This is a genomic window from Streptomyces sp. NPDC025618 (assembly GCF_055558795.1).
Map to the genome: position 1 here is coordinate 1 of NZ_JBVHLW010000020.1, position 114,819 is coordinate 114,819.

At 73.4% G+C, this 114,819-nt stretch carries 92 protein-coding genes and 5 pseudogenes; 54 read left to right on the forward strand and 43 right to left on the reverse strand.

Translation table 11 applies throughout. The features are described 5' to 3' along the window. Positions 1–197 precede the first annotated feature (197 nt). On the forward strand, positions 198–1,226 hold the full coding sequence (locus ACZ4A5_RS18255; protein ID WP_467584461.1) for a hypothetical protein: 1,029 nt from the start codon (positions 198–200) through the stop codon (positions 1,224–1,226). A 120-nt stretch (positions 1,227–1,346) separates the two neighbouring features. Here the strand turns inward: ACZ4A5_RS18255 and ACZ4A5_RS18260 are convergent, their stop codons facing one another. Further along, the gene (locus ACZ4A5_RS18260) at positions 1,347–1,556 is read right to left on the reverse strand and encodes a hypothetical protein (protein WP_467584464.1); all 210 of its coding nucleotides are present in this window, start codon (positions 1,554–1,556) and stop codon (positions 1,347–1,349) included. A 128-nt stretch (positions 1,557–1,684) separates the two neighbouring features. Here ACZ4A5_RS18260 and ACZ4A5_RS18265 point away from each other — a divergent pair, with 128 nt between their 5' ends. The 3 genes from ACZ4A5_RS18265 to ACZ4A5_RS18275 all read left to right on the forward strand — a co-directional run bounded on the left by ACZ4A5_RS18265 (position 1,685) and on the right by ACZ4A5_RS18275 (position 3,735). Then, complete coding sequence (locus ACZ4A5_RS18265) at positions 1,685–2,197, forward strand: DUF1203 domain-containing protein (RefSeq protein ID WP_467584467.1); 513 nt, start codon at positions 1,685–1,687, stop codon at positions 2,195–2,197. Between the two features lie 209 nt (positions 2,198–2,406). Next, positions 2,407–2,874 (forward strand): universal stress protein, encoded by a 468-nt coding sequence (locus ACZ4A5_RS18270; RefSeq protein ID WP_467584470.1) that lies wholly within the window; start codon positions 2,407–2,409, stop codon positions 2,872–2,874. Between the two features lie 309 nt (positions 2,875–3,183). Further along, on the forward strand, positions 3,184–3,735 hold the full coding sequence (locus tag ACZ4A5_RS18275; RefSeq protein WP_467584473.1) for a universal stress protein: 552 nt from the start codon (positions 3,184–3,186) through the stop codon (positions 3,733–3,735). A 6-nt stretch (positions 3,736–3,741) separates the two neighbouring features. On the opposite strand, the gene ACZ4A5_RS18280 is transcribed toward ACZ4A5_RS18275, so the two are convergent. Beyond that, positions 3,742–4,128, reverse strand: coding sequence for a hypothetical protein (locus ACZ4A5_RS18280; RefSeq protein ID WP_467584476.1), 387 nt, complete (start codon positions 4,126–4,128; stop codon positions 3,742–3,744). 291 nt (positions 4,129–4,419) lie between these two features. On the opposite strand from ACZ4A5_RS18280, the gene ACZ4A5_RS18285 reads away from it, so the two are divergent. Continuing rightward, positions 4,420–5,499, forward strand: coding sequence for a polyprenyl synthetase family protein (locus ACZ4A5_RS18285; RefSeq protein WP_467584479.1), 1,080 nt, complete (start codon positions 4,420–4,422; stop codon positions 5,497–5,499). Positions 5,500–5,575: 76 nt separating this feature from the next. On the opposite strand, the pseudogene ACZ4A5_RS18290 reads toward ACZ4A5_RS18285, so the two are convergent. Both ACZ4A5_RS18290 and ACZ4A5_RS18295 read right to left on the reverse strand, forming a co-directional pair. Beyond that, positions 5,576–5,803, reverse strand: a pseudogene (locus ACZ4A5_RS18290) (serine hydrolase); the annotation flags it as partial. Between the two features lie 59 nt (positions 5,804–5,862). Then, complete coding sequence (locus tag ACZ4A5_RS18295; RefSeq protein WP_467584482.1) at positions 5,863–6,534, reverse strand: DUF4097 family beta strand repeat-containing protein; 672 nt, start codon at positions 6,532–6,534, stop codon at positions 5,863–5,865. Positions 6,535–6,790: 256 nt separating this feature from the next. On the opposite strand from ACZ4A5_RS18295, the gene ACZ4A5_RS18300 reads away from it, so the two are divergent. Next, positions 6,791–7,525, forward strand: a complete 735-nt coding sequence (locus ACZ4A5_RS18300; protein WP_467584485.1) for a helix-turn-helix domain-containing protein — start codon at positions 6,791–6,793, stop codon at positions 7,523–7,525. A 48-nt stretch (positions 7,526–7,573) separates the two neighbouring features. Here ACZ4A5_RS18300 and ACZ4A5_RS18305 read toward each other — a convergent pair whose 3' ends face one another. After that, entirely contained in the window at positions 7,574–8,044 is a 471-nt protein-coding gene (locus ACZ4A5_RS18305; RefSeq protein WP_467584488.1) for a hypothetical protein, read from the reverse strand. A gap of 95 nt (positions 8,045–8,139) precedes the next feature. Here ACZ4A5_RS18305 and ACZ4A5_RS18310 point away from each other — a divergent pair, with 95 nt between their 5' ends. Both ACZ4A5_RS18310 and ACZ4A5_RS18315 read left to right on the forward strand, forming a co-directional pair. Continuing rightward, entirely contained in the window at positions 8,140–8,628 is a 489-nt protein-coding gene (locus ACZ4A5_RS18310) for a MarR family winged helix-turn-helix transcriptional regulator (RefSeq protein WP_467584491.1), read from the forward strand. A 579-nt stretch (positions 8,629–9,207) separates the two neighbouring features. Beyond that, a complete protein-coding gene (locus tag ACZ4A5_RS18315; RefSeq protein ID WP_467584494.1) occupies positions 9,208–9,963 on the forward strand; it encodes a dienelactone hydrolase family protein in 756 nt (251 codons plus the stop codon). A gap of 79 nt (positions 9,964–10,042) precedes the next feature. Here ACZ4A5_RS18315 and ACZ4A5_RS18320 read toward each other — a convergent pair whose 3' ends face one another. The 4 genes from ACZ4A5_RS18320 to ACZ4A5_RS18335 form a co-directional block, all read right to left on the reverse strand. Further along, complete coding sequence (locus ACZ4A5_RS18320; RefSeq protein WP_467584497.1) at positions 10,043–10,981, reverse strand: glycoside hydrolase family 25 protein; 939 nt, start codon at positions 10,979–10,981, stop codon at positions 10,043–10,045. 190 nt (positions 10,982–11,171) lie between these two features. Continuing rightward, positions 11,172–11,528, reverse strand: coding sequence for a darcynin family protein (locus tag ACZ4A5_RS18325; protein WP_467584499.1), 357 nt, complete (start codon positions 11,526–11,528; stop codon positions 11,172–11,174). A gap of 34 nt (positions 11,529–11,562) precedes the next feature. Then, the gene (locus tag ACZ4A5_RS18330) at positions 11,563–12,432 is read right to left on the reverse strand and encodes a class II glutamine amidotransferase (RefSeq protein ID WP_467584501.1); all 870 of its coding nucleotides are present in this window, start codon (positions 12,430–12,432) and stop codon (positions 11,563–11,565) included. 39 nt (positions 12,433–12,471) lie between these two features. Then, complete coding sequence (locus tag ACZ4A5_RS18335; protein WP_467584505.1) at positions 12,472–13,902, reverse strand: glutamate decarboxylase; 1,431 nt, start codon at positions 13,900–13,902, stop codon at positions 12,472–12,474. A gap of 246 nt (positions 13,903–14,148) precedes the next feature. On the opposite strand from ACZ4A5_RS18335, the gene ACZ4A5_RS18340 reads away from it, so the two are divergent. Then, positions 14,149–15,129 carry an alpha/beta fold hydrolase gene (locus tag ACZ4A5_RS18340; RefSeq protein WP_467584507.1) on the forward strand — a complete coding sequence of 327 codons (981 nt, stop codon included), beginning with the start codon at positions 14,149–14,151 and terminating at the stop codon, positions 15,127–15,129. 42 nt (positions 15,130–15,171) lie between these two features. Then, entirely contained in the window at positions 15,172–16,383 is a 1,212-nt protein-coding gene (locus tag ACZ4A5_RS18345) for a cytochrome P450 (protein ID WP_467584511.1), read from the forward strand. A 135-nt stretch (positions 16,384–16,518) separates the two neighbouring features. Here the strand turns inward: ACZ4A5_RS18345 and ACZ4A5_RS18350 are convergent, their stop codons facing one another. From ACZ4A5_RS18350 to ACZ4A5_RS18360, 3 genes are all read right to left on the reverse strand, one after another. Further along, positions 16,519–18,126 (reverse strand): adenosine deaminase, encoded by a 1,608-nt coding sequence (locus ACZ4A5_RS18350; protein ID WP_467584514.1) that lies wholly within the window; start codon positions 18,124–18,126, stop codon positions 16,519–16,521. A gap of 116 nt (positions 18,127–18,242) precedes the next feature. Continuing rightward, a complete protein-coding gene (locus ACZ4A5_RS18355) occupies positions 18,243–18,659 on the reverse strand; it encodes a hypothetical protein (RefSeq protein ID WP_467584516.1) in 417 nt (138 codons plus the stop codon). 141 nt (positions 18,660–18,800) lie between these two features. Further along, a complete protein-coding gene (locus tag ACZ4A5_RS18360) occupies positions 18,801–19,043 on the reverse strand; it encodes a hypothetical protein (protein ID WP_467584519.1) in 243 nt (80 codons plus the stop codon). A gap of 243 nt (positions 19,044–19,286) precedes the next feature. On the opposite strand from ACZ4A5_RS18360, the gene ACZ4A5_RS18365 reads away from it, so the two are divergent. The 3 genes from ACZ4A5_RS18365 to ACZ4A5_RS18375 all read left to right on the forward strand — a co-directional run bounded on the left by ACZ4A5_RS18365 (position 19,287) and on the right by ACZ4A5_RS18375 (position 22,040). Further along, a complete protein-coding gene (locus tag ACZ4A5_RS18365) occupies positions 19,287–20,387 on the forward strand; it encodes a calcium:cation antiporter (RefSeq protein WP_467584522.1) in 1,101 nt (366 codons plus the stop codon). An 85-nt stretch (positions 20,388–20,472) separates the two neighbouring features. Beyond that, on the forward strand, positions 20,473–21,303 hold the full coding sequence (locus tag ACZ4A5_RS18370) for an ABC transporter ATP-binding protein (protein ID WP_467584526.1): 831 nt from the start codon (positions 20,473–20,475) through the stop codon (positions 21,301–21,303). Continuing rightward, on the forward strand, positions 21,303–22,040 hold the full coding sequence (locus tag ACZ4A5_RS18375; RefSeq protein WP_467584529.1) for an ABC transporter permease: 738 nt from the start codon (positions 21,303–21,305) through the stop codon (positions 22,038–22,040). The genes ACZ4A5_RS18370 and ACZ4A5_RS18375 overlap by 1 nt, the downstream gene beginning before the upstream one ends. Before the next feature lie 12 nt (positions 22,041–22,052). On the opposite strand, the gene ACZ4A5_RS18380 is transcribed toward ACZ4A5_RS18375, so the two are convergent. The 5 genes from ACZ4A5_RS18380 to ACZ4A5_RS18400 form a co-directional block, all read right to left on the reverse strand. Next, the gene (locus tag ACZ4A5_RS18380) at positions 22,053–23,621 is read right to left on the reverse strand and encodes a PfaD family polyunsaturated fatty acid/polyketide biosynthesis protein (RefSeq protein ID WP_467584532.1); all 1,569 of its coding nucleotides are present in this window, start codon (positions 23,619–23,621) and stop codon (positions 22,053–22,055) included. Then, positions 23,618–25,792 (reverse strand): 3-hydroxyacyl-ACP dehydratase, encoded by a 2,175-nt coding sequence (locus ACZ4A5_RS18385; protein WP_467584535.1) that lies wholly within the window; start codon positions 25,790–25,792, stop codon positions 23,618–23,620. The genes ACZ4A5_RS18380 and ACZ4A5_RS18385 overlap by 4 nt, the downstream gene beginning before the upstream one ends. A gap of 14 nt (positions 25,793–25,806) precedes the next feature. Further along, entirely contained in the window at positions 25,807–31,854 is a 6,048-nt protein-coding gene (locus tag ACZ4A5_RS18390; RefSeq protein ID WP_467584538.1) for an SDR family NAD(P)-dependent oxidoreductase, read from the reverse strand. 298 nt (positions 31,855–32,152) lie between these two features. Then, on the reverse strand, positions 32,153–33,088 hold the full coding sequence (locus tag ACZ4A5_RS18395; protein ID WP_467584540.1) for an alpha/beta fold hydrolase: 936 nt from the start codon (positions 33,086–33,088) through the stop codon (positions 32,153–32,155). 458 nt (positions 33,089–33,546) lie between these two features. Next, complete coding sequence (locus ACZ4A5_RS18400) at positions 33,547–34,569, reverse strand: alcohol dehydrogenase catalytic domain-containing protein (RefSeq protein WP_467584543.1); 1,023 nt, start codon at positions 34,567–34,569, stop codon at positions 33,547–33,549. Positions 34,570–35,088: 519 nt separating this feature from the next. On the opposite strand from ACZ4A5_RS18400, the gene ACZ4A5_RS18405 reads away from it, so the two are divergent. From ACZ4A5_RS18405 to ACZ4A5_RS18465, 13 genes and pseudogenes are all read left to right on the forward strand, one after another. After that, positions 35,089–35,268 carry a hypothetical protein gene (locus tag ACZ4A5_RS18405; protein ID WP_467584546.1) on the forward strand — a complete coding sequence of 60 codons (180 nt, stop codon included), beginning with the start codon at positions 35,089–35,091 and terminating at the stop codon, positions 35,266–35,268. 192 nt (positions 35,269–35,460) lie between these two features. Continuing rightward, positions 35,461–35,745, forward strand: a complete 285-nt coding sequence (locus tag ACZ4A5_RS18410) for a phosphopantetheine-binding protein (protein ID WP_467584548.1) — start codon at positions 35,461–35,463, stop codon at positions 35,743–35,745. Then, positions 35,742–37,904 (forward strand): annotated as a pseudogene (locus tag ACZ4A5_RS18415) (non-ribosomal peptide synthetase); the annotation flags it as partial. The gene ACZ4A5_RS18410 and the pseudogene ACZ4A5_RS18415, both read left to right, overlap by 4 nt. Before the next feature lie 119 nt (positions 37,905–38,023). After that, a pseudogene (locus tag ACZ4A5_RS18420) lies at positions 38,024–38,083 on the forward strand (hypothetical protein); the annotation flags it as partial. Positions 38,084–38,092: 9 nt separating this feature from the next. Beyond that, positions 38,093–38,944, forward strand: a complete 852-nt coding sequence (locus ACZ4A5_RS18425) for an acyl carrier protein (RefSeq protein WP_467584728.1) — start codon at positions 38,093–38,095, stop codon at positions 38,942–38,944. Continuing rightward, complete coding sequence (locus tag ACZ4A5_RS18430; protein ID WP_467584551.1) at positions 38,941–41,499, forward strand: type I polyketide synthase; 2,559 nt, start codon at positions 38,941–38,943, stop codon at positions 41,497–41,499. Before ACZ4A5_RS18425 ends, ACZ4A5_RS18430 begins: the two co-directional genes overlap by 4 nt. Further along, entirely contained in the window at positions 41,496–44,687 is a 3,192-nt protein-coding gene (locus ACZ4A5_RS18435) for an amino acid adenylation domain-containing protein (RefSeq protein WP_467584555.1), read from the forward strand. Before ACZ4A5_RS18430 ends, ACZ4A5_RS18435 begins: the two co-directional genes overlap by 4 nt. Next, positions 44,684–45,547: a thioesterase II family protein gene (locus ACZ4A5_RS18440; protein WP_467584558.1), complete on the forward strand. Its 864-nt coding sequence runs from the start codon at positions 44,684–44,686 to the stop codon at positions 45,545–45,547. Before ACZ4A5_RS18435 ends, ACZ4A5_RS18440 begins: the two co-directional genes overlap by 4 nt. Beyond that, on the forward strand, positions 45,531–45,722 hold the full coding sequence (locus ACZ4A5_RS18445; protein ID WP_467584561.1) for an MbtH family protein: 192 nt from the start codon (positions 45,531–45,533) through the stop codon (positions 45,720–45,722). Before ACZ4A5_RS18440 ends, ACZ4A5_RS18445 begins: the two co-directional genes overlap by 17 nt. Positions 45,723–45,754: 32 nt before the next feature. After that, complete coding sequence (locus ACZ4A5_RS18450) at positions 45,755–47,350, forward strand: amino acid adenylation domain-containing protein (RefSeq protein ID WP_467584563.1); 1,596 nt, start codon at positions 45,755–45,757, stop codon at positions 47,348–47,350. Positions 47,351–47,368: 18 nt separating this feature from the next. Further along, positions 47,369–50,389, forward strand: coding sequence for a condensation domain-containing protein (locus ACZ4A5_RS18455; protein WP_467584565.1), 3,021 nt, complete (start codon positions 47,369–47,371; stop codon positions 50,387–50,389). An 8-nt stretch (positions 50,390–50,397) separates the two neighbouring features. Beyond that, on the forward strand, positions 50,398–51,285 hold the full coding sequence (locus ACZ4A5_RS18460; protein WP_467584567.1) for a TIGR03621 family F420-dependent LLM class oxidoreductase: 888 nt from the start codon (positions 50,398–50,400) through the stop codon (positions 51,283–51,285). A gap of 226 nt (positions 51,286–51,511) precedes the next feature. Further along, positions 51,512–52,129 carry a helix-turn-helix transcriptional regulator gene (locus ACZ4A5_RS18465; RefSeq protein ID WP_467584568.1) on the forward strand — a complete coding sequence of 206 codons (618 nt, stop codon included), beginning with the start codon at positions 51,512–51,514 and terminating at the stop codon, positions 52,127–52,129. Positions 52,130–52,167: 38 nt separating this feature from the next. Here the strand turns inward: ACZ4A5_RS18465 and ACZ4A5_RS18470 are convergent, their stop codons facing one another. Both ACZ4A5_RS18470 and ACZ4A5_RS18475 read right to left on the reverse strand, forming a co-directional pair. After that, positions 52,168–52,536 (reverse strand): cupin domain-containing protein, encoded by a 369-nt coding sequence (locus ACZ4A5_RS18470; protein ID WP_467584572.1) that lies wholly within the window; start codon positions 52,534–52,536, stop codon positions 52,168–52,170. Between the two features lie 70 nt (positions 52,537–52,606). Further along, positions 52,607–53,320 (reverse strand): YoaK family protein, encoded by a 714-nt coding sequence (locus ACZ4A5_RS18475; RefSeq protein ID WP_467584574.1) that lies wholly within the window; start codon positions 53,318–53,320, stop codon positions 52,607–52,609. Between the two features lie 613 nt (positions 53,321–53,933). Here ACZ4A5_RS18475 and ACZ4A5_RS18480 point away from each other — a divergent pair. Next, positions 53,934–56,282, forward strand: a complete 2,349-nt coding sequence (locus ACZ4A5_RS18480; RefSeq protein WP_467584577.1) for a glycoside hydrolase family 65 protein — start codon at positions 53,934–53,936, stop codon at positions 56,280–56,282. A 70-nt stretch (positions 56,283–56,352) separates the two neighbouring features. Here the strand turns inward: ACZ4A5_RS18480 and ACZ4A5_RS18485 are convergent, their stop codons facing one another. Genes ACZ4A5_RS18485 through ACZ4A5_RS18495 form a run of 3 tightly spaced genes read right to left on the reverse strand, consistent with a single transcriptional unit; the run spans position 56,353 to position 57,637 of the window. Continuing rightward, complete coding sequence (locus ACZ4A5_RS18485; RefSeq protein ID WP_467584579.1) at positions 56,353–56,778, reverse strand: PRC-barrel domain-containing protein; 426 nt, start codon at positions 56,776–56,778, stop codon at positions 56,353–56,355. Continuing rightward, positions 56,778–57,380: a PRC-barrel domain-containing protein gene (locus tag ACZ4A5_RS18490; RefSeq protein WP_467584582.1), complete on the reverse strand. Its 603-nt coding sequence runs from the start codon at positions 57,378–57,380 to the stop codon at positions 56,778–56,780. The genes ACZ4A5_RS18485 and ACZ4A5_RS18490 overlap by 1 nt, the downstream gene beginning before the upstream one ends. Then, complete coding sequence (locus tag ACZ4A5_RS18495) at positions 57,377–57,637, reverse strand: hypothetical protein (protein WP_467584585.1); 261 nt, start codon at positions 57,635–57,637, stop codon at positions 57,377–57,379. The genes ACZ4A5_RS18490 and ACZ4A5_RS18495 overlap by 4 nt, the downstream gene beginning before the upstream one ends. A 365-nt stretch (positions 57,638–58,002) precedes the next feature. Between ACZ4A5_RS18495 and ACZ4A5_RS18500 the strand changes: the two genes are divergently transcribed. From ACZ4A5_RS18500 to ACZ4A5_RS18520, 5 genes are all read left to right on the forward strand, one after another. Continuing rightward, positions 58,003–58,398, forward strand: a complete 396-nt coding sequence (locus tag ACZ4A5_RS18500) for an STAS domain-containing protein (RefSeq protein ID WP_467584588.1) — start codon at positions 58,003–58,005, stop codon at positions 58,396–58,398. Positions 58,399–58,642: 244 nt separating this feature from the next. Next, positions 58,643–59,566 carry an anti-sigma factor RsbA family regulatory protein gene (locus ACZ4A5_RS18505; protein WP_467584591.1) on the forward strand — a complete coding sequence of 308 codons (924 nt, stop codon included), beginning with the start codon at positions 58,643–58,645 and terminating at the stop codon, positions 59,564–59,566. Between the two features lie 92 nt (positions 59,567–59,658). After that, positions 59,659–59,976: a hypothetical protein gene (locus ACZ4A5_RS18510; RefSeq protein WP_467584595.1), complete on the forward strand. Its 318-nt coding sequence runs from the start codon at positions 59,659–59,661 to the stop codon at positions 59,974–59,976. A 290-nt stretch (positions 59,977–60,266) separates the two neighbouring features. Then, entirely contained in the window at positions 60,267–61,790 is a 1,524-nt protein-coding gene (gene proP, locus ACZ4A5_RS18515; protein WP_467584730.1) for a glycine betaine/L-proline transporter ProP, read from the forward strand. Positions 61,791–62,007: 217 nt separating this feature from the next. Next, entirely contained in the window at positions 62,008–64,407 is a 2,400-nt protein-coding gene (locus tag ACZ4A5_RS18520) for a GH92 family glycosyl hydrolase (RefSeq protein ID WP_467584598.1), read from the forward strand. Here the strand turns inward: ACZ4A5_RS18520 and ACZ4A5_RS18525 are convergent. After that, positions 64,374–65,918 carry an FAD-dependent oxidoreductase gene (locus ACZ4A5_RS18525; RefSeq protein WP_467584601.1) on the reverse strand — a complete coding sequence of 515 codons (1,545 nt, stop codon included), beginning with the start codon at positions 65,916–65,918 and terminating at the stop codon, positions 64,374–64,376. The genes ACZ4A5_RS18520 and ACZ4A5_RS18525 overlap by 34 nt on opposite strands. Then, positions 65,915–66,802, reverse strand: coding sequence for an NAD(P)-dependent oxidoreductase (locus ACZ4A5_RS18530; RefSeq protein WP_467584603.1), 888 nt, complete (start codon positions 66,800–66,802; stop codon positions 65,915–65,917). Before ACZ4A5_RS18530 ends, ACZ4A5_RS18525 begins: the two co-directional genes overlap by 4 nt. Positions 66,803–67,259: 457 nt before the next feature. Between ACZ4A5_RS18530 and ACZ4A5_RS18535 the strand changes: the two genes are divergently transcribed. The 5 genes from ACZ4A5_RS18535 to ACZ4A5_RS18555 all read left to right on the forward strand — a co-directional run bounded on the left by ACZ4A5_RS18535 (position 67,260) and on the right by ACZ4A5_RS18555 (position 74,918). Further along, the gene (locus ACZ4A5_RS18535) at positions 67,260–68,711 is read left to right on the forward strand and encodes a flavin monoamine oxidase family protein (protein ID WP_467584606.1); all 1,452 of its coding nucleotides are present in this window, start codon (positions 67,260–67,262) and stop codon (positions 68,709–68,711) included. Continuing rightward, positions 68,711–71,974 carry a ferritin-like domain-containing protein gene (locus ACZ4A5_RS18540; protein ID WP_467584608.1) on the forward strand — a complete coding sequence of 1,088 codons (3,264 nt, stop codon included), beginning with the start codon at positions 68,711–68,713 and terminating at the stop codon, positions 71,972–71,974. Before ACZ4A5_RS18535 ends, ACZ4A5_RS18540 begins: the two co-directional genes overlap by 1 nt. Before the next feature lie 16 nt (positions 71,975–71,990). Beyond that, on the forward strand, positions 71,991–73,187 hold the full coding sequence (locus tag ACZ4A5_RS18545; RefSeq protein ID WP_467584611.1) for a cytochrome P450: 1,197 nt from the start codon (positions 71,991–71,993) through the stop codon (positions 73,185–73,187). A gap of 141 nt (positions 73,188–73,328) precedes the next feature. Next, positions 73,329–73,487, forward strand: coding sequence for a hypothetical protein (locus tag ACZ4A5_RS18550; protein WP_467584613.1), 159 nt, complete (start codon positions 73,329–73,331; stop codon positions 73,485–73,487). Positions 73,488–73,697: 210 nt separating this feature from the next. Further along, positions 73,698–74,918: a cytochrome P450 gene (locus ACZ4A5_RS18555; protein ID WP_467584616.1), complete on the forward strand. Its 1,221-nt coding sequence runs from the start codon at positions 73,698–73,700 to the stop codon at positions 74,916–74,918. 131 nt (positions 74,919–75,049) lie between these two features. Here ACZ4A5_RS18555 and ACZ4A5_RS18560 read toward each other — a convergent pair whose 3' ends face one another. The 5 genes from ACZ4A5_RS18560 to ACZ4A5_RS18580 form a co-directional block, all read right to left on the reverse strand. Next, positions 75,050–76,675: a thiamine pyrophosphate-binding protein gene (locus ACZ4A5_RS18560; protein WP_467584619.1), complete on the reverse strand. Its 1,626-nt coding sequence runs from the start codon at positions 76,673–76,675 to the stop codon at positions 75,050–75,052. A gap of 83 nt (positions 76,676–76,758) precedes the next feature. Next, the gene (locus tag ACZ4A5_RS18565; RefSeq protein ID WP_467584732.1) at positions 76,759–78,291 is read right to left on the reverse strand and encodes an APC family permease; all 1,533 of its coding nucleotides are present in this window, start codon (positions 78,289–78,291) and stop codon (positions 76,759–76,761) included. Positions 78,292–78,453: 162 nt separating this feature from the next. Continuing rightward, a complete protein-coding gene (locus tag ACZ4A5_RS18570) occupies positions 78,454–79,362 on the reverse strand; it encodes a GNAT family N-acetyltransferase (RefSeq protein ID WP_467584622.1) in 909 nt (302 codons plus the stop codon). A gap of 39 nt (positions 79,363–79,401) precedes the next feature. Next, positions 79,402–80,856 (reverse strand): amino acid permease, encoded by a 1,455-nt coding sequence (locus tag ACZ4A5_RS18575; RefSeq protein WP_467584735.1) that lies wholly within the window; start codon positions 80,854–80,856, stop codon positions 79,402–79,404. A 176-nt stretch (positions 80,857–81,032) separates the two neighbouring features. Next, the gene (locus ACZ4A5_RS18580) at positions 81,033–81,986 is read right to left on the reverse strand and encodes a hypothetical protein (RefSeq protein WP_467584624.1); all 954 of its coding nucleotides are present in this window, start codon (positions 81,984–81,986) and stop codon (positions 81,033–81,035) included. A gap of 380 nt (positions 81,987–82,366) precedes the next feature. Between ACZ4A5_RS18580 and ACZ4A5_RS18585 the strand changes: the two genes are divergently transcribed. The 3 genes and pseudogenes from ACZ4A5_RS18585 (at position 82,367) to ACZ4A5_RS18595 (ending at position 84,499) form a co-directional block, all read left to right on the forward strand. Continuing rightward, entirely contained in the window at positions 82,367–83,734 is a 1,368-nt protein-coding gene (locus ACZ4A5_RS18585) for a cytochrome P450 (protein WP_467584627.1), read from the forward strand. 102 nt (positions 83,735–83,836) lie between these two features. Continuing rightward, positions 83,837–84,271 (forward strand): annotated as a pseudogene (locus tag ACZ4A5_RS18590) (DUF6086 family protein). Between the two features lie 96 nt (positions 84,272–84,367). Next, a complete protein-coding gene (locus ACZ4A5_RS18595; protein ID WP_467584630.1) occupies positions 84,368–84,499 on the forward strand; it encodes a hypothetical protein in 132 nt (43 codons plus the stop codon). A 17-nt stretch (positions 84,500–84,516) separates the two neighbouring features. Here ACZ4A5_RS18595 and ACZ4A5_RS18600 read toward each other — a convergent pair whose 3' ends face one another. From ACZ4A5_RS18600 to ACZ4A5_RS18625, 6 genes are all read right to left on the reverse strand, one after another. Then, entirely contained in the window at positions 84,517–85,044 is a 528-nt protein-coding gene (locus tag ACZ4A5_RS18600; RefSeq protein ID WP_467584633.1) for a DUF4232 domain-containing protein, read from the reverse strand. 235 nt (positions 85,045–85,279) lie between these two features. Further along, positions 85,280–87,502, reverse strand: coding sequence for a HelD family protein (locus ACZ4A5_RS18605; RefSeq protein ID WP_467584737.1), 2,223 nt, complete (start codon positions 87,500–87,502; stop codon positions 85,280–85,282). A gap of 179 nt (positions 87,503–87,681) precedes the next feature. Continuing rightward, on the reverse strand, positions 87,682–88,545 hold the full coding sequence (locus ACZ4A5_RS18610) for an ABC transporter permease (protein WP_467584635.1): 864 nt from the start codon (positions 88,543–88,545) through the stop codon (positions 87,682–87,684). Beyond that, the gene (locus tag ACZ4A5_RS18615; protein WP_467584637.1) at positions 88,505–89,359 is read right to left on the reverse strand and encodes an ABC transporter ATP-binding protein; all 855 of its coding nucleotides are present in this window, start codon (positions 89,357–89,359) and stop codon (positions 88,505–88,507) included. Before ACZ4A5_RS18615 ends, ACZ4A5_RS18610 begins: the two co-directional genes overlap by 41 nt. Then, a complete protein-coding gene (locus ACZ4A5_RS18620) occupies positions 89,356–89,808 on the reverse strand; it encodes a MarR family winged helix-turn-helix transcriptional regulator (RefSeq protein WP_467584640.1) in 453 nt (150 codons plus the stop codon). The genes ACZ4A5_RS18615 and ACZ4A5_RS18620 overlap by 4 nt, the downstream gene beginning before the upstream one ends. A 78-nt stretch (positions 89,809–89,886) precedes the next feature. Further along, positions 89,887–90,513 (reverse strand): hypothetical protein, encoded by a 627-nt coding sequence (locus ACZ4A5_RS18625; protein ID WP_467584643.1) that lies wholly within the window; start codon positions 90,511–90,513, stop codon positions 89,887–89,889. 166 nt (positions 90,514–90,679) lie between these two features. Between ACZ4A5_RS18625 and ACZ4A5_RS18630 the strand changes: the two genes are divergently transcribed. From ACZ4A5_RS18630 to ACZ4A5_RS18640, 3 genes are read left to right on the forward strand one after another with little or no spacing between them, the layout of a single operon-like run. Continuing rightward, positions 90,680–91,303: an energy-coupling factor transporter transmembrane component T family protein gene (locus ACZ4A5_RS18630; RefSeq protein WP_467584647.1), complete on the forward strand. Its 624-nt coding sequence runs from the start codon at positions 90,680–90,682 to the stop codon at positions 91,301–91,303. Positions 91,304–91,361: 58 nt separating this feature from the next. Then, positions 91,362–91,922: a biotin transporter BioY gene (locus ACZ4A5_RS18635; RefSeq protein ID WP_467584651.1), complete on the forward strand. Its 561-nt coding sequence runs from the start codon at positions 91,362–91,364 to the stop codon at positions 91,920–91,922. Then, positions 91,919–92,599 carry an energy-coupling factor ABC transporter ATP-binding protein gene (locus tag ACZ4A5_RS18640; protein WP_467584654.1) on the forward strand — a complete coding sequence of 227 codons (681 nt, stop codon included), beginning with the start codon at positions 91,919–91,921 and terminating at the stop codon, positions 92,597–92,599. The genes ACZ4A5_RS18635 and ACZ4A5_RS18640 overlap by 4 nt, the downstream gene beginning before the upstream one ends. 38 nt (positions 92,600–92,637) lie before the next feature. Here ACZ4A5_RS18640 and ACZ4A5_RS18645 read toward each other — a convergent pair whose 3' ends face one another. After that, the gene (locus ACZ4A5_RS18645; protein WP_467584657.1) at positions 92,638–93,096 is read right to left on the reverse strand and encodes a hypothetical protein; all 459 of its coding nucleotides are present in this window, start codon (positions 93,094–93,096) and stop codon (positions 92,638–92,640) included. A 124-nt stretch (positions 93,097–93,220) separates the two neighbouring features. Then, positions 93,221–94,066, reverse strand: coding sequence for a uroporphyrinogen-III synthase (locus tag ACZ4A5_RS18650; RefSeq protein ID WP_467584660.1), 846 nt, complete (start codon positions 94,064–94,066; stop codon positions 93,221–93,223). Positions 94,067–94,213: 147 nt separating this feature from the next. Here ACZ4A5_RS18650 and ACZ4A5_RS18655 point away from each other — a divergent pair, with 147 nt between their 5' ends. The 4 genes from ACZ4A5_RS18655 to nirD are packed head-to-tail and all read left to right on the forward strand — an operon-like array spanning position 94,214 to position 101,878. After that, positions 94,214–96,322 carry a molybdopterin oxidoreductase family protein gene (locus ACZ4A5_RS18655; RefSeq protein WP_467584663.1) on the forward strand — a complete coding sequence of 703 codons (2,109 nt, stop codon included), beginning with the start codon at positions 94,214–94,216 and terminating at the stop codon, positions 96,320–96,322. Next, on the forward strand, positions 96,319–97,521 hold the full coding sequence (locus ACZ4A5_RS18660; protein ID WP_467584666.1) for an NAD(P)/FAD-dependent oxidoreductase: 1,203 nt from the start codon (positions 96,319–96,321) through the stop codon (positions 97,519–97,521). The genes ACZ4A5_RS18655 and ACZ4A5_RS18660 overlap by 4 nt, the downstream gene beginning before the upstream one ends. A gap of 23 nt (positions 97,522–97,544) precedes the next feature. Further along, on the forward strand, positions 97,545–100,148 hold the full coding sequence (gene nirB, locus ACZ4A5_RS18665) for a nitrite reductase large subunit NirB (RefSeq protein WP_467584668.1): 2,604 nt from the start codon (positions 97,545–97,547) through the stop codon (positions 100,146–100,148). Next, entirely contained in the window at positions 100,145–101,878 is a 1,734-nt protein-coding gene (nirD, locus tag ACZ4A5_RS18670) for a nitrite reductase small subunit NirD (RefSeq protein WP_467584675.1), read from the forward strand. Before nirB ends, nirD begins: the two co-directional genes overlap by 4 nt. Positions 101,879–102,802: 924 nt before the next feature. Here nirD and ACZ4A5_RS18675 read toward each other — a convergent pair. Beyond that, on the reverse strand, positions 102,803–103,258 hold the full coding sequence (locus ACZ4A5_RS18675) for a hypothetical protein (RefSeq protein WP_467584680.1): 456 nt from the start codon (positions 103,256–103,258) through the stop codon (positions 102,803–102,805). 462 nt (positions 103,259–103,720) lie between these two features. Between ACZ4A5_RS18675 and ACZ4A5_RS18680 the strand changes: the two genes are divergently transcribed. Then, positions 103,721–105,430, forward strand: coding sequence for a hydrogenase maturation protein (locus ACZ4A5_RS18680; RefSeq protein WP_467584683.1), 1,710 nt, complete (start codon positions 103,721–103,723; stop codon positions 105,428–105,430). Here the strand turns inward: ACZ4A5_RS18680 and ACZ4A5_RS18685 are convergent. Then, positions 105,414–106,280, reverse strand: coding sequence for a hypothetical protein (locus tag ACZ4A5_RS18685; RefSeq protein WP_467584686.1), 867 nt, complete (start codon positions 106,278–106,280; stop codon positions 105,414–105,416). The two genes, ACZ4A5_RS18680 and ACZ4A5_RS18685, sit on opposite strands and share 17 nt — an antisense overlap. Positions 106,281–106,713: 433 nt before the next feature. Between ACZ4A5_RS18685 and ACZ4A5_RS18690 the strand changes: the two genes are divergently transcribed. The 6 genes from ACZ4A5_RS18690 (at position 106,714) to ACZ4A5_RS18715 (ending at position 112,245) form a co-directional block, all read left to right on the forward strand. Then, positions 106,714–107,670 (forward strand): carbohydrate-binding protein, encoded by a 957-nt coding sequence (locus ACZ4A5_RS18690; RefSeq protein ID WP_467584689.1) that lies wholly within the window; start codon positions 106,714–106,716, stop codon positions 107,668–107,670. A 237-nt stretch (positions 107,671–107,907) separates the two neighbouring features. After that, positions 107,908–108,180, forward strand: a complete 273-nt coding sequence (locus ACZ4A5_RS18695; protein ID WP_467584692.1) for a hypothetical protein — start codon at positions 107,908–107,910, stop codon at positions 108,178–108,180. 143 nt (positions 108,181–108,323) lie between these two features. Continuing rightward, positions 108,324–109,685 (forward strand): glutamine synthetase family protein, encoded by a 1,362-nt coding sequence (locus ACZ4A5_RS18700; RefSeq protein ID WP_467584694.1) that lies wholly within the window; start codon positions 108,324–108,326, stop codon positions 109,683–109,685. A gap of 19 nt (positions 109,686–109,704) precedes the next feature. After that, the gene (locus tag ACZ4A5_RS18705; protein ID WP_467584697.1) at positions 109,705–110,832 is read left to right on the forward strand and encodes an amidohydrolase family protein; all 1,128 of its coding nucleotides are present in this window, start codon (positions 109,705–109,707) and stop codon (positions 110,830–110,832) included. Between the two features lie 31 nt (positions 110,833–110,863). Then, positions 110,864–111,280: a RidA family protein gene (locus ACZ4A5_RS18710; protein WP_467584700.1), complete on the forward strand. Its 417-nt coding sequence runs from the start codon at positions 110,864–110,866 to the stop codon at positions 111,278–111,280. 71 nt (positions 111,281–111,351) lie between these two features. Continuing rightward, positions 111,352–112,245, forward strand: coding sequence for a TIGR03619 family F420-dependent LLM class oxidoreductase (locus tag ACZ4A5_RS18715; RefSeq protein WP_467584704.1), 894 nt, complete (start codon positions 111,352–111,354; stop codon positions 112,243–112,245). Between the two features lie 46 nt (positions 112,246–112,291). Here the strand turns inward: ACZ4A5_RS18715 and ACZ4A5_RS18720 are convergent, their stop codons facing one another. The 4 genes and pseudogenes from ACZ4A5_RS18720 to ACZ4A5_RS18735 all read right to left on the reverse strand — a co-directional run bounded on the left by ACZ4A5_RS18720 (position 112,292) and on the right by ACZ4A5_RS18735 (position 114,754). Next, positions 112,292–113,068, reverse strand: coding sequence for a nucleotidyltransferase domain-containing protein (locus ACZ4A5_RS18720; RefSeq protein WP_467584707.1), 777 nt, complete (start codon positions 113,066–113,068; stop codon positions 112,292–112,294). Then, positions 113,065–113,769, reverse strand: a complete 705-nt coding sequence (locus ACZ4A5_RS18725; RefSeq protein ID WP_467584710.1) for a nucleotidyltransferase domain-containing protein — start codon at positions 113,767–113,769, stop codon at positions 113,065–113,067. The genes ACZ4A5_RS18720 and ACZ4A5_RS18725 overlap by 4 nt, the downstream gene beginning before the upstream one ends. A 178-nt stretch (positions 113,770–113,947) precedes the next feature. Then, a pseudogene (locus ACZ4A5_RS18730) lies at positions 113,948–114,577 on the reverse strand (polysaccharide deacetylase family protein); the annotation flags it as partial. A 54-nt stretch (positions 114,578–114,631) separates the two neighbouring features. Next, complete coding sequence (locus ACZ4A5_RS18735; RefSeq protein WP_467584712.1) at positions 114,632–114,754, reverse strand: hypothetical protein; 123 nt, start codon at positions 114,752–114,754, stop codon at positions 114,632–114,634. Between the last annotated feature and the right edge of the window lie 65 nt (positions 114,755–114,819).

Sequence of the window (114,819 nt, forward strand, 5' to 3'; positions counted from 1 at the left end):
CCCCCCCCCCCCCCCCCCCCCCCCCCCCCCCCCCCCCCCCCCCCCCCCCCCCCCCCCCCCCCCCCCCCCCCCCCCCCCCCCCCCCCCCCCCCGCGGCCACTGCCATCCGGAGCTCCGCCTGGTGGAAGAGGGGCGGTCGAGGTGGAGGGAGCCGCGTTCAACGCCACGGTGACGGCACTGGCAGGGGGTCAGGGACCATGACAGCGAAGGCAGCGATCCAGTGGGCTCGCAAGGAGGACGAGAGGTGGGCCGCCGCCTTCCGGCTTCACCTCGTCATGAGGAGCCGTCCGCCCAAGGGGCTGGCGGAGCAGGCGCTGTGCGAGATCCACGAGAGGGTGACCGAGGTTGGCAGGCCGGCGGAGGACCTGTTCGGTGACCCACGGCGGTACGCGGCCTCCGTGGCGGCCGTCCGCATCGACGAGGCGCACACCGACGCGGTGGATCCGGCGGGCGCGACCCCCGGTGAGCGGTTCACCGACGCGGTCGTGCTGGCCGGTTTCACGGGGTTCACCCTCACCGCGGTGCGCTGGGCCCGCGACGGTTCGTGGCTCGGCATCTCACCGGCGTCCCTGGCAGGCGCCGTCGCGGTCACGGCGGTCGCACTGCTCCTCTGCCTGACCGTCGCACTGCGCGCGGCCGGGCGCATGCGGGCGGCGCGAGTGTGCCTGGGAGTCCTCGCGGCGGGAGCCGTAGGCGGGACAGCGGCTGCGTCTCTCCTGCCCGGGGATGTGCTGTTCTCGCTGCCCGTGCCGGTCCCCCTGGCGGTGTCGGCGCTGGTGGCGGTGGGCGCCCATCGCCTGCCCGACGCCACGGCCGACCGATGGTTCACGCCACGCCCGGCCGAGGACGGCGAGCAGTGGCTGCGCCACCTGGACGGACTCCTGCGCGGCCGCCACGGCCTGTCCGCCGAGGAGGCCCGGGAGCACGTGGCCGAGGCCCGCTCCCACCTGGCCGACGCGAGGGGACGGACGGCGCAGCACGAGTTCGGCGACGTGGCGACGTACGCGGCCCGGCTGGCCGACGGCCCGCGCCGCGCACGGCGGGCACAGCACCGGAAGGCACACGCGGCCGGGGCGTTCGCCGTGGCCATCGCCGTGGCGAACGCCGACGCTCTGCGCAGCCTGGACATGACGTCGTTCTGGTTCTGGTTCGGCCTGCTGGCCACGGCCTTCGCGGCGGCCCAAGTCGCCTTGCGCTACCGGGACTTCCGCCGTGAGGAACGGTGACGGCCAGGGCGTGAGCCGAAGGCGGGAGGGTGAGGACGTCCACCCTCCCGCCTTCGCCGCTGACCGTACTGCCGGAGGACCAGGAGACTCCGCGCCCTCACACCCCGTACAACACCACCCTCACGACCACACCCCGGGTCCGCCGCCCACCCACTCGATCTCCGTCGGGTCGTCCAGCCGGACGCCGTCCGGGTCGGCGCCGGCCCGGCGCATGAACTCGATCACGTCGACGACGCCGTACGCGACGCCGAGCTTCTCCGCGCCGACCGTCACCCGCCGCCCGCCCGACGGGGCCGGCGGGTGGACAACGACCCGCGCGCGTCCGGTCACTCCCCCATCGTCTGCCGGTGCGGGCCCGACCGCATCCGGAGCCTGCCCGATGCGCCGGCGCAGGCTGCGCCCGCCTTCCCGTCCGGATCCCGCCAGCAGGACGGCGGCCGGCAGTCGACGCTGGACCCATGACCACATACACGCCTCTGCCCATCCCATCCACCGCGCTCAAGGAGCTCCGCCACCTCGACGACGCGGGGCGGCCACCGCGGCCATATGTCGCACGTGAGGACGGCGTCCCGATCGACTGCGTGGGCAGCCCGCTGCGCTGTTGCCTGCGACCCATCGAGCCCGGCGAACGGGTCGCACTCGTCTCGTACGCGCCGCTGCGCCGCTGGGCGGCGGCCACCGGGGGCGAGCCCGGGGCCTACGACGAGGTGGGGCCGGTGTTCATCCACGCCGATGACTGCGGGGAACCACCGGCGGGCTATCCCTTCGCGCGACCGGGCGCACTGCGCACCGTCCGCCGCTACGACTCCGACGGACACATCGTCGGGGGCCGCCTCTTCGAGATCCCCGACGACGCCGAGGCCGGTTTCGACCGGGTCTTCGACGAGGCGTTCGCCGATCCGGAGGTGGCCTTGGTACACGTACGGGCCCTGGAGTACGGCTGCTTCCAGTTCGAGGTGCGGCGGCCGTAGCACTCACGGCCCCTGTTCACCGCCGGTTCCGACCGGCGGAGGCGGGTTCGCGCGGTGCGGCCGAGGCGCCGTTGGCCGATCGGTGGAACGAGCGTCCACCGCCCGGTGGGCCGGCCGACGGATCACACGCCGAGCGCCACGTACCTAGCGTGGAGGACATACATATCGCTCACCCGCCGCGGCGGCACGGGAACGGAAAGGAAAGGCATATGAGGAGCTCGGTACGGCGCGTTGTGGTCGGGGTCGACGGTTCGGCAGGGAGCATCGCCGCGCTGCGTCAGGCAGCCGGCGAGGCGCGCCGCCACCACGCCGAACTTCGTCCGGTCTTCATCTACTGCTCCCCGCAGGGTGACTACATCGACGCGATGTGGCCGCCGGACCCGGAGACGGCTCGCGATCTGGCACACAAAGCCCACGAGGACCTGATGTGCGCCTGCGAGCGCGCGGGCGGTCTCCCGGACGACGTGCCGTGCGACCCGGTGGTGGCCCGCGGGCAGGCGGGGCCGCTGCTGGTGGAGGCCGCGACCGGGGACGGCGACCTGCTCGTGGTGGGCGGCGGCTCGCGCAACGTGGTGCGCCGCTTCCTGATGGGGTCGGTGAGCCGCTACTGCCTGCGCCACGCCCCTGGCCCGGTGCTGGTCATACCGCCGGAGGACACTTCCGGGCACGACCGCTAGGGGACGGCCGCGCCGGGGAGCGCAGGCCCAGGGCCTCCGTGACGCGTGCGTGGGTCACGGCCTGCCTGACCTGCGCCCTGACCGACATCGGCCTGGTGCGCTGGGCAACTGCGCGATGCCCTCATCCCCAGCCGGCTCGCGGCGAGCCGTACGCAAGGGTCACGCCCGGCTTCCGACGTAAGCCACCCCTCCGATCAGGGGATGCCTTTCGTCCGTTTTATCGACCATTGGACCGATACACGGAGAGGTGGGCTCTTCCTAGCGTGGGGGGCGTTGCCGTACAGCGAATTCCTCGGAGAGGCGGAAGACATGTCTCAGATGGTGAAGCGCGTCGTCGTCGGCGTGGACGGTTCGGCGGGCAGCGTGGCCGCCCTCAAGCAGGGCGCGCAGGAAGCGGCCCGGCACGACGCGGCCCTGTGTCCGGTGCTGGCCTGGGCGCCGCCGGGCGGGGAGGCGGCGGACGCCCTGTACCCCGCGCCGTCCGACATCCGCGCGCACTGGGAGTCCGAGGCCCGCCGCACCCTCACGAAGACGTGCGAGAGGGCACTCGGCGCCGCCCCGTTCAGTCTGAACGTGGCCCCCAGGGTCATCCGTGCGGAGCCGGGACCGGCGCTGGTCGCCAGCGCCCGCCATGCCACGGACATGCTGGTGCTCGGGGCCGGCGGCCATGGACTGTGGCACCACTTCCTGCACGGTTCCGTCAGCCGCCACTGCCTCAGGCACGCCCACGGCCCCGTCATGGTCGTCCACCCCGACGACTCGGAGGTGGCGGAGGCCCGCGGGACGGCGCGGGCGCCTCGGCGGCACCCTCCCGTCGTGGTGCCGGTGAACCCGATGGACGTCTGGGACCGGGAGAGTTGACCCGGCTCAGCGCAGCGGGCCGCGCTCGTCGACCGTGTGGGCCGGTGTGCCGAGGAAGACCTCGGGTGAGTCAGGTCCGTACGAGACGTTGAACGTATCGAGCCGGTACCCCCAAGGCCCCTTCTGGTTGCCGATCCGGTAGTTGATCTGCCACCGCAGCCACTCCCCCGGCGCGAGCCGGACCTTCGGCGGGCGGCGCCCGCGCCGCGGCACGCTGAACAACGACGTCTCGGGCGGACCCACCGCCAGCAGCCCGCCGGCCTCGCGGAGGACGATGCCCACGTGGTCCAGATCCCGCTCCGACATCCTCGGGCGGAACGCGTCGCACTCCCGCACGGTGACGTCGTGCAGGCCGGACCTCAGACCGGGCGGGAGAGGAAATGCCGTCGGCACCGCATTCCGCACCACGGCCCCGGGGCCGCCGCGGGACGCTTTGGCCCATGAGGTGCGCACTCGTTGAACGACAACGTGCGTGCGTGGGACCGCCGACATCACAGACCACTCCGCTCAGGTTGCCCGACGCCCGTTCCGGGACCGATTGTCACTCACGAGGGGGCGCAGGACCGAATCGATTGTTCTGGGTGCCCGTTTCTCCACCTTTCTCCACCGGAGGCACTCCGCCAAGGCCCGGCCGGCTCGCGCGTACATTGGCCACACACCCACCCGTGAGCTGGAAAGGTCTTCATGAACTCCTCGGCAGCCGCCGCCACCGAAGAGCGTCTCGCCGCGCACCGGCGTCGCTTCGACGCCGCCTTCGAGGCGTACTTCACGCGTCTGGAGCCGGCGTTCGACGCCCCGCCGCAGAGCCGCTTCACGCCCCAGTGCCTGGAGCTGCTACGGGACTTGTCCCTGCGTGGCGGCAAGCGGCTGCGTGTGGTGCTGCTGTACGAGGCCGCCCGGCTGGTGACCACCGAGGACGTACCCGGCCTGGCGGAGGCCGCGCTCAGCGTCGAACTGCTGCAAACGCATGGGCTCATCCATGACGACATCATCGACGACTCGCCCGTACGCCGTGGCGGGCCCTCCACGTACTACGCCTACCGCCACGCCTTCCCTGACCACGAGCGCACCGCCCTGGGCCTGACCGTCCTGGCCGGGGACCTCGCCGCGTTCCTGTCGCTGCGGGTGCTGCTGGAGGCGGACGTTCGCGCCCCGCTGCGGCAGGCCATGCTGGAGGTGCAGGCCCGTGCGGCCACGGACGCGGTCGCCGGTCAGATCCTCGACCTGGAGCGGGACTTCGAGGACCTGCCGGGCGAAGAGCTGCTGCACGCCGTCACCGAGTACAAGTCCACCCGGTACTCCATCCTGGCCCCGCTGCGCCTCGGGCTCGTCGCCGCGGGCGAGGATCTCGGACCTCATGACGCGCGCCTGCGCAGGTACGCCACCCTGGTCGGCATCTGCGGCCAGCTGCGCGACGACTACCTCGATCTCTTCGGCGACGACGACGCCCTGAACAAGCCCCCGGGCGGCGACCTGCGGGCGGGCCGCCGCACCTATGCCGTCCGCGCGATCCTCGAACAGGCCGACGCGGCCGACCGAGCTGTCGTGGAAGCCGCCCTCGGCTCCGCCTGCACACCCGAAACCGTCGAACGCGTCCGGGACATCGCCCGCCGCCAGGGCACCGACGCCCGACTCCGGGCCGACCTCACCCGCTACGCGGAGCGCGCCGCCACCGAGGCGTCCGGCTGGGGCGAATGGTGGCGAGAGGAGGCGGCGGCACTGTTCACACACCTGCCGCTGCGCATCGCCCGGGGGGTCGGGTGACCACTCTCAAGGTGGACGTGACGCTACGACGGGGGGATCGGCCCGGGGAGCCCGGCAGGAAGAGCCTGACCGAAGGGTAGGTCCTGAACCGGTTGGCCCCCCGGCCCGCGGTCATGGCGGGGATCCCCGGCGCGAACGTCCCGTCGTTGGAGTACTCGCCGGTGAAGTTGAACACCCCGCTGGTGTGCTGCAGCAGCATCCGCACCGTGATCCTCGGGTCCGGCCCGAACTCGGGCAGGCGGTCGGCCACCGGGTCGTCCAGCCCGATCGCGCCCTCGGCCACCAGTCCCAGCACCACGGTCGCGGTGACGTGCGGAATGCGACTGAACGGACGGGACCGGCGGGCCCGAGGAGCTCCCCCCCTTACAGGCTGTGGGCGGTGATGTCGCCGTAGGAGGTGGTCGCGTGGATGTTCAGGCCGGAGGCGGCGCCGTCGGTGTTCCTGAGCGCGTTGTGGATGCGGCCGTAGGCGGTGCCGGCATCCAGCGAGGCGGAGACGCCGCGGGCGGCGCCGACCGAGATCTCACCGTGCTCGGTGCGCAGCGTGACCGTGCCGCGCACGGCCTCGGTGATGCGGAGGTCGCCCTTCTGGGTGCTGATCCGCGCGGGGCCGCCCAGGCGGCCGACGGCGAGGTCGCCGGACTGGAGGGTCAGGTGGGCGCCCGCGGTCTCGTCGAGCTTGACCGTGCCCTGCGCGCCCTCGAAGGCGACGTCGCCGAGCCGTCCGACGCCCCGGAGCTCGGCCAGGGCGGCCTTCGCCTCGATCCGGGAGCCGGCGGGCAGTTGGACCGTCACCTCGACAGAGCCAGAAGGACCGAGGATCCGGTTCTTCGCCTCCGGAGCCGCGATCCGCAGGACGCCGTCTGCGTAGACGACCTCGATCTGCTCCGCGGCCTTCACGTCCCGGCCCTTGGCAGCGTCCGCCGGCAGGACCTCGACCGTGGTGTCGGTCCGGTCGGCGGCGATGAGCTGGATGCGTCCGGCGGGGATGTCCAGGACGGCGGTCACCGGGGCGGGGGTGTCGAACTTCTGCATCGTTCTTCTCTCCTTCGTCTGCGTCGCGAGCCCCTTCGGCCCGCCGTTTCTGACGATGGAAAAGCTACGTTGCGTTCATAGATTCGACAATGCGTGCGTTGCGCTCGATCCACAAACACACAGGTTAGAGGCCCACAATCGTTGCAACGCTTGTGAATTCAACGCAACAACACCCATCGCGATCGTTGCAATGAATGGAAAGTGAAAGCTATACTCGCGGCACCTGGAACGGCGAAAGACCACAAAGGAGACGACGATGCCCGGAGGCAGACTCACCCAGCAGGAACGCCAGCAGATCGCGCTGGGGCTGGCCGACGGCCTCGCGTACGCGGAGATCGCCCGCCGCCTGGAGCGCCCCACCTCGACGGTCACGCGTGAGGTGATGCGCAACGGCGGCCCTGCCACCTACCGCGCCGACCTCGCCCACCGCGCCACCGAACACCGCGCCCACCGCCGCAGAAAGGCCACGCCCCGGGACGCGCGGACGCCCCCGCAGGCCCACGGGCGCGACGCCGAGGCCGTGCGCGAGTACGAGGAGGTGTTCACCACCGTCTTCATGGCATCGGGCCTGCCCAAGATGACGGCCCGGGTGCTGGTCTGCCTCTACACCACCGACGAGGGCAGCCTCACGGCGGCCGAGCTGGTCCAGCGCCTCCAGGTCAGCCCGGCGTCCGTCTCCAAGGCGATCGCGTTCCTGGAGAGCCAGGGCCTCGTCCGCCGGGAACGTGACGAGCGCCGCCGTGAGCGCTACGCCGTCGACAACGACGTCATGTATCAGTCGACGATGGCCAGCGCCCGCGCCGCCGCGCACCTCGGCGAGACCGCGCGCCAGGGCGTCGGCGTCCTCGGCCCGGGCACCCCGGCCGCCGCCCGCCTGGAGAACATCGCCCGCTTCGTCGACTTCATCTCCGAGAGCATCGCCCGCGCCGCGGACCAGGCCCGCGAGATCCTTCACGCGAAACCCGAAGGAGCCGCGGACAGCGCCTCCTGAGCACCCTCAGGTCGCGAGCCGGCAGCGTCGGCGACCGCCGCGGGGCGCTCAGGCCCCCGTCGTCGAGCCGGGGCGGATGATCATCAGTACCGTGACCACGGCCCAGGCCAGTGAGAACATGCCGGTGACCATCGCCAGGCGCGGCAGCGCCGCCCTGGCGGTCGCGAGCGCGCTCTCGTCCCGCTTGTCGAGCGCGTCCATGACGGCGTCCTGGGTGAACACGGCGAGTACGAGGAGGAGCGCGGCGAGCGCCGTCAGTGCCATCGAGGCGATGAGCCAGGTGTCGCCCAGCACGCCCATCCGCCCGGCGGTGGCCACCCCGAAGGCCGGGACCGCCACGGAAGCGGCCGCGTAGACGCGGGTGACACGGTGGAGCAGCCGGAGCGCGCCCGGCTCCGAGCCGCCGTCCGCGTCCAGGGCCTGCCGGGCGTAGCGGGGAAAGAGGCTCGCGGCGACCGTGGCCGGGCCTATCAGGACGAGCGCCGCCAGGACGTGCAGGCTGAGCATGAGCTTGGTCATGAGCGCGTTCGCCCCCATTGGTTTCAGTCAGACTTAAACACGTGGGACGCTAGCATCCGGATGCGGCGGCCCCGACGGCGGGTGCGGGCGCGGCGATGACGACGGACGAGACGGAAGCGGGTGGCACGGCCGTGGCCGAGGAACAGCGACTGTCGCTGGCGCTGATGCTGATCGGCGTGGGCCGGGTCGTACGGGACGAGGCCGGCCGCTCCCTGGAGGCACGCGGCGGCCACTCCTTGCGCCTGATGAGCGCGTTGGGGCACCTGGCGCGCGAACCGGGCCTTTCCTACAGCGAGCTGGGCCGCCGTGCCGGGGTCACGGCCCAGAGCATGCAGGCCACGGTCCTCCAGCTGGAGCGGGCGGGCGCCGTAGCCCGCTCCTCCCCCGCCGGGCGAGGGCGGACGGCCGTGCTCCGTGTCACCGAGGACGGCCGCCGCGTGCTGGCCGAGATGCGGCAGGCCCTGACCGAGCTGGAGGAACCGCTGCTGGCGGGCCTGTCGACGGCGGAACGGGCCGTCCTGGCCAAGGCGCTGAGCCAAGTGGCCGCCAATCTCCGCACGGCAGGGGCTCCGAGCGGCGAATGACGCGCGAATTCGCGAGGTATTCCTCGAGGAATTCGCGGAGTTGTTCCGGGGTGAGCCGCGGTGTGGCCCGGGAGAAGATCGCCGCATCGGCCCAGGATCCGAGGTTGTCGCGCGCTTCCTCGAAGCGCTGGACGCTCTCGACGAGTTCGGCGGTATCCAGGCGGTGCGTCTCGGCCAGGGCTTCCCGCATTTCGGGCGTCTGCCGGCCCCTTGCGCAGACATTTCTCGACCTTCTGCCGCATGGGGTGCGCGAGCGCCCGCAGGGCGGCGACGTCCGCGATCTCCTGAGCGGGCGGTTGTTCGGCCATGGGCGCAGGGCAGAGCCTTGCAAAGCCCCTCTGCAAGGCTCGTTTGCACGTACGTTCCCGGCGCGCGCCCGGGCGCGGCCGGCCTCGTCGGTACTGCCGTGCCGATGCCACGCGCCGGGCAGCGGCGCTCCGGACACCCGCGCCCCTGGGCCACGTTGGGTAGGTCTAGGATCGGCCGCCTGGATCACATCCGGATCCATCCGTAGTCCCGCGTGTTTCCTCCGCGTATCCCGACCGGTTTTCTCCGACGACAGGAAAAAGGAAAGTGCAGATGACCTCCGTGCATGGCACATCCGTCGACATCCCCACACCGGACGGCACCGCCGACGCCTACTTCGTGCACCCCGACGGCGCCGGCCCGTACCCCGCCGTCCTGCTTTACATGGACGCCTTCGGTCTGCGTCCGCAGCTGCGGAAAATGGCCGACCGCCTGGCCTCGGCCGGCTACGCGGTTCTGGTCCCCAACGTCTTCTACCGTCACGGACGGGCGCCGGTGCTCGATCTGCCGGAATTCATCGACGTGGCGCGGCGTCCGGAGATCTTCGAGCAGCTCGGGCCTCTCCTGCTGTCCCACAAGCCGGAGGCGGCGGTGCGCGACGCCGGCGCCTATCTGCGCTGGCTGGCCGACTCTCCGCTGACGAAGAGCGGGCCGGTCGGCGTCACCGGCTACTGCATGGGCGCCGGTCTGGCGCTGCGTACGGCGGGCACTTACCCAGACCGGGTGGCCGCGGCGGCGGGATTCCACGGCGCGCGCCTGGCCTCCACCGCCCCGGACAGCCCGCACCTGCTCGCCGAACGCGTCACCGCGGAGCTGTACTTCGGGCACGCGGACCAGGACCAGGCGATGCCGCCCGAGCAGATCGACCGTCTGGACAAGGCCCTCACCGAGGCGGGCGTGCGGCACCGGTGCGAGGTCTACACCGGCGCCACGCACGGCTTCACGCAGGCCGACACCGCTTCCTACAACGCCGAGGCCGACGAACGCCATTGGGTGGCACTGCTGGACCTCTTCGGCCGCACGCTCTGATCCGACGGGGGCGCGGTCACACAGGCGCCGGAATACCCTGCCCTCTCCTCCGCTTCAGCGCCTTGTCGGCGCGACGGGTTCAGCTGACCTGGCGGCCGACGACATAGCCGACGAGCGGCACCGTGGAGCGGATGCGGACCTTGTCGACCGTGCCGTCGGAGGGGAGGGCGATCAGGTGCTTGCTGCCCGCCACACTCACGCCCGCGCGGCTGGGGCTGCCCCAGGTGCCGCCCTCCTGGTGCAGGGCGGTGGTCACCTGTCCGTCCGCGCCCTGCGGTGCCAGGGCGACCCAGGCCGGGCCGTTGCGGGCCGCTCCCTGGGGCGCTGAGGTCGTTCCCGCGGGCTCGACCGGCAGGTCGAAGTCCGTGTTCGGGGGCACGGTGAAGAAGGCGAGCATGTCGTCCTCCGTGTAGGAAGCGGTGGGGGGTGCGGGCTGGAAGGAGAGGGCCCAGGCGCGGAGTTCCCGTGTGCTGCCGAGGTGGCAGTAGTCGCGGTCGACCCCGCCGGAGTCGCTGTACTGGTGGAAGAGCCAGTCGGCCTGGATGCCCGGGTGGCCGGCGGCCCGTCCGGCGGTGGCGATCCACAGGAAGTCGCAGTAGTAGCTGGTGGTGTCCACGTTGCGCCAGTAGTCGAGGTTGGCGTACATCCCGACGGGGTTGTACGGCAGCCGGCGCTTGACGTACCGCAGCCACTCCTCCTTGTACGCCGCCTGGCGGGCGCGCGGCACGCCCTGGTTGGCGTCGTCGTAGCCCTCCCAGTCGAGGACCACGAGGTCGCCCGGCCGCCAGGCGACCTGGCGGAGGAAGTAATCGGCCTCGGCGTGCGGGGCGTTGGCCATGTGGGGGTAGTGGTACGCGCCCCACACCAGACCGTGCGCCTTGGCGTGGTCCCGCTGCGCGACCCACTTGGAGTTGATGTACGTCAGACCTTCGGTGACCTTGACGAAGGCGAAGCCGAGTCCTGACACATCCGGTTCCGACGACTGGTAACTCGCCCAGTCCTGGCCGTAGATACCCATACCGCTCTCTCTTCCGCCGCCGCGCCGGGCGCCCGCGCGCGACGCCACCCGCTTTCGTGTCGAACGCCTCACCGCCAGCGGAGCAGGTTGTCGGCCCCATGACAACATCCCGGCCACCGACTGCGGAAAATTTCCGGAGAAGAGCGGATGCCCGGCCCGGTCACGGGCCGGGCATCGCCGAGGGCGGCACTCAGCCGCGCTGCCCGGTCCGGCGCTCGTAGTCGGCGAAGCCGTCCTCGACCGTCGGCAGTACGAGCTCCACCCGGAAGTAGGGCACGCTCCACAGCGGGCTGTCGCGGAGCCCCTCGAACAGGTCGCTCCACGCGGTCAGGTCGTCGGTCGTCGCCACGAGGACGTCGGACGGAGCGGCGGCCCAGGCTTCGGCGTCGAACCACCGGACCTGGACCGCGCCGTGCTCCGCCAGCAGCGGCTCCACATGCTCGGCGATGATCCGCTGACGCTCGGGGCGCGCGAGGGCCAGCCATGCGGGCAGGGCCGTGAGGTGGACGAAGATGGTGAACCGCGGCTGCGGTTTGACAGTGTTCACGCAAGCAATTCGATCATGCCGCGACCGTCCGGCCTCAGCCCGCCTTCTGTGAAGCGGCCGCTTCGGGGCGCAGGTCGGACAGGGTCAGGCGGTGGGCCGGCGGGTCCGGGAGGACCATACGGCTGGTGATGTCGAGCCGGGGGCCCACGTGGAGGAGTTCGCCGGATCTCATCAGGCGCCAGTGGGGGTTGTCGTCCATGCGCTCGCTGGCGATCACGGCCGCCGGTGTGGCCGCCAGGTCCTGCGAGTGGACGCGCATGCGGCCGTGGGCGCCGCTGTGGTCGAGGTGGCGGTCGCCGTGCTGGCCGCCGGCGTCGCGGTCGAGGACGTACAGCTCATGGGTGTCGGGGTAGCGCAGGGCCCACAGTTCGTCGCGCGTGGTGAGGATGATGTTGAGGGCGTAGACGGGCAGGTGCCCGGCGACCCAGCGGGCCGCGTGCTCGATCCCGGCGGCGACGTCGCCGCCGCGGTTGCGGACCTCACGGGTGATCAGTGCGAAGAACCGCTCGGAGTCGGTGTCCCCCGCGACCAGCGACCGGTCCTCGCCCAGCTCGTCGTCGAGCGCGTCCAGGCCCTCGATGACGCCGTTGTGGGCGAAGAGCCGGCCGTCCTGGAGGAAGGGGTGGGTGTTGCGGTCCTCCAGGGCCCCCGTCGAGGCGTAGCGCACATGGGCGAGGAAGGTGGCCGACTCGACGTGTTCGGCCTCCTGGGCGAAGCGGCGGTCCTCGTACGCGGCGATGGGCGCCTTGTGCAGGTGCGGGACGCCCAGGGCGTCGAAGTGGCCGAGGCCCGTGCCGTCGGGATCCCGGTGGCTCTGCCTGCTGAGGCTGTCGGGGGCGTCCAGCAGCCAGAAGGTGGCGCGCGTGCGCACGGGCGCGCTGCTCAGACCGAACAGTCGGCACATGGAGGAGGCTCCTTGTCGTCGCTCGTTCGCCAGTGTGCGTCAGTGCCGCCCCGACCGCCGCGGATGCTTCGTCTCGGCGCCGTGCGCGAAGCCCCCGGCGTCGTCGCTGTCGCGGTGCGGCGCGCTCTGCTTCCGCAGGCGCGGCAGCACCCGGCCGAGATCCTCCAGCAGCAGGTCGGCCAGATCGTGGCTGAAGCCGTTGCGTACGACGATACGCAGCACGGCCAGGTCGGTGCGGTTCTCCGGGAAGGTGTAGGCGGGGATCAGCCAGCCGCGCTCGCGCAGGGCCGCCGAGACGTCGAAGACGGAGAAGCCCTCGATGCCGTCGCGCACCTTGAAGGCGAAGACCGGTATGTCGCTGCCGTCGGTGACCAGCTCGAACTCGTCGAGCTTGGCTATCTGCGCGGCGAGGCGGACGGCGACGTCCCGGCAGGTCTGCTGCACCCTGCGGTAGCCGTCGAAGCCCAGCCTCAGGAAGTTGTAGTACTGCGCGATCACCTGGGCGCCGGGCCGGGAGAAGTTCAGCGCGAAGGTGGGCATGTCGCCGCCCAGATAGTTGACGTGGAAGATCAGGTCGTCGGGGAGGGCGGCGGCATCGCGCCACAGCGCCCAGCCGACACCCGGCATCACCAGGCCGTACTTATGGCCGGAGGTGTTGATCGACGCCACCCGCGGCAGCCGGAAGTCCCATTCCAGGTCCGGGTCCAGGAAGGGAGCGATCATGGCCCCGGACGCGCCGTCCACATGGATCGGCACGTCGAGGCCGGTACGGGCCTGGAGGTCGTCCAGGGCCGCCGCGATCTCCGCGACGGGTTCGTAGCTGCCGTCGAACGTCGAGCCGAGCACGGCGACGACACCGATGGTGTTCTCGTCGCACAGCCCGGCCGCCGTCCCGGGGCTGAGGTGGAAGCGGTCGCCCTCCATGGGGACGTAGCGGGGTTCCACCTCGAAGTAGTCGGCGAACTTCTCCCAGCACACCTGCACGTTGATGCCCATGACGAGGTTGGGCCGGTCGGCCGGCTTCCCCTCCGCGCGGCGCCGGTGCTGCCAGCGCCGCTTGAGCGCCAGCCCGCCCAGCATCGCCGCCTCGCTCGACCCGGTGGTCGAACAGCCCATCGCCCCACGCGGGTCCTCGGCGTGCCACAGCCGGGCCAGCATGTGCACGCACCGCGTCTCCAGCTCGGCCGTCTGCGGGTACTCGTCCTTGTCGATCATGTTCTTGTCGGCGCACTCGGCCATGAGCCGCTGCGCCTGCGGCTCCGCCCATGTGCTGACGAAGGTCGCGAGGTTCAGCCGCGCGTTGCCGTCCAGCATCAGCTCGTCGTGCACGAGCTGATAGGCGACGTCCGCCCCCATCTCCCGCTCGGGCAGGGCGTACCGGGGAACCGTGACAGGCTCCCGGCTGAATATGGGGTTGAGCTCGACGTCGCGGCTTCCGCGTCCGTCCTCGTGCGGCCGCTTCAAGGCCATGGCCGAAGTCCCTTCTCGCGCTGGTCGGATGAGGTGCCGTCGGCTCCCCCACGCCCACGTACCCCGGCGACCGCGGGTGAACCGCGCCGCCGGACCGCGCACGTGGCGGACCAGCTGATTCCGGTGCGTCCCGGCCCCCGGCGGGCGCGCACCTGTGCCGGCCGCGAGCCGGGCCGTACTGTGGGACGCGCCGAGCGGCACGCGTCCGTGACGGCGATTCGGCAGGCAGCGAGGGCAGGAGGACGGATGACCAGCGCGGTGGAGCACCGGTTCGTCGAGGTGAACGGCGTCAGACTGCACATCGCCGAGCAGGGGCAGGGGCCCCTGGTGCTGTTGCTGCACGGCTTCCCCGAGTGCTGGTACTCCTGGCGGCACCAGTTCGGGCCGCTCGCCGGGGCCGGGTACCGGGTGGTCGCCCCGGACCAGCGCGGCTATGCCCGCAGCGAGCAGCCCGACGACATCGCCGCGTACAGCATGCTGCACCTCACCGGTGACGTGATCGGACTGATCCACGCCCTCGGCGAGAGCAGCGCCGTGGTCGTCGGGCACGACTGGGGCGCGCCGGTCGCCTGGACGACGGCCATGCTGCGCCCGGATGTCGTACGGGGCGTGGCGGGGCTGAGCGTCCCGCCCGCGCCGCGCGGGCCGGTCCCGCCGCTGCCGGCCCTGCGGTCGAAGCTCGGCGACGGCTTCTACCAGCTGTATTTCCAGGAACCGGGTGTCGCCGACGCCGAACTCGCGCGTGATCCGGCCAGGTCGTTCCGCTCGATCCTGACCGGCGCCTCGGGCGACTCCCCGCGCAACGACCCGCCCCGCCCGTGGGTCATCCCCGAGGGCAGCACGCTCCTGGACACCATGCCGGAGCCGAAGGGGCTGCCCGGCTGGCTCGGCGAGGACGACATCGACGTCTTCGTCCGGGAGTTCGGCCACCACGGCGAGCACGCCTTCACCGGTGGGCTGAACTGGTACCGCAACCTCGACCGCAACTGGGAACTGCTCGCGCCTTTCCACGGGCGGGGGATCGATGTGCCCGCGCTGTACGTGGCGGGCGATCGCGATCTTGTCCGCGCCTTCCCCGGCGCCGACAAGCTGCTGGCGTCCCTGGAGCGGACCGCGCCGGAGCTGCGCCGCAGCCTGACCCTGCCGGGCTGCGGACACTGGACCCAGCAGGAGCGGCCGGACGAGGTCAACGCCGCGCTCCTGGAGTTCCTCGGCGAGCTGGGCTGAGACCGCGCGCCACCGGCGGCGGTGCGGCTACTGTGCGACGGCATGAGCGCACCGTCCGACTTCGCCCCGTGGTCGCCGTCGTTCGTCGCCGACCCCTACCCCGCGCACGCGGCGCTGCGCGAGCAGGGGAGCGCCCACTGGTTCGCCCCCACCGGCCAGTGGCTGATCCCCCGCTACGAGGATGTGCGGGCCCTGCTGCGCGACCGCCGCCTCGGCCGTACGTATCTGCACCGCTTCACGCACGAGGAGTTCGGCCACACCCCGCCACCGGCGGCGCACGAGCCGTTCACCACCTTGAACGGGTACGGGCTGCTCGATCTGGAGGATCCCGCGCACGGCCGGGTCCGCCGCCTGGTGTCCAAGGCGTTCACCCCGCGCACGGTGAGCGGGCTGGTGCCCTCCGTCGAGCGGCTGGCGTCGGACTTGGCCGGCGCGTTGGTCGCGGACGGCGGCGGCGATCTGCTCCAGGCGGTCGCCGAGCCGCTGCCGGTGGCCGTCATCGCCGGCATGCTCGGCATCCCGGAGAGCGACCGCGGGCTGCTGCGCCCCTGGTCGGCCGACATCTGCGGGATGTACGAGCTGGAGCCGTCCGAGGAGACGGCGGGCCGGGCCGTGCGGGCGTCCCTGGAGTTCTCGGCGTATCTGCGCGAGCTGATCGCCGCCCGGCGCGCGGCACCCGGCTCCGATCTCATCAGCGCGCTCATAGCGGCGCACGACGAGGGCGACCGGCTGAGCGAGCAGGAGATGGTCTCGACCTGTGTCCTGCTCCTCAACGCCGGACACGAGGCCACGGTCAACGCCACGGGCAACGGCTGGTTCGCCCTCCTGCGGCATCCGGAGCAGCTCGCCGCGCTGCGGGAGGATCCGGCGCTGGTGCCGGGGGCGGTGGAGGAAGTGCTGCGCTACGACACCCCGCTGCAGTTGTTCGAGCGCTGGGTCCTGGACGACATCGAGGTGGGCGGCACGCGGATCCCGCGCGGCAGCGAGGTGGCCCTGCTCTTCGGCTCGGCCCACCGCGACCCGGCCCGGTTCCCGGACCCGGACCGCCTGGACATCACCCGTGAGGACAACGCCCACCTCGCGTTCGGCGCCGGGGCGCACTACTGCCTCGGCGCCGCGCTCGCGCGTGTGGAACTTCAGGCGGTGTTCGGCGAATTGGTGCGCCAGGCGCCGGGGCTCCGGCTCGTCTCGGAGCCCCGGTGGAAGCCGGGCTACGTCATGCGCGGTCTCGAAGAGCTCGTGGTCGAGCTCTGAGGGCGCGTCGGTGCGCGGTCACGGAGGACGGGTCCCGCCGATGCCGCAGCTGTTCAGGATGTTCTACGCACTCGTACACCGGGCACCGCCGGAGGCCTTCCCCGCCGGCGTCGCCGGAGGGGGCGCCAGGGTGCGTCAGCGGTGCGCATAGCGGCTTTCGAAGGCGCGCCAGTCCGTCTCCAGCCTCCATTGCAGCTCCGCCTTGGGGCTCGCCGCCAGGAACGCCCGGCAGCCGGCGCCGGGCTGCCGCCCGGGGGCGGGGGTGTCGTTCAGACACGGGCCCGCGAACCTGTCGTAGTGGTCCTGCTCCTGCCACAGGTTCCGGCCCTCGACGAAGGCGTGGTCCAGCGAGGCGCGCGCGAGGCCGCGCAGCTGCGCGACGGTCAGGCCCTGTTCGGTGACGGCCCGCTGGAAGACCTCGGTCAGGTCGCCGCGGCTGACGCCCGGGTCGTCGGTGGCCAGGGCGACCGGCACTCCCGCGTCGAGGTAGGTGCGCAGCGGGTGCCGGTCGCCGGTGACGCGCAGTATCTGGGCGTTGCTGGTCAGTGGCGCTTCGACGAGGACGTGCCGTCGGCGCATCCGGTCGGCCAGCGCCCGGGGGTCCTTCTCCCGGGCGAAGTCGACGCCGTGCCCTATGCGGTCGGCCTGGGCCGTGCCGACGGCCTCGTTGATGTGGAAGGCCAGGTCGTCGTCGCGTACGCCGCTGAGCCCCTTGACGAGTTCACCGGCGTGCAGGGTCGTGTGCACGGACGGGGCACGGGACTTGAGGAAGCCCATCATCTTCATGTGCAGCGTGTAGTCCCGCAGGGCGGTCGGGTCGTCCTCGGGCTGGACCATGTTCACCCCGACCACCCGGCCGAGCTTCCGGCGCGCGAGCTCGTGGCCGAGGATCTGCTCGGCGAAGACGTAGCGCGGGCTCTGGGCGCGCAGGACCTGGTAGTCGAAGCGGATGGCGACCCGGCAGGCCGCGGGGGCGGACCGCTTGTCGCAGCCCAGCTGCTCGCGGTAGCCGCGGTAGCCCCGGTCGATGTCCGCCGCGGCCCGGCGGACCAGGTCCTGGAAGCGCGGGTCGGCCGTCAGCGTGGAGTGGAATTCCGCGAGGCCGGACGGGCCGGGGTCGCTCGGGTGGACGCGGTCGACGAGCCGGGCGAGGGGGCCGGACTCCACCGTGACCAGGGTCTCCAGATAGCCGGTGTGTTCCCGCGCCGCGGTCCGCGCCACTTCGGCGAGCATGTCCGCGTCGTGGCCGGTGGTCGCTTCCTCGAACTTCCCGAAGGTGGCGAAGAAGTGGTCGTGGCCGGGCTGCGGGTCACCGTCGGGCGGCAGGGTGAAGTCCTGCATGGACCATTCCTCGACGACACGCCGGTGGAGCGGGCCGGGCCGCAGCGCGTCCTGGGCCGGGCGCTGCCCGGCCGGGCACGGCTGCGGTCCCGGTGTGACGGCATAGGTCGTGGTGTCGATGCACTTGCGGTCCCGCGCGGCGTATCCGATCAGGGACTCGGCACGCACCGCCCCGTCCAGGTGCTGGTGCAGGTCGGCGCCCTTGGGCAACTCCGCCATGAAGCGCCTGAGTTCCGTCGGCGAGTGCGCCACGCGGTCCATGTATGCCTGGGTACGGGCCAGTTCGCCGCCGGTCCCGCCGTGGTCCGGTGCGGCGGCGGCCGCGGGCAGTATGCCCGCGGCCACGCCCAGCGCGGTCAGTGCGGCGAGTACGGGCCGCCGGGTTCGCTGTCTCTTGAGCATGATCCGTTCCTCTCTACCCGCTCATGGTGCCAGCCGCCGTCCGCGGCGCAGGCAGCGCGTGGCCGCGTGCCGGGAACGGCGGTTGTGGCACGGGAGGGGCAGGAGGCGGCACTGCCTCACAGATACAGGTCGAGGGCTCTTTCGCCGTACGCGGCCTCGGTCATGGCCCGGGTGATGAGACGGAACTCGTTGTCGTCGACGGCGCGCAGAACCTGTCGCAGCGTCACACCGCACCGGCCCACGAGGGACGTGGCGCACTCCAGGACGGCGATCTCGCTCGTGGAGGCCGTGAGCGACCGCCGCACGTCGAACAGGCGCAGCCCGACCGCGGCCCAGTCGACGGCCGGGTGCGTGCCGGTGCGGTCGATGAGCGGCGGGCCCTCCGAGCGGGTCCTGTCCTCCTCGGCGAACCGTCGCAGCCAGTAGCCGTCGCGGTGGGCGCCCAGGAGACGGGTCGCCGCACGCTCCTCCCCGCCGGCCACGCCTCGCACCATGGCCTCGGCCAGCGCCATCCCGTCGCTGGTCACCCTCATCACCGTCTCCGCTCTCCCGACGACCGGGGCCGGTGCCGGCCCCGGCATCACTGTGCGGTGCCGGCGCCGCGGAGCCACGGCGCACACGCCGGGGGTCGCCCGGACAGCCCGGCGGCCCGCGCCCGCCCGGGCCGGGCCGGGCTACGGCTGGAAGCCGCCGTCCATCCAGTCCTTGAAGAGCTGGACGTCGGCGGCCGGCCAGGTGTTCTCGCCGCTGTCGGGCGGGGGCATCAGTTTGCCGGACAGCTGCTGGAACACCCGCTGGGCGTTCCCCGGGTCGGACATGTAGACGAAATCGTCGAGCGCGACGCCGAAGTCCCGCATGTGCTCGATGTCCATCGCGGTGAACAGGGGACGGATGTTCCGGGAGAAACTCACGGCCATGCGCTCAACTCCTGGATCGGCTCGACGCGTCGAGCGGAGGTGATGTCCATCTTGTGTGCTTCCACCCACAGTTGCCCGGCAACCGCCACCGGAGCGCGGTTCAGCACATCGTGTGCCATGTCCACTCGCGCGGACCGGCCCGGAGGTGACACCCCAGGAGCCCTCGCCGTATCGGCGGCATCCGACGCGCTGTCACACGGCGACCGAAATGGATACTACTGGGCGATCTGCGAAGCTTGTGGCGTGAATACTCGCTTCCGCTCGCTCGTCGCGTACTGGCCCGTCGTCGTTCCGCTCCTGGCCGCCCTCGTCCTGGCCCTGACCTGGGGGCGATCACTGTCGGCCGGGGCGGTGGCCCTGGTGAGCTGCTGTCTGGCCGGTGCGGTGCTCTCCGCCGTGCATCACGCGGAAGTGATCGCACACCGGGTGGGCGAGCCGTTCGGCTCGCTGGTGCTGGCCGTCGCGGTGACCGTCATCGAAGTGGCCCTCATCGTGACGCTGATGGCCGACGGCGGCGACAAGAGCAGCACACTGGCCCGCGACACCGTCTTCGCCGCCGTCATGATCACCTGCAACGGCATCGTGGGACTGTCGCTGCTGGTGGGCGCGCTCAGGCGGCGGGTCGCGGTGTTCAACGCGGAGGGCACCGGCGCGGCCTTCGGGACGGTGGCGACGCTGGCCGGGCTGAGCCTGGTCCTGCCGACGTTCACCACCAGCACCCCGGGGCCGCGGTTCTCCACGGCCCAGCTCGTCTTCGCCGCCCTCGCCGCGCTCCTGCTCTACGGCCTGTTCGTCACGACCCAGACCGTCCGGCACCGCGACTACTTCCTCCCGGTGACCGCCGGGGGCGAGGTCATCGACCACGACGACCACGCCGACCCGCCCTCCACCCGCACGGCCCTGACCAGCCTCGGCCTGCTCGCCGTCGCCCTGATCTCGGTGGTCGGCCTGGCCAAGGGCGTCTCCCCCACCATCGAGTCCGGCGTGGCCGCCGCCGGCCTGCCCGCCTCGGTCGTCGGCGTCGTCATCGCCCTGCTGGTCCTGCTCCCCGAGACGATCGCCGCCGTACGCGCGGCCCGCCGCGACCGTGTCCAGACCAGCCTCAACCTCGGCCTCGGCTCAGCCATGGCCAGCATCGGACTGACCATCCCCGCGGTCGCGGTGGCCTCGGTCTGGCTGGAGGGCCCGCTCGTGCTGGGCCTGGGCGCCACCCATATGGTGCTGCTCGCCCTCACCGTCGCCGTCGGCACCCTCACCGTGATCCCGGGCCGCGCCACCCCGCTCCAGGGCGGCGTGCACCTCTCCCTCCTCGCGGCCTATATCGTGCTCGCGGTCAGCCCGTAGCCGCGCGGCGCGCACGGGCCCCGTACACGCCGCCGCTCATCTGTTCCTTTGACCTGGGCCCCGACACAGGAGCATTATTCAACGTATGGCGAATACGCAGGGTCCCGCCCCGGGCCAGGCGCCCCCGGACGCCGTCGGCCCGGCCGTCCTGGCCCGGGGGCTGACCGTCGTCCGCGGCTCCCGGACCGTACTGGACGGCCTCGACTTCGACATCGCCCGCGGCCAGGTCACCGGACTCCTCGGGCCGTCCGGCTGCGGCAAGTCCACCCTCATGCGCTCCGTCGTCGGCACCCAGGCCAAGGTGACCGGCACCCTCACGGTCCTCGGCCGACCGGCCGGCAGCGCGTCCCTGCGCTCCCGCGTCGGATACGTCACGCAGGACCCGTCCGTCTACGACGACTTGACGGTCCGGCAGAATCTCGACTACTTCGCCACGGTCCTCACCCCCGGCCGCCCCGCCGCCCGGGGGCGCCGCGACAATGTCACGCGCGTCATCGAGGACGTCGGTCTCACCGGGCACGCCGACGCCCTCGCCGGCCGCCTCTCCGGCGGCCAGCGCACCCGGGTCTCCCTCGCGGTCGCCCTGCTCGGCACGCCCGAACTCCTCGTCCTGGACGAGCCGACCGTCGGCCTGGACCCCGTCCTGCGCCGCGACCTGTGGGCCCTCTTCGGCCGCCTCGCGGAGCGCGGCGTCACCCTCCTCGTCTCCTCCCACGTCATGGACGAGGCCGAGCGCTGCCGGAGGCTGCTGCTCATGCGGGAGGGGCGGATCCTCGCCGACGCGTCACCGGACGCGCTCCGGGCCCGTACGCGCTCGGCGACCGTCGAGGACGCCTTCCTCCGCCTCGTCGACGAGGCGCGGGCCCGGAGCGCGTCCCGCGAGCCGTCTGCCGACTCCCGTGAGGAGAGCGCCTGATGAACGCTTCCCGGACCCTGGCCACCGCCACCCGCGTACTGCGTCAGCTGCGCCACGACCCGCGCACCGTGGTGCTGCTGCTCGTCGTCCCGTGCGTGCTGATCGCCCTGCTGCGGTACGTCTTCGACGCCGACCCCGGGGTCTTCGACTCCACCGGCGCCTCCCTGCTCGGCATCTTCCCGCTGATCACGATGTTCCTGGTGACCTCGATCGCCACCCTGCGCGAGCGCACCTCCGGCACGCTGGAACGCCTGCTCGCCATGCCGCTCGGCAAGGGCGACCTCATCGGCGGCTACGCCCTCGCCTTCGGCCTGCTCTCCGTCCTGCAGTCCGCGCTCGCCACCGCCCTCTCGGTGTGGCTGCTCGGCCTGGACGTCACCGGGTCCCCCTGGCTGCTGCTCCTGGTCGCCCTGCTCGACGCGCTGCTCGGCACGGCCCTCGGCCTCTTCGTCTCGGCCTTCGCCGCCACCGAGTTCCAGGCGGTGCAGTTCATGCCGGCCGTGATCCTGCCCCAGCTGCTGCTGTGCGGGCTCTTCGCCCCGCGCGGCACGATGCAGCCGGTGCTGTCGGCCGTCTCCGACGTCCTGCCGATGTCCTACGCGGTCGACGCCATGGACCAGGTCGTCCACCACACCGCGCTCACCGCCGGCTTCGTCCGCGACATCGCCGTCGTCTCCGGCTGCGCCCTCCTCGTCCTCGCGCTCGGGGCCGCCACCCTCCGCCGCCGCACGGCCTGAGCCGCGCGCCGGTCAGTGCGGCGGGGCCGGAGGGAGGCGGTAGGTGGCGCAGGCGGCGGGCAGGCGCACGCCGGCCAGGCGCAGTTGGGTCACGCGGCTGTGGAAGGCCGCGCCGCGCAGCAGGTGGCCGGCGACGGTGGCCGCGTGGCGCTTCGCGGGATCGCCCAGTTCGCTGCCCGCGGTCCAGGCGTTGAACGCGCCCATGGCCGGGCCGCACCAGATCTGGAAGTGCCGGCGGTGCTCGGCCTCCCCCGCGACGGCCCAGCGCGATGCCATGGCGAGGTACCAGCGGAAGACCATCGCCATGCGGTACTTGGCGTCCCGCTGGGCCCGCTGATGCCCTTGCGGGTGGTGGGCCTTGAGGTAGTCGGCGGTGTCGTGCCAGACCAGCTCCAGCGGGCGGCGCAGCACGTGCCGCTCCAGGTGGTCGCGCTCGGCGGGCGGCAGGTCCTCCAGGCCGTCGTAGGCGCGGTAGGTGCGGTAGAGACGGTCGGCGTGGGTGGCGAACATCGTGCCCCGGGCGAGGACCTGCACGGTCACGCCCTGCTCGAACAGGTCGGCGGCGGGCGCCATCGTGCAGTCGGCCAGCCCCGCCGCGGCCAGCATCCTCTTCACCTCCACCGAGGTCGCGGCCTCGGTGGACGCCTGGTTGACCGAGCCGGTGACGACGTAGGAGGCGCCCAGCGTCAGCGCCGCGACCACCGCCTCGGGGGTGCCGATGCCGCCCGCAGCGCCGACCCGCACCCGGCCGGCGGGCGGATGCCCGCGGGCCAGCTGGTCGCGGAGGCGCACGATGGCGGGCAGCAGGACGGCCAGGGGGCGGCGGTCGGTGTGCCCGCCGGAATCGGCCTCGACGGTGAGGTCGTCGGCCATGGGGACCGACCGTGCCAGCCGGGCCTGTTCGGGAGTGATCAGACGGCGGGCCAGGAGGCCGGCGGTGAGGTCGTCGGGCGCCGGGCGCAGGAACAGCTCCGCCGTCTCCAGGCGAGAGATCTTGGCGACGATCCGGTGGCCGGCCCGTACCCCGGTGGTGCGGTCGGGGCTCAGCCCGGTGAGGCGGTAGCGCACGAGATCGGGCGTCAGCTGGACGAACGCGGACGCCTCGACGCAGCGCACGTCGTGGCGCAGGCAGGCGTCGACGCAGTCGCGTTCCTGTGCGGGCACCAGGGGATTGTGGATGAGGTTGCAGGCGTACGGTGTGCCGGTCGCGCCGAGGGTGTGCCGCAGCCGCCGCAGCGCCTGGTCGACGCGGTCCGCGGGCAGCCCGGCCGCGCCGAAGGACGCCAGGTGTCCGGCGCGGGCCAGCGCGGTGACGAAGTCCTCGCCGGAGATGCCGCCGGCCATCGAACCGGCCATATAGGCGTGGCGCACCCCGTGGTGGCGGCGGAACTCGGCGGAGCCGAGCTGTGCGGGGTGCTGGGGCGCGGCGGCCGCGAGGACGGTGACGGTGCCGCCCGGGGCGGGCTGCCGCGAGGTGGCGCCGATCCGGCCGCCGCCGCTGACGATGTAGCAGGGGCGGTCGAGGTCGGCCAGCACCTCGTGGACGCCGTCCGGCCCATACCGCACATCCGTCGGGGTCACCGGCCGCCCTCCCCGCTCTCCCTGAGGTCGAGTGCGATGTTGTCCACCCGATAGATGCGCAGGCCGTCGCGCCAGACGCTGCCGTCGGCCCGGAGGAGGAGCCGCTCGCCCTGGCGGCGGGCCTCGCGGATGTGCACTTCGCCGCGGACCCGTTGGTGCTCGCGCAGGATCTGGCCGCGGTAGGACCAGCGCAGCTCCTCCCCGACCGCGATGGAGCAGCGCGCCCGAGGCAGGCCCTCCAACAGGCCGGTGTGCAGGGCGAAGGCGTGCGCGGCCTGGTAGAGCATCTGCACTCCGGCGGAACCCGGCATCACCGGGTCCCGGAAGAAGTGGTGGTGGAAGTACCAGTCGTCGGGGCGCACCGGCTTGGCGCACAGGACGTAGCCGTTGCCGTGCTCACCGCCTGTGGGCACGAGGGTCACGTCCTCCAGGAACGCCAGCCGTCCGCGCCCCAGCCGGGCGTCCGCGCGCAGGTCCAGCCGGTGCGCGTCGACGGGTGCAGGCTGCCGGTCGAGCCACGGCGGGACGTGGGCACCGCCGTCGAGCCCCTGCTGTTCGGCCAGCAGTTCGGGGGTGAGGAAGCCGTGGACCGCCTCACCGGTGTAGAAGGTCTCGCCCCCGGCGCGCAGGGCGAAGTCGTAGCGGTGCATGATGCCGCCGGGGAGGCCGGCGTGCGAACGCAGGGTGACCTGCTGCTCGACGGTGGCGCCGCGCAGGTCGGTCTCGCGCAGCAGGCGGGCCGTGCCGTCGAGGTTGCGGCAGCTCAGGTCGCGGTCGGGGTAGGCGCCCGAGACGCCGAGCGTGCCGCTGAACAGACCCGCCGGCTGGAGCGCGATCTCCATGAGGGCCAGCTGCGGCATCGTGCCGCCGTTCTCCCGTATGTACCAGGGGTCTTCCGGCACGTCGTACTCGCTCGTCCCGCCGCTGCCGGGCAGATAGCGGCCCCACTCGCCTTCCACCCGCTGGATACGGTCCAGCATGCGCAGGTCGCCGCGGGGCAGCCGGGGGCGGACCGGGGCGGTGATCAGGGAGCCGGTGCCGGGCAGCCGGATCTCGCTGTGGTCTCCTTCGGCGAACGCGGCCGCGTGCAGCTCGTCGGCCCAGGCCCGCTGCCCGTTCACACTCCTGCGGTAGCTGCGCCGGCAGGGGTCCAACAGGTCGACTCCCGGCCTCTCGTGGAGCGCGAGGCCCACGTCGCGCAGCCGGGCCAGCGGCCGGCCGTCCGAGGCGACGTGGCAGTCGGCGATCACGTGGGGCCGCGGCAGCATGCCGATCGCGGAGATCTCGACGTCCAGACACAGCGCGGCCGGACCGGGGGCCGGGGCGCCGGACATCTCGACCAGGGCCGGGCGGCCGGTCAGCGGATCCGGACGCGCGCCGGGCACGCAGAGGTGGAGGCCCTGGTGGAAGGCGTACACGCGCAGGGCTTCCATGGCCATCGCGAGGAGGTGCGGCCACGGTGGTCCGTCGGTGGGCAGCCGCGCGGTGGCGCGCAGGGAGCCCTGGGCGTGGCGGCCGCCTCGGGGGTCGATGGTGGTGACGGAGTCCAGTGTCCGGGCGGGCCAGGGGGCGGGAAGCGCTTCGGGCGGCTGGTCCCGCTGGTCGAAGGCGGGGCCGAGGACGGCCGCGAAGTCGCCCGCGGCGAGGGCGTCCAGGCCGGCCGAGGTCAGGCTGTCCACCGTGGTGCGTGCCAGGGGCCGGGGTTCGGGCGGGTGGCGGGGCGGCTCGCGCCGCGGCCACGGGTCGCCCGGCGCGGTAGCGACATCGGCGACGGCCTCGTCCGCGGCGAGGACTTCCCACCGGTCGCCCTGCCTCTGGACGCGCAAAGCGGCGGCGACCTGCGAGGGCCGGCGGTGCCAGGTCACGGTGAGGCTGGTACGGGCCGGGTCCGCGCCGGCCGTGCCGAGCGCCGCGGCGGTGTACAGGACATCGGTGACCCCGGGGGCGGCCGGCGGGAGCCGGGGCGGTGGCGTCGCGGCGTACGTCCCGGCCTTCGCCAACTGCCAGACAGTGACGGCGTGCACGGCCTGGAGCACGGAGGCGTGTGCCTGCTGTACGCACCGGGCCAGGCGCACCGCGAGCGCCGCGGGCGCTTTCGCCCCCTCGGCCCCGGCGGTGCCGGCCGCGGCGGGTTCCGGGAGGGGTACGCCCTCGAAGGTGAGCTCGTCCACGGCCGCTCCCTCGCTCAGTCCTGGCCGCGCGGGGAGAGCCCGCCGATGAGGACGGCCGGGTCGAGCCACAACGCGCGCACGTCGCTCCACCGTTGGTGGACCCGCCCGTCGGGCGCGCAAGCCGTGAGCGTGCCCCGGGAGAGGAGTTCCGTGGTGTTGTCCTCGAAGTCGGCCGTGATGACGAACGCCTCGTCGTCGGGGAGCGGGGTGAACAGCTCCAGCCGCCCGACGGACACGGGGACGGGGATGGTGTCGCCGTCCCCGAGTGCCAGCAGGTCCAGGAGCGCGGTCTGCAGCAGCAGGTCGGCCAGTGCCGGGCTGAACAGCCGTCCCGCGTAGGCGCCCTTGGCCAGGTCCGGGTCGGGCATCCGCGCGGCCACCACGAGGTGGCCCGGCCGTTCTTCGAGGACGTTGCGCAGTCCCGCCAGGGACGGCCCGTGGAAGAGGCGGCCGTCGGTGTATCCGGGGTGCGGCTCGTCGGAGAGCGTGAACGGCGGCAGGTCCGTACGGGGTGCCTCGCCGGTCTCGTCGGTCAGCAGGAACGTGCCCTCGTAGTGCAGCCTTTCGCCGGGTCCGGTGTCGTGGACCGTCACGTGGGTGCTCGCCGGCCCCGGCCCGGCTTCGGGCGCCAGGCGCACCCGGAAGCGGCGCCGGGGGCGCTCGTCGGGGAAGGAGAGTCCGTGGGCGATGCGGAAGTCGCGGCACTCGTGGACCGTCCGGCTGCCTCCGTGGGCGGCTTCGAGGGTGTGCACGGCCCAGCCCACGGCGGCCGTCATCGGCAGGACCGGCACGCCGCGGAAGCTGTGGTCGCACAGCACCGGCTCGGACCCGAGCCCGGTCAGCTCGCGGTACGCGGTCACTCCGGCGGCGGGGGGTGCGTCGATCCTCTCGTAGAGGGGGGTGGCCGGGCCGACGGAGGCGACTCCCCGGCGGTCCCCGTCCGGTGCCATCAGGGCGCGGAAGTGCGCGCCGCCCTCCTCGCGGGAGAGCACCGGCACCCCGGCGTCGGTGAACACCTGTCGCACGGCGGCCGCCATCCCCCCGGTCCAGGGCCCCCAGGTGAGGGGCAGGACGCGGCATCCGGGGTGGGCGGCCTGGAAGGCGCAGCCGAAGCGGTTCAGCCCTTCGTTGGCCAAGGCGTAGTCGCTCTGCCGCAGGTTGCCCCAGAGGCCGGCGACCGAGGAGAAGAGCACCAGGTGCCGCAGCCGTGCCGTGTCGAGCGCGGCCAGCACGTGGTGCAGGCCGGCGAGTTTGGTGTCCACCACGGCGGCGACCGAGTCCGCGGTCGCCTCCGCCAGCGGCCGGTCGCGCAGGACTCCGGCGCCGTGCAGGACGCCGGTGACGCGTCCCCTGTGGGGTGCCAGGGCCGCGGTCACCGCCGCCGCGTCGCGGACGTCCGCGGCCACGTAATGGGCTTCGACGCCGCGGGAGTGCAGCGTGGCGAGCAGGTCCCGGATCTCCCGCTGCTGCCGGAGCCGCCGGGCGGTCCGCTCGACGCGGGTGCGTACGGGTTCCGCGCCGGGGTCCTCCCCCGCTTCGCGCGCTCGTGCTTCCAGGGTGGCGCGCAGTTCCTCGGGGCTGTCGATCCCGGTGGCCCAGGCCGGTTCCTCCGCCAGCCGTGTGCGGCCGAGCAGCAGATAGCCGCAGCGGTGTTCGCGGGCCAGTGCCTCCACGCACCAGGCCGTGATGCCGCGGGCGCCTCCGGTGACCAGCAGCAGGTCGTCCTCGGCGAGCCGCACGTCCTCCGCGGGGGCGGGGGACGGGCCCCAGGGGGTGGCGGACAGCTCGGGCGCGCGGCGTCCCCGGGCGTCCACGCCGACCTCGCGCAGGCCGGTGGCCACGTCCGCGATCTCGGCCAGGAACGCCGAGCCGAGCCGGTCGGCCGGCAGCTCCGGTGCGAAGTCCAGCGCGCGGCAGAAGAGCGTCGTCGCCTCCAGGGCCACGGCCTTGACGAGGCCACCGAGCCCGCCGGCGAGGGCCGCCGCCGTGTCCCCGCCGCTCCCGGCGTAGCCGAGCGCGCCGTCGAGCCGGGTGACGGTGACCAGGCCGCCGCGGCTGTCCGCCCCGGTCGCCGTCTCCAGGGCCGGGCGCACATGCTTGGCCACGAGGACCGCGTGGCGCAGACGGGCGATGACCTGCTCCGCTTCCGCGTCGCCGCGGCTGACCGGGAGCACGCACAGGTCGAGTCGTGGCTTCCCGGCCAGGAGTTCGGCGAGGTGTGCGGCGACCGTCTCCTCCGCCCGGTCCTCCAGCTGCCGGACGTCCGTACCGCCCTCGGCCGCGGGCGGACACAGGCGGAGGACCTCCCAGCCCTGACCGGCCAGCGCCCCGGCCAGGACGGCGGGCAGTTCGCCCCCGTCGTCGAGGAGCAGGGCTCGTGGCCGGTCCGCGTAGGCGCCGTCGCGCACATCGGCCGCGGGCAGCTCCCGGAGGGTGACGAAGGTGAGCCGGGCGGGGCCTCCCCCGGCGCTGATCCGCAGCTGCGGCTTCGGGTCGGTGAGCGATTCACGGAGCAGCTCGGTCAGTTCACGGATGGTCTTGGCCTCGCTGAAGCGGTACAGCTCGCTGCGCGCGATCACCGGATAGCGGTGCCACATCTCCGCGCCGATCTCCACCTGTTTCAAGGAGTCGATGCCCAGGTCCGCCTGGATGTACATATCGGGTTCGATCATGTCGAGGTCGTAGCCGGTCTTCTCGGCGATCACGGCACGGAACTCCCGCTCCAGCTCCTCGAGGTCGACCTCACTGATGTCCACCGGGGCGGGGGCATCCACGAGCAGGCCGCTCTTCTGGGCTTCCCACAGCTCCGCCAGCGCCGACCTGTCCGGCGCAGGCTCGTGCTCGGGTGCCGACGGGCCGCCCTGATGCGGCAGTCGCGCGGGTGCGTCCGGCTCCGGCGGCGGGCCGACGGCCTCCGCGGCCCCGGCCGGCCGGTCCTGGGGCAGCCGGAGCAGCTCGGTGACGACTTCCCCGGCCCGGGCATGCGCTTGCCCCATCGCCAGGCTGAGCTCGGTCACCTCGTTCACCGCGGCCGCGAGCGAGTCGTCCACGCGCCCGTCGGAGGCGCCGTCGCGCAGCAGCTCGGTCAGCTGCTCGGCCGTACGGACCTGGTTGTCGAGGTAGCGGGTGTGCGCGGTCAGGAACTCCGTCGTGGCACGGGTGAGCGGATCGCTCCGCTCGTCGGGAAGTTCCCGGTTCTTCCGGGGAGTCGCCCGGTCGGCGGCCGACGCCGCCTCGGCGAGCAGCCTCTCGTGCGCCGGGCGCCGCTTCTCCACCGCGAACAGCGGGCCTTCCAGGGACCGGGCCGCCTTGGAGGGCGTACGGGGCTCGGGCGGCGGCGGGGCGTCGTAGCGGTTGATCCCCGTGAGCGGCAGCCCGGCGACGGCCAGGCGTACCGCTGCCTGCTTCAGCGCCACGTCGCTGTCGGACCCGGCGCCCGCGTCGCAGGCGACCACCTCCGCCTCACGCCCGCCCAGGACCCTGCCGACCAGCTGGGTCAGCGTCCGGCCGGGGCCGAACTCGACGAAGACGCGGACGCCGTCGGCGTACATCTCCTCCACGCGGGCGGCGAAGTCCACCGGACTGAGCAACTGCCGGACCAGGGTGCAGCGGTTGGCCTCCGCGTCGTCGCCGTAGACCGCGCCGGCGGTGTCGGCGTAGACATGTGTCACCGGAGCGGAGAAGGCCGCCTGGGCGCAGGCCGTCTCGAACGCCTCCGCGGCGTGCCGCACATGGGAGGTGTGGAAGGCGGCGGCGACGGACAGCTCCCGTGCCTGCGCGCCGCGCGCGGCACACCGCTCCGCGAAGCGCCGTACGGCCGCGGTGGGCCCACCCACCACATGTTCGTCCGGGGCGTTGCGGTTGCACACGACGAGCTCAGGGAACTCCGCCAGCAGCTCGGCCAGCACGTCCTGGCCGGTGCGCACCGCGGCCATCGCGCCGGGGTCGGCCTCCTGGCCCGGTGGCTGTTCCATCGCCAGGCCGCGGGCGCGTGCCAGGGTGGTGAACGCGGCGTCGTCCAGGACGCCGGCCGCCCACAGCGCGCTCAGCTCCCCGAAGCTGTGGCCGAGCAGCCCGTCCGGGGCGAGCCCGAGCTCCCGCAGATACCGGTACTGGCCCATGGACAGGGCGCCGATGGCCGACTGCGCGTACGCGGTGCGGCGCAGCCGTTCGCAGCGCGTCGCCGCGTCGCTGGTGCCCGGTGGCGGGAAGACCGCCGCGGCCAGGCTGTCGTCGTACGGGAAGAGGGCGTTGGCGGCGTCGAACGCGGCACGCACCGGGGGTACGGCGAGGGCGGCGCGCAGCCCCATGCCGACGTACTGGCTGCCCTGGCCGGCGAACAGCGCGCCCACCTTGGCCTCCGGTGCCAGGGGCCGGCCGCGGTAGTGCACACCGGAGGGATGGCTCCAGCTCTCCGCTCCCCCGTTGTCGCGCAGCCGGCCGACGGCGAGGGCCAGCAGTCGCTCGTACCGCTCCGGGCCGGTGTCGACGAAGCCCACGCGCACGTGCCCGGGCGGCACCGGCCCCTGCTGGGGAGCGGCGCCGCCTTCCAGCATTCGCCGCAGTTCGCGGGGGTCCGGCGCGTGCCACAGACAGGCGCGCGCCGTGCGGTGCGCCACGGTCTCCCGTCGCTCCGCGCCGGCGGGGTGTTCTTCGAGGACCGCGTGGTAGTTGACCCCGCCGAAGCCGAAGGCCGACACACCGGCGCGGCGTACCGTCCGGGAGGGACCGAGGACCCAGGGGCGGGCGGTGGTGCTGACGTAGAGGGCGCTGCCGGGGCTGGTCGTCCGCGGGTGGGGGGTGGTCACGTTGGCCGTGGGCGGCAGCACCTTGTGGTGCAGCGCCAGCGCCGCCTTGATCAGTCCGGCCGCGCCCGCCGCCGCCTTGGTGTGGCCGATCTGCGACTTCACGCTGCCGACGGCCACATGCGGGTGTTCCCCGGCGGGTGACAGGAGCTCGTCGAGGGCGGACAGCTCGACCTCGTCACCCGCCTTGGTGCCCGTGCCGTGCGCCTCGACCAGCTCGACCGACGCCGGTGGGCAGTCGGCGTCCTCGTAGGCGCGGCGCAGGGCGCGCAGCTGTCCCGCGCCGCACGGGGCGTAGATGCTCTGCGCGCTGCCGTCGCTGGAGCTGCCGAGTCCCTTGAGCACCGCGTAGACGCGGTCGCCGTCGCGCTCGGCGTCCGCGAGCCGCTTGAGGGCCAGCATGCCGACGCCCTCGCCCACCAGGGTGCCGTCCGCGTCCACGTCGAAGGGCCGGGCACGGCCGGTCGGCGAGAGCGCCGGGGTCTTGCTGAAGCACATGAACGACACGATCGAGTTGTCCGCGTCGCACCCACCGGTGAGCATCAGGTCGGCGCGGCGGCTGACGAGTTCGTCGACGGCCGACCGCACCGCGGCGAGCGAGCTGGCGCAGGCGGCGTCCACGGTGTGGTTGGCGGCGCCCAGGTTCAGCCGGTTGGCGATCCGCCCGGAGACGACGTTGCCGAGAATGCCCGGGAAGGAGTCCTCGGTCCACGGCGGCATGGCCGCCATGCTCACCCGGACGATCTCCGCGGCCTTCCCCTCCGGCACCCCGCAGCCGATCATGCTCTTCATCAGCTCCGGCGCCAGCAGCCGGGCGGCGAGCGGGATCAGCGTGCTGTTGGAGCCGCACACGCCCAGGACCACTCCGGTGCGGGCCGGGTCGTACCAGCGCTCCCTTCCCTGGCCGGCGTCGCGCAGGGTCTCCTTGGCGACGACGAGGGCGAGCAGTTGCACCAGGCCGGTGGAGTCCACCGTCTTGGGCGGCATCGCGAACTCCACCGGGTCGAAGACCTCCGGCGTCAGGAATCCGCCGCGCCGGCAGTACGTCTTGTCCTCGGCGAACGGATCCGGGTCGTAGTGGTCGTCGAGCCTCCACCAGCTCCGCGGCACCTCGTCCGAGCAGTCCCGCGCGGTGACGATGTTGTCCCAGAACTCACGGACATCCGCCGCTTTGGGGAACTTGCCCGCCAGGCCCACGATCGCGACGGGGTCACGGGCGAGGCGGCGGTCGTTGTCGTGGGAATCCGAGACATCCATCTGCACGGTCACCTCGATCGTTGCGCGAGCGGAGCCCGGCGGCGGGCCCCTCCGGTCCGCCCTTCCGGGCGGAGCGTGTCCGCGTCGCTGTCGCATAAGTGACCTTCACTGTCGCAACCCCGCGCAAACCGCACCGGGCCCGGGTGAGGATTCACCGGCGGGGCGCACAAGGGGCAACCGGCACATTCGTCACCCGCGTGGAACGCGCCGCGAAAACAGTTCGATTGGACCGGAAAGAGCGCCGGCGCTCCCGTGCGGCGCACGACTGCCCGAGCCGCCCGCAGGGCAGGCGGGGCGCTCAGCGCGGGCCGTGATCGGTGATCGCGAGGAAGTCCCGGATGTCCTCGACCAATTGCCAGGCCATGTCCTCCAGCACATAGTGCCCGGCGTACGGATAGAGGTGCAGCGCGGCCCCCGGCAGACGCCGCGTCCACTCCGCGAGGACCAGGTCGTCGTAGAGGGGATCACGCATCCCCCAGCCCAGGAACACCGGCACCTGGGTGAAGCACAGCAGGGCCTCGCCCAGGCGCTGGGCGTGCGGCCAGCCGGGGTCGGCAGGGCTCAGCGGAATGTCCTGGGCGACGCGCACCAGCGTCGAGCGGTCGCGCTGCCTGCGGTACGGGGCGGCGTAGGCGGCGCGCACCGCGGGCGGCAAGGGCCGGCACACGCCCCCGGACAGGGCCATGTGGACAACGGCGTTGGAGGCGTGGGCGATGCGGCCCACGGACCGCTGCCGCAGGGCGAGCAGGCTGCGGGGCGGCCGGTATCCGGGCGGCCAGGGGAACGCCGCGGAGTTCAGCACGACGAGACGGTCGACGACGCCCGGGTGCAGATGGGCCCACCACAGGGCCACGGGGCAGCCCCAGTCGTGCACCACGAGCGTCCAGCCGCGGGCGGGTGCCCGCCGCGCGGCGACGAGGTGTTCGACCAGCCGCCCCAGGTCCGCCGCGCGGCTCTCGGCGAGCCGGGCGCCGGGCAGGTCGCGGGCCCGGTCCGACAGGCCCATGCCCAGGTGGTCCGGGGCGATGCAGCGGTACCGCCCGCGCAGGCCGAGGACGAGCCTGCGCCACATATAGCTCCAGGTGGGATTGCCGTGCACCATCAGCACGGGCTTGCCCTCGCCCTCGTCCACGTAGTGCTGGTGCGCGGCACCGTGGTCGAACCAGCGCCCCTGGAAGGGGTAGTCGGGAAAGCGCCGCGCCTGTTCGGCGGACAGCGGCGGCTCGGGACTCATGATGCGCACCGGTGCCACGGCATGGGAGGTCCCCGTCCTGTCGATGCGACGGCCGGTCGAGGAAGACACGGGACGTGGCCTGTCAGTGCGGCCTGTCACGACGGCCTGTCATGCGGGAGGAAGCCGGGAGAGCGGACCGATAAGAGGGGTTGTGCGCAGAGTAGGGAAGCGGGCGTACTCGAGTAAAGGGGGCGATCGGCGCATGGGGGCGTGCGACGGGGCGGCCCGGGGGGGCGGGCAGGTCCTCGTGCGCCCGTGACTGTCGCCTCAACGTGGCGGGGCCGGAGGTCCCCCGCACCTTGGCGAGCGCCTCGGCCCGCACCGCGTCCGGGGTCTGAGCGGGCCGGGTGCCTCTTCGGCGGGTTCGGAGACGAACCGGGCCGGTACCGCCGCCCGGTCCACTCTCCGGAGGGCCGTGCCTTCGCGGTGAGCCGGACCGCCCGTTCCGGGCGCCCGCGTCAGCGCACGGCGAGGACCATCCGGAACCGGGCTTCGCCGGAGAGCATCTTGTCGTACGCCTCGGCCGTCCGGTCCAGCGGCACGAGCTCGGTCATCGGGCGGATCCCGTGCCGGGCGCTGAACATCATGGTGTCCTCCACGTCCTGCGCGGTGCCGGACGGGTGGCCACGGACGACCCTGCCCGCCATGAGCAGCTGGTTCGGGCTGATGCCCAGCGGCTCGGTGTCCGCGCCGATGACCACGAGCTCGCCCCGGGGCGAGAGCCCGTCCACCGTGGCCGCGATGGCGTCGGCACTGGCCGCCGTGGCCAGGACGACCTTCGCGCCGCCGAGGGCCAGCAGGGCCTCGGAGACGGGAGCGCCCGCCGTGCTGTCGATGTAGTGGTGCGCGCCGAGCCGCGCGGCGAACTCGGCCTTGCCCGCTCCACGGGCGATGGCCACGGTCTCGAAGCCCATCGCGGCCGCGTACTGCACGCCCAGGTGGCCGAGGCCGCCGAGGCCGAGCACGGCGACCCGGTCGCCCGGCCGGGCGGGGCTGCGCCGCAGCCCGTTGTACGTGGTCACGCCCGCGCAGGCCATGGGCGCCGCGTCGGCGGCCGCCAGCGTGTCGGGGATACGGGCCAGGGCGTTCGTCGGTGCGATCAGGGCGTCCGCGTATCCCCCGTCGTACGCCCATCCGGGGACCTTCAGGTTCTCGCAGACGATGAAGTCGCCCTGCCGGCAGGGACCGCAGTGGCCGCAGTGCCCGCCGAACCAGCCCACCGCCACCCGGTCGCCCACCCGCCAGGGCCCCTCCGTACCCTCGCCGAGCTCGTCGATACGCCCGGCGACCTCGTGCCCGGGGACCAGCGGGAACCGCACGCCCGGCACCATGGCCTGCACGAACAGGACGTCGCTGTGGCAGATCCCGCAGGCGTCCACGGCCACCCGCACATGGCCCGGCCCCGGCCGGAGGAGCTCCCGCTCGACGATCTCGAACGGCTCACCGGCGGCGGCGACCTGGGCGACGCGATAGGTGCTCATCTGGATCTCTCCGGAGTGGGCGCGAGGGCGGCCCCCGGGAACCAGCAGACCAGCTCCGGGCCGATCCCGCGCGCCGGGCGGGGCGGGGTGGGTACCCCGCCCCTATCCGGCTGCTGCGTCTGCTGTGCGGCTCCGTGGCGTGGGGGCTGCCGCGGACCCCCGGCTGCGGGCCGGTTCGCCGCCTGCGGCGGGAGCGGCCTTGCGGCCGCGTCCTCAATCGCCGGACGGGCTGAATCGCGCACCGCAGCGCGTTGCCTGCGGCCCGCAGGTGTACGAGCCACGGTCCGTGCAATCAGCCCGTCCGGCGATTGAGGACAACGCGGCGAAGCCGTGTTGCGGGGTCTGGGGCGGCAGCCCCCCACACGCCACGGAGCCGCACAGCAGACACAACCGGAAAGGGGCGAGCCAAGGGAAACAAGCGCGCCGCAGGCGACCCCGCTTGATGACCGTTTGATGAGCGTTCCGCAAACTCGGCCGTCGTGGCGGGCCCGGCGGCGCGGCGGCTCATAGTGTGGGGCCATGCTCCGTACCCCGGCCCCCGCACGATCTCGCGAGGAGATCAACGCCGAGATCCGTCTCTTCCTGGCGACCCGGCAGGACCATGCCCTGACCAGGAACGAGCGCCGCGTGTACGAGCGGCTGCTGGCCGAGTGGCTCGCGGCGCCGCACAGGCGCCTCCCGTGCCGCTCCCTGGTGTGAACCTGCCACTCCCCTGGGACGAGCCGGGCGCCCGACGGCCCCGCTGCCCGACAGGGCAATGATCGTTTCCCCTTCGGGCACCCCGGTTGGGGGCATACCCGTGCGGCATACATCTTGTGGTCCGGGCAGAGGTTTCGCGCGCTGAGCCGGGAAGCCTCCCCGTCCTCCAGAGCCGGAAGGGGTCCTGCGATCATGGTTTCCGAGGCCGTGCCACGGCATCAGCTCTCACGCGACGGCACGCGGCAAGCGATCGGCAGGATCTGGAGAGAAGTTCTCCGGCTGGAGGACTTCGGCGCCGACGACAACTTCTTCGAACTCGGCGGCCACTCGCTCACCGCCTCGCAGGTCATCGCCCGCGTGGCGAGGACGCTGCACGTCGAGATCACGATGGCGGAGTTCTTCGAGTGGCCCACCGTCGACGGCCTCACGGACCTCGTGGTGCGCCGGGGCGCCCCCGAGGGCGGGACGCCGGAATGACCGACGGCCCCCTGTCGTCGGCACAGCAACGGCTGTGGTTCCTGTGGCAGTTAAGGCCGGACGGCACCGAGTACAACGTGCCCAGGGCCACCCGCCTGCGCGGCAGGCTGGACGTGCGCGCCCTGCGAGGGGCCCTCGACCGGCTGGTGGCCCGGCACGACGCGCTGCGCGCCACGTTCCCGACCGTGGACGGCGCGCCCGTCCTGCGGATCGCGCCGGAGGGAGCGGTGCCGCTCGCCCTGACCGACCTGAGCGGTTCGCCCGCGCAGGGCCGCGAGCGGGCCATGGCCGACGCCGTGGCCCGCGCCGCCCAGGCACCGTTCGACCTGGTGAACGGGCCGGTGTTCCGCGCGGATCTCGTACGGCTCGCCGACGACGACCACGTGCTGGTCCTCGCCTTCCACCACATCGCGGTCGACGGCTGGTCCCTGGGCGTCATCGACCGGGAACTGTCCGTCCTGTACGGGGCCATGCGGGCCGACGGCGTCGATCCCCTCCCGGCCCCGGCCCGCTCGTACCGGGAGCACGTCGCCGCCGAGCGCCGGCTCCTCGACGGGCCGCGCCGCCGCGAGGCGCTGGACCACTGGCGTGCCGAACTCGCCGACGCCCCGCTCGCCCTGCCGCTGCCGACCGACCGGCCGCACCCCACGACGCAGACCTTCGACGGGGACAGCCGGCCTTTCCCGATGCCGCCCGGGCTCACGGAGCGGGTCGACGCCGTCGCCTCCCGCTATCGCGTCACCCGCTTCCTCACCCTGCTGAGCGCCTACGCGGCCCTGCTGTCCCGGCTGACCTCCTCGGCCGACCTGGTCATCGGCGTGCCCGTCAGCGGCCGCACCGGGATGGACGTCGAGGCCACCGTCGGCCTGTTCGTCAACATGCTGCCGCTGCGTATCCGCTGCGCACCGGACACCACCTTCGCCACACTCCTGCACCAGGTGCGCGACACCTTCCTCGCGGGCCACGAGTACCAGGACCTCCCCTTCCAGCTGCTGGTCGAGGAGCTCCAGCCGGACCGCTCCACCGCGCGGCACCCGCTGTTCCAGACCGTGGTCACCTACGAGGACCTGCCACCCGCGGGCGCGCTCCTCCCCGGCCTCGGCTCCGCCCCGGTCCCGCTGCCGACCCCGACCGCCAAATACGAACTGGCGCTGCACCTGGCCTGGAGCCGGCAGCGAGCCGAGGGGTGGGTGGGCTACCAGAGCGCTCTCTTCGACGGCCGCAGCGCCGAGTTGACCGGTGACCGGTACGTCCGCCTGCTGTCCGCGGCCCTCGACGCGCCCGACACCCTGGTGTCGCGGCTGCCCGTGCTGGATGCCGGCGAGGAGCGGACGCTGCTGGCCGCGCCTGCCGGGCCGCCGGAGCGCGTACACGAGCGCGTGGACCGGCTCTTCGAACGCCACGCCCGTGCCCGGCCCGACGCGGTCGCGGTGCGCACCCACGACGGTGCCCTGACATACGCGGCTCTCGACCGCGCGGCCGGGCAGGTCGCGGCCGGGCTGCGCGCGGCGGGCGCGGGGCCGGGAAGCCTCGTGGCGACGTGTCTGCCGCGCGGCGCGGACCTGGTGACCGCGCAGCTGGCCGTCCTCAAGAGCGGCGCCGCCTTCGTCCCGCTCGACCCGGCCCATCCCCCGTCCCGGCTGAACGCCGTCCTCGCCGAAGCGCGCCCCCTGCTCGTGCTGGCCGGCCACGAGCACGCGGCGGGCCTGAAGGGTGTGCGCGTGGAGACGCTCGCCGGTCTCCGGCGCGCGGAGGCCGCGGGCACCCCGCCCACCGGCCCCGACGACCTCGCCTACGTCATCCACACCTCCGGCTCGACCGGGCGGCCCAAGGGCGTGATGGTCGGGCACCACGCGCTCGCCAACCTGGCGGCCTGGCACCGGGAGGAGTTCGGCGTCGGGCCGGGCGACCGCACCACGCTCGTCGCCGCCCCCGGTTTCGACGCCTCCGTATGGGAGATCTGGTCCACTCTGGCCGCGGGCGCCACCGTGGAGGTCCCCGACGCGGAGACGGTCGTGTCCCCGTCCGGCCTGCGCGCGTGGCTGGCCGGACAGGGGATCACCGTCGCCTTCCTGCCCACCCCGCTCCTGGAGCGGATGACCGACACCCCCTGGCCCGCCGGCCCGGCGCCGCGCGTGGTGCTGACGGGCGGCGACCGCCTGCACGCGGCGGGCGGGCACCCGCTGCCCTTCCGGCTGGTCAACAACTACGGCCCCACGGAGAGACCACGGTCGTCGCCACGTCGGGAACGGTCGCCCCGCGAGAGGCACTGCCCGGCATCGGACGCCCCGTCACGGGAACCGAGGCGTACGTCCTCGACCCCGAGCTCCGGCCCTCCCCGGTGGGCGTGCCGGGTGAGCTCTACCTCGGCGGGGCGGGACTGGCCCGCGGCTATCTGGGGCAACCCGCGCTGACCGCCGACCGGTTCGTCCCCCACCCCTACAGCCGCACACCCGGCGCCCGCCTCTACCGCACCGGGGACCTCGTCCGGTGGCGCGCCGACGGGAGCCTGGACTTCCTCGGCCGCGACGACCACCAGGTCAAGATCCGGGGCATCCGCGTCGAACCCGCCGAGATCGAGAACGCCCTCCGCGCCCACCCCGGCGTACGCGAAGCGGTCGTGGTGACCAGGGGGACGGAACTTCTCGCCTGCGTCGTGCCCGCGGAAGGGGACGCCGCCGGTCTCACCGGGCTCCACGACCACACGGCACGGCACCTGCCGCGCCATATGCGTCCGCGCAGGTACTTCCTCCTGCCGTCGGTGCCGCTCACCGCCAACGGGAAGACCGACCGCGCCGCTCTCCCCGGTGCCGCCAGGGAACTCGTCCCGCCGGCCGCGGGCCGGCGGCTCCCGGCGACGCCGCTGGAGCGCGCGATCGGCGACGCCTGGGCGCGGGCGCTGGGCCACGAGTCCTTCGGGACCGAGGACAACTTCTTCGACGTGGGCGGGCATTCGCTGCTCCTGGCCGCGGTCCGGGACCGGCTCGCCGCCGAACTGGGCCGCCCCGTGCGGATCGCCGACCTCTACGCGTACCCCACCGTCGCCGCCCTGGCCCGCCGGCTCACCGGCACCGGGAGCCCGGCGCCGAACCCGCGTGCCGCCGACGCGGACCGCGCCGCCCTGCGCCGCCTGCGCGGCACGAACCGGCTGGCGGCGATGCGGGCGCGGACCTCTCAGGGAAGGGCTGGACAGCAGTGACCACCGAGAACACCGACCACGCCTTCGCCGAGGACGACGACACCCACATCGCCGTCATCGGCATGGCCTGCCGCTTCCCCGGCGCCGCGACCCCCGAGGAGTTCTGGCACAACGTGGTGTCCGGCGTCGACGGCGTACGGACCCTGACCGAGGACGAACTCCTCGAATGGGGCGAGGACCCGGCACGGCTGGAGGACCCGCACTACGTACGCCGCCATGGGGTCGTCGCGGACACCGGCGACTTCGACGCGGAGTTCTTCGGCGTCTCCGCCCGTGACGCGGCCCTGCTCAACCCACAGCACCGGATCTTCCTCGAATGCGCGTGGGAGGCACTGGAGCGCGCGGGCTACGACCCGCGCGCGGTCCCGGGCACGACCGGGCTGTACGCGGGAGCGGGGCGCAACGGCTACGCCTCGGTGGCGCGGTCCCGGCCCGACCGGTTCCCGGGCGTGGACGACCTCGCCGTCAGCCTCGCCAACGACCCCGAGCACCTGTGCACCCGCGTCTCGTACACCCTCGGCCTGACCGGCCCGAGCGTGGCGGTGCTGACCGCGTGCTCGACCTCGCTGGTCGCGGTGCACGAGGCGGGCCGGGCGCTGCTGGCCGGCGAGTGCGACACGGCGCTGGCCGGCGGGGTCACCCTGCGGGCCCCGCTGTCGGGGTACGCGTACCGGGAGGGCGGGACGATGTCGCCCGACGGCCACTGCCGCACGTTCTCCTCGGACGCGCGGGGCATCGTGGCCGGGGACGGCGCCGGAATCGTCGTGCTGCGCCGGCTGCGGGACGCGGTCGAGGACGGCGATCACGTGCACGCGGTGATCCGCGGCTCGGCGGTGAACAACGACGGGCACGACCGCGCGGGTTACACCGCTCCCGGCGTGCGGGGCCAGGCGGAGGTCATCCGGCTGGCGCACCTCGCCGCCGGGGTGCGGCCGGGCGACATCTCCTATGTCGAGGCGCACGGCACGGGGACCCCGGTGGGCGACCCCATCGAGGTCACCGCGCTGACGGAGGCGTTCCGCGACGAGCGCGGCCCCGAGGAGACCGTGGCGCTGGGCTCGGTCAAGACGAACATCGGGCACACCGACACGGCCGCCGGTGTCGCGGGCCTCATCAAGACGGTGCTGGCGCTGGAGGACCGTACGCTCCCGGCGAACTTGCACTTCGCCGGGCCGAACCCCCGGATCGACTTCGCGTCGACGCCCTTCAGGGTCAGCACGCGGACGCGCAAGTGGGAGACCGGCCGGCTCCCGCGGCGGGCCGGGGTCAGCTCGTTCGGTATCGGCGGCACCAACGCGCACGTGGTGCTGGAGGAGGCACCGGGCCCCGTACCGGCCGCGCGACCGCCCGCCCCCGCCGAGCAGTTGCTCGTCCTGTCGGCCCGGACCCCCACGGCCCTGGACGCGATGGCCGAGCGCCTGGCCGGGCATCTGCGGCGGCATCCGGACGTGCCGATGGCCGCCGTGGCCCGGACCCTTCAGCGGGGGCGGCACGCGTTCGCGTACCGCCGGTACGCCGTCTGCGCCGACCGGGAGGAAGCGCTCGCCGCGCTGTCGGCACCGGACGGCGCCGCGCGGCCCGCCGGCGAACCGCCGGTCGTCCTCGCGTTCCCGGACACATGCCGCGCGGGCTCCGCCCGCACGGCGTACGCGTCCTTCCCGGCCTTCCGGGCCGCCGTCGACGAGTGCTGCCGCGCGCTGGGCACTCCGGCCGACCGCGGCGTACGGGAGTCGCCGTCCACGGACACCGACACGGCGCAAGGGCGCTTCGTCGTCCAGTACGCGTACGCCCGCTCGCTCATGGACTGGGGCGTGGCCCCGACGGCCGTCATGGGGCACGGTGTCGGGGCGTGCGCGGCGGCGAGCGTGGCCGGCGCGCTGCCGCTCGCCGACGCGCTGCGCATCGCCGCCGCGACGGGCCGGGGGCCGGACGCGCTGCGGGAGGCGGTCGAAGCAGCCGAGTGGCGCACCCCGTCGATTCCCTGGACACACGCGGCCACGGGCGCGCCGGTGACACCGGGGGACTTCTGGACCGCCCTCGTGGACGAGGACGGTCCTCAGGGGCGGCCGGACGACGGCCGGCTCCTCCTGGAGATGGGGCGCACCCCGCTGCTCGACGCCGTGGGGCAGGCGTGGCGAAGCGGGGCGGCGATCGCCTGGGACCGGCTCCACGACGACACGGACCGGCGCCGGGTGCCGCTGCCCACCTACCCGTTCGAGCGGCGCACCCATCTGGTGCGCCCCGAGCCCTTCCCCACCGCGCCCGCCGCGGTGGACCGGACGCCCGGGTCGCGCGATTCGGCGGAGGAGACCTTGCGTGTGCTCTTCCGCCAGGTCCTCGGCATCGGCGAGGACGTCGCCGATCCGGACTTCTTCGAGCACGGCGGCGACTCCCTCGCGGCGGTGCAGCTCGTCGCCCTCATCGAGGACGCGTTCGCGGTGGCGGTGCCTCTGGAGGACGTCTTCGAGGCACCGACGGTCACCGCGCTCGCCCGTGTCGTGGAAGGGCTGCGGGCCGCCGCCGACGGGAACAGCGGCATACGGGAGTCCTCATGACGGACCGGACACCCAAGATCCTGCCCGCTTCCTTCGCGCAGCGGCGCCTGTGGTTCCTGGACCAGCTGGACCCGGGCAACGGCGCCTACAACCTGGTGGCGGCCCTGCGGCTGGGCGGGCCGCTCGACCCCGGCGCCCTGCGCGCGTCCCTGGCCCGGATCGTGGAACGGCACGAGGTGCTGCGCACGGTGTTCCTGGCGGACGAGGGAGGGGAGCCCTCTCAGCATGTGCGGCCCGTACTCCCCCTCGCCGTGCCGGTCACGGATCTGACGCGGGAGCCGGGCGCGGACCGCGCCGAGCGGGCCCGGGCCCTCGTCGAGGCGGAGCCCGAGCGCGCCTTCGACCTCGCCCGCGGGCCCCTGATCAGGGTCCGGCTGCTGCGCCTGGGCGAGAAGGACCACGTCCTGGCCGTCATCTGCCACCACACCGTGTGCGACGGCTGGTCCATGGACCGGCTCTTCGCGGAGCTTTCCGAGCTGTACGCGGCCCACCGGGACGGCCGCGCGCCCGCCCTGGAACCGCTCCCGGCGCAGTTCGGCGACCACGCGGCGCGCCAACGCGAGGAACTGGCGGGCGCCAAGGCCCAGGACGCCCTCGCCTACTGGCGCACCCGGCTGCGCGGCGCGCCGGCGCTGCTGGAGCTCCCCACCGCCTTTCCCCGCCCCGCCGTGCAGGGCTTCGACGGCGCGGCGCACACGATGTCGCTGGGCCGGGAGACCTGGCAGGCGGTACGGGCCGCCGCGCGGCGGCACAAGGCCACACCCTTCATGGTGCTGCTGTCCGTGTTCGCCGTTCAGCTCTCGCGGCTGTCCGGCGCCCGCGATCTCGTCGTCGGCAGTCCCGGCGCCGGGCGGGCACGGCCCGAACTCGCGCCGCTGATCGGTATGTTCGTCACTACGCTGCCGCTGCGGATCGACCTGTCCGGGGATCCCGCGTTCGAGGAGCTGCTGCTGCGGGTGCGCCGTGGCGCGCTCGACGCCCTGCCCCGCCAGGACGTCCCGCTGGAGCGGATCGTGACGGAGCTCGCCCCCGGGCGCGCGAGGAGCCACGACCCGCTGTTCCAGGTGATGTTCGCCCTCCAGCAGCCGCTCACCGCGCCCCCGCTGGCCGGGCTGGCGACAGACGTCTTCCCGGTGAGTCCGCGCACCGCTTTCACGGATCTCTGGCTGGAGATCCGGCCGCGAGGCGAGGGGGCGGACTGCTTCTTCCGCTACCGCACGGAGCTCTTCGACGACGAGGCCGTCCAGCGCCTGGCCCGGCAGTACCGGCACGTTTTGCACACCGCCCTGGAGGCCCCGGGCACCCGGCTGTCCCGCTTCTCCCTGACCGACGAGGAGGAGACCGGTCTGCTGCTGCACCGGTGGAGCCGGAGCGCGCCGGAGCACCCGTGGGACGGCCCGGTGCACGAGGCGTTCGACCGGCAGGCGCGGCGCACGCCCCAGGCCACCGCCGTCGTCTTCGAGGGGGAGCGGCTGAGCTACGCGGAACTGGCGGGCAGGGTCGACCAGTTGGCACGCCATCTGACGGAGCACGGCGCCGCCCCGGATGTCCCGGTCGCGGTCTGTCTGCCACGCGGCACGGGTCTGGTCACCTCGGCCCTCGCCGTGCTGGCCGCCGGTGGCGCGTACCTGCCCCTGTCGCCCGAGGATCCGCCGTCCCGGCTGGCGGACATGCTCCGCGCGGTGGGTGCCGTCCGCCTCCTCACCACGGACGCGCTGGCCCCGCTCTTCGCGGCCACCGGTGTGCCCGTCACCCGCGTGGACACCTTCCCCTGGACCGGCGGCCCATGGCCCGGGACTCCCCGGGCCACCGGCGTGGCCGGGCCCGGTCACCTCGCCTACGTCATGCACACGTCCGGCTCCACCGGCGCCCCGAAGGCCGTCGGCGTGCCGCACCGGGGCCTGGCCAACCGGATCCGCTCCCTCCAGGAGACCCACGGCCTGGACTCCTCCGACCGCGTGCTCCACAAGACCCCCTGCACTTTCGACGTGTCGCTGTGGGAGCTGCTGTGGCCGCTCACGGCCGGGGCCACCCTCGTCGTGGCCGCGCCCGGCGGCCACCGGGACCCCGCCTACCTCGTCGACGTGATCGAGCGGGAGCGGGTGACCACCGTCCACTTCGTGCCGCCGATGCTCGCCGCGTTCCTCGAAGAGCCCGGCCTGGAGCGCTGCGCGTCGCTCCGGCGGGTGCTGTGCAGCGGCCAGGAGCTGCCCGGCCAGGACCGGGACCGCTGCCTGTCCCGCCTGCCCGCCCGGCTGTTCAACGCGTACGGGCCGACCGAGGCGTCGATCGAGGTCACCGAGTGGGAGTGCCGGTCACCGGCCGGCGGCGGTATGGCGGACGCCCGGGTCCCCATCGGGCGCCCGGTCGCGGGCGCCGAGGTGTACGTGCTCGACGGTGAGCTGCGGCCGGCCCCGGTGGGCGTGCCCGGCGAGCTGTATCTCGGCGGGCCGGTGCTGGCCCGCGGCTATCTGGGGCAACCGGCGCTGACCGCCGACCGGTTCGTCCCCCACCCGTACGGCCGGGTGCCCGGCGCCCGCCTCTACCGCACCGGGGACCTCGTCCGGTGGCGCACCGACGGGAGTCTGGACTTCCTCGGCCGCGACGACCACCAGGTCAAGATCCGGGGCATGCGCGTCGAACCGGGCGAGATCGAGAACGCGTTGCGCGCCCACCCCGGCGTACGCGAAGCGGTCGTGGCGGCCACGGGGACGGAGCTCGTCGCGTATGTCGTACGGCACGAGGCCGCGGGCCCCGATGCCTTCGTCGCCGTGCTGCGGGACCATCTGCGGGACCGCCTGCCCGGCTTCATGGTCCCGGCACACGTCGTCGTCCTGCCGTGCCTGCCGCTCAACGCGAGCGGCAAGGTCGACCGGGCGGCCCTGCCCGCGCCCGCCGGGGCCCCGGTACCGCGTCCCGCTCCGGGCGGGGCCGAGCCCGCGGACGACGTGGAGAGGACGCTCGCGCGCATCTGGTCCCAGGTGCTCGGCCGTCCGCGGACGGATGTCACCGAGGACTTCTTCGCCATCGGCGGTGACTCGCTCAAGAGCATCCAGGTGGTCCACCGGGCCCGCGAGGCGGGGCTGTCGCTGCGCGTCGGCGACATCTTCCACCACCCCACCGTCGGTGACCTCGCGGCCCATGTGAAGCGGGCCGCTGTGCCGTCCGGAGAGCGGGAGGGCCGGTGAGGAACCGCTGGCTGCTGCGCTTCCCGCCACGGCCCGACGCGCGGGTGCGCCTGGTGTGTCTGCCCGGCGCGGGGAGCTCGGCGTCCTTGTTCCACCCCTGGTCGGCCGCGCTCCCGGACACCGTGGAGGTCTGCGCGGTGCAGCTGCCGGGCCGGGGCGGACGGCTGCGCGAGGAGGCGTTCCGGCGCATGGAGCCGCTGGCCGACGCCCTGGCCGAGGCCCTGCGCCCGGAGTGCGACCGCCCGCTGGCCCTCTTCGGCCACAGCCTCGGCGCGCTCGTCGCGTACGAAGTGGCGGCGCGGCTGCGGCACATGGCCGGCAATTCGCTGACCGCGCTGTTCGTGGCGGCGCACAAGGCACCCCAGCTGGGGAGCGCGCGGGTCTCCTGCCACGACCTGCCGGACGAGGAACTGCTCGCGTTCCTCGGCCGGATCGGCGGCACGCCCCCGCAGGTGCTGGCCCGGCCGGAGCTCCGGCGCCTGGCGCTCCCGGCACTGCGTGCCGACTTCGAGCTCGACTCCGCCTACGCGTACCGCGAGCGGCCGCCGCTGGACATTCCCGTCGGGGCGTTCGGCGGCCGCGCCGACGCCATGGTGACGGAATCCGAACTCACCGCCTGGGGAGCGCGGACGGACAAGGCATTCCTCGCCCGGCGCTTTCCCGGCGGCCATTTCTTCCTCACCGGCCCGGCGGGCGCGCAGATGCTGTCGCTGATGCGCGGCGCGCTGCTCGCTCCGGACAGCCTCGCGTCGCTCACGCCCGGCCGGCCGGAGGACCGCGCCGACCCGGAACACCGCACGGGCCGTTCAGGGGACGGCCGTTCAGGAGAGGACCGTACTGCTCATGTTCGAGGACGATGACGACCGCCAGTACCGCGTGGTCCGCAATCACGAGGAACAGTTCTCCGTCTGGCCGGCGGACCGTCCGGCCCCTCCCGGCTGGGAACCCGTGGGTGCCCCGGGCACCAAGTCCGCGTGCCTGGACCTCATCGCCACGGTGTGGACCGATCTGCGGCCCCTGAGCCTGCGCCCCTGACCGGCCGCTTTCCACGAGGAGGAACGCGACACGTGTTGTCACAGCTCTGTCTTCACCGGATCTTCGAGGAACAGGCGGCGCGCACCCCGGACGCGCCGGCCGTGACGGACCACGGGGAGACCCTGACCTACCGCCAACTCGACGAGCGCGCCTCGCGGCTGGCGTCCGCCATCCTGCGCCACGCGCCCGCGCCGGGCACCCGGATCGGCCTGTACATGCGGCGGGGGAACGACGTGGTGGCCGCCGCGATCGCGGTGATGAAGGCGGGCTGCTGCTACGTACCGCTGGATCCCGCCTACCCGCCCGAGCGGGTGCGGTACACCGCGCGCGACGCGTCCGTCGGGCTGGTGGTCGCCGACCGGGACACCGGTGCCGTCCTGCCCGGGGCTGCCGTCGTCATCGTCGACGACGCGCGCTCGTGCCCGCCCCTGGACCCCGGGCAGGTGGCGGTCACCCCCGGCATGCCGGCCTATGTCATCCACACCTCGGGGTCGAGCGGCGATCCCAAGGGCGTCGTGGTCTCCCACCGCAGCGTCACGGCGCTGCTGGAAGCGTGCGACCAGGTGTTCGCGCTGCGGAGCGACGACGTGTGGACGCTCTTCCACTCCCCCTGCTTCGACTTCTCCGTCTGGGAGATGTGGGGCGCCCTGTCCCACGGTGCGCGGCTGGTCGTGGTGCCGGCCGAGGTCGCGGCGTCGCCCGACGCGATGCTCGACCTGGTCGCCTCGCAGCGCGTCACCGTCCTCAACCAGGTGCCGTCGGTCTTCCGCCACCTGTCCCGGTCGGCGGTGGCACGGGCCGAGGAGACGGGAGGCGGAGCGGAGCTGCCGCTGCGCTATGTGATCTTCGGCGGTGAACCGGTGGACCTGGACTCGGTGCGCGCCTGGCGGCAGGTGCGCGGCAGGCGGGCCGAGTTCTTCAACATGTACGGCATCACCGAGACGACCGTCTTCGCCACCTACCGGCGGCTCCCGGAGTCCGAGACCGACCGGCCGCCGGGCCCGGACGGCGGCGGCCCGGCCCGGACGTCCCCCGACCCGGAGCTCAACATCGGGCGCCCGCTCGAAGGCGTCGAGGTGGCCCTCCTCGACGAGTGGGGCGGGCGCACGCCACCGGGCCGGATCGGTGAACTCTGCCTCGCCGGGGAGCAGCTGGCCGTCGGCTATCTCGGCCGTCCGGACCTGACCGCCGAGCGCTACCCCCTGCTCGACCTGGCGGGCACCGGGACCGCCCGCCGCTACTACCGCAGCGGCGACCTGGCCGTGGCCCTGCCGGACGGCACCTGGGAGTTCGCCGGGCGGGCCGACGACCAGGTGAAGATCAACGGCTACCGGATCGAGACCGGCGAGATCGAGGCCGCGCTGCGCGCGACCGAAGGCGTCCGGGACCTCGTGGTGCTGCCGGTCACCAGCCGGGTCGGCGAGCCCATGCTCACGGCCTTCTACTCCGGCACCGCCCCGCACCCCCCGGGTGTCCGGGACGACGACCTGGCCGTACGTCTCGCGGACCGCGCCAAGGCCACGCTGCCCGCCCACATGGTGCCCCGCCGCTTCGTGCCGGTGCCCGAACTGCCGCTGACCCCGTCGGGCAAGACCGACAAGCGCGCACTCGCCCGGCACGTGTCATGACCCACGCCTGGAGGACCGATGGCTGACACAACCGAACAGTGGCCACCGGCCCCGGCCGCCCCGTGGTCCGCGCCCGGTGACGCGCTGCCCCTGTCCGCCGTGCAGGAGGCCATGTGGGTCTCCTGGCAGCGCGACCCGGGGCAGCGCGAGCACCTCGTCCCGCTGGCCCTGGAGGTCAGGGGCGAGCTGGACACGGAGCGCCTGCGGGCGGCCGTCGCCGAACTGTCCCGGCGGCACCCCGCCCTGCGGGCCCGCGTGGCCGAGACCGCCCGGGGCACCCGGCTGACCTGGGCCGGTTCGGAGCCCGTGCCCCTCGCCGTCCGCGCCGTGGGCACGGGCCGCGACGAAGCGGTCGAGGAGGCCGTCCGGCCTCTCGACCTGAACCGCGGGCCGCTCGCCCGTGCGGAGGTGCTGCGCGGTCCGGACCACACCGTCATCCTGCTGACGATCCATCACCTCGTCCTGGACGGCCGGTCGATCCCGCTGCTCCTCGAAGACCTGCGCCGGGCCTACGCCGGGCTCCCCCTGGGCGCACCGGACGACCCCGGCCCGGTGATCGCCCACGCCCGGCGCTCGTGGGAGCTGGCGCTGGGCGCCGGGGGCGAGCCGCTCCGGGCGTACTGGCGGACCGCCCTGGCCGGGCCCGCCGCACACCGCCCCCTGCCCGTACGGGACCAGGCGGGCACCTTCCGCCAGTGGCCGTGCGCCGTGGGACCGGAACTGACCGAGCGGGTGCGGGCGTTGGCCGGGGAGCTGGACGCCACCTACTTCACCGTCATGTTCGCCGCCCTCTTCGTGACCCTGCGCCGGCACACCGCCGACGACGACCTCATCGTCTCGGCGCCGTATCACGGACGGTCCGATCCGGCCCTCGCCGGCCGGGTCGGCTTCTTCGTCAACGTCCTGCCGTACCGGCAGCGGCTGCGCGGCACGCAGACGTACGCACAGCTGATCTCCGGCCTGCGCGCGCAGGTGCGGGCGGGCACCGCGCACGGGGATCTGCCGCTGCCCGCGATCCTGCGGGCAGCGGACCTGGCGGCACCCGCCGAGCGAGCCCGCACCCACCAAGTGGTCTTCCAGTACCTGCGGTTCGGGCACGCGCCGGAGGACGGCGCCGACGTGAGCCGGATCGAGCTCGCAGGGGGGTGCGAGCTGACGCTCCTGGACCCCGTCGATGTGGCCGACCACCGGCTCACCGTCATGCTCGCCGAGGACGGCCGCGGCAGCAGAATGCTGTGGAAGGACCCCGGCGGCACCCTGGGCACGGACCTGCTCGCCTCGATGGCGCGCGACCACCTCGCCGTCGTCGCGGACATGGTCGCGAACCCGGGAAGCACGCTCGCCGAGGGCCTGGCCCGGCTGCCCGCCCCCGGCCTCCCGGAGCCGGCCGTGTGGCCCGCGGTCGCCCCTGAGGTACGGACCGCCGCCGAGCCCGCCTCGGCACCCCCGCCCGCCACGGACTTCGTGCCCGCCTCCCCCACCGCCGCCGCGCTCGCCGAGATCTGGCAGCGTGTGCTGGGCGTGCCGGTGACCTCGGCCGACGACTCCTTCTTCGAGGTCGGCGGCCACTCCCTGCTCGCCACGACGCTGCTGACCCGCATCGGCCGGCGCTTCGGGGTCGAGCTGTCCCTGCGCGACCTCTTCTCGCACCCCGGCTTCGGCGAGCTCGTACGGCTCGTCGACGGCGGCCGGGCCGCTCCCCCGCCCGCCGTGACCGAGGCCCGCCCGGCGCCCCGGGGCGCGTTCCCCGCCTCCGCCTTCCAGGAGAGCATCTGGCTCGCGCAGCGCCTGGACCCCGTCCACGCGACGTACCACGTGCCCCTGTCCTGGGACGTGACCGGCGACCTGGACCCGGTGGCGCTGCGCGGCGCGCTCGCTCTGCTGGTCTCCCGCCACGAGATCCTGCGCACCCGCTTCCGCGGCCTCGACGGCCGCCTCCACCAGGAGGTGGCTCCGCCGTGGGCTCCCGAGCTGGAGCGGGAGGACCTCACGGACAGGGCCGGGCGGGACCGGCGGCCGGCCGCGTGGGCAGACGAAGCGGCGAAGGCCCTGGACCCGGCGAGCGGACGCCTGCTGCGTGCCGCGCTGTTCACCACGGCACCGCGCCGTCACGTGCTGTCCTTGTGCGTCCATCACCTCGTCCTCGACGGTGAGTCGGTGCCGGTCCTCGTACGGGAGCTGGAGCGGTGTTACGCGGAGGCGGCCGGATCGGCGACGGCACCGCTCCCGCCGCCGCGGCAGTACCGCGAACTGGCCGCCGCCGAAGGTCCCCGGGCGGCGGCCGGCCTCGCCTACTGGCGCCGTCAGCTGGCGGGCGCCCCCAGCTCGCTCGACCTCGACGCGCCCGAGCGCCCCGAGCCCGCGGGCAACCTCGGGCTGCGCCTGGGCCGCCGTACGGCACACGAGCTGCTGCCCGTACAGCGCGCGGAGAAGGTCTCGGCCTTCATGATCCAGGCGACCGCGGTGGCCGCCGCCCTGCACCGGTGGACGGGGCTGGCGGACCTCACCTTCTGCGTCCCGGTGGCCGACCGCCGGGAGCCCGCTCTCCAGGACGTCGTCGGGCCGTGCCTCAACACCCTGGTGCTGCGCTCCCGTTGCACCCGGGAGACGACGCTCTCCGGTCTGCTGCGGGCGCTGCGGGAAGACATCATCGCCGCCTTCGAGCACCGGTCCGCCCCCTTCGACGACGTCGTGCGCGCCCTCAGACCGCCGCGCTTCCCCGGGCACACGCCGTACGCGGACGTCCTGCTCAACAGCGTCAGCCTGACCCGGTGGTCGGGGCGGCTCGGGACCGCCGGGATCACGCCGGTGGACTTCGTCGCGCGGCGCGCGGAGACGAGCAAGTTCCCCGTCACCATCACCTTCGGGGAGAACGGCGGCATCCTCCGGGGGTCGGTGGCCTATCGCGGGGACCGGACCGGCGGCGAGGCCGTCGGGTGGCTGGCGGAGGAGCTCTCGGGAATCGTCGGCCGATTCGGGGCGCTGCTCCCGGAACCGGTATTCGACCTGGAACCCCATGGATCACCGAGAAGGGGCTGAGCGGGCTGATGAAGAAATTCCGGTTCGGTGTCAATCTGAATTCCGCGACGGGGCACCGGGAATGGACGGAGAAGTGCCGGGCCGCCGAGGCACTCGGATATGACGTTCTCACGGTCCCCGACCACCTCGGCACGCAGGCTCCCTTCCCCGCGCTGGTCGCCGCGGCCGCGGTGACCAGCCGCGTGCGGGTGGCCGCCTTCGTGCTCAACAGCGCCTTCTGGAACCCCGTCCTGCTCGCCCGCGAGGTCATGACGACGGACCGGCTCACCGACCGGCGCCTCGAAGTGGGGCTGGGCACGGGGTACGTGCGCTCGGAGTTCGACAAGGCGGGCGTGGAGTGGGGCACGGCCGGAAGCCGGGTGGACCGGCTGGAGGCGGCCGTCACCGGGATGACGCGGCTCCTGGGCAATCCACGGGAGTTGGGGGACACCCTGCCGCCGGCCCGGCCGCCGGTGCTGATCGGCGGCAACGGCGACCGGGTGCTGCGGCTGGCCGCGCGGCACGCGGACGTGGTCGCGTTCACTGGCGCCGTGCTCAAGCGCGGTGCGACGCGGGGCACGCTGGAGCTGCTGGACGCCGCGGCGGTGGCGGAGCGGGTGGCCTTCTTCACCGAGGCCGCGGGTGAGCGGGCCGCCGAGATCGAGCGCAACATCCTTGTGCAGGCGGTGGTGGTGACGGAGCGTCGGCAGGACGCGGTCGCATCACTGCGCCGCCGGATGCCGCATCTGACGGCCGAACAGGTCGCGGACGCGCCCACGGTGCTGATCGGCTCTGTGAAGGAGATCACGGACCGACTGCTGGAACGGAGGGATCACTACGGTTTCTCGTACATCTGCGTGCATGAATCGGCCATGAAAGTGTTCGCGCCGGTGGTCGCGTCACTCTCCGGGCGCTGAACTCCCGGGCTTGGACACGGGATTACGGCGCGTCATTTCCCCCGGAATGGAGTGGCCGAAAACGAGAGGAGCCAACCGTACGACCCCGGGCAAAGCTTGACACTCGGTGTATGGAACACAAGATTCCATCGCGTTACGTTGAGCCTGACCACTTGATCCGTGCATGCCCGGGAGTGCTGGTATGTGTCCGTACGCGCCCATGCAGAAAAGGCCGATCGCCGTAGCCGTGCTCGCAGACGACCCCATCACCGAAGAGGGGGCCATCATGCGGTTGTCCGCGTACCAAGAGATCAGCCCGCACCCCTCGGACTCGCACCACGCCGCCGACGTCCTGCTGGTGCTGGCGAGCGAGGTCACCGGGGACACGCTGACGCGGGTGGAACGCGCGCGCCGTGAGAACGGCGGCGCGACGCGCAGACTGCCCGTCGTGCTCGTCGCCAACGAATTCCCGGAGCACTCCATGCTGCGCGCGATCGGACTCGGGCTGGTCGGCCTGCTGTACCGGCGGGAGAGCTCCTTCAACGCCATCGTGCGCGCCGTCGTGGCGGCCGTGAGCGGTTACGCGAAACCGGGTGACGGGCTTCAGCAGTCCCTGATCGGCCAGATCCAGGCGATCAGGGACAACGCGCTCACCCCGCACGGCCTCAATGTCGCGGGCCTCGGAGCGCGGGAGGTCGACGTGCTGAGAATGCTCGCCGACGGCCTCAGCACGAAGGAGGTGGCGGGAGAGATCGGCTGCTCCGAGCGCACCGTCAAAGGCGTGATCCACGGGCTCGTGGCCCGCCACAATCTCAAGAACCGCACCCACGCGGTGGCCTTCGCGCTCCGCACCGGCGTCCTGTAGCCGAGCTCAGGCCCTGGACCGCGCGGTCCGGGGCCGGGTCACCCGGCGGGCACTCTGTAGCCGGGGACAGAAGGCCAGCGGACGGTCAGCACGACGGACTCCTCCTCCGCGTACCAGGAGTGGCCGACACCCCGCCCCCACACGACGTAGTCGCCCTGCTCGGCGAGGAGCACGCTGCGGCCGGGCAGTTCCACGCGGAAGCGGCCGCTGATGAGAACCAGCAGGGCCGTACGCTCCTCGCCGGTCACCCACCGCGCCCGCTCGTCGCCCCGCGGGTGGACGCCCCACTTGATCTCGACGTCCTCACTGTGCCGGGGATCACCGGCGTCCTTGAAGTGCCCGAGCAGCCATCCCCGGTCGAGTGCCGCGTCCTTGCCCGCGTTGCCCACGTACACGCTGTCGTTCATGGAACCGGAAGGTAGCAGTCGCCTTTCATGGCTACCGCCAGCGGCTCCGCGGTCGCGCGCGGCAGGCCGCTCAGCCCGCCGTCTCCGGTGACGGCTTGAGTGCCGACGGCACCGCCTGGGCCGCTGCCGCGATGGTCGCGACCATCGCGGCGGCGCACAGCAGGGACCAGCGGAGTCCGGCGTATTCCACGAGGGCCGCGCCGAGTGCGGCGCCCGCGGTCAGGGCGAGGATGACCCCGAGCCGGCGGGCCGCCTGCCGGCTGCCGTGCCGGAGGCCGGCGGAGTCCTGGACCAGGCCGATCAGAGCTCCGGTGAGGCCGAAGGTGACCACCAGGTCGGGCACCGCGAGCCTGCGGACGGCGGCGCAGTGCGCGCCCATCGTCAGCGCGAGCAGTGCCGTGATCGTGTGCCGGGCGGCCGGGGCGGGCGCGGGGGCGAGCCACGCGAGCGCGGTCGCCGCGGCGAGGAAAGCGGCCTCGGCCGTCAGCACGTAGCAGAACCAGTGCTGTCGGCCCCTCCTGGTGGCCAGGCGCTCCCCGAGGCCGGCCAGGACGATGCCGGTGACGAACGCCGCGATGGCGACCAGCGGGCCCAGGTCGGAGTAGCCGGGGACGCCGCCGAAGGCGAAGCCGAGTACGACGACGTTGCCGGTCATCATCCCGGTGAAGACCCTGCCCAGGCCCAGGAAGCTGATGGCGTCCACCATGCCGCTCACCAGGGTCAGGGCCAGGATGACCGCCGGCAGCGCCTCGCCGCCGAGGGACGCTTCACGTGACCGGGACAACGTCGGCCTCCTTCTGTACGGAAAGGTCCTGCCTATCAGCGCCCCTTGGCGGGCAGCGAACAAGCGGAATCTTTCACGCCAGTTGACACCTGTGGATCACAGGCGCATCGCGAAGGCGATCTTGACATGCAAGGCGATCACTGAAGTTCCCCCCTTTCTCCAAGGGTTGCAGCGCTGGTCAGGCACCCGCCGCGGACATTCGCCCCCGGTATCCCGCCAGGGACCACCGCATACCGGACAAGAAGAATCGACCGGTTCGGCGCGGCCGGAGGCGGAAGCCGGACGCCGCGCTCCCGGGGCCGGGGCCGGGGCACGGCACACGGCGTCGGCGCGCGACCGCGGCACGCAGGACAAGGCCGTCCCGGTGGCCGGCCATGATCGAGCCGGCCTGTCCGGCCTCTATCCGCGTACCCGCGCGCGATCCGCCGTCCCGACCGAAACCCGGTCGCGGCGGATTCGCGGTGTGAAGAGCTCCACATGCGGTGCCCGGCCTCCGCAAGCATGCGCCCGCCGCCCGAGGCAAAGCTCCCCTCATGACAAAGCACCGAGTGATCATCGCGGAGCACCGCCGGACCGGTTCGTCAGTGGCCGGCGTCGGACGGGAGGGCCGCGCGTGATCACGCACTCCTCGTATGCCGTCGAGCCGTGGGCGCTGCGCGAGACCCGGCTGAATCCGGATGTGCTGCCGCAGAGCGAGTCCGTGTTCTCGCTGTCCAACGGCCATGTGGGCTGGCGCGGCAATCTGGACGAGGGCGAGCCGCACGGCCTGCCCGGCTCGTATCTCAACGGGGTGCACGAAGTGCATCCGCTGCCGTACGCGGAGTCGGCGTACGGCTATCCCGGTTCCGGGGAGACGGTCATCAACGTCACCAACGGCAAGCTGATCCGGCTGCTGGTGAACGACGAGCCGTTCGATCTGCGGTACGGGCGGCTGCACTCGCACGAGCGCACGCTCGACCTGCGTGCCGGGCTGCTGCACCGCACCTGCGAGTGGACGTCCCCCGCCGGGTGCAGGATACGGGTGCGTTCCACCCGCCTGGTCTCCTTCACCCAGCGGTCCATAGCCGCCGTCCGCTATGAGGTGGAGCCGCTCGACGGCGGGACCCGCGTCGTCGTGCAGTCCGAGCTCGTCGCCAACGAGCAGCTCCCGGAGAGCTCCGGCGACCCCCGGGCCGCGGCGGCGCTGGACGCCTCGCTGGAGCCGGAGGAGAGCTTCGCCTCGGACATGCGGCTGCGGCTGGTGCACCGTACGCGCGGGAGCGGCCTGCGGGTGGCGGCGGCCGCGGATCACAGGGTGACGGGCCCGGCGAGGACCCGTACCGCCGCCGAGAGCGGGGAGGACGTCAGCCGGCTGACCGTCACCTCGGAGCTGGCGCCGGGGCAGGCGCTGCGGCTGGACAAGCTGGTCGCGTACGGCTGGTCGGGGGTGCGTTCGCTGCCCGCCGTGCGGGATCAGGTGGACGCGGCGCTGGCGGGGGCGGCCGACACGGGCTGGGAGGGGCTGGTCGGTCAGCAGCGGGCGTTCCTGGACGACTTCTGGGCCCGGGCCGACGTCGAGGTCGACGGCGACGCGCAGATCCAGCAGGCCGTGCGGTTCGCCCTCTTCCACGTGCTCCAGGCCGGTGCCCGCGCCGAGCGGCGCGCCATCCCGGCGAAGGGCCTGACCGGCTCCGGCTACGACGGCCACTCCTTCTGGGACACCGAGTCGTTCGTCCTGCCGCTGCTCACCTACACCTCGCCGGACGCCGTGGCCGAGGCGCTGCGCTGGCGGCAGAGCACGCTGCCGGCGGCCCGTGAGCGGGCGGGCCAACTGGGCCTGCGCGGCGCGGCGTTCCCGTGGCGGACGATCGACGGCGCGGAGTGCTCGGCCTATTGGCCGGCCGGTACCGCCGCGTTCCACATCAACGCCGATGTCGCCGAAGCCGTCGTACGGTACGTGGCCGCCACGGGCGACGAGGAGTTCGAGCGGACGACCGGCGTGGAGCTGCTGGTGGAGACGGCCCGGCTGTGGATGTCGCTGGGGCATCACGACCGGCACGGGATCTTCCACCTCGACGGGGTGACGGGGCCCGACGAGTACAGCGCGGTCGCGGACGACAACGTCTACACCAACGTGATGGCCCAGCAGAACCTGCGGGCCGCCGCCGACGTGGTGTGGCGGCACCCGGAGGCGGCCGCCGCGCTGGGGGCCGACGACGAGGAGAGCGCCGCCTGGCGGGACGCGGCCGCGGCGATGGCCATGCCGTACGACGAGAAGCTGGGGGTGCACGAGCAGGCGGCGGGGTTCACCGGGCACCAGGTCTGGGACTTCGCGGGGACGCGGCCCGACCAGTACCCGCTGTTGCTGCACTTCCCCTATTTCGACCTGTACCGCAAGCAGGTGGTCAAGCAGGCCGACCTGGTGCTGGCGATGTACAAGCGCGGTGACGCGTTCACCGCGGAGCAGAAGGCGCGCAACTTCGCCTACTACGAGCCGCTGACGGTCCGGGACTCCTCGCTGTCCGCGTGCTGCCAGGCGGTGATGGCCGCCGAGGTGGGCCATCTGGACCTCGCCTACGACTATGTGGGCGAGGCGGCCCTGATGGATCTGGAGGACCTGGAGAACAACACCCGCGACGGGCTGCACATCGCGTCGCTGGCGGGGACGTGGATGGCGCTGGTCGCGGGGTTCGGCGGCATGCGGCACGCGGCGGACGGCGTGCTGAAGTTCGCGCCCGTGCTGCCGGAGAAGCTCACGCGGCTGGCCTTCACCGTGCAGGTGCTGGGGCGGCGGCTGCGGGTGGAGGTGCGCGGCTCGTCCGCCACGTACACGCTGGTGGCGGGAGAGCCGCTGGAGATCCGGCACGCGGGGCGGCCCCTCACCGTGGACGGCACGGCGCCCGTCACGCGGCCCGTGGTCCCGCCGGTCCACCGCCCGGCGCCGGAGCAGCCTGCGGGCCGCCGTCCGGCGCGCCGGAGCTGACTGACCGGCCCGCCGCCACCGCCGCGTGATCCGGCAGCGGCGGGGGGGCCGGTCAGTGGCGGCGGGCCGGTCAGTCCGCGCCTATGACGAGGGCGTACGAGCCGAGCCCGATCAGCCGTTCGCCGGGGACGTTGCCACGGGTGGTGTGGAGGGTGCCGATGCGTCCGGTCCTGGCGTCGAAGGCGATGTCCTCGACGGTGCCGTGTTCCTCGCCGAGGTCCGTCAGGACGCGCGTGCCCAGGACCCGGGCGGTGCCTGGGTCCGCGGCGGGGTCGCCGCCCACGGTGACGGTGGAGCGGACGATGACCGCGTCCGGGCCGACGGCCCGTACCCGGCTCCACGGCAGGACGGAGGGGCCGCCGTGCCGGGTGCCGGCCAGCAGCAGGTGACCGACGCACTTGGTGTCGGTGTCGACCGTCAGGGCGTCCACGGTGCCCAGTTCGACGGCCTCCTCGGCGGTGACGACCGGCAGGCCGCGGGTGTGGGAGAAGAGCATCACCGGGCGTCCTCCGTCCCGCTCTGTCCGCGCCCGGCGGCGGCCTCGGCCTGCCGGGCGCGGAAGATCTCGACCTGGGCGGTGAAGCTGGGCAGGTCCTCGGCGGTGAAGCAGCAGGCGCCGGACGGCACGACGAGCGCCTGGCCGGAGGCGGCCAGGGCTTCGCCCCGGGGGACGAAGAGGCTGTGCCGATGGCGGTCGGGCGGTTCCGCGGCGGCGACGCGGAACCCGGCGACCCGGCCGTCCCTCTCCACGACGACGTCCTGGACGCTGCCGACCTCCCTGCCGTCGTCGGTCAGGACCCGCACGCCGAGCACGGCTCCGCGGGCCGCCTCGCCGGAGGCGACGACGGCGCCGGGGTCGATGAGGACCCCGGGGTCCGGGATCATCACGGCGTGCCTGCCCAGGGCGTGCACCCCCGACCAGGGCAGGCTCTGCGCCAGCGGGCCGGAGAGCAGGCCGAGTCCGTTGAGGGTGAAGCCGGTGATCTGCCCGGCCAGGCCGTCGAAGACGGTGTCCTTGACACGGGCGACGGCCTCTCCGCCGAGCGTCACCACCGGCCGCTTGCCGAGTTCGGAGGCGAGGGTCAGGGGGCCGTTCACCGCGCGCCTCCCCCGGTGCCGGGGCGACGGCGGCCGCGCTGCACCGCGATCACGGTGCCGGCCCGTCGGCGTACCTGTATGCCCGCTGTCGCCACGGCCACCGCGAGCAGACCCGCGATCACGACGATCAGCCACCCCCACCAGACCATGGTGTCCTCCCGGTCGGTTGCAGTCGGATCCTTACCGGCCACCTGCCGGTGCGGCCGTGTTCCGGTGTCGTCCCGTATGCCCGCGAGGGAGGCTCCGATGCGTCTCAACGGGCGTGCGGGAAAAGGACGTTGCGAGCCGGGGGCGCGCGCCGCCCGGGCGGGCGCCCGGCCCTGGCGCCCACCGGCACGTCCGGCCCGGCGCGGGGTCGGGCGAGTGACGCCACCAGGCCCTCACGGCTTGCTGAGCCACCCGGAAAATGACCTCGCCTCACCCTCATATCTCTCTTGGCCGCGATAGTTTTTCCGGTACCGCAAGTGGATATATTCCGCCTGTTCCTTCGCACCGGCCCGCGCGGCGGGAGCCGAAGGAGCGTCACGACGGTGAGACAGGGCCCCGCCCGGGCCCCTCGGGCAGGATGATCGCGACGGTCGCACGCGGTCGCGGTGACCGCGCAGGACGAGGAGGAAGAAGCGTGAACACCAGGCTGGTGGCCCTCCCCAGGCACCGCGAGCGGGACGACCAACTCGTGCTGCGGCTGGCGGGCGAGCTCGATCTGGACAGTGAGGACGTCCTGGCCGCGGCCGTGGCCAAGGCACTCAGGCGCGGGCACAGATGGATCGTGCTGGACTGCTCACTCCTCACCTTCTGCGACTCCCGCGGCATGAACGCCCTCCTCGCCGCGCACCGGCACGCCCGGGAGGCCGACGGCGGGGTGGGCCTGGCCGCGCCCGCCGAGCACGTCCGGCACGTGCTCACCCTCACCGGCATGGACCAGGCCCTGGCCACCACCGCCTCCGTCGACGCGTGCTTCGACCGCCTCGATCCCCCCGCCGACGCCGGGCCGCGGCACATCGGCCCTCTCAATTGACAGCGGCTCAGAAAAGAACAGCGGCTCGGAAAAGAAAGGTGAGTGGGAGCGCCGACAGCAGGGCACACGTCCGGCTGGAGGCTGATGACTATGGTTCCTCTGCTCCGCGTGAGCCCGGCTCCGGCCGGGCCGCCGCGGGTGCGTGGGCGGGGAGGCGCGTATGCCGCGGCGGCGGTCCACTGCCTGGCAGGGTGCACGGGACGTCACATGGGCCTCCCCCTTCCCGCATGACGCGACAGCAGCCATGACGTCCGCGTCCGAGCCGTTCGCGCACAGGGCGCTGTTCTACCGGGACGACGCCGAATACCTCGCCGGCACCGTGCCGTTCGTCGAAGAGGGGCTGGCCCTCGGCGAACCGGTGGCGGTGGCCGTGCCACGCGGGAACCTCGCCCTGCTGCGCCAGGCCCTGGGGACCGCGGACCCGGCCGTGCGGCTCGTCGACATGGAGGAGGCGGGCCGCAACCCGGGCCGGATCATCCCCCGCGTCCTGCGCGCGTTCGCCGACGCCCACCCCGACCGGCATGTCCGGATCGTCGGCGAGCCGGTCTGGGCCGGCCGCACCACGGCGGAGTACCCCGCCTGCGTCCAGCACGAGGCCCTGATCAACGAGGCGTTCAGCGGCCGCGACGTCACCATCGTCTGCCCCTACGACACCGGCCGGCTCTCCCCCGGCGCGCTCCTCGACGCCCGGGCCACCCACCCCGTGGTCGTCGAAGGCGGCCGGGAGCGGGGCAGCGTCGCCTACGACCCCGGCCGTGCCCTCGCCCGGCACAACCGTCCGCTGCCCCCTCCCGCCGGGGCCACCGCGTTCTCCTTCGCCATGGCCGACCTCCCGGAGGCGCGGCACCGCGCCGTCCGCCTCGCCGCCGGGCTCGGCCTCCCCCGGGCCCGGCACAGCGATCTGGAGCTGGCGGTGGCGGAGCTGACCACCAACAGCGTGGTCCACGGCGGCGGGCAGGGCACCCTGCGGATCTGGGCGGAGGACGGCCATGTGGTCTGCCAGGTCGAGGACCGCGGGCACCTGGACGACCCCTTGGCGGGCCGCCGCCCGCCCCTGCCCGGCAGGCCCGGCGGGCGCGGGCTCCTCCTCGTCCACTGCCTCACCGATCTCGTCCGCACCCACACCCACACCCACGGCACCACTACGCGTTTCTCCCTGCGCCGGTGACGCCCCGGCCGGGAGCGGGCACGCATGCCGCTCCCGCCAGAGGTCAGACGAAGGGTATGACCACACAACGCATGGACACCGAAGGAACACCCGTGGGCACGCGGCCCCGTGAGCAGGTCGCGACGGCGTTCGAGAGGCTGCACGCCGCCACGGCCGGACCGGACCGCCAGACACAGTTCTCGCGCGGCGCCCTGGCAGGCTATCTGTGGGCGCTGGGCCGCGGGGACGCGGCACCGATCACGGGGGCCTCCTGCGACGGCACCCCCGGCATGGGCCTGCTGACGGCGGAAGTGGACGCCGTACTGGTGCAGATGGAGGACTGCGCCCAGCGCACCGTGCCGCGCGACTACCTCTACGGCGTGCACGGCGCGCTGGCCTGGGTGTGCGGGCAGAGCGACGACCGCCCTTGACGGAGCGGCCCGGCTCGCACGTCCCCCGGAGCCTGTGAGAGACGCGGCAGCTGCTCGGTCGGCGGCTTCTCCACGCCGCCACGGGCCCGGTCACGGGCCTGCGGGAGCCCGGTCGATGTTCAATGCATGAAACATAAGTTATGCCCCATGCATAGACATATGCCCCGCCAGCCCCAGGGGTGACCCGGATCCCGACCCACCGACAGGTGACCATGAGCGCCGATCGCAAGAAGACTCGCAAGCCCGGCAGACCCGCCCCCTCGCGCGGGGGCGCGGTGGCCACCGACCGGATGCTCCGCATCCTGCTGCGCCGCGGCAAGAGCCCGCTGGAGATGGCGGACGTCACGGTCACGGACCGCCCCGAGGTCCGCCGGGCGGTGCTGGCCGCCGCGCTGGGCAACATGATGGAGTGGTTCGACTTCGGGGTGTACGCCTATATGGCGGTCACCCTGGGCAAGGTCTTCTTCCCCTCCAGCTCCTCCGGCGCACAGGTGGTCGCCTCCTTCGGCACCTTCGCCGCCGCGTTCCTCGTCCGGCCGCTCGGCGGCCTGGTCTTCGGCCCGCTGGGCGACCGCATCGGACGCCAGCGCGTGCTCGCCGCCACAATGATCATGATGGCGGTCAGCACCTTCGCCGTCGGCTTCCTGCCGAGCTACGCGACGGCCGGCTTCGCCGCGCCCATGCTGCTCCTCCTGTGCCGGCTCGTGCAGGGCTTCTCGACGGGCGGCGAGTACGCGGGTGCCACGACCTACATCGCCGAGTACGCCCCCGACAAACGCCGTGGCTTCCTGGGCAGTTGGCTCGACTTCGGCACCTTCGTCGGATACGCGCTCGGTTCGGGCCTGGTGACCGTGCTCACCGCCGTGCTCGGCACCGGCGGCATGACGGACTGGGGCTGGCGTCTGCCGTTCCTGGTGGCCGGGCCGCTCGGGCTGATCGGCCTGTACATGCGGATGCGGCTGGAGGAGACGCCCGCCTTCCGCGCCGAGACCGAGGCCGCCCAGGCGCGCCCGCCCGGCGCCGTCGGCCCCGAGCCGCACGAGGTGGACGAGGCGCGCCAGTCCGGCCACGGGCGGCTGAAGACCATCTTCACCCGGCACTGGCACGCGGTGCTGATCTGCATGGGGCTGGTGGTCGTCTATAACGTCACCAGCTACCTGGTCACCTCCTACCTTCCGACCTATATGACCGAGACCCTCGGCAAGGACGCCACCACGGCCCAGTTGCTGATCCTCGGCACCATGATCCTCGTCGCACTGACCATCACCGTCGTGGGCCACTCCTCCGACCGCTGGGGCCGGCGGCCGATGTTCATGGCGGGCAGCGCCGCGCTGGTCGCGCTGGCCATTCCCGCGCTGCTCCTCGTCCGCGCCGACGGGGTGCTGCTGCCGGCGCTCGGCTGTCTGATCCTCGGGCTGCTGCTGGTGTGCTTCGCGGGTACGGCCGCCTCGACCCTGCCCGCGCTCTTCCCCACCCCGCTGCGCTACGGAGCCCTGTCCGTCTCGTACAACATCTCCGTGTCGCTCTTCGGCGGCACCACACCGCTGGCCGTCTCCGCCCTGCTGGAGTCGACGCACGATCAGATGATCCCCGCCTACTACCTGATGGCGGCGGGGGCGATCGGTTTCGTCTCCGCCTTCTTCCTGCACGAGACGGCGGGCAAGCCGCTGCGCGGGTCGGGGCCGATGGTGGAGACGGCGGAGCAGGCCCGGCTGCTGGTCGCGGACAGCCGCACCGAGGCCGGGCGGCGCGCCAGGGAGATCTGGACGCATCTGCGGCACCCGAGGCACCACCGGCACCACGACGAGGGGTGACCGGCCCCGCTTCCCGCTGCTGACGCCTCGTCACATCCCTGCTCCGCCGCCGTTGGGCCGAACGACGGAGTCGTTGGGCGTGGTCGACGGCCGGGCCTCGGCGGCGGATGCGACGCTGCCCGTATCCCTGAGGACAATCCGATCAGCCGCATGGCCCGCTGCCGTCGCGCATGACGACGCGGCGCGTTCCGGCCGGCACCGTGGAGGCGAGTGAGTCGTGGTGGGACGCGGGCGGCCCGGGTGGCCGCGACGCCGTGGGCGGCTGGCCGGGGCGGTGGTCTCGGGCCTGCTGCTGATGCCGGCGCAGTTGCTCGGCACGGGGCGGGCGGCCGCCGTGCCCGGGCCGGTGGAGGATCCGGCCTCGCTGGTGAACCCGCTGATCGGCACGGCCGGTTCCGTCAACACCTTCCCCGGCCCCGACATGCCGTTCGGCATGCTCCAGTGGGGCCCGGACACCGCCCCGCACCGCGCGTTCGGCGGGGGCTACGAGTACCGGGACAGCAAGATCTCCGGCTTCAGCCTCACCCACCTGTCGGGGCCCGGCTGCCGGGCCGCCGGGGACGTGCCGATCCTGCCGGTCACCGGCCGCCTGCCGGTGAACCCGGGCGAGGCCGTGTCCGGTTTCAGCCACGCGCACGAGCACACCGGCATCGGCTACTACGGCGTGACCGACGACTTGGGCATCACCACGGAGCTGACCTCCGCGGTCCGGGCGGGACTCGGCCGCTTCACCTTCCCCCGGGGCGCCGATTCCCGTCTGCTGCTCAAACTCAGCGAGGGCGCCGCGCCGGTCGACCGCACCCGCGCCCGGGCGGTCGGTGACCACGAGGTCGTCGGCGCGGTCGACAGCGGTCACTTCTGCGGCGCCAAGAACCACTACACCCTGCACTTCGACATCCGCTTCGACCACCCCTTCACCGACAGCGGCACCTGGACGGACGGCGCGGTCCAGCCGGGCCGCCGCACCCTCACCACCGAGAAGGGGCGCGCCCCGTCCGCTCCCCCGGCGCCGGCTACGGGCGGGATGTATCTGACCTTCGACACGAGGGCCGCCCGGACGGTCACCGCCACGGTCGGCATCTCGTACACCAGTGACGCCAACGCCGCCCGCAATCGGGAGCACGAGGTGGGAGGCCGCGGGTTCGACGACATCAGGCAGCGCGGTCACGACGCGTGGAACCACGTCCTGGGGCGCGTGCGGATCGGCGGCGGCACCCACGACCAGCAGGTGCAGTTCTACACCGCGCTCTACCACGCGCTGCTGCACCCGAACGTCTTCTCCGACGTCAACGGCCAGTACGCGGGCATGGACGGGCGGACGCACACACTGGCCACGGGGCAGCGGGCCCAGTACGCGAACTACTCCGGCTGGGACACCTACCGCTCCCAGGCGCAGCTGATGGCGATGGTCGCGCCGCGGACCGCGAGCGACGCGGTCACCTCGATGCTCAACGGCTACGACCAGACGGGGCTGCTCCCCAAGTGGGCGCAGAACAACAGCGAGAGCCATGTGATGGCCGGGGACCCGGCCGCCGCGATCATCGCCGGGACCCATGCCTTCGGAGCCCGCGGCTTCGACACCGCGCACGCGCTGGAGGCGCTGGTCCGCGAGGCGACCGAGCCCAACGCGAACCGGCCGGGTGAGGCGGTGCGCGACGCGAAGGGGTATCTCCCCGCCGACCACGCCGCCTGGGGGTGCTGCAACTTCTACGGTCCGGTCTCCACCCAGCTGGAGTACGACAGCGCGGACTACGCGCTCGCCGCGCTGGCCAGGTCCCTGGGCCGGCCCGACACGTACCGGCGCTTCGCGGCGCGGGCCCAGGACTGGCGCAACCTCTTCAACCCGCGGACCGGCTATCTCCAGGCCAGGCTCGCCGACGGCCGGTTCGCCCCCCGCTTCACGCCCGCGACCGCGTACGGCTTCATCGAGGGCACCTCCGCCCAGTACACCCCGATGGTGCCCTTCGACCTCAAGGCGCTGATCGCGGCGCGGGGCGGCCCCAAGGCGTACGGCGACTACCTCGACAGCCTCTTCACCGACCTCAGGAGACCCAGCGGCACCAACGCCGACCTCGGCAACGAACCGAGCATGGGCATCCCCTGGCAGTACGCCTACCTCGCGCAGCCCTGGAAGACACAAGGGCTGATCCGCCGGATCCAGCAGACGCTCTACTCCAACGCGCCCGCCGGGTCCTTCGGCAACGACGACCTCGGGGCCATGAGCTCGTGGTACGTCTTCTCCGCGCTCGGTATGTATCCCGAGACCCCGGGGACGGACACCCTGGTGCTCGGCAGCCCGCTCTTCCCCCGGGCGGAGCTGGCCCTGCCGGAGGGCCGGCGGCTGGTCGTCAACGCCCCGGGGGCCAGGGCCGACGCGCCGTACGTCAGGGCGCTGGAGGTCGACGGCCGGGCGTGGGACAAGTCCTGGATCGCCTTCGGCGCGCTCCGCCACGGCGGCCGCCTCGACTACACGCTGGACAGCCGCCCGCACACCGACTGGGCCTCCGCGCCGGATTCCGTACCGCCGTCGGACACGACGGGGCTGCGGGAGACACACGCCGCCGGTGACCACCGCGGGGCCCGTCACCTCCTCCGCGCGAACCACCGGTCCAGGTAGGACCCGAGCGCCCGGGCGTCGGCCGTCCGGGCGCGCAGGCCGATGTGTCCGTCGGGGCGTACGAGCAGCAGGGTGCCGTCGGGGAGCCGCTCCGTCCGGATCCGGAACAGCGCGATGGGCATCACGTACTTCTCGGTCAGCTTCCTCAGTTCGCGCATGTCGCCGCCGTCCCCGGTGAGCAGCAGGGACCAGCGCTGGTAGGAGAGCAGGTCGTGCAGGCGGCCCGGGCCGGTCTCGCTGGTCACGGCCAGGTCGGGCAGCCTGTCGCCCGGACGCGGCCCGCTCCGGCCGCCGCGGCCGGTGGAGAGCGCGCTCGCGCGGTGGGTCCTGGCGAAGTCGCTGAGGAGGAGGGCGCCTCGGTGGCCGAGGCGTTCGCTGCGGAGGACGTGCGGGAGGAGCAGGCCGATCGCGGCGAGGGTGGCGCGGTTCGGGGGCAGCTCCAGGACGTTGCGGCGCATGTGGCGCATCACTTCGCGCGCCGTGTGCCGCTGCTCGGCGCTGTAGGTGTCGAGCAGCGCGTCGGGGGCCCAGCCGTGGTGCACGGCGGCGAGCTTCCAGCCGAGGTTGTGGGCGCCGAGCAGGCTGGTGTTGAGTCCGCGGCCGCCGATCGGTGCCCAGAGGTGGGCGCTGTCACCCGCGAGGAGGGCCCGGTCCTGGCGCAGCGTGGCCGCCAGGCGGTCCTGGCAGCGGGACCGCTTCGCCCAGTGGGGGTCGGTCGGCACGAGCCGGACGCCGGGTTCGCCGGTGGCGCGGGCGACCGTGGCCTCCATCTCCTGTGGCGTCGGCGGCTGTTGGATGCGGGGGTCGGGGTCCGGGCAGAAGGCGAAGAACCGGGTGCCGCCGCCGGGGACGGCGTCGGCGATCAGGGTGACGCCGTGGTTGATGAAGATGCGGGTGACCGTGGGGTCGTAGGGGTGGCTCCAGTCGGGTTTGGCGTTGAGTTGCAGGCACTGGAGGTTGTCGCGGCGTTCGCCCTCGAAGGGGATGCGCAGGGAGGTGCGCACGACGCTGCGGGAGCCCTCGCAGCCGATCACCCACCGGCAGCCGACCGTGCGCGTCCGGCCGTCGGGGCCGCGCAGGTCGACCTCGGCGCCTTCCCCGCCGAGCCGTACGGCCACGGCCTCGGTGGACCACTGGACGTCGGGGCCCAGTTGGCGGAGGCGGCCGTGGAGCAGGCGCTCGACCGCGTCCTGCTCGATGGAGAGCGGGCCGGGGTAGGCGGTCTCCGGCATGTGCATCTCATGGCTCCCGGCAGGGCGGCCGCGCACATGGAAGTCGGCCCTGCTCAGCGGCAGCCCCTCGCTCATCAGCGCGTCCGCGCACCCGAGGTCGCGCAGCGCCTCCATGGCACGCTGCCAGATGACGCTGGCCCGGGAGTCGCGTTTGGTGCCGGGGCTCTTGTCGACGACCACGGTGTCGATGCCGTAGCGGCGCAGGGCGACGGCCAGGGTCAGCCCGGTGGGTCCCCCGCCGATGACCACGACGTCGCGCGCGTCCCTCGCGGCGCTCATGCCGGACCACCGTCCTTGCGGATGAACTCGATCAGGCGCGCGAAGCTGTCGTCGCCGTGGCCGGCCTCGATCGCCCGCCCGACCAGGCCCTGGCACAGCTCGGGCAGCCCGGAGGACGCTCCTCGCAGTTCGCCGGCGTGGGCGACGACGTCCATCGTCATGTGGTGGAGTCGCAAGGGGAATTCGCCTCCCGGGTACCGGCCCGCGTCGATGTGCGGCGCGTAGGTGGTCATATAGGTGCGGACGGTCTTCATCCAGCGGTCGGCCACGGCTGTGTAGGCCGTCGCCGTCACATTGCCGCCCGGTCCGTCGGCGCCGAGGAGCGCCGCCCCGTGCAGCCAGCCGGTCAGGGTGCCCCACATCAGGGCCAGGAGCGCGGTGTCGTGGACGGAGGGCAGCGCGGGGTCGGTGCCCAGGTGCACCGGGTCGCCGAGGGCGGCCAGGGTGCCGCGGCAGTCGTCGAAGCCGGCCTGGGGTCCGCCGAAGAGGAGCAGGACGTCCGGGGTGCCGATGCCCTGCGGTGTCGTCATGACGACACCGTCGAGATAGCGGATGCCGTGCCGCCCGGCCCAGGCGTCCGTCCGCCGCGCGTGGACGGGCGAGCCCGAGGTGAGGTTGACGACGGTGCGCCCCGCGAGTTCGCCGGCCGCCGGTGCGAGGACGGCGTGGACGGCGTCGTACGTCGCGAGGCAGACCACCGTCAGCGGGCTCGCGGCGGCGGCCCGCGCGGCCGAGGGCGCTTCGGCGGCGCCTTCGGCCACAAGGGCGCCCGCCTTGCCGGGTGTCCGGTTCCAGACGGTGACCCGGTGGCCCGCGGCCAGGAAGGCGCCGGCCAGCGCCGCGCCCATCGGCCCCAGGCCGAGTACGGTCACATCGGCACACATGATTCCCCCCTGCCTCATGCATCAATGCGGGACCACGCGTATTCCCCTCGCGTTCCCCTCGCGTCCGGCATTCACCTCTTTCTTCCCCGGCGACACCTCGCTACGCGTGGGGAATTCCCCGGCAGGGCGCACAAGGGGCGCATGCGGAGGGCTCGCGGAAAAGGAAACCCGGCGCGCGTCCGCTAAAAGCCCCACCGGACAGCGCGACCTTTACCCGTCGGCAATGCGCGTACCCGGCCTACGCAGTTCATCGGTGAACCCCTGAATTCCAGTTGTCAAATTCAAGATGCCCTGAAACCCTCTTACTCCCGGACGAGGGCACATGAAACTCCTGTAGAGCTCTCCAAAGGGATTGCCGAGCATTGCAAGGGCGGGGGGGGGAACGCTCGACATGTTAAGCGATCGGCATGCTCACGGACCTGAGAAGTCCTGGTCCGAGGGGCCCAGTGTCCTCGTCATGGGTGCCGGAATGGCCGGGCTCGTGGCGGCGTACGAACTGGAACGGCGCGGCTACCGCGTCGAAGTGCTCGAAGGCAGCCGGCGCGTCGGCGGCCGCGTGCACACGCACCGCTTCGGCGCCGGGCCCGGCGCGCCCGCGGTGGAACTGGGCGCGATGCGCATTCCCGCCCGCCACCGGCGCACGCTGGAATACATCCGGCGGCTGGGGCTCGAAGGGGAACTGCGCCCGTTCACCACTTTGCTGTCGGAGGAGAACGCCTATCTGCGCACCGCGGACGGCTTCGTACGGATACGCGAAGCGGCCCGGCCGCTGTGCGCGGGCTTCCGACGCGAACTGGCCGCGCACCGGCCGGGATCGAGCCAGGCCCACGAAGTCACGGTCGTCGGGGCGTGGCTGACCGCCGTCGTCGACGCCATCGCGCCACCGGATCTGCGCGAGGCGCTCCGTGACGACCTGCGCCGTCAGCTCCTCGACCTGGTCGCGTGCGTCGACCTGCTGCCGCACCTGCGCGGCGCGGCAGGGGACCGCGTCGACCTGCACTCGCTCTTCGCCGCGCACCCGGCGCTGCGCGCGGGGTGCAGCGGGCGGCTGAACGGTTTCCTGGACGACATCCTCACCGAGACCGGCCCCTCGCTGCTGCGGCTGCGCGGCGGCATGGACCGGCTCCCACGCGCGCTGGCGGCGCGGCTGGCGGGCCCGGTGCGGCTCGGGCACCGGGTCGTGGGCCTGCGGTCCCGGCGCAACGAGGTGCTGGTGCGGGTGCGCGCGGGCGGCCGGACCACGGTGCGCCGCGCCGATTTCGCCGTCTGCGCGCTGCCGTTCCCGGTGCTGCGGCGCATACGCCTGAGCGGCCTGGACGCCGACAAGCTGGCGGTGCTGGACGCCGTGCACTACTGCCCGGCCACCAAGGTGGCCTTCCACTGCCGGGAGCCGTTCTGGCGGTCGTACGGCATCGAGGGCGGGGCCTCGTACACCGGCGGGAACATCCGCCAGACCTACTACCCCGCCGTGGAAGGCACGCCCGGGCGCGGAGCGGCGCTGCTGGCCAGCTACACCATCGGGGAGGAGGCCGCGCGGCTCGGCCGCCTGTCGCCGCGCCGCCGGCACCGCCTCGTCCTGGAGGAGCTCGGAGCGCTCCACCCCGAGCTGCTGCGGCCCGGCATGGTGCTGGACGCCGTGAGCACGGCCTGGGGTGACGGCTCCCGCTGGAGCGTGGGATGCGCCACGCGCTGGGGCAAGGGCCCCGAGGAGTGCGAGGCCGAACGGGCGCGCGCGGCGCGGCCGGTGAACCGGCTGTTCTTCGCGGGCGAGCACTGCTCCACGGCCCCCGCCTGGATCGAGGGGGCGGTCGAATCGGCCCTGGCGGCCGTCGAAGGACTCGCCGGCTACGGGATGGGGCACCGGGCACCGGCCGCGTCCGGCCACCACGACCCCGCGGGAGCCCTGTGATGAGCGTGTTCGAGCTGCCACGGCTGCACTTCGGCGGGACGGCGACGACCCGGCTGCCGACGGGCCCGCGCTGCGGGCTGGTCGACCTCGCCGCCAACCGGGCGCTCACCGACGACGGCCCCTTCCCCGCGGACCGGCCCGCCGCCGAGTACCACGCCTTCCTGCACCGGCGCGGCCCCCGCTTCGACGGGGACGGACGGCCGCACCCGCACGGGGAGTTCAGCGCGGCCAAGGGCTGGAACTTCGACGGCAACGGCCACTTCTGGCTGGACGCCCGTATCGTCAGCACCGAGACCGGGGACGGGCGGGCCGCCCGCGCCGATCCCGTCGTGGGCGGCAGCGTCGACGTCTGGGGCCACTACAACCCCTACCTCCGCACAACCGTGAACCGCGCGCGGGTCCTCGACATCGACCCGGCCTCCCGCTGGACGACGGCGCTGATGGTCGGCCGGTTCGGGCTCGGCCGCCGGGGCCGCTCGCACGACGACGGCTATCTCCTCACCGGTGGCGTCAGCGGCCTGCACCCGCCGCGCTGGGTCGACTTCGGGCACATCCGCGACGTCGGTGACCACTTCCTGGCCGCGCAGCTGCGCTACTGCGCCGTCCACCAGTTCGTGGTACCGGCGGACGAGCTCGACTGGCTCCCGGACGCGGCGCGCTCCCCCGCCGTGAGCGCGCTGCGCGCCGCGCTGGAGGCCGGGGCGGACGGTGTGGTGGTGCAGCTCGCGCTGGACAACATGGCCTCGCCGCGGCTCCCCGGCACACCCAGCGTCTGGCGGGTCCGGGGCACGGTCGCGCCCTGGCACGCCCATGAGCTGCGCAGCTATCCGGCGGGGCGGCTGCTCGTCCCCCGGCCGCGCGCGCCGCTGCACCACATGACCGTCGACGTGGCGCGGGGGCGGGCCGTCCTCAACATGCTCTCGGCCGTGCCGCTGGCCTCCCGGGCGCCGGAGCCGGGCCCGGGCCCGCTGCACCGGCTCGGGCCTCCGCTGGACGCCGGGGAGCTGGAGCTGCGCACGGCCGGTACGGGCCGGCTGATCGCCCGGGTGCCGCCCGGCGCGTACCCCTCCGACGCGACATCCGGGATCGTCACGGTGCCCGCCGAGCCGGGCTGGCGGGAGGCCGAGGAGCAGGCGCTGTATCTGACCGGCATCGGCGCGGCGGGCCGGCGCGAGACGCTGCTGACCGAGCGGGAGGCCAACATCCAGACGGACGAGGCGCTTTTGGTCCTGCACCACCGCGACCGGGCGCGCGGGCACGACCACGCCGTGGAGGTCCCGGTGCGCGCCTACGTGCGCGGCCGCCCGGCGAGCCCGGGGAAGGTCCACGTGCGGCAGTTCTTCAACCCCCGTGCCCTGCCCGGCGACCGGAGGGCCGGTGCCACCGGCGCACGCTGCCAGGACGCGACCGTCCTCGGGACGCGCGGGGCCGGGGAGGCGTACGCGGGCGAGTGCGTGGTCGAGACCGACGCGCGCGGGCACGGCACGCTCACCCTGCGCGGCGAACGCGCGGGCACCTGCCGCGTGCTGCTCGCCGCGAGCCCCGCCGACGTGCCGCCCGTCGACCCGCAGACGCCCGGTTCGGCCTGGCGGACGTACGACGACGAGGACGCGCTCGGCTACTGGGCGGGCGCCGGCTCGCTGGCCGTACGCGTCCTGCCGGACGACTGGCACCTGGACGACGTGCCGCGTGAGGACGTCGGCTTCGACCTGCTGTACCGGGAGGTCTTCGCCTACTACGAGCACGTGTCCTCCTTCATGCGCTCGGAGGTCTTCAGCCTCGCCGACCGCTGCAAGGTCGAGACCTACGCCGAGCTCGTCTGGCAGATGTGCGATCCGGCGAACAAGTCGAAGACGTACTACATGCCGCCGACCCGTGACCTCTCCGACCCCAAGGCCCGGCTGCTGCTGGCGTATCTGCGCAACGTCCAGGCGCGCGTCCGCCCGCCCCTGACCGCCCCGGGCCCCCTCGCGCCGGAGCCGGCGATCACCACGCGGGGCGAGCTGTGGGCCGTGCTGAAGCAGGCGGCCGCACTGGAGCTCGCGGTGATGCTGCAGTATCTCTACGCGGCCTTCTCCCTCCCGACGCACGGGGCGGCGCTCACCTACGTGCGCGACGGCCGCTGGACGCCGGAGCAGCTGGAACTCGCGTGCGGCGGGGGCGGGGAGACGCTGGACGACGGGATGCGCGGAAGCCTGCTGACCGTGGCCCGCGAGGAGATGATCCACTTCCTGCTGGTGAACAACATCATCACGGCCATGGGCGAGCCGTTCCACATCCCGGTGATCGACTTCGCGACGCTCGCGGACGAGCTGCCGGTGCCGCTGGACTTCGCCCTGGAGCCGTTGAGCACCGGCAGCGTGCAGCGCTATATCGCCATCGAGCAGCCCGCGGCGCTCGTCCCGGAGATCCGCCGCGAGGCCGGGCGCCCGCCCGGCCGGGGCGGCGGCTTCACCTGGACGTCGGTGAGCGAGCTGTACGCGGGGGTGCGCGAGGGGCTGCGGCGCGTGCCGGACCTGTTCCTGGTGGAGAAGGGGCGCGGGGGCGGTGAGCACCACCTGTTCCTGCGGGAATCGGTCAACACCGCTCATCCGGACTATCAGTTGGAGGTCGACGACCTCTCCAGCGCGCTCTTCGCCGTGGACCTGATCACCGAGCAGGGCGAGGGCGGGGCGGCCACCGGTGGCGGTGAGCACACGGAGATGTCGCACTTCAGGACGTTCCTGCGGATGGGCGAGCTGCTCACGGCCGAGCGGGTGCCCGGCCCGTACGGCCACCCGGTGCCGTGGTCCCCGGCGTATCCGGTGCTGCGCAACCCGACGCTGCGGGCGCGCGACGGGGCGCGGAGCGTGATCACCGATCCCGAAGCCCGCGCGGTGGCGGGGCTGTTCAACCGCTCGTACCACCTGATGCTCCAGCTGATGGCCCAGCACTTCGGCGAGAGCCCGGACGCGAGCCTGCGGCGCTCGAAGCTGATGAACGCCTCGATCGACGTGATGACCGGCATGATGCGCCCGCTCGCGGAGCTGCTGGTCACCATGGACTCGGGGCGGCGCGGCAGGACGGCGGGGCCGACGTTCGAACTGGATACGGCGCCCGCCGCGTGCCCGCGCCCCGACGTGGCACGCCGCTCCCTCGCCCTGCGCTTCACGCATCTGGCGGCAGCGGCACGCAAGTGCGGCCCGGTCCCCGGAGGGGTCTGCGAACTGATGGAGTTCTACGCCGAGGTCTTCCGGCGGGCAGGCGACGGTTCCCGGCCATGAGGCGAGGTGTGCGGTGGTGACGTCCCGGCCCCCGGGCCCGTTCCGCACGGCGGACGTGCCCCTCGCGAACCCCTACCCCTGCTATCGCCGTTACCGCGAGAGCGACCCGGTGCACCTCGGGCCGGACGGCAGCTGGTACGTCTTCCGCCACCGCGACGTGGCCGGCGTGCTGGCCGACCGGCGCTACGGGCGGGGAACCCAGACCGCCCGTATCCCCGCCGGCTGCCCGCACTTGAGGCGGACCGTGGCCAACTGGATGGTCTTCATGGACCCGCCGCGGCACACCGGGGTGCGCGCGCTGGTGGCCAGGAGCCTCACGCCCCGCATCGTCGAGGCGCTGCGCCCGCGCATCCGGCGGCTGGCGGTCTCGCTCGTCACCGCGCTGGGCGAGGAGCGCGAGGCCGATCTCGTCGAACGGCTGGCGGCGCCCTTCCCGCTGCTCGTCATCAGCGAACTGCTGGGCGTGCCGCGGGAGGACCGCGCCTGGTTCCGGGCCCAGGCGCTGGATCTCCAGCAGGCGACCGCCTCACGCGTCGCCCGCAGGCCCGACGGCTTCGCCGTCGCGGACTCCGCGGCCCGCGAACTGGACGCCTACTTCCGCGCGGAACTGGCCCGGCGCCGGGCGCGGCCCGCCGTCGGCACGGATCTGATCGGGGCCATGCTGGAGCACGCCGGGGCATCCTCCGCCGACGACGACACGCTGGTGGGCACCTGCGTCCACCTCCTGACAGCCGGGCACGAGACGACGACCCATGTGCTGTGCAAGGGACTGCTCGCCCTCTTCGCCCACCCCGGCCAGCTCGCGGCGCTGCGCGCGCGGCCCGAGCTGACGGTGAACGCCGTGGAGGAACTGGTCCGCTACGACGCGCCGGTGCAGATGATCACCCGGCAGGCCGGGGAGGCCGGCCGGCTGGGCGGCCGTACGGTCCCCGCCGGCAGCCGCGTCGTCCTCGTGCTGGGCTCGGCCAACCGCGACCCCGAGCGCTTCCCCGACCCCGACCGCCTGGACCTCACCCGTGACGCGCGCCGCCACAGCGGCTTCGGCATGGGCGTCCACTACTGCGTGGGAGCCCCGCTCGCCCGCGCCGAGGCGGAGATCGGCCTCACCGAGCTCCTGCGCGGCCTGCCCCGGCTCGCCCTGGCCGGCGAGCCGGTCTACGCCGAGGACCTGGTCTTCCACGGACCGGCGCGGCTGCCGGTGCTGACCCGCTGACTCCGCCGCTCCCCTCCACCCGGCTGCACCCGGCTCCACACGGCCGGAGTAACAGCGGTCGCGCCACTCCGCCATCAGGCGTAACAAGGAGAGGGCGGTGGCCTCACTCGCGGTCAGGGCCTCACCATCAAGTCCGCCGGCGTGCCGGCCTTCTCCGACCAGGTGGTCATCGCGCAGGGGTCGCTGCGCGAAGGCTGTCTGATCGCCGCCTACGGCTACCGCGGGCGGGTCGCCGCCGCCGTCAGCGTGAACCGCGCCAAGTGGCTGGAGCACTACCGCTGGAGCACTGTCAGCGCCTGATCGAGACGGCGGCCCCGTCCCCCCCTGGGCCCGGCGCCGCCGACCTGCTCGACGCCGCCGGGCCCGTCTCCTCCGGCGTACCGGACCCGCGGCACCTCTCGCACGGCCCGGCCGTGGCCCTCACCGGCCACCGGCCGGACCGGCACCTGCCCCTGGTGCGGCCGGGCGACCGAGCCCCCGCCCGCCCGACGCCGAGAAGGAGCCCCGACCATGCGGCCGGACACCCTGTTCCAGCGGATCACCGACTACACGCACCGCGCCGACCCCTATCCGCTCTACGCCGAGCTCCGCGAGAACGGCGTCACACGGCAGGAGGACGGCGGCTATCTCGTGGGCACCTACCACGAGATAGCCGCGCTCCTCCACGACCCCCGGATCAGCGCGGACCCGCCCGACCGCACCCACCCCGACCCCGCGGTGCTCAGGAGGGGCAAGCTGCCACCGGCCGTCATCGGTCTCGACGACCCCGGGCACGACCGGCTGCGCCGCATCGCGACGCGGCTCTTCGGCCCGCCGCACGCCCTCGACAGGATCGACGGCCTGCACGACGAGATCACCCGGATCGCCGAGGAACTCATCGGCTCCTTCCGGGGCGCCGACCGGATCGACATCGTCGACGAATTCGCCTGTCCGATCCCGGTCACCCTGATCGGCCGGCTGCTGGGCGTGCCCCACGAGGACATGCCGCGGATCCGCGCGTGGACCGACGCGATCATCACCGGTCTCGACAACACACCCGGGCCCGACGAGGAGAAGCGCCGGCAGGCGGCTGTGGCGGGCCGCGACGCGATGGCGCTGTACCTCGGGGAACTGGCCGGGAGCCGCCGCGGCCACCCGTCGCGGGACCTGCTCTCCGCCCTTGTCGACGACCCCGGCCCGGAAGGCCCGCTCACCGAACAGGAGCTGACGGCCACCGCGACCCTGCTGCTCACCGCCGGGCACGAGACGACCGTCAGCCTCATCACCAACGGCGTCCTCACTCTGCTGCGCCACCCGGAGGCACGGAAACGGCTCCGCGCGGAGCCCGAGCTGATGCCCGGGGCCGTGGAGGAACTGCTGCGCTACGAACCGCCCGTGCACATGCTGCCGCGGCGCACGCTGCTGGCCGACATCGAGGTCGCCGGGGTCACCGTCCCCAAGGGCGCGCCGCTGATCCTCGTGCTCGCCTCGGGCAACCGCGATCCCCGGCGCTTCGACGAACCCGACTGCTTCGATCCGGCGCGCGAGGACAACCAGCACTTCGGCTTCGGCGGCGGCGTCCACCACTGCTTCGGCGCCCCGCTCGCCCGCCTGGAGACACAGATCGCGCTGGGCGCGCTCCTGCCCTACCTCGACGACTTCCGCCCGCTGGAGGACCCGCCCCCGTACCGCCGCAGCCCTGTCGTGCGCGGCCCCCGCCGCCTGCTGGTCTCCCACACCGGCCAGGTGTAGGGCCCTGAAGAGCTGTTCACACGGCTGACCGGTGGCCGGTCGCACGCCCACGCGGCGGAGCCGCGAATCGCCGCCTCCCCGCGCCCCTGCAAGGCGCTGACGAACCGCGGTGGACTTCACCGGGCGCCTGCTCAGAGGTGCGTGGGCGCGAACATCCGCAGGACGGCCGGGAGGACGACCACGGACGGGCCCGGCGCGGCCAGCGCCCCGGCCAGGTCGTCCCGGAGCCGGTCGGGTGTGGTGCGCACGGCGGGCACGCCGAAGGACGCGGCGAGGGCGACGAAGTCGGGGCGGGCCAGCTCCGTCGCCGTGGCCTCGCCGAAGGCGTCGGTCATGTACTCCCGCAGGATGCCGTAGCCGCCGTCGTCGACGATCAGCCAGGTGACCGGCAGGCCGTACTGCCGGGCGGTGGCCAGCTCGGCGATCGAGTACATCGCGCCGCCGTCGCCGGAGACGGCCAGCACCGGACGGGCGGGGTCCGCCACCGCGGCTCCCAGGGCGGCGGGGAAGCCGTATCCCAGGCCGCCGGCGCCCTGCGCCGAGTGGAAGGGCGCGGTCCTGGGGTCGAACGCGGACCACGCCCAGTAGCCGAGGATCGTCATGTCCCAGAAGCTCGGGGCGTCGTCGGGCAGCGCCTCGCGCACGGCGGCGAGCACCCGCTGTTCGGTCTTGAGGTCCTGCCCGGCGATCCGGTCGTGGACGCGGTCCAGCAGGGCGCGGGCCTCGTCCGCCGCCGTGCCGCGGGGGCGGCCCGCGACGGCGTCGGCGAGCGCGTCGAGGGCGAGGGCCGCGTCGGCGTGCACGCCCAGGGCCCGGTGGTTGGACTCCAGCTTGCCGAGGTCCGCCTCGATCTGGATCATCCGGCCTCCGGGGCGGAACGTGTGGTAGTTCGAGGAGAGTTCGCCGAGGCCGGAGCCGACGACGAGCAGCACGTCGGCCTGTTCCAGGAAGTCGGTCGTGTGCCGGTCCTCCAGCCACGAGCGCAGCGACAGCGGGTGCTCCCAGGGGAAGGCGCCCTTGCCCCCGAAGGTGCAGGCGACCGGGGCGTCCAGCTTCTCCGCCAGCCTCCGCAGCGCCGCCCGCGCCCCGGCCCGTACGACCCCGCCGCCCGCGAGGATCACCGGCCGCCGGGCCGCGTCGAGGGCCGCGGCCGCTTCCTCGATCAGCTCCGGCCGGGGCGGCAGGGGCCGGGGTGCGGCGTCGAGCGCGCGGACGGGCGGGACGCCGGCGGGGGCGAGCAGGACGTCCTGCGGGATCTCCACCCAGACCGGCCCGGCGGGCGCCGCCAGCGCGGAGCGCCAGGCGCCGGCGAGGGCGGAGGGTATCTGCGAGGCGTGCCGCACGGTGTGCACGCTCTTGACGACGTCGCGGAACGACGCCTGCTGGTCGCGGAGTTCGTGCAGATACCCCTTGCGGCCGCCGCCGAGTCCGGCCGCCGGGACCTGGCTGGAGATGCCGAGCACGGGCGCGGACGCCGCGGCCGACTCCTGGAGGGCGGCGAGGGTCATCAGGGCGCCGGGGCCGGTGGAGACCAGCAGCGGGGTGACGGTGCCGGTCACGCGGGCGTGGGCGTCGGCCGCGAAGCCCGCGTTGTTCTCGACGCGCAGGCCGACATAGCGCAGCGGGGAGCGGCGCAGCGCGTCGAAGAGGCCGAGCGCGTGCTGGCCGGGCAGCCCGAAGACGGTCGTGGCACCGAGCGCCGTGAGCGATTCGAGGACCAGGTCTCCGCCGGTACGGGTGGGGTGCGCGGTGCTCATGGGCGTGCTGCCTTCCGTGCTGCGGTCGTGGTCCTGGCCGGGGGAATTGTGTCAGCGCCCGGGCCGGGCCCGCGCGGCCGGTCTCACAGCTCCGTGCGGGATCTGCTCAGCTGGCCCGCCCCGGAGCGCACGGCCCAGAAGAAGAGGGCCAGCGAGACGGCCGCGACCGTGACGGAGTCGTAGGGCGCGGGCAGCCGGCCCGTTCCCTTGAAGGTGCCGAGCCAGGACAGCGCGGTGAGTACCACCAGATAGACGACCAGCCAGGCGCCCGTGCGCAGTTCCGTCAGGAGCGGGGCGTCGTCGGGGACGGACCGCCGCATCGCCAGGAAGATCAGCAGGCCGGCCAGGACGAGGGGCAGGGCGAGCCGCAGGTCGTGCCAGCCGGACCAGTAGACGAACTCGCTGGACACCACGAAGCTCAGCGGCGCGATCCAGCGCAGGCCGGGCACCCACCCCGCCATGCCGCCGCCTTGCGGGTCGGCCCGGAAGACGGCGGCGGCGACCGCGGAGGCGGCGTAGATCAGGAGGTACATGTCGCCCATGACGCTGACGATGTGCTGCCAGCCCCCGAAGGGCAGCAGGAAGACCACGATCACGGCGAGGTTCAGCAGGAGCGCCCGGTGCGGGATGCCGGAGCGGGGGTCGACGCGCATGAAGGCCCGGGGGATCGTGCGGTTCTTGGCGAGGGCGTAGGTGTGGCGGGCGTCGAGCGCCACCCCCACGTACGCCGAGCCACCGGGTGAGACGACCGCGTCCGCGTAGAGCAGGCTCGACAGCCAGTGCAGGTTGAGGATCAGGGCCAGCTGGCCGAACGGCGACTCGAAGCTGACGCCCTGCCAGCCGTGGCCCAGCAGGTGCTCGGGGACGGTGAAGAGGAAGGCCACCTGAAGGGCGAGATACATCAGGACGGCCAGGCCGATGCCGGTGAGCACGGAGGCGGGGATGGTGCGGCGGGGGTTGCGGGTCTCGCCGGAGAAGTCCAGCGGTGCCTGGAAGCCGTTGACGGAGTAGACGATGCCTCCCCCGGCGAGCGCCGACAGGCAGGCGGCGTAGCCGTACGGGGCGAATCCGCCGTGGTCGGTCAGGCGGCCGGAGTGCCAGCCGGAGGCGAACAGCGCGATCACGGTGATCACCGGCACGATGATCTTGAAGACCGAGACGAGGTTGTTCAGCCGGGCGAACGCCCGGACCGTGAACCAGTTCAGGGCCGTCAGCAGGACGCTCAGTGCCACGGCGATGCCCAGCCCGAAGGGGCTGAGCGAGTGGCCGTGGTAGATGTCCGGCAGATAGTGGTCGGCGTACTGCATGATCGCGCTGATCTCGGCGGCGGTGCCGCCCACGGACAGCAGGACGGACCAGCCGACGAGCGTGCCGACCAGCCGGCCGCTCGCGTAGAGCGGCCAGCGGACCGTGCCGCCGCCCTCCGGCCGCGACGCGCCGAGCTCGATCATCACCAGCGCGACGAGGCCGCACAGCAGGCCCGCGCCGACCCAGGACAGCAGGGCCGCGGGCCCGGCCGTCTGGGCGGCGTACATGGCGGCGAAGAGCCAGCCGGAGCCGACGATGTTGGAGAAGCCGATCGCGGTCAGACCCCAGAACCCCAGGTCCCGGTGCAAGCGGCGTTCCTGGACGAGCACGGGCGGCGCGACGGCCCCGCCCGTCACCTGACGATCCGACACGACGGCCTCCTCGTTTCCCGAATCCGGCTCAGCAGATCAGGATTCTGCCCGGCCCCGCCCGTCCGCGCCGTGACGTACGCGCCGCGCGGGGCCGGGGGGTCAGCCCAGTTCGAGGCTGGTGACGCCGTAGGTGCGGCCGTCGAGGGCCGGGTGGACGGTACCTGTGTACATGCGGATCGTGTGCGAGTCGGCGGTCAGGCCGCGCGAGGCGGCGAGGGCCGTGGCACCGGCGTGCGGTTCGGGGATGTCGATGAAGACCTCCTCGTCGGGGCCGAGTCCGGCCGTCAGGGCGTCGAACAGCGCTTCCGCGCCCTGGGGCGTGTCGGCGAACAGCGGCCCGATCCGGCGGCCGTCCAGCGAGGGCCGGATCACGCCGTAGCCGGTGACCCGCCCGTCGTCCAGATGCGCGTAGGCGGTGTGGCCGGGGGCGGTCAGCCAGCGGTCGAGGAAGGCGCGCCGCTCGGCGGGGAAGCACTGCCGGTCGTAAGCGGCGACGGTGTCGAGGTGGGCCGCGGTGACGGGGGCGACGGCGGCCGCCGGGGGCGTGGCGCCGCCGGGGCGCCCCCGGTGGCGGACGGTGGTGTAGGCGGGGCTGAACCCGGCCCGCGCGTAGGTGGCTTGCTGGGCGGGCACCGCGTCGAGGCCGACCGTACGGGTCCCGGCGTGCGGGAGCGCGGCGCGCCAGGTGGCCAGGCCGTGCCCCTGCCCGCGGTGGTCGGGGTGGACGAGGTAGTAGCCGAGGAAGGCGTAGTCCGGGGAGTAGGTGACGACGGAGACCGCGGAGACGGGACGGCCGTCGAGGCGGCCGATGAAGAAGCCGGCCGGGTCGGTGGGGTGGAAGCAGGCGAGGTCTCCGGTGCCGGGGTTCCAGCCCTCCGCGGCGGCCCATTCCCCGACGAGGCGCCAGTCGTCCAGCGTGGCCGGGGTGACGGTGAAGGCGCCGGGGTCGCCGGTGGCGGGGGCCTCGTCGGCGGTGCGCGGGTGCGGGAGTCGGCCGAGGTGGTTCATGCGGGGTGTTCGTTCCTTCCCGAAGGGGCGGCGGAGTGGTCAGATGAGGTCCATGGCGGCGACTTCGTCGGGCCGTCCGTAGCTGACGGGCCCCTGGAAGCGGCGGCGGGCGCTGGCGAACCACCAGATCGTGGCGATCAGCAGGACGGCGCCGAGCGCGATCGGCGCGTAGTTGAAGGTGGTCGCGGTGAGCGGGGACGCCTGGGGCAGCATGAACAGCACGTTGCTGATGACGATCCAGGTCACGGCGACGCGCGCGACGGGCTTGCCGTAGCGCCCGAGGTTCCAGGGGCCGGGCTGGAAGTCCTCGTCCAGCCGCAGGCGCAGGAAGATGGGCACGCCGTAGGCGAGGAAGAGGCCGACGACGTTGACGCTGACGACGGCGGTGAACGCGGTGTGGGACCACCAGCCGGGCAGCACCAGCACCAGGGGGCAGGCCGCGGCGAGCCACACGGCCTTGACGGGGGTGCGGGTGCGCGCGGAGACCGAGTGCCACCAGCGGGAGCCGGGCATCGCCCCGTCGCGCGAGAAGGCGAAGATCTGGCGGGTGTTGCTGGTCATGTTGGCGAGCCCGCAGAAGAGCATGGCGCCGATCACGATCAGCAGGAGCAGCCGGGCGGTGCCCATGCCGAGCGCGTCCACGAGGATCTGCACCGGCGGCGCGGCCGCGCTCGCCTCCTGGTCGTAGTCGCGGATCGCGTAGACCAGGGCCAGCATGAGGATCAGGCCGGTGAGCGCGGAGCAGGCGATGGCGCGCATGATGCCGCGGGGGGCGTTGACGGTGGCTTTGACGGTCTCCTCGGACATATGGAAGCTGCCGTCGAATCCGGTGAAGGTCCAGCTGGTGACGAGCAGGCCGAGCATTCCGCCGTAGATCGCGCTGTCGAAGCCGGTGTTGTTGACGAAATGGGTGGCGTAGGAGGCCGGTTGGTGCTGGCCGGGGACCACCGTGAGGGTGACGACGATCACGACCATGCCAATGAGCAGCCACCATACGGAGATGCGGTTGACGACGGCGACGAGCTGGACGGTGTAGGTGTTGGCGAGCGCCTGGAGCAGCAGGATGAGGGCGGTGATGGCGACGGTGTGCCGGGGGTCGGGGTCGTAGGAGGGCCACTGCATGGCGATGAATGCCTGGATGAAGGTGGCCGCCGCGTAGTTGGTGGCGGCCGTGCCGCCCACCTGACCCACGAAATTGAGCCAGCCCGTGTACCAGGACCAGGCGCCGCGGTGCCGCTTGGCGAGTTTGCCCGCGGAGAAATAGAGGGCGCCGCTGGTCGGGTAGGCGGAGGCGATTTCTCCCATGGCGGCGCCGACGAAGAGCACCATGACGGATACGCCGATCCAGCCGAACACGAGAATCCGCGGGCCGCCGGCCGTCATTCCGAACCCGAAGGAAGAGAAGATTCCGGAAATGATGTTGATGATGGTGAAGGATATCGCGAAATTGTCGAAGGCCCGGAACCGGCGGGTCAGTTTCCGGGGGTAGCCCATGGCGTGCAGCGTCGCGTCGTCGTCCAGGGCGAGGGGCGCCGCTTGGCGGCGGGCTCTCATACGGACGAGGAATGCGGTATCGAGCACAGCCACAGCCTTTCTGATGGGGGGACAGCAGGACGCCCCCGGGGGTTCCCGGAGGCGCACCGGACGGTTCGGCAGAGCCCGCCGGGCGGTCAGGCGGCGGGGACGGGGAGTCCGCAGAGCCGCCTGACGCGGGTCAGTTGTTCCTCGGGGTCACCGAACGCGCTCCAGGGCATCCGGGAAGCGTACGGGCCCATCGCCGTGAGCACGGCACCGGCCTCGGTCTCCCGGTGCGACATGAACAGCGCGTGCGCGAGATAGGCGAGGTCCAGCACGGGGGTGAAGCGATAGCCGGCCACGTGCGGGAACCAGTTCTCGTAGACCCCCATGGCCGTTGTCCGCCACTGGTGTTGTTCCCATGTGCGGTGGCCCAGCGGGGCGGCCGGGTCGTAGTCCGCGACCAGGGTCACCAGCGGGAGCAGGCGCAACGGCGAGGAGGCCGGTGCCCGTTGGGCGAGGAACGCGGCCACGTCCCAGGCCGCGTTCCTCGAACCGCCGTGCCTGCTGAAGAAAAAGGCGAGGAAGCGGTGGTGCGCCTCGCGGTGCCAGGGATCGAGGCGAAGAATGCGGGCGAGCAGCGACCAGGGGCCCGGCGGCGCGGTGAGCAGGCCGCGCGGGGCGGGGTCGCGGGGCCGGTGATAGCGGGCCAGGGTCAGTTTCGCGACGAGGGGCGTGGGATCCGCCGGTGACATCTCCGCGGCGCGTTCGCAGGCCGTCAGCGCGATACGCCCGAGGGCGACGGCCCGCCGGTCGCCCTCGTCGGCCGCGCGCAATGCCCGCAGCACCGCGACGCGCGCCCAGAGCAACGCGGCTTCCGCGCCCGGCTCTTCCGCCAGCCAGCGCTCCGCGAGATCGGAATCCGCCGCCTCCGAAGCGAGGACCGACGAACGGTGGGCCCGCAATCCGAAATCCTCCCGCGCCTCTTCCAGGACGTCTTGTGCGCTCAGGTATCGCCCTGCCCGTACGTCGACGCAGGCGTGCGCCAGTCGATGGTCCTCCGCCGCCGGATGCCAGACGTACTGCCCCTCGAATAACCCAGCGGTCATGCTCTCCTGCCGATCCTGCCGACGACACCGCCCATGCCGAACTCAGCCCGTGCTCTCCCCCGGCTCCCTCGGCAGCACGCCACACCCTACTCAGCATCAAGTCGAAACGGAACGGGTCATCCGTATTACCTGGTTCAGCGGCATTTTCCAGGCTCTTCGGAGTTGTGCGCGCTCTTCCTTTCCGGGATATCGACCAGCTCCTTGGCATATGCCACTCGAATGCGAGCGGGCGCCCGGCGGGGGTGCGCGCCGTCGGCGGACCCGGCCCGCCGATCTGACGGCACATCACCCGATTCCGCCTTTTATGCGGGTGAGTGATGGGTATTCATCAGAAACATCCCGCCGTCCGCAGCTCTCTTGCCGCATCCGGGGGCCCTGCCATGACCTCGTCCGTCCGGACCACCGCCGTTCCGCTCCGTCCCGTCCCCGGCCCGCGCCGGCTGCCGCTGCTGGGCAACCTCCCCGCCTTCGGCCGCGACCCGCTGGGCTTCCTGGTCCGGCTGCGCGACGAGTTCGGCGACGCGGTGACCTGGTCACTCGGCCCGCGGCGCAGCCTGTTCCTCTTCCACCCCCAGCACATCGCCGAGCTCCTGGGCGCCGTGGAGCACAGCTTCGACATCCTCGACACCGGCTGGGCCTTCAAGCAGGTCACCGGCCAGAGCGTCATCCTCAGCCGGGGCGCCGACTGGCGCCGCAAGCGCTCCCTCGTCCAGCCGACCGTCCGCCCGCGGCAGGTCCGCGCCTACGCCGCGACCATGACCGAGTGCGCGCGGGAGGCGGCCGACCGCTGGCAGGACGGCGAACGGATCGACGTGCACCGGGAGATGGTGCTGATCACCCAGCGGGTCGTGGTGCGGACGCTGTTCGGAGGCGACCTCGGCGACCGGACGCGCGCGCTCGGCGACGCGATGGAGGTGGCGCAGCGGGAGATCGGCGCCGAGCTGCGCGGCGTCAACCTCTTCCTGCCCGCCTGGGTGCGCACCCCCTCCAGGCGGCGGGTGCTCGGCGCCGTCGCGGTCGTCGACGCCGAGGTCGGCCGGCTGATCCGCGAACGCGCGGAGGCCGGCGGGGAGCCGGGCGACGACCTCCTGGGCAGGCTGCTCGCCGCCCGCGACACACAGGGGCTCCCGCTGTCGGCCAAGGAGGTGCGGGACGAGGCGGTGACCCTGTGGGCCGCGGGCCACGAGACGACCTCCACCCTGCTGACGTGGATCTGGTATCTGCTGGGCACGGCGCCGCAGGCCCGCGCCCGTCTCGACGAGGAACTCGGCCGCGTCCTCGGCGGACGCCCGCCCGCCATCGACGACTACGAACACCTGCCCTGGGCCCAGCAGATCGTCAAGGAGGCCCTGCGGGTCCGCCCCCCGGTATGGCTGATCCCCGCCGTGGCCAGGGAGGGCGCCACGCTCGGCGGCACGCGCGTGGCGGCCGGCACGATCGTGTGGTGCAGCCAGTGGACGACCCACCGCGACGCCCGCTGGTTCCCCGACCCGACGGCCTTCCGCCCGGAACGCTGGAGCCCCGACGCGCCCGACGCGGTACCGGACCACGCGTGGTTCCCCTTCGGCGGCGGCCAGCGCACGTGCCTGGGCGCCCGGTTCGCCCTGGTGGAGGCGGTCATGGTGCTGGCCACACTGGCGCAGCGGTGCGCGGTGGAGGTGGAGCCGGGGGAACCGGAGATCCTGCCGGGCCTGCTGCTCCAGCCGGCGGGGGAGCTACGGGCTACGGTCCGGCGGCGGGAGTGCTGAGCGGTCGGGGGTGACGGCACGTGGGCGTGCGTGATCCGCCGCCGGAGCGGGATGCCCGCACTCCGGCGCCGGTAGGGTGGAACCGACCGGGAGGGGCTTACGGTGAGCCAGTACTTCAACGTGGGTGACGAGACGCTCTGGAACCCCTCCAACGGCGCTTCCCGCATGTTCCTGCGCCAGGTCGCGCTCTTCGAGGCCGAATTGGGGATCCCCTCCGGCATCGGCCCGATGGACGCCGACGAGGCCGAAGTCGACCCGGCGGTCTTCGCGCACTTCGCCAATACGCTGCTGGTCTGACACCGGGCCGCACAACACGCCGTCGTACTCGCGCTCTCCGAAGGTTTCGTCGCCACGGTGCTGGCGTTGGCTGACCGCGCGGGGGTCGAGGTGCTCTGGTCACGACACGGCTCCGAACCGAACCGGCCGCTGACGGACGTCCAGGCAGGCCCGGCCTCACCGGCCGCTGTGGACATCGAGGCGCGGACGGACGCCCTCCGGGCGAAGTCCCGGGAATTGGACGGCTTCATGGCCCGCTGAACAGTGAGGCCGGGCCGATCACCCGCGCTCCCCCTCACTTTTCGGCCGGCACACCCGACACCGGGCTGCACGGCCTCAACGCTGGAATCAGCGGGCGTGACCAAGAAGCCGGTCGTCCGCAGAGTGAGGCACCCGGTCAGTTCCTGTGGCCCCCGCGCCTGCGGGGAGATGGGGCTGACGTCGGTGCTCGACGGCCTGGCCGCCCTCGTGGAGGGCGGGCACGGCTGACGGCCGCGGCAAGTTGACTACTCGCGTACAGGCACCGTGTTCGCCACCGCGGTCACGTGCAGTTCGCCGTTGTCGACGAGGTCGCCCAGCTCGATGGTGTGGTACGTCCTGGCCGCCGGCGGGGTCACCCGCAGGTAGGCCGCCTGGCGCGCGGCGGAGCCGGAGTGGGTCCAGGCGACGACGGCCTGGGCCGTGCCTCCGGGCTTGACGCGTACGACCTTGTTGCCCGGGTCGTCGGCGTACCACGTGCTGCCCCGGACCGCGTGCGAGGACAGCTCCTTATGCTGAGCGTTCTCCAGCCCCAGGCCCGGATATCCACGCAGGGCGCACTCCCGCGCGCCGGTGTTCCTGAACTCCAGCGTCCCGCCCGCGTGGCTCATCCCGCCGCCGAGGCGGTCGTGGAACGACACGCTCAGATCCGAGGCCGCGCAGGTCGCGAGCCCGGCCGAGTCCTCCGCCGAGGCCCCCTGGGCAACGGCTCCGCCCGTGAGCCCGACGCTCAACACGACGGCGGCGGCCCCGGAGAGGGCGAGTTTCGCGTTCATGCGGGGTATCACTTTGCGCTCCTTCGTACGGTGCGATGCGACCTGATCAAGGTCATGATCCCGCCTACCCCTAGGGCGTGCGTTCGAACACAAGGGGGTCGACAACCGGCCACTTCCGGGGGCAGGGAACGCCCGCCGAGGAGGGCCGCCTGACGACCGACCTCCTCGGCCGACTCCCCCGGTCCCACCACCCCGGCAGAGCCCGCCTCCCCGCGAGCCCTGCCGGGGCCTCGGATCAGTCCCGCGCGGCCAGTGAGCCGAGGCCCTTGGGGAGGGGCATCGTGTGGATGACGGCGAGTCGCTGGGTCGGCCGGGTGAGGGCGACGTAGAGGTCGCTGACGCCGAACTCCGCCGGTTCCGCCACGATCACCGTGTCGAATTCCAGGCCCTTGGCCTGCCGGGGGTCGAGCAGGACGACCGGGCTGGTCAGGTCCGGGGCGGGGCCGGTGGAGGCGGTCGGGAGGGCGGCGGACAGCGCGGCGTGGTGGGCGCGCGGGGCGATCACCGCGAGGCGGGCCTCGTCGTGGGTCTCCCGGGCGACGGCGTCGGCGACCGCGCGGGGCAGGTCCGAGGTCCGGTGCGCCCAGGGCCGGACACCCGTGGAGCGGACCGAGCGCGGTGGCGCGAAGGAGGGGTCCGCGGACCGGATCACCCCGGCCGCGACCTCCATGATCTCGGCGGGGGTGCGGTAGTTGACGCCGAGCCTGACGTGCTCCCAGCGGTCACCGACGTACGGCGTGAGGATCTTCTCCCACGCCCCGCAGCCGCCCGGTTCCGCGGTCTGCGCCGGGTCGCCGACCAGGGTCATCGAGCGGGTCGGGCAGCGGCGCATCAGCAGCCGCCACATCATCGCGGACAGCTCCTGCGCCTCGTCGACGATGATGTGGCCGAACGCCCAGGTGCGGTCGGCGGCGGCGCGCTCGGCGGCGCTGCGGTGGTCGGCCTCCTCGTGCCGGTCGGCGAGGCGTTCGGCGTCGACCAGGTCGTGGGCGGCGAGCACCTCCGAGTCCTCGTCGACGCGGTCCTCGAACTCCTGGGTGCGGGAGCCGTAGGAGAGGTCGAGCACGCCCTGCGCGTACGCGATGCGCTCCTGGCGCTCGGCCTCGGCGGCGGCGCGGGCGGCCGAGTCGTCCTCGCCGAGGAGCTCGGCGGCCTCGTCCAGGAGCGGGACGTCCGCGGGGGTCCAGGGCCCTCCCGCGCGGCGGATCGCGGCCGCGTCGTCGTCCGCGAGGTGGACGGGGTCGGCGAGGAAGTCGGCGACCAGCTCCCGCGGCGTGAGGAGTGGCCACAACTCGTCTATCGCGGAGTGCACTTCGGCACTGGCCGCGATCGCCTTGCCGAGCTGGGCGATGTCGTCGGGGCCGAGGAAGTTCGGCCCGCCGTACGGGTCCGCGCCGATGCGGTCGGCCAGCTGGGCGGTCAGCGCGTCGATGACACGGAAGGCGAAGTACGGGCGGGCGAGGTTGTGCGGCAGGTTGGTGGCGCGCGCCTGGCGCCGGGCCTCCTCCGCGATGGCCGCGTCCAGCAGCAGCTCGCCGTCCTCGTGGTCGATGACCCGCACGGGGTCGGGCAGGGTCTGCCGGTCGCGTACGTAGCGGGCCAGGGCGTCGGCCATCGTGGCGGCGCCCTTGACCTCGGCGGCGCGGGCGGTGTCGGTGCCGGTCGCGGTCACGCCCGGGAAGAGCTCGCCGGGCGTGGCGAGCAGGACGCCGGTCTCGCCGAGCGAGGGCAGCACCTCGCCGATGTAGCCGAGGAAGGCGGGATTGGGCCCGACGATCAGGACCGCGCGGCGGGCCAGCTGTTCGCGGTGCGCGTAGAGCAGGAAGGCGGCGCGGTGCAGCGCCACCACGGTCTTCCCGGTGCCCGGCCCGCCCTCGACGACGAGGACGCCGTGGTGCGGCGCGCGGATGATCCGGTCCTGTTCGGCCTGGATGGTCCGCACGATGTCGTGCATGCGGCCGGTGCGCGCCGCGTCGAGCGCGGCGAGCAGCACGGCGTCCGCGTCGGCGCCCTCGTGGCCGGTGCGTTCGCCGTCGGTGAGGTCCAGGATCTCGTCGTGCAGAGCGGTGACCCGGCGGCCCTCGGTGGTGATGTGCCGCCTGCGCCGCAGCCCCATCGGGGTATGGCCGGTGGCGAGGTAGAAGGGGCGCGCGACCTCGGCCCGCCAGTCGACGACCAGCGGGGTGCGGTCGGCGTCGTCGCGGCGCATGCCGATCCGGCCGATGTGGTGGTCGCGGCCGTCGCGGAAGGCGAGCCGGCCGAAGCAGAGGCCGTTCTCGCCGGAGTTGAAGGCGGCGAGCAGGCCGGACTGTTCGGCGACGAGCACGTCCCGCTCCAGGCGCGCCTGGAAGGTGTTCCCGCCGGGCGCCATGGCCGCCTTCACCGCGGCCTCGGCCTCGGTACGCAGTTCGGCGAGGCGTCCGTGAAGCAGATCGATGAATTCCTGCTCGCGACGCATTTCCTCGTTTGACAATTCGACTCCCGCCCGGATACGATGCATTCATAAAGCTTCTCCGCAACCCCGGTCACTCGGTTGCGGAATTTTCTAATATACGCAGAGAAATACCCCGGCCGTCAATACGGTCCGGGGTATTTCCTTTTTTCCGGGGTGCGGGACGGGGCGGCGGGCAGGCCGGGTCAGCGGGCGAGACGGCCCAGCAGCGAGGCCGCCGCGGCGATGCCGAGGAGGGCGGCGAGGGCGAGGACGCCGAAGTCGGCGGCGAGATGGGCCGGGGTGCCGATGAGCAGCCCGCGCAGGGCGTCCACTTCATAGCTCAGCGGGTTGACCGCGCTGACGGCCTTGAGCCAGCCCGGCATCACCGAGACCGGATAGAGCGCGTTGGAGCCGAAGAACAGCGGCATGGTGATGGCCTGGCCGATGCCCATCAGGCGGTCGCGGGTGAGGACGATCCCGGCGATCGACATGGACAGGCAGGAGAAGAAGGCCGAGCCGAGCAGCACCACCACGACGACGCCCAGCAGCTTCAGCGGATTCCCGGTGAGGGCGACGCCCAGCACCGCCGCGAGCACGATGACGACCACGGCCTGGATCAGCGCCTTGAGGCCGGCGGCGAACGCCTTGCCGGTGACCAGGGCGGTCCGGGGCGTGGGGGTCACCAGCAGCTTGGTCAGGACGCCGGAGTCCCGCTCCCAGATGATCATGATGCCGTAGAAGATGGCGATGAACATCGCCGACTGCGCGATGATCCCGGGGGCGAGGAAGTCGAGATAGGGGACGTTCCCGGTGGGCATGGCCCGGATCCGGGTGAAGGTCTCGCCGAAGATCAGCAGCCAGAGGGCGGGCTGGACGGCGCGGGTGTAGAGCTCCGTGCGGTCGTGGCGCAGCTTCTGCAGTTCCACCGCGCACATGGCCCAGGTGCGGGCCGGTATCACCCGCCAGCCGCCGCGCGCCCGGGGCGGCGACAGCAGCAGGGCGAAGGGGGCTTCCGGCGGGACGGCGTCAGCCGACGCGGGAGGCGGTGCTGCGGGTACGGCGGACATCGCGGAACTCCCCTCGCTGCTCGTCGGCGCCGGGTTCGTCCAGACCGCTTCCGGCGAAGTGCCGGAAGACGTCCTCCAGGGTCGGCGGCGACGGCTCCTGCCCGTCCGCCTCCCTGCGGTCGGCGACCAGCGCGCTCTTGAGCTCCTCGGGGGTGCCGAGCGCCCGGATCCGCCCCCGGTGCATCAGGGCCACGCGGTCGCAGCGCCGGTCGGCCTCCTCCATGGAGTGGGTGGTGACCAGCACCGTCATCCCGGTGGCCGCGCGTATACGGTTGATGCGGTCCCACACGCCGTCCCGGGCGATCGGGTCCAGGCCGACGGTCGGCTCGTCCAGGATCATCAGCCGTGGCGCGCTGACCAGCGCCTGGGCCAGCTCCAGCCGGCGCACCATGCCGCCCGAATAGGTGGCCACCAGGCGCCCGGCGACATCGGCGAGGCCGACCGCCTCCAGGGCCTGGGCGACGCGGGCGGGCCGCTCCCGGCGGGGTGAGTCGAAGACCCGGGCGAAGAGGGCGACGTTCTCCCGGCCCGTCAGCGCGCCGTCGGCGGACAGCTGCTGGGGGACGTAGCCGAGCAGGCGCCGTACGGCCATCTTCTGGCGGGCGGCGTCGCGCCCGAAGACCTCGACGACGCCGGGCGGTACGGGGAGCAGGGTGGTGATCACCCGCATGGTGGTGGTCTTGCCCGCGCCGTTGGGCCCGAGGAGGCCGAAGACCTCGCCGGGGTCGACCGAGAGGTCCAGCCCGTCGACGGCGTCGACGTGTCCGAAGGCGTAGTGGAGCCGGGTGCAGCGGACGGCGGGTGCGGTCATCATGCCTCCCCTGTGTCACGGAGCGACCGGGCGAGCCTGCGCAGGGCGGGCAGCGCCGCGGCCAGGGCGGCCTGGTCCTCGGCCGGGAGGGTCCGCACCCGCGCGTGGAAGAGCGCGCCCCGCCGTGCGTCCCAGGCCCGCAGCCGCTCCTGGCAGGCCGGGGTCGGGAACAGCATGGCGACGCGGCCGTCGCGCGGATCGGCCTCGCGGCGCAACAACCCGGCTTTGACCAGCTGGTTGACGAGGGTGCTCACGGAATTGGCCGCCAGATAGAGCTCCTTGGCGGCGGCGGAGACCCCTATGCCGGGGCGTTCGCTGACGACCCGCAGGAGTTCGGCCTGGGCACCGCGCAGACGTGGCTTCGCCAGCCCGGCCCACAGCCTGCGCCGGACCAGTCGCTGGATACCCGTCAGCACCCCGGCGAGTTCGTCGGAGAGGCCGTCTGCGCTCACCCGTCCAGCGTACCTCTGTATGAGAGGTATAGAAGGGGTTCGCGGCGGATGTCCGCGGCCGTCGTACGTACGGTGCTGTCAGCGCCTGCGGCGGCCCGCGTAGAGCATGCTCGCGGCGGTGACCGCGAACAGCCCGGCGGAGACCTCCAGTCCGACAGCGCCGGGGGTGCGGTCGCCGGGGGCGATGAGGTAGGGAGCGAGGAGTCCGGCCGGGTCGCGGAGCAGGGTCACCCGCTGACCGTCCTTGAACCGGCCCGTGCAGTTCTGCTGCTCGGACAGGTGGTGGACGCCGCCGGAGGTGTCGATCACCGTGCAGGTGTCCAGCTCGGTGCCCTTGCCGTTCTTGTGCGTCGCCGTCCCGGCGACCATGGCGTCGACGGGGTCACCCAGCTTCTTCGCGTAGAGCTCGTAGAGCGCGGGGCCGCCGAAGAACAGCAGCACACCGGCCGCGAAGCAGGCGAGGGTCGCGGCGCCGGGCCGTCGCCATGCGCTGCCCGCGACGAACCCGGCCGCGCCGACGGCGACGAAGCCGAGCGGGATGGCGAGCCACATGCCGTACGGATACTGGGCGCAGCAGCCGGCCAGCGTGGCCAGTACGGGGATGAGCACGGTCCATGTGAGGGTGTCGCGCCACGTGTGCCGTTTGCCGGGCAGCGTCGGCGGCATGGCGCTCACGTCGTACGGCGTGAGTTCGCGCGTGTTCAATTCTTCCCCCGTGCCTGGCCGAGCATGATCTTCACAAACGTATCCGACGCGGCGACCGGCCCTGGGCGGGGCCGGGGGCCGAGGAAAGGCCGGGAGATACGGTGAGCGCCCGGAGATCCGCCGGACGCCGGCCCCCTCCCGTACGGACCACGAGGTACTCACTCCCATGCTGAGCCTGCACCACGACGCGCGGTCGCCCGTCCACGCCCTGCCCGCCGGGGTGAAGCTGCTGGTGCTGTTCGCGGTGGGCACGGCGCTCTTCTTCGTCAGGTCGACGGCCGTGCTCGGTGCGGCCGTGGCGGGGGTCGTGCTCTGTTACGCGCTGGCCCGCGTCCCCTGGCGGACGGCGGGCCGGCAGCTGCTGGCGGTGCTGCCCTTCGCCGTCTCGATCGTGGCCGTGCAGTGGCTGCTCACCGGCTGGGAGACCGCCGTGCTGGTGGGGCAGCGCATCGTGGTGCTGGTGATGCTGGCCAATCTGGTCACGCTGACCACCAGGACGTCCGCGATGGTCGCGGCGATCGAGGCGGCGCTCCGGCCGCTGCGGCCGCTCGGGATCAGGCCGGAGCGGGTCGGTCTGGTGGTGGCCATGACGATCCGGTTCATCCCGGTGATCAAGGAGCAGGCCGACCAGGTGCGGGCCGCGCAGCGGGCGCGCGGGGTGGAGCGGAGCACCACGTTCCTGGCTCCGCTGCTGGTCAAGACGTTGCGGCTGGCGGACGGGCTGGGCGAGGCGCTCGACGCCAGGGGCGTCGACGGCCCCCTGCGGCCGGAGGAGACCCGCCCTCTATGATGACCGGCTGGAGCGAGAGGCGCTCCGGGGCCGGGGGTCGGGGTTGCGTACGAAGGACATGGCGCAGATCGCGCTGTTTGCCGCGATCATGGTGGTGCTGGGCTTCTTCCCGCTGATCGAGCTGCCGCTCGTCCCGGCGCCGTTCACGTCCCAGACGCTCGGCGTGATCCTCGCGGGTTCGATCCTCGGCGCGCGCCGGGGCGGGCTCGCGATCCTGCTGTTCGTGGTGCTCGTGGTGATCGGCCTGCCGGTGCTGCCGGGCGGCCGCGGTGGCCTCGGCGTCATCCTCGGGCCGACGGGCGGCTTCATCCTGGCCTACCCGCTCGGGGCGTACGTCACGGGGCTGCTGACGGAGCGGCTGTGGAAGCGCTACAACCAGTGGACCGCCATGCTGTGCAACCTCGTCGGCGGGGCGCTCGTGCTCTACGCCGTCGGCATCCCGTGGATGGCCGTCGCCGCCCACCTGCCGCTGGGGAAGGCGGTCACCGGCTCGGTGGTGTTCCTCCCCGGCGACCTGGTCAAGGTGGTGATCGGCTCGCTCGCGGCGGTGACCGTGCGCAGGGCCTACCCGATGATCACGCCCGGTACGCCGCGCGCCGCCGGGGACGAGCGCGCGTGATCGAGATCGAGGGTGTGAGCCAGTGGTTCGGCGAGCGGCAGGTGCTGCGGGACGTCGACCTGACGCTCCGTGAGGACCGGATCGGCGTCATCGGGTCGAACGGCTCGGGCAAAAGCACGTTCGTCCGGCTGCTCAACGGCCTGCTGGTGCCCTCCAAGGGCCGGGTCAGCGTGGACGGGCTGGACACGGGCCGCAAGGGCAGGCAGGTCCGGCGCGAGGTCGGCTTCGTCTTCCAGGACCCGGACATCCAGATCGTGATGCCCACGGTCGCCGAGGACCTCGCGTTCGGGCTGAAGCGCCACGGCCTGAGCAAGGCGGAGACCGGCCGCCGGGTGGACGAGGCGCTGGCGCGGTACGGGCTGAGCGAGTTCCGTGACCACCCGGCGCATCTGCTCAGCGGTGGCCAGAAGCAGCTGCTGGCGATCGCCGCGGTGCTGATCACGGGCCCGCGGTACGTGGTCTTCGACGAGCCGACGACGCTGCTGGACCTGCGGAACAAGCGCCGGATCGGCAAGCTCGTCCGGGAGCTGGAGCAGAAGGCCGTGGTGGTCTCGCACGACCTGGAGCTGCTGGCGGGGTTCGAGCGGGTGATCGTCTTCGACGGTGGCCGGGTGGTCGCGGACGGCCCGGCCGAGGAGAGCATCGCGGCGTACGTCGCGATGCATCCGCCGCTGTAGCCGGCCGCCGCTCGCGCGGGCGGCCACGGCGGCGGTCGTCAGCCGCCGAGCTTCTTGGGTGACGGGAGCGGCATCGGGTCGCCCGACTTCGTGAAGGTGTCCTTCTTGCCCTCCGCCCAGGAGACGACGAGGGTCTTGCCGTCCGAGCGTTCCACGGTGCCCGCGGTGCGTGCGGTGTCGCCGTCCGCGCACTTCAGCGTGAGCTTCGCCGCCCGGTCCTGCTCGGCGACCGTGCCGGTACAGGCGCGCTTGCCGTCGTTGGCGTAGACGACGGCCTTGCCCTGGGCGATGGTCATGCCGATCATGCCGTCGTCGGAGCGGGCTCCGTAGACCCCGTCGTAGCGCCCGGCCGCGCCGGTGGCCGGGGAGTCGCCCCGGGCCTGGGACGGCGTGCTCGCGGACGGCTTGTCGGCGGACTTCTCGCCGCCGCTGCCACAGCCGGTCGTCAGCACAGTGGCGACCAGCGCCACCCCCGTGTACCGCGCTGCTCTGCGCACGTGGCGTCCCTCCCTCGTGGGCCCCGGGCGGGCCTGATCCACAAGCTAACAGCAGTGCGCGGTGGCGGCCGCGAGATTTTCCCCACCCTGCCCGTACCCGGTGTGCGGCACCGGCCGCCGGTCCTCAGAGGCCGGGCGCCCCTGGGGCGAGGAGGTCGGTGAGCGTGCGGACGAGCGGGCCCAGACGCCCGCGTTCGGGGTAGTGGGCCGGGACTCCGGCCGTGCGCAGCGGCTCGGCGCAGAGCTCGCCGACGCAGACGACGGCGACGTCGGAGCGCAGCGCGGTGAGCACGTCCTCCCGGCGGCCCGCGGCGGCCGCGGCCTCCAGGAAGCCGACGGCGGCCGGTGCGCTGGTGAAGGTCAGGGCGTGGACGTCGCGGCGGGCCGTCGCGTCCACGAGCCGGCGCACGGCCTCCGGGTCCGCCGGCGGTCCCCAGCGGTAGACCCGCACTTCGATGACCTCGGCGCCCCGTTCCCGCAGGGCGGCGGTGAAGCCCCGCATGGGCGCGCCGTGTTCCTGGACCGCGATCCGGCGGCCGCGGAGGTCGTGGGAGAGCAGCCAGGTCAGGAGCTCGCGGCCGGCCTCGGTGGGCGGGGAGAACACCTCGGCGAGCCCGCTGGCCCGGATCGCCCCGACGGCCTTGGGCCCGCGGGCGGCCACCGAGGCCGGCCGGCAGGCGCGGAGGAGTGCCGGGCCGAGGCCCCAGCCTTCGGCGGCGCTCATCCAGCCGCGCCAGCCCATGCCGGTGGTGACGACGACGTGGTCCAGGGGTGCGGCGAGGCAGCGTTCGGTGGCGTCGCGCAGGGCGGTGTCGTCGCCCAGGGGCACGACGCTCAGGGTGGGGGCTTCGATGACGCGGGCGCCGCGGCGGCGCAGCAGGGCGGTGAGTTCCTCGCGGCGGCGTGCCGCTGTCACGCCGATGGTGAAGCCGGTGAGTGGCCTTGTGGCGGTGGTGTCGGTGGTACCCATCAACGGAGCTTCTCCCCGGGGTGTTTCAGGGAGGTTGCGTTCCGGTCAGCCCGAGGGGCCGGGTTGCCGTCCCCGGTAACGGCTTCGTGCCATCGGCGCAACACCGGCGACGTGGGGGCGTAATGGGTGAAGACCACCATTCATGTCATGGTGAGCACAGAAACCCACTGTCCGTACTGCGCGTTGCAGTGCGGCATGGGATTGCGTCCGGCGGCCACCGCGGGCACGCCCGGCGCGCCCGCGGTGGAGGTCGTGGAGCGCCCCGGTTTTCCCGTCAACCGCGGGGCGCTGTGCGGCAAGGGGCGCGGCGCCGCGGCCGTGCTGGCGGGTGCCGCGCGGCTGTCGGCCCCGCTGGCCCGGGACCCGCGGACGGGCGCGCTGCGCGAGGTGTCGTGGGAGCGGGCCCTGGATCTGGTGGCGGGCGGCCTCGGCGGCGCCGCGGAGCGTCATGGCCGGGCGGCGGTGGGGGTGTTCGGCGGGGGCGGGCTGACCAACGAGAAGGCGTATCTGCTGGGGAAGTTCGCGCGGGTGGTGCTGCGCACCCCGCACATCGACTACAACGGCCGGTTCTGCATGTCGTCGGCCGCGACCGCCAACCGCGCGGCCTTCGGTGTGGACCGCGGTCTGCCGTTCCCGCTGGAGGACATCGCCACGGCGGACTGCGTCGTCCTGGCGGGCGGGAACCCGGCGGAGACGATGCCGCCGGCGTTGCGCTACTTCACGAGGATGCGGGAGAACGGCGGCCGGCTGGTCGTCGTCGACCCCCGCCGTACGCGGACGGCCGAGCAGGCCGATCTGCATCTGGCCCCGGCGCCCGGCACCGATCTGGCGCTGGCGGCGGGGCTGTTGCACGTGGTCATAGCCGACGGGCTGCTGGACCGGGAGTTCATCGCGGACCGCACGACGGGGTTCGCGGAGGCGCGGGCGGCGGCGATGGCGCACTGGCCCGAGCGGGTGGAGGAGCTCACGGGGGTGCCGGTGCCCCTCCTGAGGGAGGCGGCCCATCTCTTCGCGCGGGCCCGGTCGGGCATGGTGCTCACGGCCCGGGGCACGGAGCAGCACAGCAAGGGGACGGATACCGTCCGGGCGTGGATCAACCTCTGCCTGGCCACGGGCAAGGCCGGGCGGCCGGGCAGCGGGTACGGCTGCCTGACGGGTCAGGGGAACGGGCAGGGCGGCCGTGAACACGGGCAGAAGTCCGACCAGTTGCCCGGCTACCGCTCCCTGACGGATCCCCTCGCCCGCGCCCACGTGGCCGGCGTGTGGGGCGTGGACCCCGCCGAGCTGCCCGGCCCGGGGCTGTCCGGCTACGAGCTGCTGGACCGGGCGGGCACGGCGGGCGGAGTGCGGGCGCTGCTGGTCATGGGCTCGAATCCGGTGGTGTCGGCCCCGCACGCCTCTCATGTCACCGACCGGCTGCGGTCGTTGGACTTCCTCGTCGTCAGCGATGTCGTGCTGTCGGAGACCGCGGAACTGGCGGACGTCGTCCTGCCGTCTGCGCAGTGGGCGGAGGAGACGGGCACATTGACCAATCTGGAGGGCCGGGTGATCCTGCGCCGGGCCGCCGTCGCGCCTCCCGAGGGGGTACGCAGTGATCTGTACGTCCTCAAGGAGCTGGCCGGCCGGCTGGGCACCGGCAAGGGTTTCCCCGACGACGCGGAGGAGGTCTTCGAGGAGCTGCGGCGGGCCTCGGCGGGCGGTGCCGCCGACTACGCCGGTATCAGCTACGCCCGGATAGGCGCCGAGGACGGGGTGTTCTGGCCGTGTCCCGACGAGGCGCACCCGGGCACGCCGCGGCTGTTCCTCGACCGCTTCGCGACCCCGGACGGCCGGGCGCGGTTCGCCGCGGTCGGCCACCGCCCGCCCGCCGAGGAGACCGACGCCCGCTTCCCGCTGTACCTCACGACCGGCCGGGTGGGGTCGCAGTACCAGAGCGGGGCGCAGACCCGGCGGGTCCCCGCGCTGAACGCGGCCGCGCCCGGCCCGTTCGTCGAGCTCCACCCGCGGGTCGCGGAGCGGCTCGGCGTCGGCGAGGGGCAGTTGCTGACGGTGACGAGCCGCCGGGGCCGGGCCACCGCGCCCGCGAGGATCACCGACGGCGTCCGGCCCGACACCGTCTTCATGCCCTTCCACTGGGCCGGCCGGGGCAGGGCCAACACGCTCACCAACCCCGCGCTGGACCCCGAGTCGAAGATGCCGGAGTTCAAGGTGTGCGCGGTGCGCGTGGAGGCGGCGGCCGAGGAGGAGGCGTCATGAGGGCCCGGCGGATCGCGGTGGCCGGCGCGGGCATGGCCGGGGCCCGCTTCGCGCAGCAGCTCCTGGCCCGTACGGCTCCGGGCGCCGTGGAGCTGACGCTGTACGGCGCCGAGCCGGACGGCCCGTACAACCGCACGCTGCTCACCGAAGTGCTCGCCGGGCGCTACGACGGTGACGCCGTCTGCCTGCCGTACGGGCCGGGCGCCGAGCTCCGCACGGGCGCCGAGGTCACCGCCGTCGACCCCGCCGGCCGGACGATCTCCCTGGCCGACGGCTCGACCGCCCGCTACGACGTGCTGGTGCTGGCGACGGGCGCCGAGCCCGTGCTGCCGCCGCTGCCCGGGCTGTGCGGGCCGGGCGGCGGACGGCCCGGCGGGGTGCACACGCTCCGCGCGCTGGCCGACTGCCGCCGCATCGCCGACGAGGCGGGGCGGGCGGCGCGGGCCGTCGTGGTGGGCGGCGGGGTGCTGGGGGTCGGGGTCGCGCGGGCGCTGGCCGCCCGCGGTCTGCCCGTCACGCTGATCCACCAGGGCCCCTGGCTGATGGACCGTCAACTGGACGGCGGGGCGGCCCGGATACTCACGTCCGGCCTCTCGGCCCTGGGCGTCACGGTGCGCACCGACGCCCAGGCGCGCGCCCTGCGCGGCGGGGACCGCGTCACGGCCGTCGAGCTGGCGGACGGCCTGCTGCCGGCCGATCTCGTGGTCTTCACCTGCGGGGTCCGGCCGCGCACCGGGCTGGCGCGCGCCGCCGGGCTGGCGGTGCGCGAGGGCGTCGTCGTCGACGCCCTGGCCACCTCCGCCGCCGGGATCCACGCGATCGGGGACTGCGCCGAACACCACGGCACCGTCCACGGCCTGTCCGGCCCCGCCTGGGCGCAGGCGGACGTGCTCGCGGCCCGGCTGTCCGGGGCCGATCCCGGCGCCCGCTGGCCGGGCAGCCGCCCGCTGACCCGGCTGACGGCCGGGCCCTTGCAGCTCGCGGCCTTCGGCCCGCCCGGCGACGGCCCCGCCGACGCCTGTGACGTGCTCCGCGTCGCCGACGCGAGACGAGGCACGTACAAGAAGCTCGTCCTGCGTGGCGACCGGCTGGAGAGCGCCCTCCTCGTCGGCGATCTGACCGCCGTGGGCGGTCTGATCCACGTCTGGCGGAGCGACGAACAGCTGCCCGCCGACCCTCTGGACCTCATCCGCACGTGATCGTGACCGAAGGAGCCCCACCCGTGACGTCCCCACTCCCCGCCCCCAGCTGCCGCCGCCTGGTCCTCGTGGGACACGGCATGGTCGGCCAGCGGTTCCTGGAAGCCCTCTTCGAGCAGGAGGGGGCGCGCGAACGCTGGCAGGTGACCGTGCTCGCGGAGGAGCCCCTCCCCTCGTACGACCGGATGCGCCTCACCGCGGTCTTCACCGGCACCGCGCCCGAGGAACTGGCGCTGTGCCCGCCCGGTTTCACCGACGAGCACGGCATCGAGCTGCGCCTGGGGGACGCCGTCACCAGCGTGGACCGCCGGGCGCGCACCGTGCGCACCGCGTCCGGCCACCAGGTGGACTACGACGTGCTGGTCCTGGCCACCGGCTCGTACCCCTTCGTGCCGCCCCTGCCCGGTCACGACACCGAGGGCGCTCACGTCTACCGCACCCTGGAGGACGTGGACGCCATCCGCGCCGACGCGGCGAAGGCCCGGACCGGTGTCGTCGTGGGCGGCGGGCTGCTGGGGCTGGAGGCCGCGGGGGCGCTGGGCGCCCTGGGCCTCCGGACGCACGTGGTGGAGTTCGCCCCGCACCTGATGGCCATGCAGATCGACGCGGCCGGGGGCGCCTTGCTGCGGAACAAGGTCGAGGCGCTCGGGGTGTCCGTGCACACCGGTGTGGGCGTGGAGCGGATCGACCCCGGCCCCGACGGGCGGGTCGGCGCGGTGAAGCTGTCGGACGGCACCCGCCTGGAGGCGGACCTCGTCGTCTTCGCCGCGGGCGTCCGGCCCCGCGACCAGCTCGCCAGGGAGTGCGGCCTGCCCGTCGGCGAGCGCGGAGGCATCGTCGTCGACGCCGCCTGCCGCACGGCCGACCCGCGCATCCGCGCGATCGGCGAGTGCGCGCTGGCCGCCGACGGCAAGGTCTACGGCCTGGTGGCCCCCGGCCAGGCCATGGCCGAGGCCGTCGCCCGCGAACTGGGCGGCCGGGAGGGCAGCTTCACCGGCGGCGACACCTCCACCAAGCTCAAGCTGCTCGGCGTGGACGTGGCGAGCTTCGGGGACGCGCACGCCCGCGCCGCGGACGCCCTGGAGGTGCTGTACGCCAACAGCCGGGCGGGGGTCTACAAGAAGCTGGTCGTCGACGCGGACGGCGCCCTGCTGGGCGGCATCCTCATCGGCGACACCGACTCCTATGCCTCGCTGCGCCCGCTCGCCGGGAACGGCGAGCCGCTGCCCGTCCCGCCGGAGCAGCTGGTCCTGCCCGCCGCGGCCGGCCGCAAGACGCTCGGGGCGGCGTCGCTGCCCGACGAGGCCGTCGTCTGCTCCTGTCACCACGTCAGCAAGGGCGCGATCAAGGCGGCCGTCGGGGAAGGGGGCTGCGACTCCCTGGCCGCGGTCAAGAGGTGCACCAAGGCCGGTACGGGCTGCGGCAGTTGCGAGAAGCTCGTCGGCGAGATCGTCAGCGGGGAGCTCGGCGCGGCGGGCATCACCCCGGCGCGCGGCCTGTGCGAGCACTTCACCCAGTCGCGCGCCGAGCTGTACGAGATCGTCCGCGTCAAGGGCATCACCACCTTCACCCAGCTGGTCACCGAGCACGGCAGCGGCCGGGGCTGCGCGGTCTGCAAGCCCGTCGTGGCCTCCATCCTGGCGGGGCTGGGTGACACCCCGTACATCCTCGACGGCGAACAGGCCGCTCTCCAGGACACCAACGACCACTTCCTCGCCAACATCCAGCGCAACGGCTCCTACTCCGTGGTGCCGCGCATCCCCGGCGGCGAGATCACCCCGGACGGTCTGATCACCCTCGGGGCCATCGCCCGTGACTTCGGCCTCTACACGAAGATCACCGGCGGGCAGCGGATCGACATGTTCGGCGCCACGGTCGACCAGCTGCCCGCCATCTGGCGCCGCCTGGTCGACGCCGGGTTCGAGTCCGGGCACGCGTACGGCAAGTCCCTGCGCACCGTGAAGTCCTGCGTGGGGCAGACCTGGTGCCGGTACGGCGTGCAGGACTCCGTGGCCCTCGCCATCGAGCTGGAGCTGCGCTACCGCGGGCTGCGCTCACCGCACAAGCTCAAGTCGGCCGTGTCCGGGTGCGCCCGCGAGTGCGCCGAGGCCCGCGGCAAGGACTTCGGGGTGATCGCCACGGCCGCCGGCTGGAACCTCTACGTGGGCGGCAACGGCGGCACCTCGCCCCGCCACGCCGACCTGCTGGTCGAGGACGTCGACCGGGGCACCCTCATCCGGACGATCGACCGCTTCCTGATGTTCTACATCCGCACCGCCGACCGCCTCGAACGCACCGCGCCCTGGATCGAGCGGCTGGAGGGCGGTCTCGACCACCTGCGCGCCGTCGTCGTCGACGACGCCCTCGGCATCTGCGCCGACCTCGACCAACTGATGGCACGTCATATCAGGGACTACGAGGACGAGTGGGCCGCCACCCTCGCCGACCCCGAACGCCTGCACCGCTTCTCCTCCTTCGTCAACGCCCCGGGCACCCCCGACCCCGCCGTGCGCTTCGTACCCGAACGCGCCCAGATCCGCCCCGCCCGCGCGGACGAGGACGGCCACGGCCTCCCCGTCCCCGTCCCCGTGGGCATCGCACTCGCAGGGAAGGCATCCGCACGATGACCGACGCCACACTCCCCCACGTCCAGGAGCCGCCCGCCGCGGCCGGACCGATCGTGGAGATCGGTGACGGCACGACCTGGACACCCGTGTGCCGCTACACCGACCTCACCCCCGGCCGGGGCCGCGCCGCCCTGGTCGACGGCGAGCAGGTGGCACTCTTCCGCGACGACTCCGGCGCCCTGTTCGCCCTCACCAACCGCGACCCGTTCAGCGGCGCGTACGTCATCTCGCGCGGCATCACCGGCAGCCGGGACGGCGTGCCGGTGGTGACCTCGCCGATGTACAAACAGTCCTTCGACCTGCGCACCGGCGCCTGCCTCGACGAGGGGGACACCGTCGACGGCGCACCGCCCGTGCTGCGCACCTGGCGGGTCCGTACGGTCGAGGACCCGCCCGCCGGCAAGCCACCGCCCGCCCGGACCCTCACCGAGTGGCACCCGGAGGACCCCGGCTTCTGGGAGCGCACCGGCGCCCGCGTCGCACGGCGCAATCTGGTGCTCTCCGTCGCCACCGAACACATCGGCTTCTCGGTGTGGAGCATGTGGGCGGTGCTCGTGCTCTTCCTCGGCCCGGAGTACGGCATCGACCCGGCCGGCAAGTTCACGCTCACCGCCCTCCCCACCGCCCTCGGGGCGCTGCTGCGCCTGCCGTACGCCTGGGCCGTCACCCGCTTCGGCGGCCGCAACTGGACGCTGGTCAGCGCCCTGCTCCTGCTGGTCCCGGCGGTGGCGGCCGTGGTCGTGCTCGAACCGGGCGTCTCCTACACCACCTTGCTGGTCACGGCCTGCGTGGCCGGGGTCGGCGGCGGCAACTTCGCGTCCTCCATGGCCAATATCAACGCCTTCTACCCGCAGCGGCTCAAGGGGCGGGCCCTGGGCATCAACGCGGGCGGCGGCAATCTCGGCGTACCCGCCGTCCAGTTGGCGGGTCTGCTCGTGCTGGCCACGGCGGGCGCCGGCCACCCCCGGCTGCTGCCGGTGATCTATCTGCCGCTGATCCTGCTCACCGCCCTCCTCGCCGCCCTGCGCATGGACAATCTGCCGGCCGGCCGCGAGGTACGGCCCGTCCTCCGGGAGGTCGCGCGCGACGGGCACACCTGGGCGCTGTCGCTGCTCTACATCGGGACGTTCGGGTCGTTCATCGGCTTCGGCTTCGCCTTCGGGCAGGTCCTGCAGGTGCAGTTCCACGACCAGTTCGACACTCCCGTGAAGGTCGCGTACCTCACCTTCACCGGCCCCCTGCTCGGGTCGCTGTCCCGCCCCTGGGGCGGGGCCTGGGCGGACCGCTTCGGCGGCGCGCGGGTCACCCTGACGACGTTCGTGGCCATGGGGGCGTGCGCCGCGCTCATCCTGGAGGCGTCGCGCCACCACTGGCTCGCCGGATTCTTCGCCGGGTTCGTCGCGCTGTTCGTGCTCAGCGGGCTCGGCAACGGCTCCACGTACCGCATGATCCCGGCCGTCCACGACGCGCGGGCGCGGGCCGCGATCGCGGCCGGCGCGGACCCGGCGGCCGCCCGGGCCGAGGCGCACCGCCGCGCGACGGCCCTCATCGGCCTCGCGGGCGCGATCGGCGCCCTCGGCGGCGTGCTGGTCAACATCGCCTTCCGCCAGTCGTTCCTCACGACGGGGCGGGGCGACGACGCCTACCTCACCTTCCTGTGCTTCTACGGGGTGTGCGCGGCGGCGGTGCACTGGATCTACAACCGCCGGGGGGCGATGGCCCGGGTGTGAGTGTCCCCGGGTGTGAGTGTGGGGGCGGGGCCGGGTCGCGCAGGACCGTCACACAGGACCCTGTGTGCACTCCTCCGCCTCCTTGTCGGTTTCTGACGTGAGTTGGGGGAAAGCGGTCGGCATCGTCGGGGTCGCGGCGCGTCCGTGTCCGACCGGGGGGAGGAGAGTGGAGCGAAGGATCGGTTCCGCTCCGTACGAGGCGAGGAGGTGAGCACCGGCGGGTGAGGGCGCCGTCGGCACGGTTCGTGACCGTCAAGGACACCGACGCCGACACCGCTCCGGGGCGCGGGCCCCGGAAGGCGATCCGCCGGCCTCGGCGGGCCGGTCGGCACTCCGGGGCGCTGGACATGCAGGGCTCCGGGGACGGCGGGCATTCCCTCTGCCGGTGTCCGTCCCTGCCGCGAGGGCGGCTCCCTCCGTCCTCGCGGCGGAGCCCACGCGTCTGGTCCCGCCCGTTCCGTTCGTAACGGATGTGTGCGGAGGCGTCGGACAGGGTTGCCATAGCGCGGCCGCCGCTGCACTCTGCTGGGCACAGATATGTGCGGAACTCCGCGGAGAACCGGTCGCCGCCGGGAGGAGAACCGGCACCGGCGGCGACCGGACGCTGGAGAATGGGGCTCCTTTCCCCGTCTCCGGCGTGGATCCACCCTTCCCGGCCGACAGGGACGGAGCGATGGGGCCCCTGGCAGACAGGCCGGAAAGGGCGGGGGCCGGAGAGCGCGCGCTGCGGAACGCGGTCTCCGTCCGTCCTCGCGGGCGTTGCGCTCTCGGGGTCCAGGAGAGCTGGGCCGGCAGCACCTTCGCCTGGCCTCGTAGGGGGACGTTAGACGCCCTCACGGGCGCGGGCAAGACATCAGAACCGGCCAGTGACGGGAGGCGTGACGAGCGGCCGCGGCACCACGGTTTTCCCGTACGGAGCGGCCTTCACACCGAGGTGCTTTCGGGCTGGTGCCAGGCGCATCGGTCCTCTTCCCCGGATCGGGCTCCCTGCCGGGTCACGGGCCTTGCCCGGCAGGAGACACACACGGCCACATACGGCGTGTGCTGGATCAGCAGACCGGGGATCTCCACTCCGCAAGCCCCCGCCGTCAGTTCGCGGAGCAGAGCGGTCTCGTCGGGGGACGCCGCGGAAGCGGGCCGCGGCGGGAACGGCCCGGCCATCGGATCCTGGTGCTCCGAGCAGGTCACCGTGCAGTGTGCCGCGGTGAGGGTGACGAAGAGGTCGTAGCGCGGCCCGGTGCTGAGCTGTGTGACGAAGCGGCAGACCCGGCCGGTGATGTGCCGGAGCGCGGCGGCGAGTTCCCGGTCGGCGCCGACGGTATCGAGAACGCAGCCGAGGAGCCGGACGGCGACGTCCTCACTGCCTGGTTTCCGTTTCACCTCGAGAGCCCAGTCCAAGGGGCCGTCCATGACCCCATGGCCGACGGGCGGGGGTTCCTGGTGCTGTTGTCTCATTCCTCACCTCGACTGTGTGCACGACGTACGTCGGCGGGCGGATGCACAGCCGGGGTCCGGGGCCGATATCCACGGTAGAGCGGTCGAGGCGGGCCGGATACGCCCTTGCCGGTCACATATGGAGCGTAGAAATGTCCACGCGCGCCACCGGAGGCGGGGACACACGCGTCCGGCCTTCGAACGCCTCTCCATGGCGCGGCGCGGCCGCGGAGCGCCGTCGTCCGGGTGACATACCGGACGCGTCTCGGGCGCGGCGCGGCCCGGACGCATCAAACTCTCATCCTGCTGCCCCCATCCGCCTCGACAGGCCCAGCCGCCACACGGCTTCGTCCCCGACCCGCACGCCTCAAGAGTTCGGCCCGTCGCGAGATCTGCCCGGAGGTCGCCATGAACATCCTGCTGCTCGCCGACGCGCTCAACAGCCTCACCCAGCGCGTCTACGCCGAGCTGCGCGACCACGGGCACACGGTGGCGGTGGAGCGGGTCCCCCACCGGGGCGATCCCACCGGGATGGTGAGCCGCCACTCCCCCGACCTGATCCTCGCGCCGATGCTCACCACGGTCATCCCGCGCGAGGTGTGGTCGGCGTACCCGTGCCTGGTCGTCCGTCCCGCTCCGGTGGGCGACCGGGGGCCGTCCGCGCTGGACTGGGCTGTTCACGAGGGCGTGCGGAAGTGGGCCGTCACCGTCTTCCAGGCCGAGGCCGAACTCGACGCCGGGGACGTGTGGGCCACCGTCCCGTGTGCCGTACCGGCGGTGGCCAAGAGCGATCTGTACCGCAACGAGATCGCCGACGCGGCACTCACCGCGGTGCTGCTCGCGGTGCGGCGCTTCTCCTCGGGCACCTATCTCCCGGTGCGGCAGGGCGGGATCGACGGGGCGGAGGGCGTGCCGGTGCGGAAGCGCCCGTACTTCCGGCAGGAGCTGCGGCGTATCGACTGGGAGGCGGACTCCACCGAAACGGTCCTGCGCAAGCTGCGCGCCGCCGACTCCCGGCCGGGCGTGCTGGACACCCTCCTCGGTCGCGAGTGGTATCTGCACGGCGGCCATGCCGAGGACCGGCTGACGGGGCCTCCGGGCGAGCTGCTGGCCACCCGGGCGGGGGCCGTCTGCCGGGCGACCTCCGACGGCGCGGTGTGGATCCCGCGGCTCCGCCGACGGCGCCCGCCGGGGGAACCGGCCGCGGTCAAGCTGCCCGCGACCCTGGCGCTGGGCGATCTGCTGCCGCGGCTGCCGGAGGCGAAGGCCCCGCTGGACCTGAGCGGTCACCGCAGCACGTGGACCGACATCCGCTACAGCGAGGAGGGGCGGGCCGGTTTCCTGTGGTTCTCCTTCCCCGGCGGCGCGATGAGCACGACCCAGTGCCGCCGGCTGCTCGCCGCCTACCGCTACGCCCGCTCCCGCCCGGTGTCCGTGCTGGTCCTGTGCGGGGGCCGCGGCTTCTTCTCCCACGGGATCCATCTCAACGTCATCGAGGCCGCCGCCGACCCGGCCGAGGAGTCCTGGGCGAACGTCAACGCCCTCGACGACCTCGTCCAGGCCGTCCTCACGACCACCGACCGGCTGGTGGTCTCGGCACTGGGCGGCGACGCCTCCGCGGGCGGGGTGATGCTGGCCCTGGCGGCGGACGAGGTGTGGTGCAGGACCGGGGTGGTGCTCAACGCGCACTACCGGCTGATGGGCCTGCACGGCTGCGAGTTCTGGACGTACTCCCTGCCGCGCCGGGTCGGCGCCGAGATGACGGAGCGGCTCATGGCGGAGGCCGCGCCGTACAGCGCGGCCGCCGGGGCCCGCGTCGGGCTGGTCGACCGGCTGGTCGACGCCGCGCCCGCGGAGTTCGGCGCGCGGGTCACCGATCTGGCCGTCGACCTCGCCTCCTCCCCCGGCCTCCGGCCCCGGATCACCGCGAAGGCGGCGGAGCGGGAACGCGACGAGGCCGAACGGCCGCTGGCCGCCTACCGGGAGGAGGAACTGGCCCTGGCGCGCGCCGTGTTCTTCGACCGGGACGCGCCCTACCACGCCCGGCGGCGCGCCTTCGTCAGGAAGGAACCGCTGGTCGGGACCGGTGCCGAGGAGACCGTCACAGCAGGCCGGTGAGGGGCAGCGCGACGACGTCGGCGGCGGGACGGGAGAGATAGAGGTCGGCGTGGTAATACCCGTCGGCTTCCTTGCCCGCCGTGCCGAGCCCCCGCGCCGCCAGCGCCTCGAACGCGGCGTGCTGCTCGGCGGGATCGGCGAAGCGGCGCTGCCGGAAGGTGCGGGCGGACAGCTTCTCCGTGACGAGGCCCGCCCGGCCGAGCAGTTCGGCAATCGGCTCGTACGGCACCGTCCGCAGCACGAAGGCCGCCACCCACGGCGGGCTGGGCATGGCGGCGAGGAGCCTGGCGAAGGTCTGGGTGAAGACGTAGCCGATGCCACCGGTGACGGTGACGAGATCGGTGCCCGCCAGCACCTCGCGCAGGGCCGGGCTGGGGTCGGCGGTCTCGAGGTTCTCCGCGAAGGCGTGGTCGAGGAGGCCGGTGGCGCGGGCGTAGGCGACGGCCCGGGGGGCCGCGTCGATGCCCGTCACGGTCACGGGCGCGGGGCGGCGGCGGGCGGCGAAGAAGGCCCGGTCCTCGGCCAGCAGATGCGGGACCGGGGCCCCGGCGGGGCGCGCGGTGTAGCGGGCGTAGAGGTCGTCGAGGGTGACCTGGTGGTTGAGCAGGGCGGCGTTGATGCCGTAGGAGCAGCACACGTCCACCACCGCCGGCGCCCCGTGGCCGGCGCGGCGGCTCCGCAGCGTCTCCGTCAGTGTCCGGAAGACGGCCTGGCCGTGGTGGGGGATCTGATACGCGAGAGGGCGCAAGGTGGTGAAGTAGGCGCTGGGGTCCGGGCAGTCGTAAATGTCGCCGAAATCGGCCTTGCCCCATTTCGGACTCGCAGTCGTGAGATCCGTCTCCGCTGTCATCGGTGACTCCCAGAGGTCGGTACCACGGGAAGGACTCGGCAGTCATCCAGGATAGGGCCGCGACCGCAGGTCGCGCGCGGGTGCCGAGGTCCACTTCCGGGTGAACGGGAAGGCGCCGCCGGGGGCATGACGTCGCCTTTCGGGGCGCACGGGGAGGCGCGCCAGGGGCGGCGGGCGGCGGGTGAGGGGCGGCACCCCCGGCGCGTTCCGGCCATGTCCCGCCGCGGGGCCGCGGCCGGACTCGCCGGCCGGTGACGCGCCCCGGGGCCCGGGGAACAACCGTCACTCCGAGGCCCGGTGAACAGCCGTCGCTCTTGACACTTCAGTGGTTGTCATGGACATTCTCACCGCCTGGTCCGGACCAGCCCAACCGCCGGCGCCGGACCCCGCGCTCCCACCCCCCGCCGCATCCGTCCGGTTCCGGAGGAGCCCCATGAAGAGATACCGCACCTGCCTGGCCGCGGCCCTGCTGACCGCGTGCGCCGCGCTGGGGACCACCGTCTCCGCCGCCGCCCACCCCACGGACCGGGCCGCCTCCGCCACGGCGGCGCCCACGCCGTCGCCCGGCGCGCCGCACCGCGGGACCGTCACCCTCGCCCACCGGCCCGCCGACTCCCCCGCCCCCGGCCGCGACCGGGCCGTACGCGCCTTCGCCGAGGGCCGCCGCGAACAGGCCGCCCAGCGCCCCCGGACATCCGGCCGGCAGCCGAAGGACGCCGACGTCACCCACAACTGGTGGGGCGTCTTCCCCCGGCCGGGCACCCACGACGGCATCATGGCCACCCACAGCGTCGACCCGGCCTACCACGTGTCGGACGCCGACAACTTCACCTACGCGCCCACGACCAAGGCGCAGAACTCCTGCATGGAGATGGTCACCGCCTACTGGAACTCCGGCGACGAACTCTGGGCCTGGGACTGGTGCTCCAGCCCCGGCGGCCCCGCCAAGACGCTCGCCATCGACGCGAACTTCCTCGCGACGTACACCACCACGACGACCGGGCACCCCGCGTACACCGTGCAGATGGTCCAGGACAACCCGTCGAGCAACCAGTGGTCCGCCTACCTCTACAACTACCGCACCTCCGGCTGGGACCTGCTCTACCGGCAGTCCGGCCGCGACCAGAGCGGCCTGGACCACGGCTGGGACATGTTCGAGATCTACGCGAGCGTCAACCCCGCGACCGGCAGCGGCTACTACTGCACCGAGGCCCGCGACACCGTCTTCGACAGCAGCGCCGTCCAGCTGCGGCGCGGCGGCACCTGGAAGCCCGCCCGGCCCGCCGACTCGCCGTGGACCGAGGACAGCCCGCAGGGCAGCGCGTTCCTCTGCCCGTCGCTGCGCTTCCTCCAGGTGAGTGCGGACGACCACTGGACCGTGCGCCAGTAGCGGCTGCCTTCAAGAGATTTGGAGCGGCGTCGAGCGAAGCAGTCGGCGCCTGCGCCCCATTGGGCACCAACGGGCGGCTGCGGTGACGGGCCATCAAAATAACGTCCCTCAGCCCCCAATGGACCAACACGCATCGTTACCCTGCACCGGTCGCGCTTACACGCAGCGTCACCGATGCGGGGAGACATCCCACGATCACCCCCCTCCTTCGCGGGCGGTTCCCCGACAGTGGAACGCATGAGTTTGACGACCGCAGGCAAGACCCCGGGACCTGTCCGGTTCTATCTGGCGTGCGACCACCGCGGCTGCGACGCCCGCACCACCTTCGATCTCGTCATCTCCGACCCCGGCCCGTCGCGCGACGACGACCTGTGGGGATACCTCCTCCACCACGCCCACACCGCCACCCCCCACATCAAGGAACTCGGCTGGGCCTACGTCCACGGCGACGGCTACTGGTGCCCCGAGTGCTCCGCCCCCGCCCACCACCCCCTGCCCGGCCCCGCCTGACCCGCCCGGCGTCCACGACGGCCGACGTCGGCGGACGTGCGGTCTAATGGCCACCACAAGGCGACGTCCCACCCCCGCAGGGGCCCGGCGGCTCCGGCCGGGGGTGGCGTCGTCCGGAGCCGCCGGGCCACGAGGAGCAGCTCATGGACAGCACCGAACGCGAACAGGCAGGGTCCCAGGCCCGGCAGCACGCCGCCCGGCTGACCGCGAAGGACATCCACGGCGTCGCCCTGACCTGGGTCGACAACGCGGGTATCACCCGGGTCAAGGCCGTGCCCACCACCCGTCTCGCCCACGCCGCCCAGTGGGGTGTGGGCATGTCCCCCGTCTTCGACGTCTTCCTCTCCGACGACTCCGCCGTCGACAGCGCCCACATCGGCGGGCCGGTCGGCGACCTGCGCCTGGTCCCCGACCTCGACCGGCTCACCGTCCTGGCCGCGCAGCCCGGCTGGGCCTGGGCCCCTGTCGACCGCTACGAACAGGACGGCACCCCGTACACCGCGTGCCAGCGGCAGTTCGCGCGGCGGATGGCCGCCCACGCGGCCGAGCAGGGCTTCCGGCTGCTCATGGGCATCGAGACCGAATGGACCGTCACCCACCGGGCCGACGACGGCGCGGAGCCGACCGTGCCGGACGCGGCCGAAGGCCCGGCCTACGGCATGACGCGCCTGGTCGGGCTCTCCGGCTATCTGCGCGACGTCCTCGAAGCCCTCGCCGCCCAGGACGTCGACGTGCTCCAGATCCATCCGGAGTACACGCCCGGCCAGTTCGAGATCTCCGTCGCCCCCGCCGAGCCGGTGCACGCGGCGGACCTCACGGTCCTGGTCCGCGAGACGGTCCGCGCGGTCTCGGTCCACCACGGACTCACCGCCTCCTTCGCGCCCGCCACCGCGGCGGGCAGCGTCGGCAACGGCGCCCATCTCCACCTCAGCCTGTGGCGGGACGGCAAGAACCTCTGCCGCGGCGTGGACGGACCGCACGGTATGAGCCGCGCCTGCGAGGAGTTCCTCGCCGGTACCCTCGACGAGCTGCCCGCCCTGCTGGCCATCGGCGCGCCCCTCCCCGCGAGCTATCTGCGGCTGCGGCCCCACCAGTGGGCGGGCCCGTACCAGTGCTGGGGCGTGGAGAACCGCGAGGCGGCCCTCCGCTTCGTCCCCGGCCCGCCGCTCAGCCCCGACGCCGCGAACGCCGAGCTCAAGTGCTTCGACGCGGCCGCCAACCCCTATCTCCTCGTCGGTGCCGTCATCGCCGCCGGACTCCGGGGCCTGGACCGCGGTCTCACCCTCCCGCCTCCCGTCGACGGCGACCCCGCCGGCACCGGCGCCATCCGCCTGCCCGACTCGCTCACCGCCGCGACCGAGTGCTTCGCCGGCTCGGAACTCCTCCGCACGGCACTGGGCGAGCCTCTCTTCGCGTCCCTCCTCGCCGTCCGGCGGGGCGAGGCGGCCCTGGCCCAGGACCGGTCCCCGCAGGCCCTCGCCGCCGCGCTCCGGCACCGCTACTGAAAGCGCCGGGGAGAGGCCGATGACCAGCCATGAGGAGCCCGTGCCCCTGGTGGACCAGCACTGCCACGGAGTGGCCCGGTCCCCGCTCACCACCGAGCAGTTCACCGCCTACCTCACGGAGTCCCACGCCCCCGCGGCGCCCGGAACCACCTTCTTCGACACCCAGCTCGGCTTCGCGCTGCGGCGCTGGTGCCCGCCGCTGCTCGGACTGCCCGCGCACTGCCCGCCCGCCGACTACCTCGCCCGGCGCGCCGAACTGGGCACCGAGCGAACCCTCCGGCTGCTGCTGGGCGCGACCGGCATCACCGACCACCTGGTGGACACCGGCCTGTCCGCCGGACTGACCACCCTGGACGAACTGGCGGCCGCCGCCGGGGCGCGGACCCACGAGATCGCCCGCCTGGAGACCCTCGCCGAGCACACCGCCGACACCACGGGTGGCTGCCGGGAATTCCTCGGCGCCCTGCACACCGCGGTACGGGAGGCCGCCCGCACCGCCGTCGCCTTCAAATCGGTCGTCGCCTACCGCCACGGACTGGACTTCGACCCCGCCCGGCCGACCCGGGCGGAGGTGCGCCGGGCCACGGACGGCTGGCTGGCCGCCCGGCGGCCCGGGGAGCGGCTGCGCGACCCGGTCCTGCTGCGCCACCTGCTGTGGACCGCGGCCGACACCGCGCTCCCGCTCCAGCTGCACACCGGGTTCGGCGACCCCGACCTGCGCCTGCACCGCGGTGACCCGCTGCTGCTCACCGACTTCGTCCGGGCCGTCGCCCCCACGGGCTGTCCGCTGGTGCTGCTGCACACCTATCCGTACCACCGCGGCGCCGCGTATCTCGCCCACGCCTTCCCCCACGTGTACACCGATATCGGCCTCACGATCCCGCACACGGGGGCGCGTGCCGAGGCCGTCCTGGCGGAGACGCTCGAACTCGCGCCGTTCGGGAAGCTGTTGTTCTCCACCGACGCGTACGGGCTCCCCGAGCTCTATGTCACCGCCACCCGCCTCTTCACGCGGGCCCTGGGCCGGCTGCTCGACGGCTGGGTGCGCGAGGGTGCCTGGGCGGCCGGTGACGCACGGCGCGTCACCGAAATGATCACCGCCGGGAACGCGCGGCGGATCTATCGCCTCGGCCCGGCGACGGGGTGACACCGAGCGGTTGTTCGATGAAGATGGCGTCATGTCCCGACCCACTCACCTCACGCACATCCCCGCCCCCGACGGTGTCGCACCCGCCACGGGCTACACCCATGTGGTCTCCGGCACCGGGCGCTTCGTCGCGGTCTCGGGTCAGGTAGCCCTCGATGAGCGGGGCGAGCTCGTCGGCGCGGGCGACGCCGAGGCACAGGCCCGGCAGGTATTCGAGAACCTGCGGCGCTGCCTCGCGGCGGCGGGGGCGACCTTCGACGACGTCGTGAAGCTCACCTACTTCGTCACCGATGTCGCCCACCTGCCCGCGATCCGCACCGCACGCGACGAGTTCATCGACACCGGCCGCCCTCCGGCCAGCTCGGCGGTGCAGGTGGCGGCGCTGTTCCGGCCCGAACTCCTCATGGAGGTCGAGGCGTTCGCGATCGTCGGGGATCGGACATCCTGACACCGTGAGGTGACACGCCTCACTCCGGGCACTCTTGGCGAAGCCCCTCCCCGGGGGCGCACCATGGCGTCATGCGGATAGGCATAGCGCTTCCCCAGTACGGAACCCATGCCCAGGCCGGCCGCGTCGCGGCGTTCGCGAGGGACGCCGAAGCGGCCGGCTTCGACTCCTTCTGGGTCAGCGACAGAGCACTGACGCCCGTCGAGCCCAGCGACGTCTACCCGGAGAGGGGCTTCACTCCGGAGAACCCCTACCCCCGCGAATACACCACCTTCCTCGATCCGCTCACCGTGCTGACCGTCGCCGCCACCGCGACCACGCGGGCGCGGCTGGGCACCAGCACGCTCAACGCGACGTGGTATCCACCCCTGTTGCTCGCCCGCGCCCTCACCTCCCTCGATCAGCTCAGCGCGGGCCGGCTCGACGCGGGGCTCGGCCTGGGCTGGCTGCGCGACGAGGCGACGGCGGTGAACACGGACTTCACCAAGCGGGGCGCGCACCTCGACGAGATCCTCGACATCCTCCACGGGATCTGGACCGAGAACCCCTTCGCCCACGAGGGCCCCAACTGGCGCGTCCCCCGCGCCCATGTCGGCCTGCGACCGGTGCAGCACCCCCACCCGCCCGTCCTGCTGGGCGGCTTCTCCCCCGCCGCGATGCGCCGCATAGGCCGCCGGGCCGACGGCTGGGCCGGCGTCACCATGCCGCCCGATCAGCGCGCGGCCCTGTGGGACGTCGCACGACGCGCGGCGGAGGACGCCGGCCGCGACCCGGCCGCACTCCGCCGGGAGATCCGCTGCTTCCCGGAACCGGGCTCCACACCGGAAAGCATCGCCAAGGCACTGACCGTGATCGCCGACACGGGGGCGGACGGCTGCTTCTTCGACCTCCAGCGCTCGGTGAAGGACCCCGCGGAGGCGCTCGACCTGGGCATCGCGGCTTTGGAGCGGTATCGGAAGGGGTGAGGTCCGCTGATGCGGGGCGGGCCGGTGGCCCCAGGAGAAACCAGGCTCACACGGACCTGAGGCGCGTCTGGATCACCAGCTCGTTCAGTTCGGCCCCGGCGTCGGTCTCGTCCGGCAGCGTCGAAGACCGCTCGGCCTCGTCCAGTGCCGCGTGCAGCGCCTCGGCATCGGCCGTCAGCCGCTCGCGCGAGGGCGCGCCGTCGAGCGTCGACAGGTGGCCGTGTTCGGCCGCCGCCTTCGCGGCCACGAGGTCCGGGACGTAGTCCGGTGCCCGCACGCTGCCCAGCAGCGTCGGCAGGTCCGCCTGGACCTCGTGGGCGCGCATCAGGTGGATGCCCGTGAGCAGGACGCGGAACGTGTAGAGCAGCGGCTTGAGTTCACCGGTCCTGTCGAAGAGGCGCCACTGCGTCTTCGCGAAGCCACGGTAGTGGCGGGCGTGATGCAGGGTCAGAAACCGCGGGGCGAGGTCGACGAGGGCGGTGTGCACGGGGGTCGTGCGCACCACGAGCGGCGAGAGGAGCTGCTCCAGGACATAGCCGTTGGGGCTGAGCAGGAGCCGGGCGAACTTGGCCAGGTCGTGGGTGACCAGGTCCATTTCCAGGCCGTCGGTGTCCCACATGCGGGTCTGGGTCTCCTGTGCCGGCGTCAGCCCCAGGACGTCACGCAGGGGCAGCAGGTGGACACCGCGCATGTCGACGTCCGAGTCCTGGGAGGGGAAGCCGTAGAGGTGGGCGCCGGAGACCGTGGCGAACAGCAGGGGGTACCGCTGCTCCGCGACGATCCGCGTCAGGTCGGGCAGGCCGCTCGCGGTGTAGGTGGTCATATGAGGCTGCTTCCGTGGGTCAGGGAGCGACTGCGGACCGAGACCAGCCAGTTCTCCACGCGGGTGGCGTCAGGGAATTCCGGGAGCGGGCTCCGGGCCAGGGCCCCGTCCAGGCGTGTGGTCAGCTCGTCGCGCCAGGCGCGGACCTCGCCCCAGGCCAGTTCGCCACGGCGCACGGCCAACAGGCGTTCGCGGTACGGGCCGACTTCGATGTGCAGGGTGCCGCTCTCCAGCAGCGAGGCACCACTGAGCATCAGGCGGAGCATGTGCATCACATGCTTCCAGCGCGGCTCACCCTCACGCTCCCGGCGGTTCTCCGCCTTGGCGAACTGGGAACTGGCGTACCGTGCGAACGTGGCGTGCGCCCGGCGGGAGAGGAACGCCGGGGCGAGCTCCCGTAGTTCCTCGCCGAGCGCGGAACACCGTTCGACGAGCGGGCTGTGCAGGACTTCGAGAATATTGGGGTTGGCGGAGAGCGCGAGCTCACAGAACCGCTCCGCCTCCCAGCTGAACTGCTCGGGCAGCGGGCCTTCCACATGAGTGGGCGGTTTGGCCATGCGCCAGAAGTCGGCGGTCGGAGCGACGTACACACCACGGCGATCGACATCCGAGCCGTCCGTGGAGAGCCCGAACGCACGCGACCCGACGACCACGGACAGGATCGTGTGCCGCTCGACCAAGTGCTGTGCTTCTTCTGACATACGGCCCATTTTCATAAAACCGCCGCCATTGACCAAGCGGTTTGCTGTCAGGCCCCTGACGGATGCCATACAAGAGCCCGGCGCGCTCGCGCGCGGAGCGGTGGTGGACTCCTCCTCCACGTCCGTGCTCACGACTGAGGGCCGTCCGGCCGAGCTCCCGACGGTGTGACGGTAAGGGTCAGCAGGTCCCCCGCGGCGCACAACGAGCCCGTCCCAGCAGAAGGGTGGCGAGGTCGACGACCCGGTAGCCATGGGACTGGATCGCGTCGATGATCCGCGGCAGCGCCTCCGCGTCGAGGGAGGTGTGCTGCCCCTCGGCCACATCCGCGCCGACGTGCATCTGGACGATCGCTCCCGGTGTCAGAGCGGCCACCACCCGGTCGACGACCCGCTGGGCCGTCATGCCACCGGCGTCACCCTTGTATCCCCACGTGTCGACGGTGAATTCGACATCGGCGAAGCCGAGCGCGTTGACCTCCGCGATCCCGCGCGGGGTCGTCGCGCTGTAGGGGAAGCGGAAGAACGGCAGAGGCTCCTTCCCGGTCGCCTCGCGGATCGCGTGGTCCGCCCGGAACACCTGCCGCGCGACCCCGGCGGGGCTGAGGCCGTCGAAGTAGGGGTGGTCGTAGGAGTGGTTGCCGATGCCGTGCTCCGCCGCCATCGCCCGTGCGGCCGCAGGCTGTTGCTCGGCGAACTGGCCGGTCAGGAAGAACGTGGCCGGCACATGCCGTTCGCGCAACACCTTCAGGGACGTGTCCACACCGGCGTCGTTCCACGCCGCGTTGAAGGTGAGCGCGACCTCGCGGCGCGTGGTGCGCGCCTTCCGGTTGAGGGAGCCGAAGAGGCTGTCCGGCGGGCGGGGTTACGTACGGGCCTCCGGCCGCGCGCTCGCCACCGTGGTCGCGGCCACTGTCGTGACAGGTTGTCGCTGCCCACCCACGAGGAGGGCCAGAGCGGTCAGGACGGTCAGGGGAACCGAGGTCACGGCAGCACGTCGCATGCCCGGTCCAACGCACGGGCCACCGCCATGACACGGCCGCACATACGCCC

Bases quoted from the DNA above. Each gene is read 5' to 3' on its own strand.
- ACZ4A5_RS18585 (WP_467584627.1), top strand. From the start codon at position 82,367: ATGACCTCGTCCGTCCGGACCACCGCCGTTCCGCTCCGTCCCGTCCCC.
- ACZ4A5_RS18470 (WP_467584572.1), bottom strand. From the start codon at position 52,536: ATGAACGACAGCGTGTACGTGGGCAACGCGGGCAAGGACGCGGCACTC.
- ACZ4A5_RS18285 (WP_467584479.1), top strand. From the start codon at position 4,420: ATGAACTCCTCGGCAGCCGCCGCCACCGAAGAGCGTCTCGCCGCGCAC.
- ACZ4A5_RS18300 (WP_467584485.1), top strand. From the start codon at position 6,791: ATGCCCGGAGGCAGACTCACCCAGCAGGAACGCCAGCAGATCGCGCTG.
- ACZ4A5_RS18560 (WP_467584619.1), bottom strand. From the start codon at position 76,675: ATGAGCACCGCGCACCCCACCCGTACCGGCGGAGACCTGGTCCTCGAA.
- ACZ4A5_RS18485 (WP_467584579.1), bottom strand. From the start codon at position 56,778: ATGCTCTTCTCCCACACCCGCGGCCTGCCGGTCGTCACCGCCGAGGAG.
- ACZ4A5_RS18350 (WP_467584514.1), bottom strand. From the start codon at position 18,126: ATGCTCAAGAGACAGCGAACCCGGCGGCCCGTACTCGCCGCACTGACC.
- ACZ4A5_RS18525 (WP_467584601.1), bottom strand. From the start codon at position 65,918: ATGAGCGCCGCGAGGGACGCGCGCGACGTCGTGGTCATCGGCGGGGGA.
- ACZ4A5_RS18445 (WP_467584561.1), top strand. From the start codon at position 45,531: ATGTTCGAGGACGATGACGACCGCCAGTACCGCGTGGTCCGCAATCAC.
- ACZ4A5_RS18660 (WP_467584666.1), top strand. From the start codon at position 96,319: ATGAGGGCCCGGCGGATCGCGGTGGCCGGCGCGGGCATGGCCGGGGCC.
- ACZ4A5_RS18555 (WP_467584616.1), top strand. From the start codon at position 73,698: ATGCGGCCGGACACCCTGTTCCAGCGGATCACCGACTACACGCACCGC.
- ACZ4A5_RS18460 (WP_467584567.1), top strand. From the start codon at position 50,398: ATGAAGAAATTCCGGTTCGGTGTCAATCTGAATTCCGCGACGGGGCAC.
- ACZ4A5_RS18270 (WP_467584470.1), top strand. From the start codon at position 2,407: ATGAGGAGCTCGGTACGGCGCGTTGTGGTCGGGGTCGACGGTTCGGCA.
- ACZ4A5_RS18390 (WP_467584538.1), bottom strand. From the start codon at position 31,854: ATGGATGTCTCGGATTCCCACGACAACGACCGCCGCCTCGCCCGTGAC.
- ACZ4A5_RS18375 (WP_467584529.1), top strand. From the start codon at position 21,303: ATGAACGCTTCCCGGACCCTGGCCACCGCCACCCGCGTACTGCGTCAG.
- ACZ4A5_RS18455 (WP_467584565.1), top strand. From the start codon at position 47,369: ATGGCTGACACAACCGAACAGTGGCCACCGGCCCCGGCCGCCCCGTGG.
- ACZ4A5_RS18255 (WP_467584461.1), top strand. From the start codon at position 198: ATGACAGCGAAGGCAGCGATCCAGTGGGCTCGCAAGGAGGACGAGAGG.
- nirD (WP_467584675.1), top strand. From the start codon at position 100,145: ATGACCGACGCCACACTCCCCCACGTCCAGGAGCCGCCCGCCGCGGCC.
- ACZ4A5_RS18580 (WP_467584624.1), bottom strand. From the start codon at position 81,986: ATGACCGCTGGGTTATTCGAGGGGCAGTACGTCTGGCATCCGGCGGCG.
- ACZ4A5_RS18345 (WP_467584511.1), top strand. From the start codon at position 15,172: ATGAGCGCACCGTCCGACTTCGCCCCGTGGTCGCCGTCGTTCGTCGCC.
- ACZ4A5_RS18315 (WP_467584494.1), top strand. From the start codon at position 9,208: ATGACCTCCGTGCATGGCACATCCGTCGACATCCCCACACCGGACGGC.
- ACZ4A5_RS18700 (WP_467584694.1), top strand. From the start codon at position 108,324: ATGGACAGCACCGAACGCGAACAGGCAGGGTCCCAGGCCCGGCAGCAC.
- ACZ4A5_RS18655 (WP_467584663.1), top strand. From the start codon at position 94,214: ATGGTGAGCACAGAAACCCACTGTCCGTACTGCGCGTTGCAGTGCGGC.
- ACZ4A5_RS18370 (WP_467584526.1), top strand. From the start codon at position 20,473: ATGGCGAATACGCAGGGTCCCGCCCCGGGCCAGGCGCCCCCGGACGCC.
- ACZ4A5_RS18530 (WP_467584603.1), bottom strand. From the start codon at position 66,802: ATGTGTGCCGATGTGACCGTACTCGGCCTGGGGCCGATGGGCGCGGCG.
- ACZ4A5_RS18400 (WP_467584543.1), bottom strand. From the start codon at position 34,569: ATGAGCACCTATCGCGTCGCCCAGGTCGCCGCCGCCGGTGAGCCGTTC.
- ACZ4A5_RS18615 (WP_467584637.1), bottom strand. From the start codon at position 89,359: ATGATGACCGCACCCGCCGTCCGCTGCACCCGGCTCCACTACGCCTTC.
- ACZ4A5_RS18275 (WP_467584473.1), top strand. From the start codon at position 3,184: ATGTCTCAGATGGTGAAGCGCGTCGTCGTCGGCGTGGACGGTTCGGCG.
- ACZ4A5_RS18680 (WP_467584683.1), top strand. From the start codon at position 103,721: ATGAACATCCTGCTGCTCGCCGACGCGCTCAACAGCCTCACCCAGCGC.
- ACZ4A5_RS18265 (WP_467584467.1), top strand. From the start codon at position 1,685: ATGACCACATACACGCCTCTGCCCATCCCATCCACCGCGCTCAAGGAG.
- ACZ4A5_RS18575 (WP_467584735.1), bottom strand. From the start codon at position 80,856: ATGGGCTACCCCCGGAAACTGACCCGCCGGTTCCGGGCCTTCGACAAT.
- proP (WP_467584730.1), top strand. From the start codon at position 60,267: ATGCTCCGCATCCTGCTGCGCCGCGGCAAGAGCCCGCTGGAGATGGCG.
- ACZ4A5_RS18690 (WP_467584689.1), top strand. From the start codon at position 106,714: ATGAAGAGATACCGCACCTGCCTGGCCGCGGCCCTGCTGACCGCGTGC.
- ACZ4A5_RS18725 (WP_467584710.1), bottom strand. From the start codon at position 113,769: ATGTCAGAAGAAGCACAGCACTTGGTCGAGCGGCACACGATCCTGTCC.
- ACZ4A5_RS18630 (WP_467584647.1), top strand. From the start codon at position 90,680: ATGCTGAGCCTGCACCACGACGCGCGGTCGCCCGTCCACGCCCTGCCC.
- ACZ4A5_RS18330 (WP_467584501.1), bottom strand. From the start codon at position 12,432: ATGTGCCGACTGTTCGGTCTGAGCAGCGCGCCCGTGCGCACGCGCGCC.
- ACZ4A5_RS18605 (WP_467584737.1), bottom strand. From the start codon at position 87,502: ATGCGTCGCGAGCAGGAATTCATCGATCTGCTTCACGGACGCCTCGCC.
- ACZ4A5_RS18295 (WP_467584482.1), bottom strand. From the start codon at position 6,534: ATGCAGAAGTTCGACACCCCCGCCCCGGTGACCGCCGTCCTGGACATC.
- ACZ4A5_RS18715 (WP_467584704.1), top strand. From the start codon at position 111,352: ATGCGGATAGGCATAGCGCTTCCCCAGTACGGAACCCATGCCCAGGCC.
- ACZ4A5_RS18320 (WP_467584497.1), bottom strand. From the start codon at position 10,981: ATGGGTATCTACGGCCAGGACTGGGCGAGTTACCAGTCGTCGGAACCG.
- ACZ4A5_RS18650 (WP_467584660.1), bottom strand. From the start codon at position 94,066: ATGGGTACCACCGACACCACCGCCACAAGGCCACTCACCGGCTTCACC.
- ACZ4A5_RS18540 (WP_467584608.1), top strand. From the start codon at position 68,711: ATGAGCGTGTTCGAGCTGCCACGGCTGCACTTCGGCGGGACGGCGACG.
- ACZ4A5_RS18340 (WP_467584507.1), top strand. From the start codon at position 14,149: ATGACCAGCGCGGTGGAGCACCGGTTCGTCGAGGTGAACGGCGTCAGA.
- ACZ4A5_RS18535 (WP_467584606.1), top strand. From the start codon at position 67,260: ATGGGTGCCGGAATGGCCGGGCTCGTGGCGGCGTACGAACTGGAACGG.
- ACZ4A5_RS18405 (WP_467584546.1), top strand. From the start codon at position 35,089: ATGCTCCGTACCCCGGCCCCCGCACGATCTCGCGAGGAGATCAACGCC.
- ACZ4A5_RS18685 (WP_467584686.1), bottom strand. From the start codon at position 106,280: ATGACAGCGGAGACGGATCTCACGACTGCGAGTCCGAAATGGGGCAAG.
- ACZ4A5_RS18355 (WP_467584516.1), bottom strand. From the start codon at position 18,659: ATGAGGGTGACCAGCGACGGGATGGCGCTGGCCGAGGCCATGGTGCGA.
- ACZ4A5_RS18360 (WP_467584519.1), bottom strand. From the start codon at position 19,043: ATGGCCGTGAGTTTCTCCCGGAACATCCGTCCCCTGTTCACCGCGATG.
- ACZ4A5_RS18720 (WP_467584707.1), bottom strand. From the start codon at position 113,068: ATGACCACCTACACCGCGAGCGGCCTGCCCGACCTGACGCGGATCGTC.
- ACZ4A5_RS18695 (WP_467584692.1), top strand. From the start codon at position 107,908: ATGAGTTTGACGACCGCAGGCAAGACCCCGGGACCTGTCCGGTTCTAT.
- ACZ4A5_RS18705 (WP_467584697.1), top strand. From the start codon at position 109,705: ATGACCAGCCATGAGGAGCCCGTGCCCCTGGTGGACCAGCACTGCCAC.
- ACZ4A5_RS18435 (WP_467584555.1), top strand. From the start codon at position 41,496: ATGACGGACCGGACACCCAAGATCCTGCCCGCTTCCTTCGCGCAGCGG.
- ACZ4A5_RS18710 (WP_467584700.1), top strand. From the start codon at position 110,864: ATGTCCCGACCCACTCACCTCACGCACATCCCCGCCCCCGACGGTGTC.
- ACZ4A5_RS18635 (WP_467584651.1), top strand. From the start codon at position 91,362: ATGGCGCAGATCGCGCTGTTTGCCGCGATCATGGTGGTGCTGGGCTTC.
- ACZ4A5_RS18395 (WP_467584540.1), bottom strand. From the start codon at position 33,088: ATGAGTCCCGAGCCGCCGCTGTCCGCCGAACAGGCGCGGCGCTTTCCC.
- ACZ4A5_RS18610 (WP_467584635.1), bottom strand. From the start codon at position 88,545: ATGTCCGCCGTACCCGCAGCACCGCCTCCCGCGTCGGCTGACGCCGTC.
- ACZ4A5_RS18305 (WP_467584488.1), bottom strand. From the start codon at position 8,044: ATGACCAAGCTCATGCTCAGCCTGCACGTCCTGGCGGCGCTCGTCCTG.
- ACZ4A5_RS18410 (WP_467584548.1), top strand. From the start codon at position 35,461: ATGGTTTCCGAGGCCGTGCCACGGCATCAGCTCTCACGCGACGGCACG.
- ACZ4A5_RS18570 (WP_467584622.1), bottom strand. From the start codon at position 79,362: ATGAACCACCTCGGCCGACTCCCGCACCCGCGCACCGCCGACGAGGCC.
- ACZ4A5_RS18310 (WP_467584491.1), top strand. From the start codon at position 8,140: ATGACGACGGACGAGACGGAAGCGGGTGGCACGGCCGTGGCCGAGGAA.
- ACZ4A5_RS18335 (WP_467584505.1), bottom strand. From the start codon at position 13,902: ATGGCCTTGAAGCGGCCGCACGAGGACGGACGCGGAAGCCGCGACGTC.
- ACZ4A5_RS18600 (WP_467584633.1), bottom strand. From the start codon at position 85,044: ATGAACGCGAAACTCGCCCTCTCCGGGGCCGCCGCCGTCGTGTTGAGC.
- ACZ4A5_RS18505 (WP_467584591.1), top strand. From the start codon at position 58,643: ATGACGTCCGCGTCCGAGCCGTTCGCGCACAGGGCGCTGTTCTACCGG.